The organism is Flavobacterium circumlabens, assembly GCF_004345565.1.
GTDB lineage: Bacteria > Bacteroidota > Bacteroidia > Flavobacteriales > Flavobacteriaceae > Flavobacterium > Flavobacterium circumlabens.
The window spans coordinates 346,027-461,369 of the sequence record NZ_SLWA01000002.1; the positions used below are offsets into that span (position 1 = coordinate 346,027).

Here is a 115,343-nt window from a genome sequence, read left to right on the forward strand (position 1 = left end):
GGCAGTTAAAACAATATTTTTGGAGGGAAATTTTTTATGAAGATAAACTCCAAATCCTAATAAAGGAATTAGAATTGGCTTTAGGAAAAGATCAAAGCTCTCGTATCCGGAAAGTAAAAGCATCAGGTAAACAATACTAAAACCAATATAGATTTTAAGGAATAAGGTGTTTTTCATAGATTGGGGGATTATGAATTGATAAGTTGATTTGAATCAGTTTTAAAATCGACCGAGACAAAATATACCGAGACAAAAAAAGATAAAGTCAAATAGCCGATAATAACAGAATTGGAGAATGGAAAAATACTGTTCAGTCCAAACCAATCTCCATAATAAGAGAGTATTGCAATCGCTGTTATAAAACGAAAACCTTCCCAGAAAGGAGCATATTTACTTTTGTCCATAAGCTCACTGTAACTGTAGATTGTAATCAGAATAAAAAAGCCATAGATAAAGATATTGGGCAAACCAATTTTGGCAATATTGTCAAATAGATACGTGACAAACAAAAGGGTGAGTAAGACTTGTGCAACAGACCAATAAATTAGTTTTTTGGAATTTTGTGTTCCGTATTTTTCAAACTCATAAACATTTTCGATTTTGTTTACGGGGAATAATTCTTCGAAATTTTCCGGTCGCCATCCTGTTGGTTTAAACCAGATGCTGAGTTTGTCTTTCCATTTCGGAGCACGCCAGGCATCTTTAATCAGCAAAGTCAAATGTTGGAAGTTAATCCGGATCGGGTTCCAGGTATTAGCAGGTCTCGTAATTCCGAAAACAGGAGGAACATCATCCAATTCTTCCTGAAAAGTCCCAAAAAGTTTGTCCCAGAAAATAAAGATCTGGGAATGATTTTTGTCTAAATATTCCGGATTTATGGCATGATGCACCCGATGATGGGAGGGGGTTACCAAAATGTGTTCAATAAAGCCCATTTTTTTAATATGCTTGGTATGATACCAAAATTGCAAAAACAAATGAAGAGGCAGGGTAATGGCAATGACAGTAGCGGGAACACCAATCAAAGCTGCGGGAATAAGTAAAAAAGTAAATAAATTGACTAAGCTTGCAACAGGCTGTCGCAGGGCACAGGCTAAATTAAACTCTTCACTGCTATGGTGGATTGCATGTTTGTTCCAGAGGAAATTAATCTGATGTGCCAATCGGTGACTCCAGTATCCATAAAAATCGATCACAAAAAAGGCAATGCAGTAGGAGAGAACGTTAGCTTCCAGATGATAAACAGCAATTTTAGAAACCAGCCATTCATAGGAAATAAAAGTAAGGCTAAGGCCTAAAACATCTTTTACCGAATTGGTAATTCCCGAACTGATACTCGATACGCTGTCTATTAAAGGGGCGGTATCGTCCTTTTTGTATATGCCATATATTTTTTCGATTATAATTAAGACTAAAAAAACCGGTGTGGCAATAATTAATATCTTTCCATATTCTTCCATAAAAAAACATTCAATTTTACCCAAATATAGATAAAATTGAATGTTTTTTAAAATATTCTCAATTTAAACAATTTCGGCGCTTAAGCCAGCTTCCAAAAGTTGTGTGCATTGCGGTTTCAGTTTGTCCATCGGACCTGTCTTTACAGTGCATTTTCCGTTGTAATGTACAATTAAGGAACATTGTTCTGCTTGCTCGGGCGTGTGACTGCAAACGCGCATTAAAGTATCGATTACGTGATCAAAAGTGTTTACATCGTCGTTATAAACAATGATTTCGTTATTGAAACCTGTAGCTTCTTTTTCCCGAACTCTTTCTCTTACTTTTTCTTTAGTACTCATTTTTTTAAGTTTTTGTACTGTTGTAATTACTATTTTTTTTGCCACAGATTACACGAATTGTAAAGATTTTAAAACTCAGAATCTGTGAAAATCCGTTTGGCTCGTTTAATTCCGAGCCCTTTTAACCTGGAAATAATTAACAATCTAATTTACGTATTTTAATGAAACCCAGTTGTTCCTTTGAAACTTTTTAACATATTTTAATCCTTTTTCAGTGCAGGATGCATCAATAAACGGAATGTCTTCTTCGTAGAAACCGCTTAATAATAAAGTCCCTTTTGGATTTAAACAATCTACATAAGCCTGCATATCGTTTAACAAAATGTTACGGTTGATATTGGCTATAATCAGATCGTATTTTTTACCGGCCAACAACGCAGCATCGCCTTCATAAACGGTAATATGTTTACAGTTATTGCGTTCTGCATTTTCGATCGAATTCAAATAACACCAGTTGTCAATATCAATGGCATCGATAGGTTGTGCACCTTTCATTTCGGCCAAAATAGCCAAAATTGCAGTTCCGCAACCCATGTCTAAAGTTTTCAAACCTTCAACATCAGTTTCAAGCAAATGCTGAATCATCATATGCGTAGTTTCATGATGACCTGTTCCGAAACTCATTTTTGGTTCAATTACAATATCAAATTCGGCATCAGTTTTTGGATGAAAAGGAGCACGAACATGACATTTTCCGTCAACATCAATGGCTTCAAAATTCTTTTCCCATTCTTCGTTCCAGTTTACCTGATCGATTTCTTCAATGGTATATTCAATTTTAAATTCTTCTGATTCTAAGATATAAATGTCATCCAGAATAGTCGAATCCCATAAATCTTTCTTTACAAAAGCCGAAATTCCGTTTTCTGTTTCTGTAAAAGTCTCAAACGCTTTTTCGCCTAATTCCGCAATTAAAATTTCCGAACCCGGTTCTTTTGGTTCAATGGTAAAATGATATCCTAAATATATGTTCGACATAACTATTTTTTTTGCAAAGGTAAGAATCCAAAGCAGAAGTTGTTTAAAAATCCGGCAGAACCTTATTATTTTAAGTATAATTTATAAACATAAAAAAAGCGATACCTGAAGTATCGCTCTGTATTTAATGCCACAGATTAAAAGATTAATATGATTTTTAAAAAATCTGTCCAAATCTTTGGAATCTGTGGCAAAATAATTTTTAGATTGCTGTTACAATAGCTAAGAAGTCCTCTGCTTTTAAAGCAGCACCTCCGATTAAACCACCGTCAACATCCGGTTTAGAGAAAATCTCTTTAGCATTGTCCGGTTTTACAGAACCACCGTATAAAATTGAAACTTCATCGGCAATATCAGCACCAAAAGCTTTACGAACCACTTCTCTGATGAATTCATGCATTTCCTGTGCTTGTTCCGGAGAAGCAGTTTCTCCTGTTCCAATCGCCCAAACCGGTTCGTAAGCTAAAACAACTTTAGACCATGATTCTTTTGCGATATGAAATAATCCGTCACGTAGTTGGTTTTCAACAATATTGAAATGGTTTTCAGACTGACGGTCTTTTAATTCTTCTCCAAAACAGAAAATAACAGTCAAATCATGTTTCAGGGCAGTGTCTACTTTGTTCGCGATCAAAGCATCTGTTTCATGAAAAATAGCTCTGCGCTCAGAGTGACCAAGAATTACTGTATTTACGCCAATGCTGGTTAGCATTTCAGCAGAAATTTCTCCTGTAAAAGCACCACCTTCAGCCTGGTGAACGTTTTGAGCAGCAACACCTATTGTTGTGTTTTTTACTTTGGCAACAGCTGCCTGTAAATTTACAAATGTTGGTGCAACAATTACCTGAGCGGTAGTTTGTGCTGGTATTTTGGTAATTAATTCATTTAATAATTCTTCAGTTTGTGCGGCATTTTTATGCATTTTCCAGTTTCCTGCAACAATCTTTTTTCTCATTTTGGTAGTTTTTATTTATTCTTTTAATTTTTGTTTAGATGAAATAGCAATTTTTATTGCACTTGTTTTAATCCTTGTAAAGTGGCATTGATTTTATCAAAATCGGTTTCGATAGCTCTGTATAAAACAATTTTTCCGGTTTTGTCGACGATAATATATCTCGGAATCCAGTCTAAATCAATTGCTTTTCCGAAAAGACCTTTCATACCGTCATTCATCATAAAATGATCTCCTTTTAATTCGTGTTTTTCAATGCCGATTTTCCATTTATCAGCTGTTTTGTCAGCAGAAAGGAACAAATAAGAAACATCAGGATTATTGGCTTGCAGTTCTTTTACTTTTGGCATTGCTTTTACACAGTCACCACACCAGGAAGCCCAAACTTCGATAACCAGCGTTTTTCCTTTGTAATTTTTTAATATTTTTTTGAAAGCAACCTGACTTCCATCAGTCGCTAATAGTTTTTCAGATAAGGCTTCTTTAGAAAAACTTGTTTTCTGAGCCTGTGAGCATGAAAATGTGATAAAGGCAATAAAGAGCAGTGCTATTTGTTTCATAGTAGGATTCTAAAATTTTATTTCAATACTGAATTCACAAAGTTAAACAAAGAAATCGAATGCCAAATGGAGATTAACAAAATTTGAACACCTCTTTATTTTATCACAAAACAGGAAATTTCGGTTAAAAAAAAGAGTCTGAAATCGTAATAGTTCGTTGGAAAAATTCAATTTTGGAACAAATTTTAGCAATTAGATTTCTTAATCCATCAAAAAAGGATGTTTTTTACTTTTTTAAGGTTTAAAAAAATTTAGAAAAACGCTGCAAATTTCTTTTTTTCGACGATAAATTATCAATTCAAATCGTAATTTCCGTTGGCCCATTTTTTACAGGGAACAATCCATTCGTCTAAAGCTTTATATAAAAAACCATGTTTTAAATTGGTATTTAATTCGATTTCCCTGAAATGATTAACTTTCAGTTTTGAGGTTTCTTTTCGTCTAATGGCCGATACGCCCAAAACATCTGATTTTTCATAAATGGTCAGAATGTTTCCGCAGAAATTGATATCCTGAATTTCCTCAATATCGATATCACGAAAGCAGCCGATAAATACAAAATTCACTTCCGGATTCGCCAGATAAGTTGAAACATATTGTGCGATATAACCACCCATTGAAGTTCCGACTACAGTTATTTTATTAGGTTTGACGCCTTTTTTTAGTAGTTTATGAATTTGTTTGACCACCTTTTCAGCATACTCTGCGGCATTGGTGTTCTTTTTCCTTTTTTCGCTAAAAACTATAAAATGATCCGCTTTAAAAGAATTGATAATTTCATTGTATTCGGCTTTTCCATATTCAGGATGGGCTTCGTTTAAATCATGTTCTTCGATAAATTTATTGTGCAGAAAAAAAATATAAGCCTGTTCGGTGTTTTTACTTGGTGTCTGACCAAAACCCAGGATGCTAAAAAGAATGATAAGTGAAAAAGTAATCAGTTGAAATGGTTTCTTCATTGTGGTTTAAATAGGATTGATTTTGCGAATGTTCTTTTTTCTAAAATTTATTATTTAAAAATGGAACTTAAAAAAAGCGCCAATACCTCTAAAATATAGAATATTGGCGCCAGTAATATTATCTGTTATTTATTAAAGACCATAAGCAACATCGGATAATTTTAAATCATCAACATCGTTGTAATGTACTTTCTGAACCACAGTTCCTTTATGTAAAACTACGATACTCGGATTGGCTCTTTCGATGGTTTTTAAAGCCGTTGCATCGCAGAAATAGAAATCCACATTTAAACCGTATTGTTTTTTGGCTTTAGCTATTTCATCCGGACCTGAAGCCGTCATTGCAATTACTTTGTAGCCTTTCGCTTTCGCTTCCTGATTTACTTTTTCCAGTTTTTTCATGCCTTCAGGATTCGATAAATTTAAATCATAGGTTACAAAAATCACTAATTTCGGTTCTTTCAGTAATTCTTCTTTATAATCAGAATCTTCTTTTACCATTGTAAAATCATGAATGGGCGGTACATAACCTTCAGTGATTACCTTGTCTTTTCTGTCAACAAAAGTGGCACCTGCAGGAATATTGGCTAACTCTTTTTCGGTAAATTCTTTATCCACTCCGTTTACTTTGTAGATAAAAATCATTTCAACCACCGATTTGGGAGCACCGTCTGGAATTTTCATTCCTTCCTCGATGTTGTTACCCACTTTGAAAGGGCGAAAATCTTTAATCGGATTGTGATTTAATACCCAAACGGCCATAAACACACACAAAATAACACTTATTAAAGTGATGATATTGGTTACCAGTTTTGAAAATAAAGGTTTAACCAATTTTTTATTGAAGAATAAAATCAGGATAAAGAAAAGTAAAACAACATCTTTTGTAAACGATTGCCACGGTGTAAGATGTAAAGCGTCTCCAAAACAGCCACAATCTTTCACCACATCAAAATAAGCAGAGTAGAAGGTCAGGAAGGTGAAAAAGACGATCAATAGCAATAAGAACCAAATCGTTGCTTTTGCTTTGTAACCTACTAACAACATTATCCCTAACACCACTTCTAAAATCACTAAAAATATCGCTAATCCTAAAGCCAGCGGCTCCAGAAAAGGCATATTGAAAACCGGTTCACTAAAATATTCTGCCAGTTTGTAAGAGAAACCAACCGGATCATTGAGTTTAATTAATCCCGAAATAATAAATAATACGCCGACAAATAGTCTGGAGAATTGGGTAATAATGTTTTTCATAAGTATAGTTTAATTTAAAATTCCATTTCCTTTTACATTCTTAAAACAAGATTGGAATTTGGAATTTCATTTTGGAATTTTTTATTTCATAGGGTTTAAAATCAACGCAAAAACCGAGTAATTGATCATGTCCTGATAATTGGCATCAATACCTTCAGAGACTAGAGTTTTGCCTTTATTGTCTTCAATTTGTTTAACACGAAGCAGTTTTTGCAGGATCAGGTCCGTAAGCGAACTCACGCGCATTTCACGCCAGGCCTCACCATAATCATGGTTTTTGGCTTCCATTAATTCCTTGGTCAGTTTAATTTTGGCGTCGTATAATTCGGTTGCTTTTTCCACATCGAGATCCGGCTGGTCAACAACTCCCAATTCTAACTGTATCAAAGCCATGATAGAATAATTGATAATTCCGATAAATTCTCCTTTTTCATCCTCATCGACTTTACGGATTTCGTTTTCCTGTAAACTTCTGATTCGTTGCGCTTTTATAAAAATTTGATCCGTCAGTGAAGGCAGTCTCAAAATGCGCCATGCACTGCCGTAATCTTTCATTTTATTGATAAATAAGGTACGGCAAACCGTGACTACATTATCATATTCTAAGGAAGTATTCTTCATTTATTGCTGTATATTTGCTAAAAATTTCTTCAAAAATAAGGATAAAATTAAAGAGTTTCAAGTTTAAGGTTTTCTTTGTTTCAAGTTTTTTAAAACAGAGTTTGTAATTCAGACCACTTGAAACAGGGAAAGATTGAAACAAAGGTTCTGCAACCCGCAACCTGAAACAAATAAAACTTAAAGCAAAATGTTAATTAACTGCAAAGGCCAACTTATTGATTTATCGACTCCTAAAGTAATGGGAGTTATGAATGTCACGCCGGATTCTTTTTTTGATGGCGGAAAATATAAAAATGAATATGAGATTGTCACGCGCGCGGGCAAAATTTTAACCGAAGGCGCAACATTTATAGATATTGGGGCTTATTCCAGCAGGCCCGGTGCCGATTTTGTGTCGGAACAGGAAGAAATTGATCGCATTGTTCCTGCTATTGAAATAATTCTAAAACACTTTCCGGAGGCACTGCTTTCGATCGATACGTTCAGGGCAGAAGTGGCGAAAGCAAGTATAGAAAGCGGCGCTGCGCTTATAAACGATATTGCGGCCGGTGAATTAGACGATAAAATGTTTGACGTAATCGCCCATTATAATGTGCCTTACATCATGATGCACATGCGTGGAAATCCGCAGACCATGCAAACCATGACGCAATACGAAGATATTGTAAAAGAGATGCTGTTTTATTTTTCGGAAAAAGTAAAAAAAGCCAGAAGTCTTGGAATCAATGATCTAATTCTGGATCCGGGTTTCGGATTCGCCAAAACAACGGAGCAGAACTATGAGGTGCTGCAAAAAATGGAGCTTTTTAATTCGTTGGAATTGCCCGTTTTGGCCGGAATATCAAGAAAGTCAATGATCTATAAAACATTGAATATTACAGCCCAGGAAGCGCTAAACGGTACCACGGTCATCAATACGATTGCATTGACAAAAGGGGCTAAAATCCTTCGTGTTCATGATGTGAAGGAAGCAATGGAATGTGTGACTTTGTTTAATAAAATGATTTTGTAAATATGAAATACTTATTTCTGCTCTTTATTGTTCTTCTTTTCTCCTGTGGAAAAAAAGAAGACGTTTTATTACCAAAATCAAATGTTAGTATCGTTAAAAATGTAGAAGATCTCTCGCCGATTTATATCTTTTTTAAAACCAAAGGCAAAGATACCATTGCTGAATTAAACCGGAAAAACAGTATCATTTCAACCAATTGGATTTTCAATATAGACAAACGTCTGCCTTTAAAAATGGTTATTCCGGAAGTAATGAAACTTCAGGAAAAAAAGCGTGCTGAGAAAGCGCATAAAAACGAAAAAGCCGAAAACTATTATTCCTACGCTGATTCTGTCGGAAAGAATTTAGCCTTTCTGCCGTTCACGAAAGTGTATTATAAAATGGAAATTGCCAATAACAGAAGTCAGTTGTATTTTAAAAAGAACGGTTTGATACAATATAGCGGTAGAAAAATATATGATTTTCCTAAAAATAATTTAAAGCCATTCTTAGATAGTTTAGTAATTAATCCCAAAGCTGAAATTAAATTTTCGTATGATAAAAATATGACTTACGGGGATTATATTCAATGTAAAATCTTAGTGAAAACTATAATTGATAAAAAGATTCCACTTGTTTTTATAAATGAAGAAGAAGAATTCGTTTTTTAAACTTGAAACAAAGAAAACCTGAAACAAAAACTTTTATTGATGATGATAAGGTTCATTCCTTAAAATCGTAAATCCGCGGTACAATTGCTCTATAAAAAACAAACGCACCATCTGATGCGAAAACGTCATCAATGAAAGCGAAATTTTGCCTTGTGCTTTGCTGTAAACCGTATCTGAAAATCCGTAAGGGCCACCGATTACAAAAACAAGCGTTTTGATTCCGGAGTTCATTTTCTTTTGTAATTCTTCAGAGAAACCAACGCTCGAGAAGTTTTTACCGTTTTCATCCAGCAAAATCAACTGATCGGTGGGTGTTAGTTTGGAAAGAATCAGTTCACCTTCTTTTTCCTTTTGCTGGCTCTCCGACAAATTCTTTACGTTTTTGATATCCGGAATAATCTCCAGATCAAATTTGATATAAAAAGACAGGCGTTTGGTATAATCGTCAATCAGGGTTTGAAGCGATTTATTGTCGGTTTTGCCAATGGCGATAAGTTTGATGTTCATTGATTAAAAGTTTTGCCACGAATTACACAAATAATCACAAATTTAAAAAACGGAATTTGTGATAATCCGTTTCATTCGTAAAATCTGTGTACTATTTAACGATCTGCTTTTTATTCTCAAAAACAGTTTTAAAATGCTCTACAACCGGAAACGGCTCATAATAATGATGGAGAATCTTCTTCCATTCTAAATACGCTTCAGAATTTCTGAAGCCTTCCGTATGATCTTCAAGTGTATTCCAGTCCACTAATAAAAGATATTTATTTTCGACTTCAAGACATTTTTCTAAACGATGTCCCAAATACCCTTCAATAGAAGAAATAAATTTACTTGCATTGGCAAAATCAGCTTCAAACTGACTTGCTAATTCGGGTTTTATAAAAAGAAAAACAGCTTCCAGAATCATAAAATTTAGTTATTATATTTTATCTGCCAAATCTGCTAAATCTGCGAGAAAAAAATAGCTCCCGCAGATTTGGCGGATTTGGCAGATTTTTTTTAATAGTTTTTGGTAATCCGTTTTAATTTTTAGAAAATTTGGCTTCGAAGGTTTTGAATCTTGTGTCCAGATCTTTCAGTAATTGTTTTTTTACCGAAGCATCCTGAATAAAGCTGTAATTTATGCTGTTGTACACATATTGTTTGATCGTCGCATACGTCACATCCGGATATCTTTTTGCCAGTAACACATATTGTTCTGTCATGTTTGTCCTTAAAATTCCCGCGTCGTCCGTGCTGATGACGATTGGTACATTGAATTCCTTGTAAAGTGAAAAGGGATGTCTGTTTTCTTTAACTTTTAAGATGAATTCGTTGCTGGTCAGATTAATTTCTATTGGAATAGTGTTTTTAGCCATGTAACGCAACAAATCATAAGAATTGGCTTCGTAGGCAATATCAACTCCGTGTCCGATTCGATTGGCTCCGGCAACATAAACCGCATCGTTGATATGCCAGGTTAAATCCTCCGGTTGTACTAATCCCAGCGTTAATTCTCCGGCGTGAAGCGTATATTTTACATCAGCAAATTTCGAATGGCAGTATTTAAACATCACCATATGAAGCCAGTAATCGTTCATTGAATTTTCGCCATGTTCAGGAGAAACAATGTTTACACCGGCGACCAATTTACTGTCGTTGGCAGAAATAAAAGCGATCACCAGATTTTTAAACAAATCTACCGGTTCCATAAAACGCAGCACAAAATTTTGGTAACGCATCGTAAAACGGTCATCGTCAATTTTCAGGTCTTTGTGCAGTTTTGCTATAAAGTTGGTATTGAAATCTTCTGCGTATTTTTTAGCGTCTTTTTGCTGTAGGGATTTGTACAATTCCTCTAAATATTTCAGAACCGCTTTTTCGTCTTTTTGAGCTGCCGCCTGGCGAAGTTTAGCATTGAAATCAGTTAAATCGGAAACATTCATATCACATGGAATTGTAGATAATTGTGTTTCGATATAACTTACATTTTCAGCAACAGCACGCTTTTTTAGTTCCAGCATGCCTTCGGCAAAATGCCCGTCTATTGTGGGGAAAAATTTATCAAACGAATCAAAAAACAAATCGTCAGAAGGAATAGACACGCTGTTGTAATCTTTAGCGGACCAGGTTTGCATGACCTGCTGTTTATAGAATTCCAGTTTTCCGTTATTTTTAAGAGAAGAAAAATTTTCCCAGTTTCCCTTTGCAGGTTTTGTTTTGGAAACCTCCATCGTTTCTAAATTCAGATAAAAATCGGCTGCAATGGCTCTTTCCAGAAGAGGTTCCGCATAAATGGATCCTGAAAAATGATGGTGTAAATCGCCTCCTTTGGGCATTTGTTGAAAAAAAGCAGTGGAGAGTGCTTCATTGTTTCTGATTTTTTCTAAATAACGTTCAGCTGATTGAGAAAAGCCAATTTGCGCTATAAAAAAACAGAAAAGTGTAATTATCCTCGTCATAGTCTAGATTTAAATTACATGCAAATGTAATGGATTTTGAGGACATTTGAAAATGTGATTTTAAACTGAGGTTTTACTTTGTGTATTTAACCGCAAAGAGCGCAAGGTTTTTTTTAAACATGCCGTAAATTTAACCGCAAAGTTCGCAAAGTTGTACCGCAATACTTCACCTAAAAACAAAAAAAGACGCACATCAGTGCGTCTAAAATAAAACCTTAGAACCTCAGCAACTCAGAACCTCAGGATCTAAAAAACCTTTGACCCTTTGCAACTCTGCGACTTTGAACCTTCAGGAAAAAAGCACATCCCGAATTTCTTCCGTCTTATCAAAAACGCTTTTCGCAAAAGGGCAAAGCGGAATGATTTTCAGATTATTATTTCTCGCATAGTCTACGGTAGCCATCAGCAGTTTTTTGCCAACCCCTTTTCCGCTGAATTCTTCGTTGACTTCGGTATGGTCAATGATGAATTTAGAATCCCCGGCCCAGGTATACGTCATTTTTCCGGCTTCTTTTCCATCTTCGAGAGCTTCAAAATGGCCTCTTTTTATATCGTTTATTTGTTGGATTTCCATGATTATTTATACTAATGAAGTTTCTATTTTAATTGTATTTACAAGTGTTTTATGAACCGGACAACTGTTTGCAATTTTCAAAATTCGCTGTTTTTGTGCGTCGTCTACGTTTCCGGCAATTAAGATTTTCGTCGAAAACAAAGAAACGGTATGTTCTTCATTTTTGTCAAAATCAACCCAGATGGTAAGCTCTGAAACATCCCAGACTTTGCGGTCAATATACATTCGCAATGTAATTAAAGTGCAGGAGGCCAGAGATGAAGCGAGAAGTTCAAACGGACTAAAACCTAAATTTTTTCCGCCTATTTCCTGCGGTTCATCTGAAATAAGTGTATTGCCGGTTTTAGATGTTATTTCGGTACGATATTTTCGGGTATCGATTGTTGCTTTAATGGTATCCATACTATTATTTAATTCTTGGTTCAGGTAAAGGTACAAATTCGGTTTCACCCGGAACTTTTGGGAAAGTTTGTGCTGTCCAGTCTTTTTTTGCTTTTTCTATTAATTCTTTATCCGAAGAAACAAAATTCCAAAAGATAAAATGTTCTTCCGGAAAAGGCGTTCCTCCAAAAATATAAACGGTTGAATTGGCCGTAATTTCAAACTCACACAAAGTACTGTCGTTGGTAATCAGGATTTGCTTCGGATCGTAAACATGTTCGCCGCTTTTGATACTTCCTTCCAGAATATACAATCCGCTTTCGCCAAATAAATCTTTTCCGATGTTTATTTTTTGGGTGGTTTCGCTTTTAATTTCAATAAAATACAACGGACTATACACCGGAACCGGTGATTTTTTTCCAAAAGCTTCTCCGGCAATTAATTTATAAGAAACGCCGTTTTCTTCCCAGGCCGGAATATCCTCTGCTTCCACATGGGCAAAATTCGGATCCATTTGCTCTAATTCTTTTGGTAGCGCTACCCAGATCTGTAATCCGTGAAGCATTTTATCAGAATGTCTTAAATATTCCGGCGTTCTTTCGGAATGTACGATTCCTTTTCCCGCTGTCATCCAGTTTACGGCGCCCGGTTTTATTTCCAATTCGGTTCCCAGACTGTCACGGTGCATGATGCTTCCTTCAAACAAAAAAGTTAAAGTGGAAAGTCCGATGTGCGGGTGAGGCGGGACATCCATATTCTGGTACTGGTTTAAATGCGCCGGTCCCATATGATCAATAAATACAAAGGGTCCGACAGCTCTTTTTTCACGGAAGGGCAATAATCTCCCTACCATAAAATTGCCGATATTGGCGGCACGTTCTTCAATAATTAAGCTGATGTTTGACATGGTATGGTTTATTTGAGTTGAAAACAAAATTACAGTGGAAATGGAAAGCTGTAACTTAATTCAGATTAAGATTTCTTTATTCTTTTTGCCACAGATTTCGCAGATTATACGGATTAAAGTTTGCCACGAATTTCACGAATTTTTATTTGACTTTATTTGAGAAATCTGTGTGAATCTTTTAATCTGTGGTTAAATTTTCGGTTTTGTATTAAAATTTCATTCGTTGTATCCTTACGGCATTTAATATGGCCAGTAAAGCCACTCCGACATCTGCAAAAACAGCTTCCCACATTGTTGCCAGACCGCCGGCACCAAGAATTAGTACAACTGCTTTTACGACAAATGCCAGACCGATATTCTGCCAGACGATTTGTTTGGTTTTTTTACCAATATTGATGGCGGTAAATATTTTTGTTGGCTGATCGTTCTGAATGACAATATCTGCTGTTTCTATAGTTGCATCACTTCCTAAGCCACCCATTGCGATTCCGGCGTGGGCAAGGGCCACAACGGGCGCGTCATTTACACCATCACCCACAAAGGCAATTTTCAGGTTTTTGTTTTTCAGCTCAGTCACTTTGGTAACTTTATCTTCCGGCAGCAAATCCCCATAGGCTTCATCGATATTTAATACTTTGGCTACGGAATTTACAACGGCTGTTTTGTCTCCTGAAAGCATGACTGTTTTTACGTTTATGCGATGTAAACTTTGAATAGCATCCTTTGCATCTTCTTTAATTTCATCGGCTATGAGAAAATAACCGGCGTATTTCTGATTGATGGCAACGACGACTATTGTGAAAGGCGTATTATCAATTTCGGAATCATAAGCAATGTTGAATTTCTTCAGTAATTTGGTGTTTCCGGCCAGAATTTCGTTGCCGTCAATGGTACCTTTCAGGCCATGACCAGCGATTTCTTCAACAGCCGTCACAAGGTTTTCTTTGTCTGTTCCATTGGCATATTCGATAATCGCAGTGCCAACAGGATGCGTTGATTTGGTTTCGAGAGCAGCCGTATATTGTATTAAATCTGCTTCCGGAATACCAACAGCTACCACTTTCTGCACTTTAAAAACGCCTTTGGTCAAGGTTCCGGTTTTGTCCATTACAACCACCTGAATGGCCGCCATGATATCAAGAAAACTCGAGCCTTTAAACAGAATTCCATTTTTACTGGCAGCTCCGATTCCACCGAAATAACCCAGCGGAATAGAAATTACTAATGCACACGGGCAGGAGATTACCAAAAAAACCAAAGCGCGATACAGCCAGTCCCTGAAAATATAATGCTCTACAAAAAAATACGGCAGTAAACAGATTGCAATGGCGGAGTAGACCACGATTGGCGTGTATATTTTGGCAAATTTTCGGATGAATAATTCGGTTGGCGCTTTTTTGGCGGTAGCATCCTGAACCATTTCCAGAATTTTAGACAATTTACTGTCTTTGTATAAAGCCGTAATTTTGACCTCGGTTACGGAGTTCAGATTAATCATTCCGGCTAAAACACTTTCACCTTTGTTTTTGGTATCGGGTTTGCTTTCTCCTGTTAAAGCTGCGGTATTAAAAGAAGCCGTTTCGGAAAGCAGTTCACCATCTAAACCCAATTTTTCACCAGGTTTTAACTGAATGACAGTTCCGATTTGGGCTTCTGTGGCTTTAATGATTTTAGTTTTGTTATTTTCGAGAATAGTCACTTCATCCGGACGCTGGTCCAATAATGTTTTGATGTTGGCTTTGGCACGCGTTACAGCCAGTGTCTGGAACGTTTCGCCAATGGCATAAAAAAGCATTACGGCCACTCCTTCGGGATATTCACCAATAGCAAAAGCTCCGACCGTGGCAATGCTCATCAGTAAAAATTCCGAAAAGAAAGATCCGTCTTTAGCACTTTCCAGCGCTTCTTTCAATACAGGAAAACCAACGGGTAAATAGGCAACTATATACCAGATTATCCGTACCCATCCTGTAAACCAGGTTTGCGGCATATAATTATCGAAAACAACTGCAATAATCAACAGTAGAAAACTGATTATTGCAGGGAGAAAAAGCTGAAAAGTAGTCTGATCTCCTATGGAATGGTCATGCCCATCGTGATCATCATGTCCGTGATCGTCAGTTGAGCAACAACTGGCAGCTTTGTTTCTTTTGACTGCTGCGTTTTGTTTGGTTTCGCAGCAATCTGTATCGTCGCTATGTATCATAAATTTAGATTAATGGGTGTGCTCTCCACCGCCTTTTTGGGCAGATAAAAGGTAAAAAGCACCTTGTGTAACAATTTTGCTATTATCAGGGATTGAAGTTACAAATTTTATTTCGGTAAATCCCATATCTGTGGTGCCGGGAATCACCTCAATGGCTTTAAAATGTATTTCTTCGTTTTCCGCTGCAGATTTGGGTTTTGTTTCTTTTTCAGCCTGTTCGTCTTCTTTAATAAAAATAAAATATTTATCACCGTTTTTTACAATGGCAGCTTTTGGAAGCGCCTTTACGGTTGCATTATTGAGATTTATATTGGCAGAAACGTACATTCCGGAGATTAATCCTTTGGCATCATCGGGATTTATTTTGGCGTGAACGGCAACCGTTTTGCTTTCATTGGAAAAAGATTTATTGATTCCGAATATTTTTCCTTTTATGGATTTATTCGATTGGTTGGTCAGTATAAAATCGACTTCCTGACCGATTGAAATCGAACCCAGATCTTTTTCATAGACATTTAAATCCAAATGCATCTGACTGTTATCGGTGACTTCAAATAATGGAATTCCGGTTTCTGCAAATGCTCCTTTGGCAATGCTGATTTTTCCGATATAGCCATTGATTGGCGATACAATAGGAATCAAGGCACTGTTGCTGCCAGGGCTGATATGAAGGGCCTGTAATTTGCTTTTTGCCGCTTGTGCTTTGGCTCTTTCTACCGCTAATTTTGCTTTTACTTCCTGAAATGTTTTTCGTGGATTTACATTTTCATCAGACAATGTTTTCTGACGGTTGTATTCCAATTGTAAATACTCAATATTGGCCGTGGCTGATTTATAATCTTCGAGCATTTCTACGACTTCCAGATTTTGAATGGTGGCCAGTACTTTGCCTTTGTTGACATAAGTGCCTTCCAGCACTAAAATGTCTTTGACGGTTCCGCCAAGCAATGTCGCAATTTTGGCAGAATTTTGAGGAGGAACCGTTGTATAACCATTAGCTTTAATGATGGTGTTAAGGTTTCGGTTTTCTACATTTCCAAACTGAATACCGACTGTTTTAAATTGTACAGCGGTTAAGGCTACTTCATTTTCGGATTCTTCTTCTTCGTGAATTTCTTCCGCTTTTTTTTCATTACAGGAAGTTAAAAGCAAGAGGAAAAGGGCAACAGGGAAGAGCAAAAGAATAAAACGGTGTATGCTATTTTTTATATTTTTCATGGATAATGACGATTAGTTAATAGAAATGGAAGGAAATTGTAATCGAATGGCGCTTTGATTGTACGTATGCATTGTTTCGGCATATTGTTTTTTTATGTCAATGGCCTGATTTAAAAAACTGATATACGTCCAATAGCTCATATCTCCACTGGCGTAGCTTTTCTGGGCTGTTGTAATAATTTGCTCCGCATATTGTAAACCTTCTTTTTGATAATAAGACAATCCTTTTTGTTGTTTTTCAAATTCATTTTGCAATTCCTGCATTTGTAACTCCAGCGAGAATTTGTTTTTCTCTAATTCCAATTCTGATTGTGTAATATTTATGGCTGCAGCTTTCGCCTTTGCCGTATTCACGCCGCCAAATAACGGAATCTGCAAACCTGCCGTAAATCCCTGAAACAAGGATTTGGTATCAATGGTTTGTGCAAAGTAACCCAAGCCTACTTTAGGAGTTCGTTGTGCTTTATACACATTGGCTTCTTTCTGATAAACCGAAATTTGCTGCTGATGATAGTCCGCCACTAAGTTTTCTACCTTCGATTTATTGGAATCCGTTAGTATTGTAAATTGCAAAGAATTGGCAGCATCAGGAACTATGTTTTCCCTGGTTTGAACAAAATATTGCAGCTGTTTTTGATAAATAGTGAGATCATATTCCAATTGCTCTTTTTGGGTTTCAATTTCCTTCACTTTTGCCTTTGCGCTAATGACTTCTATATTTCCGCTTTCGCCAGTCTTAAAACGAAGCTCTGCATTTTTTAAAAACAAAGCGTAAACATCCAGTAATTCGGTGTTTAGTTTTTGAATAGATAGTCCGTAGAGATATTGATAATAGGCTAATGTAACGGCCTTTTCAATTTCATATTCAGACATGGCTTTTCGCTTTTCGGCCAGTTTGACCAGTTCTTCCTGTAATTGCCGATTGGCTCTGGTAATTTTTCCAACGGGGAAATATTGCTGTACAGAAACATTACTGTCATAATCAGCACTATTGAATTGCCCGCCCTGATATTGTACCTGCAAAGGATCTGCCTGAAAAGCAGTCTTTTTAAGTATCGTTTGTTTCTCTATTTCCTTATCGGCAATTTTTAAATTAAGATTATTAAATTTCGCCATTTCGATTGCTTTTTCCAATGAAACGGACTGCTTATTTTGGGCGAATGAGAAACTGCTTATAACTAATAGCATAAGTGTTACTATAGGTTTTATCATTTTTGATTTGATTTTAATTCTTTTTTCGGACAATAAGTAGAGTATAGGCAAAACAATCAGTGTCAGGAGGGTTGCTGAAAATAAGCCGCCAATGACAACAGTAGCCAATGGTTTCTGAACTTCGGCACCACCGCTTGTAGATAAAGCCATCGGCAGGAAACCTAAAGAGGCTACAGCCGCAGTCATCAAAACAGGGCGTAATCTTGTTTTTGTTCCAATTAAAACGCGTTGTAAGGCATTGTCAATTCCTTCCGATTTTAACTGATTGAAATACGAAATCAAAACAATTCCGTTAAGAACTGCGATTCCGAACAGCGCAATAAAACCAATTCCGGCCGAGATACTAAAAGGCATGCCGCGCAGCCACAAAGCAAATACACCTCCAATAGCTGAAAGTGGAATTGCGGTAAAAATTAATGCTGCCTGTTTGATGCTTTTGAAGGTAAAATAAAGCAGCACCAAAATTAAGCTCAGGGCAATAGGCAAAGCAATAGAAAGCCGTTTGTTGGCTTCGATAAGATTTTCAAACTGACCTCCGTATGTAACATAATAGCCTGCGGGAAGCTCGAATTTTTTGTCCAGTTTTTGCTGAATTTCCTCCACAACACTTTTTACATCACGTCCGCGAACATTTAATCCGATGGTGATCCGGCGTTTGCCATCTTCACGGCTTACCTGCACGGGACCCTGCTCATAGTCGATGGTTGCCACCTGCGAAAGAGGTACCTGCTGCCCGTTGGGTAGCGGAATAAACAAATTACTGACATCATTAATATCATTTCGGTTTTCCTTATTCATGCGGACGACAATATCAAATCGTTTGTTTTCTTCATAGATTTTGCCCGCCGCTTCTCCCGCAAATGAGGAGCGTATGATTTTATTTAAATCTTCTATGTTTAAACCGTATAGTGCAATTTTATCGTAATCGTACTTTATGGTAATCTGAGGCAATCCGGTTACTTTGTCGGCTTTTAAATCGCCAACGCCTTCAATTGTATTGATTTTCTGAATCAGTTCATTGGCCTTTCTTTCGAGAACGTCCAGATTATCGCCAAATATTTTAATCGCAATATCACTTCGGCTGCCTGTCATTAATTCGTTAAAACGCATCTGGATGGGCTGTGAAACTTCAATATTGGCACCCGGGATTTTTTCCATTTCGGCTTTCATCAGATGCGCCAGATCTTCCCAGTTGTCAGCACTTGTCCATTCTTTTTTGTCTTTGAGGACAATAATCAAATCGCCGCTTTCTATTGGCATCGGATCGGTTGGAATTTCCCCGCTTCCGATCTTAGTAACAATCGTTTTAATTTCCGGAAATTTGGCCTTCAGCATTTTTTCATACTGGGTTGTTGTTTTGATCATTTGAGATAAAGAACTCCCGGTCATGATGGTGGCATTGATAGACAAATCCCCTTCTTCTATGGTTGGAATAAATTCGCCTCCCATATTTTGAAAAATAACAATAGCGAAAAGAAACAAAGACAAAGCAATTCCTAAAACTATCTTTTTAAAGCGTAATGATTTTTCTAAAAACGGAGTGTATATTTTTTCCAGCCAAGCCATCATTCGATCACTGAAATTGGTTTTATGTTCCGGATTTTTAGATAAAAACAAAGCACTCATCATTGGAATATAGGTGAGCGAAAGAATAAAAGCACCAATTACCGCAAAGCCAACTGTCATTGCCATTGGTTTAAACATCTTCCCTTCGGTTCCCACCAGAGCCAAAATAGGCAGGTAGACGATTAAGATAATGATTTCTCCAAAGGCAGCACTATTCCGTATTTTGGACGCCGAAGCATAAACTTCTTCATCCATTTCGGGCTGTGTTAATCTAGTTTTCCTTTTTAGCTTTTGCATATGATGCATCGTGGCTTCAACGATAATTACCGCACCATCCACGATGATTCCGAAATCAATGGCACCCAGGCTCATTAAGTTTCCGCTTACGCCAAAGGCATTCATTAAAATCACCGCAAAAAGCATGGCCAGCGGAATGACAGAGGCGACAATTAACCCAGCGCGAAGATTTCCGAGAAATAAAATCAGGACAAAAATTACGATTAAAGCCCCTTCAAGCAGGTTTTTGGTAACCGTTCCAATGGCATTATCAACCAGTTTGCTTCTGTCAATAAAGGCTTCGGCCACAACACCTTCGGGTAACATTTTGTTGATCTGAATCATTTTTTCTTTCACACGTTCAACAACGGCTTTCGAATTTTCTCCTTTGAGCATTAGCGTTAAGCCGCCCACGATTTCCCCTTTTCCATCTTTGGTGGTTGCCCCGAAACGAATGGCGTTTCCGGGCTGAACGCTGGCGACATCACGAATTAAAATAGGGGTGTCGTTTCGGTTTTTAACCACAATATTGCCAATATCCTTAATTCCGGAAGCCATACCGACACCACGGATGAAATAAGCAAATTCATCTTTTTCGATATAAGCCCCGCCGGTGTTCTGGTTGTTTTTTTCGAGGGCATCAAAGATTTCTGTAATCGTTACTCCGGAACTGTTTAAGCGGTTGGGATCGACGGCAATTTCGTATTGTTTGACACTTCCTCCCCAGGTACTTACTTCAGCAACACCTTTCACACCCTGTAACTGAGGCACAATGATCCAGTCCTGAATGGTTCTTAAACTGGTTGCATTGTATTTGTTTTCATAGCCTTTTTTGGCATACACATCATATTGGTAGATTTCACCTAAACCGGTTGTAATCGGAGCTAATTCCGGTGTCCCGGCATATTTTGGAATGTTTTCCTCTGCTTGTTTTAACCGCTGAAAAACTTGTTCACGGGCCCAGTACGTATCTGCATTTTCTTCAAAAACAACAGTTACGACCGATAAGCCAAAACGGGAAATGCTTCGGAGTTCGATGACTTTTGGAATTGTTTTTACGGCCTGTTCCAGCGGATACGTTATTAACTGTTCTACTTCCTGACTCGCCAGTGTTGGAGCAGTCGTTATAATTTGTACCTGATTGTTGGTAATATCAGGAAGAGCGTCTAACGGTAAATTTTTAAGCGAATAACTTCCCCAGGCGATAAGAATCAGGGTAAGTAAAAGTATAATGAATTTATTCTTTATACTGAATTGTATAATTTTATCGAGCATTTTTTGAATATAATGAATGAGAAATCAGACGGAATACGCCTGTTTTTTTTGTGGTAAGTCCACAACATCCTGACCCGAAATTATCGGGGCATCATTATACGATCTGAGGCGGTTGCCAGATACTTCCGTAGAAATTGGAAGTAAGAATGGAATGGTAAGACGATAATGGTTTTTTAATGAGAGGAATACTTTCATCAAAAGACCACGTAATCACCGGAGTTGTATTGAGTACTTGCGCGGCACAACAGCTGCAGGTACAAAAAGGAGGACAAAGATCTGATTCCTTTTCGTGAGAGGTACTGTCAGTTTGCGATACCGTTTCGTTGGTATGCACAATGCCCTCACTTTGTAGGGAATCTGCGCACGGCAAAGACGATAGCACGATTAAATAAACTGATAATATGATGTTAATCCATTTCACGGAGGTAAAGATAAGGATAAATGTTTTAGGGCAAAATTATAATCCTGTTATTTAATAGATTAGATTTTTGTAAAGTTAAATCAGTTCAAAACGCAAAGTTTCGCTTTCTGTTCCATTTATAATAATCGATAATTCATGAATTCCGGTATGAAAAACACGGGTAGTAATGATCCGGAACGACTGATTTCTTTCAACTTTTACCAATTGGTGCGGCTGATAGGTTTTCTCGCTTATCTTGAAGACTTTTTTCGCCAGATGCCCTTTTGCTTTTTTGTAATAAACAGCATATTCCAAACGAACTGTTTTAGGTTCCTTGTTGAGGTTTTTTAAATGAAATTGAAACTGTAAAGCGTCCCCGGTTTTTACAATGGGCGTTTTGATTTCAAAAGCAGAAAGTTCAATATTCGAACTTTCTAAGCCATAATGACTCAGAATTTCAGGATGTCCCTGTTTCAGTAAAGTTCTGCAGCCATGTTTGATAATTCCGTCTGTTTCTTTACTCAAACCTTTCCATTTTTGGGCAATTCCCAGAACGGTCTGAGGATTGTCTTTGGCAATATCATTCAGGTTATTGGCAACGCTTCGGCGTACATATTCTGATGGATCATTTTTAAGGTTTTCCAGGATGGGCAGAATAGAGTCGGGATCTTTTTTTAAGTACGGAATTGCCATTGCCCAAGGTAATCTCGGACGGCTTCCTTCACTCGACAGTCTTCGTACGTGATGGTTTTGGTGCAGTGACCATTTTGTCATTTCTTCAATCATTTTTTCTTTATATTTTAAAATGAAAGGACGGACGGCAAATTCACAGCTGATAAATTGCGTGATGGAAACAAAGGCTTTCGCCGAAGTTTTGAAGTCTTCCAGACCATACATTTCGATATAATCAGCAAAGAAAATAAACGCCAGATTTCCCTCTGTAAATTTATTTTTTAGATTTTCAATGATTTTATCGATTAAAGAAACGGCTTCCGGAAAGTTTTCAGGCATGAATTGATGGAAAACTACTGTGGTATATTTCATGCGGTCTTTCCATTCTTTTTGGGCAAAATCACCTTCATAAATAGTAGCGATGAATTTTTGCTTGTCAAATGCCGGATGTATTTCGGCTACAGCCTGACCCAATTTTTCGTAAAAAGTAACCGAATAAATATCTTTAATTAATCCCATGATTTTGTTTGAATGAACTTCAAAGATATTTAATGTTCCTAATTCACAGTCAACAAAAAAGAAAAAATTTAAACGATTTGGAAATGGGAAAATGAAGCTTTATCGGACATAAAACGAAATCTCTTAACGGTGAAAAAAAGAAGTATTTGATGTGTTAAAAAAACTTTTCATCGGAGTTGAATTTTCAAATCCACAAAATATGTCCTACTTTAGCATCTCATAAAATTTTAAAAAATGATTAGCGAATTACAATTTCAAACTGAATTACAACTATTGATCAGCAATGCCATTAGGGAAGATGTTGGTACGGGCGATTACAGTTCGTTGGCTTGTATTCCGGAATCAGCGCACGGTCAGGCTAAATTATTGGTAAAAGATCAGGGCATTATTGCAGGTGTTGCGCTTGCAAAAATGGTTTTTGAATATGTAGATCCTGCTTTAAAAATTAAAACATTTATAGAAGACGGTACACACGTAGAATACGGTGAGGTTGTTTTTGAAGTTTCAGGCAGCTCCCAATCCATTCTGAAAGCAGAAAGAGTAGTTCTGAATACAATGCAGCGTATGTCTGCCATTGCAACTAAAACAAACCAATACGTTCAGCTTTTAGAAGGAACTGGTGCCAAAATACTCGATACACGTAAAACAACTCCAAATTTCAGGGCTGCTGAAAAATGGGCAGTGAAAATAGGCGGAGGTGAAAATCATCGTTTTGCACTTTACGATATGGTGATGCTAAAAGACAATCATATTGATTTTGCAGGCGGAATTACACTTGCCATAAAGAAAACTAAGGAATATTTGAAATCCAATAATTTAGATTTGAAAATTATTGTGGAAGCCCGAAATTTAGATGAAATACGTGAAATTTTGCTCAGCGATGGTGTTCACAGAATCCTGATTGACAATTTCAATTACGAAGATACCAAAACTGCCGTACAATTAATCGGCACTAAATGTCAGACGGAATCTTCCGGAAATATCAACGAAAAAACCATCCGTGAATATGCGTTATGTGGGGTGAATTATATTTCATCCGGCGCTTTGACACACTCCGTTTACAACATGGATTTAAGTTTGAAGGCGTTTTAAAAAGAGTTATGAGTTATAAGCTATGAATTGAAATTTAAAATTAAAGTCTAATAATCTACAGTCTAAAATCCAAAATCTAAAATAATAATTATGTCTAAAGAGATAGAAGACCGGATCGAAAAAATTCCGGTATTGCGCTCTGTAATTGGGATTTTCAAGAAAATAAAATTACCCTGGTTAGAAGGGTTTTCATTATACGATTTGCTGGAATTGTACACTTTAGGAATTCTGGAAGGTGCTTTTTCCTACCACGCCAGCGCGGTTTCATTCAGTTTTTTTATGGCGTTGTTCCCTTTCGCGTTATTTATTTTAAACTTAATTCCTTTTATTCCGATTGAAGGATTTCAGGCAGATTTTTTGCAGTTCGTACAGCAGGGTGTTCCTCCAAATACCTACGATGCGATCAGTAAAATTATCAGCGATATTTTAAATAATAGTCATTCGGGTTTATTGTCTTCGGGTTTTTTACTTTCTATTTTTTTGATGGCAAACGGTATTAACGGAATTTTGAGTGGCTTTGAATCTTCAAAACACGTGTTTGATAAAAGAGGGTTTTTCAGTCAGTATTTAGCAGCACTGGCCATTTCGCTTCTTATGACCATTATTCTGTTTGTGACAGTAGCAACAATTGTAGTTTTCGAGGTCTTTATTCAGAAAACAATCATTCAGGATGTGCTGAGTGACCGCATTCCGCTGATCATATTAGGGCGTTATGCCTTCGTTATATTAATGATTCTTATAACATCCTCAATATTATTGCGTTATGGTACAAGACAGTATAATAAAGTGCCTTTTATCAGCATAGGTTCTGTTTTTACGACGATATTAATTGTTATATCTTCGTTCTTTTTTGGGATTTGGGTTATAAAATTCTCAAAATATAACGAACTTTATGGTTCAATTGGGACATTATTAATTCTAATGTTTTATATTTGGATAAACTGTATGATTCTGCTTTTGGGGTTTGAACTGAACGCCACTGTCAGAAAATTAAAACAAAAAAATAAATAATATTATGAAAAATTGGATGTTAACAATTGGAGTGTTTTTTCTAACATTAGGCACTATTCAGAGTCAGAGTGTCATTGGAAAATGGAAAACAATTGACGACGAAACGGGTGAAGCAAAATCAATTGTAGAGGTTTACGAGAAATCAGGAAAAGTATATGGAAAGGTAGTAGAAATACTTCGTGCCGACCATAAAAAAGATATCTGTTCAAAATGCAGCGGAGCTGAAAAGAACAAACCAATTTTGGGGATGATTATTATTAACGGTCTTAAGAAAGACGGTGATGAATATAACGGAGGAAGTATTCTGGATCCTACAAATGGTAAAAAATACAAATGTTATATCACATTAGATTCTGCTGATAAACTAAAACTTCGCGGTTATGTTGGCGTGGCCATAATGGGCAGAACGCAATATTGGACAAGAGTAAAAAATTAATTTCTTTTTGATTCTTCAACATGCGAAAAGTAGTATCGATACTCGTATTCTTATTAGCATTGTCAAACAGTTTTGGACAATCTAAACATACAGCACTACCAATAAGTCATCTAACAGGTGACTTTTATGTTTATAAAACATTTCACGATTATAAAGGAACCCTGATTTCTGCCAACGCCATGTATCTGGTTACAGATAAGGGCGTTGTGCTGTTTGATGCTCCCTGGGACGAAACACAATTTCAACCGTTGTTAGACAGCATAAAAGCGAAACATCATAAAGAGGTTATTATGTGTTTTGCAACGCATTCCCATGATGACAGAGCAGGAGGGATAGCATTCTACAGACAAAAAGGAATTAAAACCTATACCGGAAAACTCACGGATGAAATTTTAAAGAAAGAAAATAAGCCCAGAGCCGAATTTGTAATTCCGGACGACAGCATATTTACCGTAGGGCAATATAAGTTTGAAGTATATTACCCCGGAAAAGGACATGCGCCAGATAATATTGTGGCGTGGTTTGCTAAAGAAAAAGTACTTTACGGTGCTTGTTTTATAAAGAGTACCGAAGCAAAGGATCTTGGCTATTTAGGAGATTCTGATGTGAAGGAATGGGAAAAGTCAATTAAGAAAGTGCAGGCCAAATTTAAAAATCCAATATATATTATTCCGGGGCATGAAGGCTGGGAAAATACAGCATCGCTGAATCATACTTTAAAAATGGTGAAGGAATATAATATTTTAAAAGCTTCGGATAAAGTAGAGAAAAAGTAATTGATGAATTCCTGTTATTGGAATTTCGGTAAATATTTTGGGTACTTACTGACGGAGTATTAACTTTGTCAGGAATCCGGTTCATTTTGTGTATTATTTATCGAAAGCGGTTCTTACAGGCAGTACAGAAAAATCCAATTCGAAAAGAATTAGTTTTTAATTATTTCGAAACTATAAAAAAGTCAATGTATTTTATTGAAGTTATTTTACCGCTTTCCTTAGCAAAAACCTTTACCTATCGCGTCTCTGAGGCTGAATTCCATTTTATAAAAAAAGGAATGAGAGTGGCGGTACCTTTTGGTAAAAGTAAAATGTATACGGCACTTGTTCTCGATATTCATGAAAATGCACCAACTTTATACGAAGCCAGGGAAATCCACCAGATTTTAGACGAAAAACCAATTGCCACAGAAATCCAGATAAAACACTGGCTTTGGGTAGCAAGCTATTATATGTGCGGTATTGGCGATGTGTATCGTGGCGCATTCCCAAGTGGATTGTTATTAGAAAGTGAAACTATTATTTCGCATAAAGCGGATGTTTCCGTAAACCAAAACGAACTTTCTGATGAAGAATTTTTGGTTTATGAAGCATTGCAGCAACAAAGTTCTCTTAAAGTTCAGGATATCATTGCGATTTTGAACAAGAAAAATATTTTCCCGATTCTTCAAAAAATGATTGCCAAAGGTATTATTGTTTTAGAAGAAGAAATAAAGGAAGGATACAAACCCAAACTGATTCGATATGTAAAATTGCATCCTAAATACGAAACAGATGAAGGTTTAGGACAGTTGTTGGAAGTACTTAAAAATGCCAATAAGCAAAAGGAAATAGTCCTGGCTTATTTTCAGTTGAGAGCTTCCGAAAAAAAGCCAATCACGGTGAAGAAAATTGTAGAAGCTTCGCAGTCTTCTTCAGCGGCTGTAAAAGCATTGGTAGACAAAGAAATTTTAGAAGAATATTTACTGCAGCACGACCGGGTTAATTTTGAAGGGAAAGCTTCAGAAAAGCTGTTACACTTAAGTGAAGCCCAGGAAAAGGCTTTTACTGAAATTAAAGAAAATCTTATCGATAAAGACGTTTGTCTGCTTCATGGTGTAACTTCAAGCGGAAAAACGGAGATTTATATCAAATTAATTGAAGAATATCTGGCTACCGGAAAACAAATCTTGTATTTGCTGCCGGAAATTGCGCTGACTACACAGTTGGTCTCTCGTTTGCGACTTCATTTTGGAGATAAAATTGCTGTTTTCCATTCGAAATACAGTAATAATGAAAGAGTTGAGGTATGGAAACAAACACTCGAAAATGCGGATAAAGCCCAGATTATAATAGGAGCAAGGTCGGCATTGTTTCTGCCATTTGCCAATTTAGGTTTATTGATCGTAGATGAAGAGCACGAGCAGACTTTTAAGCAGGCAGATCCCGCACCACGATACCATGCCAGGGATTCAGCGGTAGTTTTGGCAAATTTTCATAATGCCAAAGTACTTTTAGGATCCGCAACACCAAGTATAGAAACGTACTTTAATACACAAACAGAGAAATACGGTTTGGTGTCGATTATGGAACGTTATAATAATGTCCGAATGCCCGAAATTGTTTTGGTTGATCTTAAAGACAAACATTTCCGAAAAAAAATGACCGGACATTTTAGTGACCTCCTGATCGAAGAAATTGCTGAAGCACTACAATTAGGCGAACAAGTGATTTTGTTTCAAAACAGACGTGGATATTCCCCTGTAATTGAATGCCTGACTTGTGGCCATGTTCCGCATTGTCAGCAGTGCGATGTGAGTCTGACTTTTCATAAGCATAAAAACCAATTGCGTTGCCACTATTGTGGTTATGCGATTGCAAAACCTACACACTGCCACAGCTGTTCCAGTATTGACCTCACGACAAAAGGCTTCGGGACAGAACAGATTGAGCAGGAATTACTGACTCTTTTTCCGAAAGCGAAAACCGGCAGAATGGATCAAGACACGACTCGCGGAAAGTTTGGTTTTGAAAAAATTATTGATTCGTTTAAAAATCGCGAAATAGATATTCTGGTAGGAACACAAATGCTGGCCAAAGGTCTGGATTTTGATAATGTGAGTCTCGTCGGAATCATGAATGCCGATAACATGCTGCATCATCCGGATTTCAGGGCTTTCGAGCGTAGTTTTCAGATGATGACACAGGTTGCGGGAAGGGCTGGAAGAGCTGAAAAACAAGGTAAAGTGGTGATCCAAACTTATAATCCAAACCATAATACAATTCAACAGGTAACGACCAATAATTATGCAGGCATGTATAAGGAGCAATTGTATGATCGTCAGATCTATAAATACCCTCCTTATTTCAGGATTATCAAGCTCACTTTAAAGCATCGTGATTTTGATAAACTAAAAGAAGGTTCAATGTGGTTGTATCAGGTGCTGAGCCAGAATCTGGCTATGCCGGTACTGGGGCCTGAAGAGCCGGCTATCAGTAGAATAAGAAATGAGTACATACGTACGATTTTGATTAAGATTCCTCAAAATCTGCCATTAGGGGGTACAAAAAAAACTATTCAGAAAATGTTGAATAGTTTTGAGGCTGTTGCTCAATACAGAGCTATAAAAGTGGTAATAAATGTCGATTTCTATTAATTAAGAAGAAGTAGAAAGAGCTTTTACAAGGTCTTCCTTTTTATTTCTGCTTAACGGAATTTTTGTAATACCAATTTCTGCAAATTTGCTGTTAAAGCGTTCTACCTTATCAATATTAATAATATAGGATTTGTGTACACGAATAAATTTATCTTTAGATAAATCATTTTCAAAAGATTTCATCGTAGAAAGTACCAGATTGCTGTCATCTTCGGTAACCACTCTTACATAATCTCCGAAAGCTTCTATCCATTTGATTTTTGCAGTGAAAATTTTAAGTTTTTTAAGGTTGCTTTTGATGAAAATATGTTCGCCTTCTTCTTCTTTTACCTCTTTTTTAAGTAAATGCATATCAACCGCTCTTTTAACGGAAGAGTTAAAACGATCAACAGCAATAGGCTTTTGAAGATAATCGGTAGCATCATAATCAAATGCTTTTAAGGCATATTCAGCTTTAGAAGTAATAAAAATGATCTGCGGTTTGGATTTTAGCCCGTCCAGGAAATCAAAACCATTGATAACGGGCATTTCTATATCAAGAAATATTAAGTCGATATTATTAAGAGAGATACAGCTTTTCGCTTCAATTGCGTTCGAAAAGTCACCAATCAAATGCAAGCCTGGGTGATTATTTACTAATTTTGCAATAATTGTCCTCTGTATAGAACTATCATCCACAACAACACAGTTTAGTTTCATAACATTTAAGTTTAGTATAAATTCAGGATAGCAGTAGTAAATATATTATTTTTTTAGGAAAAAAACTAAAATTGAAGTTTATTTTTCGTTTTCCGGCGAATAAACGTAAAAAAGTGTTGTGGATATAAATATATTCACTACTTTTGCACCCAATTTTAACAAATAAATATTATATTTATGAATCATTATGAAACTGTTTTCATTTTAAATCCCGTTTTATCTGAGGTTCAGGTGAAGGAAACAGTAACGAAATTTGAAGAATTTCTTACTAGCAGAGGAGCTGAAATGGTATCAAAAGAGGATTGGGGCCTAAAAAAAATGGCTTACGAAATCCAAAACAAAAAAAGTGGTTTTTATCACTTGTTTGAGTACAAAGTAGCAGGAGAAGTCCTAATTGCTTTTGAGACTGAATTTAGACGTGACGAGAGAGTTATGCGTTTCCTGACTGTAAGTTTGGATAAACATGCAATTTCTTGGGCTGAAAGAAGAAGAGCCAAATTAAAATCTACTAAAGCTTAATTATTATGTCTACAATAGAGCAATCTGCAAAAGGAAAAAAAGACGGGGATATCAGATATCTTACGCCTTTAAATATTGAAACTAACAAAACTAAAAAGTATTGTCGTTTCAAAAAATCAGGAATCAAATATATCGATTATAAAGATGCTGATTTCTTATTGAAATTCGTTAATGAGCAAGGAAAAATTCTTCCTCGTCGTTTAACAGGAACTTCATTGAAATACCAAAGAAAAGTGTCTGTAGCTGTAAAAAGAGCGCGTCACTTAGCTTTAATGCCATACGTGGCCGATTTATTAAAATAATTTAAAAACTCAGTTGTTGGTTTCCCGTTAAAACGGAACCTAACTTCTCAAATATAAGGACAACAACATGGAACTTATTTTAAAACAAGACGTACAGAATCTAGGATTTAAAGATGATGTAGTATCTGTAAAAGCGGGTTACGGACGTAACTTTTTAATACCTCAGGGTTTTGCTGCTTTAGCAACTCCTTCTGCTAAAAAAGTTTTGGCTGAAAACCTAAAACAAAGAGCACACAAAGAAGCTAAAGTAGTTGGTGATGCAAAAGCATTAGCTGAAACTTTAAAAGCTCTTGAAATTAAACTTACTGCAAAAGCTGGTGGAGAGAAACTTTTTGGTTCTATCACAAACATCGACATTGCTGAAGCTTTAGAAAAATCCGGTAACGCTATTGATAGAAAATTCATCACTAGTGGTATCGTAAAACGTACTGGAAAATATACTGCAAACATCCGTTTACACAGAGATGTAATAGTTGAGTTACCTTACGAAATTATTGCAGAGAAATAACAGATTGTTAACTTTTTGTTAATAAAATATAAAAATCACTCCTTGGAGTGATTTTTTTTTGTCTAATTTTGAGTGAAATAACTCACTCAAAACCAAGAAAATGAAAAAAATCTTTGCATTATTGTTATGTGTCTTAGGTCTTACCGCCAGTATAGGGCAAACTACGACATCGAGTATTAAAGGTATCGTAAAAAGTTCGGGCAACGAACTTTTGCCGGGAGCGACTATCCAGGCAGTTCATACTCCGACTGGTTCAAAATATTCTTCTCTCTCTAATGGAGATGGAAGATTTAATATTTTGAATATGAGAATTGGCGGACCTTATAAGATCATTGTTACTTTTGTTGGCTACCAAAATCAGGAATATAATGATGTTTATCTTGATTTGGGAAAGGTATTTAATTTAGATGTTATTTTAGCAAATGAAAGCCAGGCTTTAGAAGAAGTCAAAGTAGTTTCTAAAAATAAAGTTTTTCAAAGCGGAAGAACCGGCGCCGAAACCACAATTGGCAGAAGAGAGCTGACTGCTTTACCTACTATTTCGAGATCGGCTGAAGATTTTACACGTTTAGAGCCAACGGCCAGCGGGGGTTCGTTTGGAGGAAGAAATGACCAGTACAATAATTATTCTTTAAATGGTGCTATTTTTAATAATCCATTTGGTTTGGATGCGGCAACTCCGGGTGGGCAAACAGGTTCCCAGCCAATTTCATTAGATGCAATTGATCAGATTCAGGTAGCAACCGCTCCTTACGATGTTACTTTGTCCGGCTTTACAGGAGCTTCTGTAAATGCGGTAACAAAGTCGGGGAGTAACGAATTTCATGGTACTGCCTATGTTTTTTACCGAAACCAGGATCTAACGGGAAGTAAAATAAAAGGAGAAAAAATATTTGTACCTTCTTTAGAACAAACCCAGGCCGGATTCAGTTTGGGAGCTCCAATTATTAAAGATAAATTATTCATTTTCGGAAATTTTGAAATTGATAAAAGAAGCGATTTGGGATCTAATTTCGTGGCCAATAATAATGATGGTGTTACCGGAATTAACGAATCCAGAGTATTGGAGTCTGATTTAATTGCAGTATCAAATGCCTTAGCGGGCCTAAAAGATGCCAATGGCAATAATTTTAATTATAATCCCGGCGCTTACCAGGGTTTTGTACACAATTCAAATTCTACAAAAGGAATTGTAAAAGTAGACTGGAATATTAATGACAATCATAAATTAGCTGTTATTTATAATTTTCTGGATGCTTCCAAAGATAAACCGGCACATCCGACAGCATTAGGGTTCAGGGGGCCAAATGCTTCAATTCTTCAGTTTCAGAATGCAGGATATCAGATTAACAATAAACTGAGTTCTTTTTTATTGGAGTTAAATTCAAAATTCAGCGAATCTGTTTCTAATAAACTGCAGGCCGGTTATACGTATTTCAATGATTTTAGAGATCCTTTTTCATCTCCCGCTCCGGTGATTAATATACAGGACGGTGCCGGATCAAATTATATTATTGCCGGGCATGAGCCATTTTCCATCAATAATACACTGAAGCAGAAAGTAATTCAGATTACCGATAATCTGAATTATACTGTAGGCAGCCATGCCTTTACTTTTGGGACTTCTTTTGAAAAATTTAATTTCGAAAATTCCTTTAATTTAGCGGGTTACGATAAGTTTCGTGGTAATACAGATCCGGTTCCTTATTACGGAACTTTTAGACCTTATGCAAGTGTAGCGGACTTTTTAGCAGATGCGGCTTTGCCATTTGCATCCAGTTCCGTAGCTCAGAATATGCAGAATGCGATTGATACGTATAAATCAAAAAATAATTATGCTGTTGGTGCCGATAATGGCTGGAAGTTAGCAGAGTTAAATGTTGGGCAATGGGCTTTTTATGCCCAGGATGACTGGAGTGTTACCGATAATTTCAAGTTGTCATTTGGTTTAAGAGCAGATAAGCCCTTGTACTTTAATACGTCAGATTTAATTCAGAAATATATTGATACGAATAATGGCGGATCAAAAAGAAATAATAATATAGATTATTTTGATCCTGAAACAGGAAAAGCCGTAAAATTAATTTCTACTGACCTGCCAAGCGATAAAATTTTGTGGTCACCAAGAATTGGTTTTAACTGGGATGCCAGCGGTAATGAAACATCACAGCTTCGAGGTGGATCCGGAGTTTTTACGGGCAGGATTCCTTTTGTTTGGTTAGGTAATCAGGTAAGTGGTGCCGATGACAGTTTTTTTCAGATTATGGATCCGGATTATAAATGGCCGCAAGTGTGGAGAACCAGTTTAGGATATGATCATAAATTTGAAAGTAATTATATTTTGACTATTGATATGTCTTATAACAAAGATATTAATGGCGTTCATGTGCAAAACTGGGGTTTAAAAGATCCAACGGGAACTTTGGGAGGTGTAGACGGCAGATTGATCTATACTGCTGCTGATAAAGGTGCAAATAATGCCTATGTGATGACTAACTCAGATAAAGGATTTGCTTTTAATAGTTCCGTTAAAATCCAGAAAACTTTTGAAAATGGTTTGTATGCGAGTTTAGCTTATAATTATTTAGTGTCTAAAGATGTGAATTCTATCGAAGCTGAAATTACCGGAGATGCCTTTGCCTTTAATCCTGCTTTGGGTAATGTAAATAAAGATGTGCTTTCTAATTCTAAATACGGAGACAATAACCGTTTCATTGGTGTGAGTTCAAAGAAATGGAAATACGGGAACGATAAGTGGTCTACGACAATTTCTACTTTCTTCGAATATGCCAGAGGAGGGCGTTTTAGTTATACTTATGGTGGTGATATCAATAATGACGGATCGGCGGTAAATGACTTAATCTATGTGCCTAGAGCAGCCGAAATCGGACAAATGACGTTTACAGGAGGATTGGCACAAGGTGATGCTTTTAATAAATTTATTGAACAGGATGATTATTTAAGAGACAGAAGAGGTCAGTATGCAGAGCGTTACGGGGCAATTTCTCCGTGGAGAGGAAAATGGGACTTAAAACTTTTACAGGATTATAATTTCAAATTTTCATCTGCTTCAGAAAAAAAGAATACCATACAGTTTAGTATTGATATTTTAAATGTTGGAAACTTGTTAAATTCTGACTGGGGAGTTGTTCAGGTTCCTACCAGTGTACAGCCAATTGGAGTTACTGTTGTTGGAAATACGCCAACGTATACCTTCACTAATACACAGACAAAGACCTTTAGTTATGATGCCAGTCTGAATTCAAGATGGCAAATGCAATTTGGTATCAGATATATTTTCTAATCGAATAAAGATATTGTAAATTTGCCCCCTCATTTGAGGGGGCTTTTTTGTTTAAAAATGTAGATACTTATAAAGCTGTACAAAGGTTTAATTTGAAAAAATAATAATGAAATACGCAAGATTAACAAAAGAGCAATTTGATGAATTGCATGCAGAATTTTCCAGTTTTTTGGCAACGCAGGCGATTGATAAAGCAGAGTGGGATTCCATAAAAGAAAATAAACCCGAAGTAGCAGAGCAGGAACTGGATGTTTTTTCAGATTTGATCTGGGAAGGTGTTTTGTCCAGAGCTGAGTTTTTGGAGCATTTTTCTAAAAACCATATTTTCTTATTTCAATGTTTTGATAGTCATGTGCAGTCTATCGTTTTAAAATCATTGGTTCCTGAAACTGATTTTCTGACGCAGGAAGGTCTACAGTGGCTGAGCGATAATATGTTTACAGAGAACATAGAAATGAAGGTGGGAAAAAAAGTATTTACTGAAGATCGTAATATATCTATTTTTGAATTAATTCAGCAGGGTGCTTTTTTAAGTGACGGGCAATTATTCAAACAAATCAATACGATTATAGAATCTTGATAATTTAGAAACTATTAAATTGAAAAAGGTAAATGATTGGTGTTAAATTATTTACCTTTTTTTAGTGTTTTAACTTTTGTTTAATCTTTTTTATTTTTTTTTACCCGTATTTCTACGTGTTTTTTTCGAATAGCTAAGCATTTTAACTTTTTTATTGATTCTGTAAGTTTTACTTTTCAAATACAACTTTTGTGTTAATAAAAATAGCTTTTAAAATGTTTAAAAGTAGTACTAAACTTACTTTTTGTGTATTTCATAAAAAATAGTTAAAAAAAATGTGATATATGTAACTGCTTCATTTTAAGTCTTAAACATCAGTAATTCCTGTACTTCAGCTGTTTTTTTTCTTTTTTAAATTTAAGACAATCCAATAAAACAACAATTTTAGGTTTGTTTTGTATTTTAATTTTAATTAATTTTAGTAAAAGAAAGTTAAACAAAATGGTTTTTAGGTTTTTCTATAAACATTTATAAAGGAAGTAATTTTTACAGCCTTTTTCAGAATATAATAAAACCTTTTTTTTTTTGATTTTCCTTCTATGATTTTAAAGTTTAAAATTTTTACTAACTTAATTAATTTGCTTATGGAATTGACAAATACTCTCTTTATCAAATTTGTTTTAAGTCTCCTAATTATTTTAGCTTTAAATCTTTTGATTTTCAAAAAACTGAAATTTATTCCCAAATTGAATTTTAGTATAACAACAAATTTGTTTTATAAATTCCAACATTATATTAAATTTTCATTTTTGCTGCCAAAACCCAGTCATTAGTTTTGGCAATAAAATGCATTGCTGTGTTCTAATTTTAAATTCAATGATATAAAATCATGGTTTCAATTTTTTTAGAATTTATTTCTAATCAAACCAATTAACAGATCGACTAATCAACTTTCTAGTAATATTGAATCATCCTTATATATCAATCCATAGAATCTCCCCAATTCTATCTGGCTCAATAAAATTTTCGTTTATGAAAATTTGCACTACAACAAATCACTCCTTCGGAAGATTGGTTCAGATCAATGTTCCTCAAAATTTTTGAGTTATTTTTTTATTCAAAGTGGATGAAAAAGGCTCTTAGTGTTTCATTGTATAACTATTACATAATTATTTTTTTAAAGGAAATCTGATTTAAGTCTTACTTGTTAGGTTTTTAAGTTTAACTCTAATCTATTGATTATTAACGTTTTTTAAATTGCCTGAGTATACGTACTTATGGCAGCAGGTATTTTATTGTCCATTTTCTAATCTTCCAAATTATGAAAAAAATCTTTACTTTTTGTAATCTCATTCCAAAGAAGAGATTATTCGGACTATTATTTTTATTCCTATTATGTACTAATGCATTTTCGCAAACAGTTTGTCGGCCTGTGTCCCAAACGAATAGCCAGGGTGGATTATTATGTGTAGGATTAGATATAGATAGTCCCGCCAGTGCCTACGACAATGACGCAGGGCTGACAACTTATGCAACCCTCACAAACGCTGTAGGGGTCGGGTGTTTTGTCCAGGAGACATTAACACTGAATCAGACGGCAAAAGCCGGAGATCAAATTGTACTCTATCTGGGTACGGGAAATGGTTTGCTCGATGTTGGATTATTATCTAATGCGACTATTCAGGCTAAACTTTCGGGAACAAATGTAGGTCCAAGTGTAGCATTAAACAGCCCACTTTTAAATTTAAGTTTGTTATCCGGTAACTCAATTGCAGCAGTACGATTTACTGTTACAGCTGATACGAATCAGATACAGGTGCAGGTGGGCGGGCTTTTAAGCCTGTTGGTAAGTTTAAGAATTTATGATGTTCGTTTAGATTTTGCAAAACCAACTGTATCAGGAGGTTTAAGTCAAACTATTTGTTCAGGAAATTTTACTACTTTAACTGCCACTCCTGCAGCAGGCACTTCCCTGTCATGGTATAGTTCTGCAACTTCGACCACTCCTTTGATAACTGCTAATAGTTATCAAACGCCGGTTTTAACGACAGCTACCACTTATTATATAGGTGTAACCAGAGCCGCCGGCTGTGAAGGCAGTGAACGTGTACCAGTTGTGGTTAATGTTTCTAATCCTGTTGCTCCGGTTATCAGTACAGTAGGAACCGCAATATGTTCTACAGGAGCGACACAGCAAACTACTTTGTCTGTAATTAATCCTATTCCCGGTACCACTTACAATTGGTATTCTGTAAATAGTGGAGGAACGATTTTAGCCTCCGGTGATACATACGCTCCAACCGTACCTGTTGGAACTACTAATTTCTTTGTAGAAGCTGCAATTGGTTCTTGTGTAAGTCCTGCAAGAACTCAGGTAGCTGTAACATCTAACCCTGTACCGGCACTGCCAACAGTTTTGACACAAAGTGTTACCATACAATCAGGTCAGAATGCGACATTAAGTGCTGTCGCTTCCGGAGCAGGCGTTACTTTAAATTGGTATGATGTTGCCACCGGCGGAACTGCGCTTCTGACTAATTCGGCAACATTTACAACACCTATATTAGTCGCTACTAAAACCTATTATGTCGAAGCCCAAAGTGCCACGGGAGGTTGTGTTAGTTCTTCTAGAGTGCCAGTAACGGTAACAGTGGTCAATAATCCTTTGGGAACTTGTTTAGAAGCCAATAGTCAGCAAACCAATTTTAATGGTCTCTGTTTATTATGTGGCTCGACTAATCCTAATAATTCTGTTGATGGAAATCCGGCAACTGCAGCAAGGCTTACCATTCCTGTTGGTTTAATTAATGGATACGCCCAACAAACGCTTCAATTTAACAATCCCGGCAGAGCTGGAGATATTGTTGATGTTGAATTGGAAGTTCCCGGGGGGATTCTCGATTTAAGTGTATTAAATTACATCAGTTTGGCAACTTATAACGGAGCAACTTTTAATAATGACAGAGTTTAGATTAATAATATAGTTGATATTGTATTATTAGGTGGAAACCGTTTTAGAGCCAGCATTGTTGCAGGTGCCGCTTTTGATCGTGTTGAAGTGCGATTGGGAGGTTTGGTTTCAGCAGTAACAAGTTTAGATATTTATCAGGCTGCTTACCGATATAAAGCTCCTGCGATTACAGGTACTACAACAATTTGTAATGGACAGACCACTACACTGACAGCCACGCTAGGTGCCGGTGAAACAGTTGAATGGTACAGTGCAGCAACCGGCGGCGTCCCATTAGTAAATACAGCGTCGTATACAACACCGCCTTTAAATGCCGATACAACTTATTATGTAGCCATTACCAGAAATGGTTGTCTAAACAGTGAGCGTAATCCGGTATCGGTAATAGTGCAAAGCCCTATATCCCCAACGATTACGGCTGTTCCAACAACAATTTGCAGCGGACAGACTGCTGACTTAAGTATTCAGGCACCGGTTCCGGGTACAGTTTACAATTGGTTCGATGCAAATATAGGAGGGAACTTAGTGTTTACAGGGACTTCCTTTACTACACCTGCCTTAACAGCCGACATTACTTATTTTGTTGAAGCTTCAATAGGAAGTTGTACAGCTGACCGTAGTCCCTTCAACCTTATTGTAAATCCATTACCAGCAGTTCCGGTACCATTATCATCAAATGTGATTATTCAGTCTGGTCAGAATGTAATGTTAGGCATTTCAAATCCTGATCCCGGAATATCTTATGTTTGGTACGATGTTCCAACAGGAGGTACTGCTTTAGCAACTAATACAAGTACTTATACTCCAACTCCGGCTTTAACGGCAAATAAAACATTTTATGTTGAAGCTACGGATATCACTACAGGTTGTGTAAGTAGTTCGAGAGCAGTAATTGATGTTGTAGTAATTAATACGGTTAGTAATTGCTTGCAGGCTAATGCTCAGGTTACAACTTTAGATCCGGGGCTTTTATGTGTTGGATGTGGAGCAACCAATCCGGGTGGTTCTGTTGACGGAGATATAAATACAGCCGCTACTCTTACCATACCAATTGGAGTACTGGGAAGTTATATTCAGCAAACCTTAACTTTCGCTTCAGCAGGTGAGGCCGGAGATATTATAGACGTCGAATTGGAAGTTCCGGGTGGACTTCTTGATATAAGTGCTTTATCTTATATTACTTTGGCAACCTATAACGGAGTGACTTATAATAATGACAGAGTTGCAATTAATAATAATTTATTGAATGTACAATTATTATCAGGAAACCGATTTAAAGCTAGTTTTACTACAGCTGCAGTCTTTGACAGAGTGGAAGTTCGTTTAGGCGGTGTAGCAACATTATTGACTAGTGTGAATATTTATGGCGCTTCTTACAGATATCCAAATGCGGTAATAACCGGAGCAACAACAATTTGCGCAGGAGATGCAGCTTTATTAACAGCTGCTTCAACAGGAACAGAAACGTTTACATGGTATGATTCTCCAACGGCTGGAAGTATAGTGGCTGTAAATCCAACACTTCCGTTAAGTAATACGACAACTTATTATGTTGAAGCAGCGCGCGGAGCTTGTATTAACAGCGTTCGTCAGCCTGTTACCATTACTGTAAATCCATTAGCAACACCTGCAGATGTGATTCTTACAAGTCCCTTGGAAGCTTCCTGCTCCGGAGCGGTTGTATTGGCTCCGACCTCTGCTTTAGCGGGAGCTCAGTTTAGATATTATACCAGTCAGGGTAAAGATCAGGAAATTATAACAGGATCTGTTGTAGCAACCCAGCCAGGAGTAACTTTTGTTAAAGATGTTACAACTGGTGCCCTTACGGTTTCAGGGCTTACTGCTTTAGGAGCTCCTTATAATTATTATGTTTCTGTGACTAACGCAGGTACTTGTGAGAATGTCATTAATACTTTAAAACAAGTAAATGTTACCATTCCTACAGTTACACCTTTAGCAGTAACAACACCTTTGCCGGCAGGTTGCGGAAGTGTAAACTTACGAGATGCCATAATAGGTTTTGATACAACAGGAAATACGACCTATACTTTTTATGATGCGTCCAATAATATCATAACCGAAAATGCAGCAGGAAATATAACAGCAAGTGGTGTTTACTCAATTCAAGCTCAAGGTAACGGTGTTACATGTCCATCTGTTAAACTACCAGTAACAGTTACTGTCAACCCGTTGCCAAGTTTGGTTGTAAATCCATCAGTTTCAGTAAATGCAGGTTCTTCTGTGACTTTAACTGCAACATCAAACGGTACATTAACCTGGTTTGATCCTCAGGGGAATACGCTGACAGGACCACCCTTTACAACAGGAGTTTTGAATACACCGGGAGTCTATACATATACGGTAGTAGCGAGTAATGCCAATTGTTCTGTTACAGGAACTGTTTCTGTAAATGTGATAGACCCGGGTAACTGTCCATTACTGGCAGAAAGAGTTTACGCTACAGGACAAACCCAGGGCTCAATTGTAACAGGAGGTGTTACGAATCCAACTGCAGCTGTAGATGGCAATCCGCAGACCTTTTCTACCATTACAACAGGAGTCGGACTTTTAGGTGTAGGAACCACATGGCAAAATCTGACATGGCCTGCCAATATTGTAAAAGGAACTCCGGTAACTATAAAATTAGGATCTGAAGCCAGTGTTTTAGCGGTAGGACAAGATTTGTCCATTATTGGAACTAAAAGCGGGGTTGATATCGGAACGATGCAATCTATTTCAGGATCATTAGTGAATTTAATCTCAGGAGATAATTCATTCGAATATACTTTTGTTCCCTCAAATACTTCAGGACCTCAGGATTATGACGGAATAAGAATTCAGTCCGCATCACTTTTAAGTGTTGCTCAGAATACAAAAGTATTTGACGCTTATTACACCAGACCAGTATCTACAGTAACCTGTACTCCGGGGGATATACAAGACATCTATTATGGAGCTACAGATTTAGGTCTTCCGATCGGGGCTTTAACTGCCACTGTGGGGGTTAGTGATGCTTTGAATGTCGCGGATAATGATATCACCACTTTTGCAACAATGTATAGCGGGGTTGGTGCTCTTGCTGCTGCAGATTTAACAGTAGCATTTAAAACACCATCCATTGTGAGTGATACCTTAAGAATCGTGGTTTCAAAACCAGGAGTTCTTTTAGATGTTAATTTGCTAACAGGATTCAGTATTCAACGTTATTTAGGTAATGTTGCAGTTGGGGCTCCAATTCAGAATACAAGTACACTGTTAAGTGTAAGATTGCTGCCGGGAAATACGATGTCTATGGTACTTGTATCTTCTCAACCAGAACCTTATGATCGAGTTCGCATTCGTTTTGGCGGAGTTGCAGGAGTATTAGAATTCCTTAGAGTTCATACCGTTGAGCGCGTAGCCAATACAAAAGTAATAGGAGGAGACCTTAATAATAAAGTAATAGTCTGTCCGGGAAGTCCTGTCACGCTTCAGATACCGGCTGATGCCTGTTCAACCTACACATGGTACGACTCGCCTGTTGGAGGAAATGTTGTCGCTAATGGTATTACGTATACAGTACCAGCTACATTGGCAGCAGGAATTTACAAATATTATGTACAGCCGGTACGTTACGGTTGTGAGGCATTAGCAAGAGGAGAAGTAACTGTAGAAGTAAAAGCTTCAAGCCCGGAAAATGCTTTAACAAATATTACTTTAAATGGAGGAACAGCTACTTCAGTTTGTTCACCAACCGGTACTATAACATTAGCAACAAGCCTGAGTGGAACTCCTGCATTGACAAATCCAATATACTATTGGTATAGTTTTGACGGAACAACTAGTCAGTTAATTCCGGGAGAAATTACTTCTCAATTGATTGTAAATGGTTTAACACCGGGCACCTATACATATTATGTTGGAGTAAGCTCTACTGAATTTTGTGAAACTGCAGCCGCAGACAGAAAACAGATTACATTGACGATTTTACCTCCTTCAGGCACAAATGATATTTCAGTTGCTGATATAGCTGTGTGTCACGACGTACCTGGAGTATTAACACCAACAGCAAGTACGCTGACCAATCCGGTATTTACCTGGTATTTTGATGCCAATAAAACCCAGCCCATAACAAATGGCCTTGTGGTAAGCGGATTGACTTATGCGATAAGCGCTACAGGTGTTTTAACAGTAACAGGTTTAACACGTGCAGTAAGTCCAATTACTTATTTTGTCGCAGTGGCAAGTGATGCTACTTGTGAGAATATTGCAGGAACACTTCAATCAGCAACAATAATTGTAAATGACCCTGCCACGCCGACAACAACAGATACGACACAAGATTTCTGTTTGGTAGATGCACCGACTTTTGCCAGCATTCAGACCAATCAGCCAAATGTGGTTTGGTACAGTGCTTCGAACGGCGGAGCTCCAATTCCTGCAACAACAGCTTTGACTAGTGGTACTTATTACGCTGCTTTATTGGATGCGGCCACAGGATGTGAAAGCTCAGTTCGTTTATTGGTTACAATTTCTGTAACCGATCCGGCCACACCAACAACAATAGATACCACACAAGACTTCTGTTTGGTAAATGCACCAACTTTTGCGAGCATTCAGACCAACCAGCCTAATGTGGTTTGGTACAGTGCTGCAAACGGTGGAGCTCCAATTCCAGCTACAACAGCTTTGACTAGTGGTACTTATTATGCTGCTTTATTGGATGCTGCCACAGGATGTGAAAGCTCCATAAGATTGGCCGTTACTATTTCCGTAACTGATCCAGCGACACCAACGACCACAGATACTACACAAGACTTCTGTTTGGTAAATGCACCGACTTTTGCGAGCATTCAGACCAACCAGCCTAATGTGGTTTGGTACAGTGCTGCAAACGGCGGAACACCAATTCCTGCCACGACAGCTTTGACTAGTGGTACTTATTACGCTGCTTTATTGGATGCGGCCACAGGATGTGAAAGCTCAGTTCGTTTATTGGTTACAATTTCTGTAACCGATCCGGCCACACCAACAACAATAGATACCACACAAGACTTCTGTTTGGTAAATGCACCAACTTTTGCGAGCATTCAGACCAATCAGCCTAATGTGGTTTGGTACAGTGCTGCAAACGGTGGAGCCCCAATTCCTGCCACGACAGCTTTGACAAGTGGTACTTATTATGCTTCTTTATTAGATGCAGCCACAGGATGTGAAAGTTCCATAAGATTGGCCATTACGATTTCCGTAACCGATCCGGCCACGCCAACAACAACAGATACCACACAGGACTTCTGTTTGGTAGATGCACCAACTTTTGCAAGCATTCAGACCAATCAGCCAAATGTGGTTTGGTACAGTTCTGCAAACGGCGGAGCTCCAATTCCTGCGACAACAGCTTTGACTAGCGGTACTTATTACGCTGCTTTATTGGATGCTGTAACAGGATGTGAAAGTTCAGTTCGTTTATTGGTTACAATTTCAGTAACCGATCCGGCCACGCCAACCACAACAGATACCACACAAGACTTCTGTTTAATAGATGCACCAACTTTTGCGAGCATTCAGACCAACCAGCCTAATGTGGTTTGGTACAGTGCTGCAAACGGCGGAGCTCCGATTCCTGCTACAACCGCTTTGACCAGTGGTACTTATTACGCTGCTTTATTGGATGCCGTAACCGGATGTGAAAGTTCAGTTCGTTTATTGGTTACAATTTCAGTAACCGATCCGGCCACGCCAACCACAACAGATACCACACAAGACTTCTGTTTGGTAAATGCACCAACTTTTGCCAGCATTCAGACCAACCAGCCTAATGTGGTTTGGTACAGTGCAGCAAACGGCGGAGCTCCAATTCCAGCGACAACCGCTTTGACTAGCGGAGTTTATTACGCTGCTTTATTGGATGCCGTAACGGGATGTGAAAGTTCCATAAGATTGGCCGTTACCATTTCAGTAACCGATCCGGCAACGCCAACTACCACAGATACCACACAAGATTTTTGTTTGGTAAATGCACCGACTTTTGCGAGCATTCAGACCAATCAGCCAAATGTGGTTTGGTACAGTGCTTCGAACGGCGGAGCTCCAATTCCTGCTACAACAGCTTTGACAAGTGGTACTTATTATGCTTCTTTATTGGATGCTGCAACAGGATGTGAAAGCTCCATAAGATTGGCCGTTACCATTTCAGTAACCGATCCGGCAACGCCAACAACAACAGATACCACACAAGACTTCTGTTTGGTTGATGCACCGACTTTTGCAAGCATTCAGACCAATCAGCCAAATGTGGTTTGGTACAGTGCTGCAAACGGCGGAGCTCCAATTCCTGCGACAACAGCTTTGACTAGCGGTACATATTACGCTGCTTTATTGGATGCTGTAACAGGATGTGAAAGTTCAGTTCGTTTATTGGTTACAATTTCAGTAACCGATCCGGCCACGCCAACAACAACAGATACCACACAGGACTTCTGTTTAATAGATGCACCAACTTTTGCGAGCATTCAGACCAACCAGCCTAATGTGGTTTGGTACAGTGCTGCAAACGGCGGAGCTCCAATTCCTGCAACAACAGCATTGACTAGTGGTACTTATTATGCTGCTCTGTTAGATGCTGCAACAGGATGTGAAAGTTCCATAAGATTAGCCGTTACGATTTCCGTAACTGATCCGGCAACACCAACGACCACAGATTCAACACAAGATTTCTGTTTGGTAAATGCACCGACTTTTGCGAGCATTCAGACCAATCAGCCAAATGTGGTTTGGTACAGTGCTGCAAACGGCGGGGCTCCAATTCCTGCAACAACAGTTTTGACCAGTGGTACTTATTACGCTGCTTTATTGGATGCTGCAACAGGATGTGAAAGTTCAGCTCGTCTATTGGTTACAATTTCAGTAACCGATCCGGCAACGCCAACTACCACAGATACCACACAAGACTTTTGTTCGGTAAATGCACCAACTTTTGCAAGTATTCAGACCAATCAGCCTAATGTGGTTTGGTATAGTACTGCTACAGGCGGAACAGCTATTCCTGCTACGACAGCCTTGACTAGTGGTGTTTATTACGCTGCATTGTTAGATGCTGCAACGGGATGTCAAAGTTCAGTTCGTCTATTGGTAACTATCTCAGTAAATGATCCGGCAACGCCAACAACTACAGATGATACACAAAGTTTCTGTATAACAGCTGCGCCAACAGTTGCAAATATTCAGGTAAATGAACCAAATGTAGTATGGTACAGTACTCCTACGGGCGGTACAGTAATTGCTTCCACTACGCCATTAGTAAATGGAACGTATTACGGTGCTATATCAAATCCAACGACAGGTTGTGAAAGTGTTACAAGATTGCAGGTAATAATTACAATTAACAACACTACAGCAACGCCAACTACAAATTCAGCAACTCAAAACTTCTGTTCGGTAAATGCGCCAACAGTTGCTAATATCCAGGTAAATGAACCAAATGTAGTTTGGTATAGTACTTCAACAGGTGGAACTGCAATTCCTGCAACAACAGCGTTGGTAACAGGCTACTATTACGGTGCTATCGCCAGCAATGTAGGTTGTGAGAATCCGGTAAGACTAATAGTGATGGTAAATGTAAATACGCCGGGAATAGTTACTACTCCAAGAACAACGCAAATATTTTGTTTATCCGATACGCCAACAGTTGAAGATATAGTAGTAAATGAAGCTAATGTTGTTTACTACTCTTCAGCAACAGGAGGAACACCGCTGGCTGCAAACACGCCGCTTACCGCTGCAACTTATTATGCCGTAGCACTTAATAATACAACCAATGGATGTGTGAATACTTCCCGTTTAGGAATAAAAGTAGAATTTGCAAATGATGCTCTTGTGCAAATTACAACAAGCGATGATACACCATGTGTATTCCAGGGCGTTACTTATTCTATTGCAAACGGAAAATCAAATTATGTGTGGTCAGTTTCAAACGGTACCATTCTTACCGGAGGCGGAACAGCTGATGATTCTGTAACAGTTTCATGGTCTGATATTGGTTCGGGAACAGTTAGTGTAACGTATGTGAATACTTGTGATGAAACCACAACTAAATCATTAACCGTTATAGTAGCAACATGTTCAGATCTGACTATAACAAATACAGTTAATAATCCAACTCCGAATTTTGGAGATGAGGTTGTCTTTACAATAACGGTAAATAATGTTGGACAGGGTGCTATTATCAATACACTGGTAAGTGAATTAATCCCTAGCGGTTACAGTTTGGTATCCTTCACAACATCCGCCGGAGTTTATGATCCTGCAACTCAGGTGTGGACAATTCCAACTTTAAGTGGTGGAGAAAGTGAAACCCTGGAAGTTAAACTTCTGGTATTGCCAAGTGGAAACTATAACAATGTTGCAACAATCGAAATTTCAACTCCTTTAGATGTTGATCCTACAAATAATTCGGCTACGGCTTTTGTGGAGCCAATTTGTTTGACAGTCTACAATGAGTTCACTCCAAATAATGACGGACAAAATGATCTTTTCAGAATTGATTGTATCGAAACACACCCAAATAATGAATTAAAAGTATTCAACAGATACGGTGCGTTGGTATACAGCAAAATGAAATATGAAAACGATTGGGATGGAACTGCGAATGTATCGGGAGTTATTAATAGAGGAGATATGTTGCCTACTGGTACTTATTTTTATGTGATAGACACCGGAGATGGAACGGTTAAAAAAGGATGGTTATCTATAATGAGATAATCCATTATTAATCTTATCTAATTAATTAAACTAAATAAGTATCGTTATGAAACTATATATAAAATCATTAGAAACGTATTTCATTTTAATATGTTCTTTTATCACGTTTTGCGCTTCTGCGCAACAAGACCCGGAATACACGCAGTATATGTATAATACGATGTCGGTAAATCCTGCTTATGCAGGATCTACCGGAGCATTGGAGGCTGCACTTTTGTATCGTTCACAATGGGTTGGAATTGATGGGGCTCCGGAGACACAATCATTTTCTATTCATGGGCCGCTTCGAAATGAAAAAATCGGTCTCGGTTTAAGTATTGTCAATGACAAAATCGGACCATCCGACGAGTTGTATGTTGACGGAAACTTTGCTTATTCAATACCTCTTGGATATGAAAAAAGATTGGCCTTCGGATTAAAAGCCGGTATGCGAATGCTGAATATAGACTGGTCCAAAGGAAAATATTATGATAATAACGATAATTTGTTAAATCAGAATATTAACAATCAGATGAAATTAGCCGTTGGTGCCGGGATTTATTATTATACCGATAAATGGTATTTGGGAGTTTCGGTTCCTAGTTTTATTCAGAGTACTTACTACGATGATGTTCAGGAATCTATAGATTACGATCGTTTACATTATTATTTAATGGGAGGGTATGTGTTTGATTTGAATCCGAATTTAAAATTCAAACCGGCATTTTTGGTAAAAGCAGTAAGTGGAGCCCCACTTACTGCTGATGTTTCAGCAAATTTCATGATTGCGGAAAAATTTGTAATTGGCGGCGCTTACAGAACAGACGATTCTGTGAGCATACTGGCAGGTTTCCAGATATCAAAAAGCTTTTATATCGGATACGCATTTGACTACACAGTAAGCGAATTGAACAAGTATAATGATGGTTCACATGAAATCATCCTGCGCTATCAGTTTAATAAAGGCGAAAGCAAAATCAAATCTCCTCGATTCTTCTAAAAACAAACTCTATGAAAAAATTATATATCCTAAGTTTAGTCCTGAGTTTTACGATTGGTTTTGCTCAGACTAATTTAAAAAAGGCAGATGCGTTGTTTAAAAACTATTCTTATGTAGATGCTTCTAAAGCTTACGAAGAAATTTTACAAAACATCAAGAATCCGTCCACACAGACGCTAAAGAATGCGGCCGATTCGTATTATTTTATTTCAGATGCAAGAAATGCGCTGAAATGGTATAAAAAATTATACGAAGCACAAGGTAACAATCTGACAGACATTTACTATTTGCGTTACATCCAGTCCTTAAAAGGGGTTATGGATTATGACGAAGCCAATAGAATGATCAAAGAATATCTGGATAAAAAAGGAGATCAGAATGAAATTAACAGATATGCCGCCCAAAAGAAGCAGTTGGACAGTCTCTCGAAAGCGAAATCTCTTTATAGTATAAAAAATCTCGATATCAATACCAGTAAATCTGATTTTGGTGCTACTTTTTTCCAGGATAAAATAGTGTTTACCTCCGCAAGGGATACTACAAAATTTAGTGAAAAATTATACACCTGGAACAATCAGCCTTTTCTAAATCTTTATGTAGCCGAGCGCAATCCGGCAGACGGAAGCTTGTTCAATGAAGTTTTGTTTATACCAAACGTAATGACAAAATACCATGAAGCAACGGCAACCTTTGATGCTCAGGGAAAAACAATTTATTACTCGACCAACATTGTCAAGAAAAATAAACTGGTTATAGATGAGACCAAAACCAATAATTTTCAGATAATTAAAGGGTCGATTGTAAATAACAAATTAGAAAATCCTGAAAAAGTTTTTTTTGACAGTGATGAGTATTCTGCAGGACACCCTTCGTTAAGCGATGACGGGCGTTGGCTTTTCTTTGCATCAGATATGCCTGGCGGATACGGCGAAACCGATTTGTATTATGTGAAAATTTCCGATGATGGTACGATGAGTTCCCCTGTAAACCTGGGACCAAAAATTAATACATTGGGGAATGATCTTTTTCCTTTTTTTAGCAACGGAACGCTTTATTTCTCTTCAGACGGGCATTACGGATTAGGGGATTTAGATGTTTACGAAAGCAAATTCCTGGCAGATGGAACATTTTCTGTTCCGCGTAACCTGGGAGAACCAATAAACAGTAACAAAGACGATTTTTCTTTTATAATTGACAAAGCCGATAATTTCGGTTATGTCTCGTCCAACAGAGCAGATGGAAAAGGTGATGATGACATTTATTCTTTTGTAAAAGGAAAACCGGTCTGCAATCAGAATATTTCCGGTATAGCCGTTGACAGGAAAACCAAATTACCGCTTACCGATGTTGTAATCATGGCATACAATTCCTATAGTGACGTTCTGAATGAAACAAAGACCAATTATGAGGGTAAGTATGCAATCGTAGTGCCGTGTGGAAAAGTCGTTAAACTGCTGGCAGCAAAACAGAACTATAGTAATGACGAAAAAACAGTTCAAACGGGAAATGATAATGAGGGCGAAATTAAGGATATTAATTTTGAACTTAGCAATTATGACGACTTAGTAGTGAAGAAAAAAGGGGTTGAAAAAGTAGATGTTAACCCTATTTATTTTGATTATGATAAGTATGATATTACACCTTTGGCAATAGAAGAGCTGACAAAAGTAGTTTTTATCATGCAGAAATTTCCTAACATCAGAATCAAAATAGAATCACATACCGATTCTCGCGGAAAAGACGCTTACAACCTGAAACTATCCGATAACAGAGCCAAATCAACCCGCGATTATATTATTTCTCAGGGAATAGATGCTTCAAGAATCGAGAGTGCGATAGGTTATGGCGAAAGCCGGTTGATTAATAAATGTAAAAATGGTGTGAAATGTACCGAAGCGGAGCACTTGCTTAACAGACGTTCAGATTTCATTATCATTCAAAAGTAACTCTATATTTATGTCCAAACTGGCTTATGGCCAGTGTAAAGATATAGAACTTAAAAACCATTTGGAAGTTGGTTTTGATTAATTCTTTTTTAAAGAATAATGGACAAAAAGGAAATCAAGTTGCATTTTTTTGCAACTTGATTTTTGATTTTTAAAACTTTTGCATTTTTATGTTTTTCAGGGAAAATAATCCTAATTTTATTGCTAGTTTTGATTTTTATAAAATAGAATTAATTAGTTTTTGCATAATGGAAGATTTAAAAAAATACTTTTTAGGACAATTTGATTTATATCAAATAGATGGGAATTTATTTTCGGAAGAAAGACAGATTAATTTTGATAAACTTAAAATTGATTCTAGAGAAAAAGAAGTATTAGTCTCAGTTTTAAAAGAAAAAAATGCAACTCTTGATGAGGTTAAAATAATTACCAAAGGTTTAAGAGAGAGTCTAAAAGAACATAATTTAAATTATTATGAAAGAGGAGTAACTAAAATTCCTGATTATGATTATGACGTTCTCTATAAAATTCTTAAAAATTTAGAAGAATTAATAAATGAAACTGTTCCGACAAGTATTACTCAAAGGATTGGTTTTAATCCTTTAAAGGATAAAGGAAAAAGTAAAAAGAAGTATGAGACATCGACTAAGTACTTTCAAACTTTTGATCATCTTTTTAAGATGTATTCTTTAGATAATTCTTACTCAAAAGAAGATATTGATGATTGGGAACTTAAAAATCAGAAAAATTTAGGATTAACAAATATTGAATTTGTTTGTGAATTAAAATATGATGGAGCATCGATAAGTTTGCAATATGTAAATGGTGAATTATTTCAAGCTTTGACAAGAGGCGATGGTAATTCAGGTGAAGATGTTACAGAAAATATAAAGACTATAAATTCTATACCTAAAAAACTTATAGGAGATTTTCCTTCCAGCTTTTTTGTTAGAGGTGAAATTGTTTTGCCGTTAAGTGGATTTGCAAAAATAAATCAAGAGCGACTAGAGGCTGGTGAGCAAGTATATATGAATCCCAGAAATACAGCTAGCGGAACTTTAAAATTAAAGAATCCTCTAGAAGCTGCAAAAAGACCATTAGAATTTTTGATTTACTCAGTTATAATGGATCGTTCTATAAATGTATATTTTGATAATCATTTTGAAAGTTTAGAAAAAGCTAAGAAATGGGGATTTAATGTTCCATATCAATCAAAATTATGTAAATCAAGCAACGAAGTCATGGAATTTATAAATTATTGGAATACTGAACGACACGATTTACCGTATGAAACTGATGGAGTTGTTGTAAAAGTGAATAATTTACATTTTCAAGATGAATTAGGATTTACTGCAAAGTCTCCTCGATGGGCTATAGCATATAAATTTAAGGCAGAACAAGTTTCTACTAAATTAAATTCTATTTCTTATCAAGTAGGTCGTACAGGTGCCATCACGCCTGTAGCTAATTTAAAACCGGTACAGTTGGCAGGTACTACAGTAAAAAGAGCTTCCCTGCACAATGCTGATCAAATTGAAAAATTAGATATTCGTGTTGGAGATGAGGTTTTCGTAGAAAAAGGCGGTGAAATTATACCTAAAATTATAGGTGTGGATTTTTCAAAACGTTCACTAGATTTACTTCCTACAAAATACATTACACATTGTCCGGAATGCCATACCGAACTGGTAAGAAATGCAGGTGAAGCCAATCACTATTGTCCTAATTTCTACGGATGTCCTCCACAGATTATAGGAAGAATCCAACACTATATTTCCAGAAAAGCAATGGATATTGAAGGTCTTGGAGGTGAGACAGTCGCGCTGCTTTTCAAAAACGGATTGGTTCATAACTATGCCGATTTATATGAATTGAAAGTAGAAGACATTTTGCATTTAGAAAGAATGGCAAAAAAATCTGCTGAAAATCTGGTAAACGGAGTGCAAAAGTCAATAGAAATTCCATTCGAAAGTGTCTTGTTTGCACTTGGAATTCGTTTTGTGGGGGAAACGGTTGCCAAAAAATTAGCCAAACATTATAAAAATATTACCGCATTAAGTCAGGCTTCCCTGATGGAGTTGATTTTAGTAGATGAAATTGGCGAACGTATCGCCAGAAGTGTCATTGAATTTTTTGAAAATGAAGAAAATCAGAAAATTATAGAACGCTTAAAAAGTTATGGCGTTCAATTTGAAATTGTTGAAAAAATAAACCCAAATGCAACAGAGAAATTTATCGGAAAAACATTTGTGGTTTCAGGTGTTTTTGCTCAGTTTTCAAGGGATGAATTAAAGAAAACCATAGAAGACAACGGAGGAAAGGTTGGAAGCTCCATTTCTGCCAAAACAGATTTTGTGGTTGCAGGAGATAATATGGGACCAGCCAAATTAGAAAAGGCAAATAAATTAAATATTCCGATATTGTCTGAAGAAGATTTTATAACGAAACTAAATGAAAGCGAATAAACCGTCGTTAATCCTGTTTTTTCTCGCATTACTCTGTACCATAATTTTTGATTGTACAGGACAGGATTTTTTGGCCGTTTATGCAAAAGCGATTGTACTTCCTGCAATTTTTTTCTACTTTTTAATTAGCAGCAATTACAAAATTGGAAAAACAGAAGCTTTTATTTTTTTCTTTTGCTTTGTTGGTCAGGTCTTTGATCTGATGGAAGTGGAAGTCTCTAAAATTGGTGCAGTACTCAGTTTCTTACTGGTATATATGTTGCTGCTTCGGTTTTTTATAGTCAACCATAAAAGAATAAAGCTCAGAAGAAAAGATATTTTGCCGGTATTTATAGTGGTTGTTTTTATAATATACTTACTGATTTCAGTACTGAGCCTGCAGTCAGACAGTATAAAAAAGTTTAATTTTATTTATACTTTTTACGGAATTGTACTAAGTATTTTAAGTTATTTTTCATTTGTAAGTTACATCACAAAAGGAACCCACATTACATTGCTAATGTCTCTGATGGCGATAAGCTATATATTTTCAGACATATTTTATATCTTCAATGAATATTTTTCCTTTTCAGTTGTTCTCGTGCTGATTCGTGACATCACCCAAATCCTGGCTTACTATTTTATGGCAGAATATTTCCTTGAAAAAACTAAAACCGGGAAAAGGATTATTATACAATAATCGATTTCCCCTGATTGGTATGCGCTTTGTCCTTATCAAAATAAAAATCAATACGGCCTAAATTAATGCCGTAGCATCCCACCTGATTTACCAAAACATTTTCACCCGCTTTGTTCTTTACGATAGTTGGTTTGTCTAAAAAAGTATGCGTATGCCCGCCAATAATTAAATCGATATCCTGGGTTAATTCCGCTAATTTCAAATCACAGATTTTAGTTGGGTCATCTTTGTAGTTATAACCTAAATGCGAAAGACAGACAACCAGATCACATTTTTCCGTTTTTTTCAATAATTGCGTCATGTCCTGTGCAATTTCTACAGGATTGTTGTAAACCGTTTCCTTGTACATTTGTTTGTCTACCAGACCGGCAAGTTCAATTCCAAGGCCAAAAACACCAACTTTGATTCCGTTTTTATTAAAAATTTTATACGGTTTAACAAGTCCGTTCATTACCGTATTTTTAAAGTCGTAATTCGAATTTATAAATTCAAAAGTTGCATGCGGCATCTGAGCGTATAAACCATCCAGACCATTGTCGAAATCATGATTTCCTATCGTTGAGGCATCATATTTCATCATGCTCATCAATTTAAATTCAAGCTCACCACCATAATAATTAAAGTATGGAGTTCCCTGAAAAATATCACCTGCATCTAATAAAAGTACGTTTGGATTTTCTTTACGTATAGTTTCTATAAGAGCAGCTCTGCGGGATACACCACCTTTGTTTGCATTACGCGGATCATCAGCCGGAAAAGGGTCAATATGGCTGTGAACATCGTTAGTATGTAAAATAGTTAAGTGTTTAATATCGTTAGTTTCAAAACTGCTTAATGACAGTCCTAAGCTTAATAAGGCAGTACTGGCAGCTGTTTTCTCGATAAATTCTCTTCTTTTCATTTTTTATGTTTTTTACTGAAACGATATTGTAATTTGTAATGTTTTTTTGGCCACGAATTTCACGAATTGGTATTTTTTATCAACATTAGGATTGGTGTAAATCCGTGAAATTTGTGGTAACTTATTTTTCTGTATTGCAATTTTTTTTGCCACAGATTAAAAAGATTTGCATTGATTTTAATCTTTTATCCCGATAGCGACCGGGAGCGCTTAAACTTTTCACAAGCACGGTTGCCGGCTTTTATTTTCTACTCATTTTTTAAATTTTCTATATTAAGAAAATTAGTGAAATTCGTGGCAACCTTAATATTATTCTTCTGTAATCCGGATGTCTCTTGGTACCGGAATGGTATCGACTTCTTTGAAATAATCGATCAATACATCTCTAAGTTTGTAATTCAGATCATACTTTTGTACACTTTTTGCGAAAAAAGTCATACTGTCTCCGCCATTTGCTAAATAATCATTGGTTGCTACATAGTAAGTTGAAGTAAGATCAAGGGGTTTTCCCTGAATCATAATGTTTTTTGGAGTCTTGTCTTTTGCGATTGTAAAAGTCATCCCTGATAATGGCTGTGCTTTCTGTGCCTTAATTATATAAGAACACATTTCTAAAATTTGATCTCCCTTTAGCGCCATAACAACCATACTGTTTTCAAAAGGCATAATTTCAAATGCTGTTCTGCTGGTCACATTTCCTTTAGGTAAAATGGCTCTTATTCCACCATGATTCAATAAACACAGATCAATGCTTTTTTTCTCACGGGCTTTAAAAACCAGATTTCCTCTTTCGACACAAACATCAGCCATGAGATTTCCAATAGTTGACTGCCATTTTCCACTGCTTTTGTCAAGCGTTTCAGGAGCATAAGCTAGAATACTGTCTAAATCCTTATTAATATGATTTCGATACGGAGCAATAAAGCTTTCAATTGCAGGCGTTTCAGAAGCCTTTTCCGTTACAGGAAGCAGTTTACCTTCTATCTTCGTTAAATTGTAATTTTTCTTACTGCAAGAAGTTATAAAAAAAAGTGTTAAGAATATAACAAAAAGTTTTAAAAATCCGTTATACTTTTTTAGTTTTACCATCTTAAATGCGACTTAAATAATTAATTTTGTAATCTGGCAAAAGTACTATGTTTTTAAATTATATAAAGGAATTTTTTGTAAAAAAATCATTAAAAAATAACTTGTATAATGTCAAAAACGAAGTGTTTACAAGTAAGATACAAACAATTGGTTTACTGGTTGATGAAAGTAAATTTCAACATTCAAAAGAGTTAATTAAAGAATTAATATTGAATGGAATCAATGCGGAGGATATCAAAATTGTGGTGTACAGAGATAAATTCAAAGAAAAAGCAGCGTATTCAAGACCAACTTTCGGTAAAAAAGACATCAGTTGGAATGGAAATGTAACGGTAGATTTTCTAAATGAATTTATAAAGACAGAATTTGACCTTTTGATTAGTTATTATGATATCGAAAAAGCAATTTTGATGCTGATAACAAGTAAGTCAGAAGCGAAGTTTAAAGTTGGTTTTGCATCCGTCGATAAAAAATTGAACAGATGGATGATAGAGACTGCTATAGAGAATTACAAACTCTTCGTTTTCGAATTGTTTAAGTATTTAAAAAGTTTAAAATAAAATATAAATTAGAATATGCAATCATTAATAGGTACTGGCGTTGCTCTTGTAACTCCATTTAAAAAAGATTTCTCAATTGATTTTGAAGCATTACAGCGAATAGTTAATTTTTCGATTGATGGAGGAGTTGAATATCTTGTGGTTATGGGTACAACAGCAGAAAATGCTACCTTAACCCAGGCCGAAAAAGAATTGGTTATTAATGCAGTAATTGATTTTAATAAAGGAAGATTACCTCTTGTACTTGGTGTTGGCGGTAATAATACCATTCAGGTTGTAGAAGAATTAAAAACCAGGGATTTTTCGGCATTTGATGCAATCCTTTCCGTTTCCCCTTACTATAACAAACCAACCCAGGAAGGGATTTATCAGCATTTTAAGGCAGTTGCCGAAGCATCTCCGCTGCCGGTTATTTTATATAACGTGCCGGGAAGAACATCCAGCAATATGTTGCCTTCAACAGTAGTTCGTCTGGCAAATGATTTTAAAAATGTCGTGGCAATAAAAGAAGCTGCAGGAGATATCGTGCAGGCTTTTCAACTGATTAAAAACACACCAAAAGATTTCCTTGTAATTTCAGGTGATGATATGATTGCCTTACCAATAGTTTTGGCTGGCGGAGCAGGGGTAATTTCTGTAATTGGACAGGGTTTTCCTAAAGAATTTTCAGAAATGATTCGTTTGGGACTGAATAGAAAGGTAAATGAAGCTTTTAAAACGCAATACTTTTTATCCGATTGTATTGATATGATTTTTGAGCAGGGAAACCCTGCCGGAATCAAACAAGTATTCAAAGCCCTTGGTATTGCTGAAAACACGGTACGTTTGCCATTAGTATCAGTAGATGATTCACTGGCAGGAAGATTGAATGAATTTGTTAAAAAAAGCATTAAAGTAGAACAGGATTAACGGTATTTTATTATACCAAAAAAATATTTTGTAGTAGCTAAATTAATAACTAAATTTGCCACCGGAACTTCGGTGTGATTTTGCTTTGGCACAATTGTCTAAGTAATCATAATAAAAGTAATAAAATGAAAAAATTAGTATCTCTGTTAATTGTTGTTGTCCTTTTTTGTTCTTGTAGTGATTACCAAAAAGCGTTGAAAAATGAAGACGTTGCGGCAAAATTTGAAATAGCAACAAAGATGTATGAGGCAGGAAAATATTCAAAAGCCATCCGTCTTTTTGAGCAATTAGCACCTACCTACAGAGGTAAACCTCAGGCTGAAAAATTATTTTATATGTTTTCTCAGTCCTATTATAAAACAAAACAATATTACCTGGCAGGTTACCAGTTTGAAAGTTTCGTATCAGGTTATCCGCGAAGTGAAAAAGTTCAGGAAGCTGCTTTTCTCGGAGCCTTTAGTTATTCAAAATTATCTCCTGTTTACAGTTTAGACCAGACAGATACGGTAAAAGCACTGGAAAAATTACAGGCTTTTATTGATAATTATCCAAATTCAGAATACATTGCCCAGGCAAATGAAGCAGTGAAAATTCTGAATGGTAAGCTGGAGAAAAAAGCATACGAAAATGCCAAAGGGTATAACACGATTTCAGATTATAAATCCGCATTAATTGCTTTTGATAATTTTATTGCTGATTTCCCGGGAACACCTTTTAAAGAAGATGCATTGTTCTATAAATATGATTCTGCATACAAACTGGCCATAAACAGCGTTCCTTCCAAAATGCAGGATCGTTTAAATGTTGCCAAAGTAGCTTACAATAACTTGCTTAAGTTTAAAAGCGACACAAAATACAAAGTGCAGGCTGACGAAATGAACGTCAGAGTTGAAACTGATTTACAAAAATATAATAAATAAAAAAAAGTCATGGATTTAAAAAAGACGAATGCTCCTGTAAACACAATAACTTACAATAAAACAGTTATTGAAGAGCCAACAGGAAATGTGTATGAGGCAATTACCATTATGGCTAAAAGAGCAAATCAGATTAATTCTGAAATCAAAAAAGAATTAACAGAGAAGTTAGAAGAGTTTGCTACTTATAATGACAGTCTTGAAGAAGTTTTTGAAAATAAAGAGCAAATTGAAGTTTCTAAATTTTACGAAAAATTACCAAAACCACACGCTTTAGCTGTTCAGGAATGGTTAGATGGTAAAACATACCACAGAAGTTCAAACAAATAATAGAGTATAATGTCAGTTTTAAACGGGAAGAAAATTTTACTGGGAGTTTCTGGTGGAATTGCAGCCTATAAAACAGCCTCATTAGTACGACTTTTTATAAAAGCAGGTGCACATGTCCAAGTGATAATGACACCTGCTTCTAAGGATTTTGTAACCCCGCTTACGTTATCTACCTTATCTAAAAATCCGGTACATTCCAGTTTCTTTAATCAGGATGATGAAGATGCTGTTTGGAACAATCACGTTGAATTGGCACTTTGGGCTGATCTGATGCTTATTGCTCCGGCAACTGCCAATACATTATCTAAAATGACAACCGGCAATTGCGATAATCTTCTAATTGCAACTTATTTATCGGCTAAATGTCCTGTTTACTTTGCTCCGGCAATGGATCTGGATATGTACAAACACCCTTCTACAATTTCAAGTTTTACGGCCTTAAAGCAATTTGGGAATGTCATGATTCCCGCAGAAAGCGGTGAATTGGCAAGTGGTCTCTCAGGCGAAGGAAGAATGGCAGAACCCGAAAACATAATTGCGTTTCTGGAAGCTGATTTAGAAAGTAAATTACCCTTAAAAGGAAAAAAAATACTAATTACTGCCGGACCAACATACGAAGCAATAGATCCTGTACGTTTTATAGGAAATCATTCCTCGGGAAAAATGGGTTTTGATATCGCAAATGCAGCAGCAGATTTAGGGGCAAGTGTTATTTTAGTCTCCGGACCAACACATTTCAAGGTGAAAAATACAGCAATCCAGGTCATAAATGTTGTATCTGCACAGGAAATGTACGATGCCTGCCATCTCTATTACAATGAGGTTGATGTTGCCGTTGCAGCCGCAGCAGTAGCTGATTATAAGCCTAAAACGGTAGCTTTACAGAAAATCAAAAAAGCTTCGGATGAGTTTTCGATTGAACTCGAAAAAACAAAAGACATTTTATTGTCGCTGGGAAATAGCAAAAAAAATCAATTTTTGATTGGATTTGCTTTAGAAACTGAAAATGAAATTGAGAATGCGAAGTTGAAAATTCAGAAAAAAAACTTAGATTTGATTGTTTTAAATTCCTTGCAGGATGAAGGAGCCGGTTTTAAAAAAGAAACCAATAAAGTGACTTTTATCGATAAGGACTTTAAAATTGAACCAATGGAATTGAAATCAAAAGAATCAGTTGCTGCCGATATTTTGAATAAAGTGATTTCACATTTTTCATAAAGCAGAATTGATTTCAAGTCAAACACTGAATTAAAAAATAGCGGAACCACATTTCGCTAAACGCAAATAGTATCTTCGTATGAATAATAAAATAGTTACTTTATTAGTATTTTTAATCTTTGGCTTTACGCAGGCACAACAGCTAAATTGTACGGTAACTATAAATACGGACAGACTTCCCAATCCAAATCAGCAGGTTTTTAAAACACTGCAGACTTCCTTATCAGAATTTGTAAATAAAACAGACTGGACAGGTTCTGTATTGAAACAAAACGAACGCATTAATTGTTCGATGTATATTACTTTATCATCGAATAGTTCAGATCAGTTTTCGGGTACCATTCAGATTCAGGCGTCAAGACTGATCTATAATTCGACCTATTCTTCTCCGATTTTTAATTTTAATGATAAAGACTTTAGCTTCAGGTATACAGAATATGAGCCGCTATTGTTTAATCCGACCACTTTTGAATCCAATCTGGTATCTGTAGTTTCCTTTTACAGCTATATGATTTTAGGAATAGATGCCGATACGTTTCAAATGGGTGGAGGAAGTTCTTATCTTGAAACCGCCCAAAATATTTCAAATGTAGCGCAACAGGGAGGTTTTAAAGGCTGGAGCCAGGCAGACGGAGTTCAGAACCGTTACTTTTTGATAAACGATATGCTCTCGCCAACCTACAGCGACTTAAGACAAACCATGTTTTTATACCATTCCGGTTTAGATAATATGAATCAGGATTTGAAAGCGGCCAAAGAAAAAATAAAATCTTCAATATTACTCATAAGCAAATTAAATTCGGTGAAGCCAAATGCTTTTTTAACACGGATATTTTTTGATGCTAAATCAGATGAAATTGTGTCTATTTTTTCAGGAGGACCGAGTATTCCCGTTACCGATTTAACAGATGTTTTAAACAAAGTGTCCCCATTGAATTCTACAAAATGGTCGCAAATCAAATTTTAATTAGATTTAAATTTTGCTCCCTTCATTAACTTTTATATTTATATATTTTTTCTTATGATTACTTCACTGTCAATTAAAAATTACGCTCTGATTGAAAAGCTTGCTATTGATTTTTCAAAAGGTTTTTCTATAATTACAGGTGAAACAGGTGCTGGTAAGTCTATAATTTTAGGAGCACTAGGTTTGGTTTTAGGAAAAAGAGCCGACCTGACTTCATTGAAAAATAAAGAAGAAAAATGTGTAATCGAGGCACAATTTGAAATTTCGAAGTACAATTTAAAAGAATTTTTCGAAGCAAATGACCTGGATTATGAAGACGAAACAATCATCAGACGCGAAATTTTGCCTTCAGGAAAATCACGTGCTTTTATTAATGATAGCCCTGTAAACCTTCAGGAACTGCAGGATTTAAGTTTGTTTTTGATTGATATTCATTCGCAGCAACAGACTCAGGAACTTTCTGATGAAAACGTTCAGTTTAACATAATTGATGCAATTGCGAACAATTCAGATGTAATCGGATCTTATCAAAAACTTCTGAAAACCTATAAATCAGACAAGTCAAAACTAAATGCTTTGCTGAAAAAACAAAGCGATTCCGGTAAAGAGCAGGAATACAATACTTTTCTGTTGAATGAACTGGTTGCAGCAAAGCTGAAATCAGGGGAACAGGAAGAACTGGAAGCTGATTTTGAGAAGCTGAATAATGTCGAAATTATAAAAGAAGCAATTGATAAATCTTTGGTGATTACCAACGAAGAACAATTTGGCGTTTTTCATAATCTGAATGAAATTAAAATTTCATTGCAAAAAATAGCCCTTTTTTCACCCGAATATCAGAGTTTATTCGAAAGAATTACAAGTGTAGCCATCGAAGTAGATGACGTTTCTAAAGAACTGCAAAATGCTTCAGAAAAATTATTAAACGATCCTGAAAAGTTAGAATTAACGAATCAGAAATTGCAGTTGATTTATAATCTTCAAAAGAAACATCAGGTCACTTCTGTAGCAGATCTGCTTCAGATTCAGGCTGATTTGGAAAGTGCAGTTGTCGAATTAGGAAATATCGAAGAAGAAATTACAATTTTAACGCAGGCTATAGAACAAAAAACACAGGAATTGGATGCTTTCTCTGCGACAATTCATCAAAACAGGGAAAAAGCGATTCCGGTTTTATCCAGTCAGCTCGTTTCGATTCTGGAGACATTAGGAATGCCAAACGTTCGTTTCAATATGGAACTGCTGCCGTCTGAAACTTATTTTCAAAACGGAAAAGACGAATTACAGTTTTTATTTTCAGCCAATAAAGGAACAGATTTCGGATTGCTTAAGAAAGTGGCTTCGGGAGGAGAGATGTCGCGTATTATGTTGGCTGTTAAAGCAATATTAGCCAAATACTCGAAATTACCGACTTTGATTTTTGATGAAATTGATACCGGAGTTTCCGGTGAAATAGCCATTCGAATGGGAGAGATTATGAAAGAAATGAGCGCCACAATGCAAATATTTGCGATTACGCATTTACCGCAAATTGCCGCAAAAGGAGATTCTCATTTCAAAGTCTTCAAATCTACGGTTGATGAGGATACACAATCAGAATTGAAGCTGTTAACTCAGGAAGAAAGAATTATAGAAATTGCCCAGATGCTTTCTGGTGCCAACATTTCTGATTCGGCATTAAATCATGCAAAAGAATTATTAAATTAAGAATACGTTAGATATGGAAAGCCTGAGTTTTTATGAAAATCAATTTATTAAAGCAGATTCCTTAATATCTGACGGAAATATAGCTGAAGGAAAAGAACTGCTGGAGGAAATACTGGCTCAATATCCTGACTTTGGTAAAGCGCATAATCATTTGGGATGGATTTATTATAACAAGTTAAGTAACCATGACAGAGGAATTTATCATTATAAACTGGCTATGAAATTTGAACCCAAATACCCGCCGCCTTATATCAACTATACGTATTTGCTCATTGATATTGGTCGTTATGCTGAAGCCAAAGACCACATCAATACTACGATGCAAAACCTTGAAAATTTTGATTATTCGACCTACCACAGTGAATTGGGAAGAATGGCGGAGTATGAAAATGAGTACACGACAGCTTATAATTATTATAAACTAGCGAAGAAAAATGCCTTAAACCCAAACTTTATAGACAATATGAACGCCAACATGAAAAGGGTTAAAGATAAAATGTCTATTTTTGAAAAATTAAAACTGAAATTGAATTAATACAATAAAATAATTGCAAGATGATTATAGAACCTAGAATGAGAGGATTTATTTGTTTGACATCCCACCCAAAAGGATGCGAGCAAAATGTAAAAAATCAAATAGAATATATAAAATCAAAAGGTCCGATCGCCGGAGCAAAAAAAGTACTGGTTATTGGTGCTTCAACAGGTTTCGGATTGGCTTCAAGAATTACAAGTGCTTTCGGATCTGATGCTGCGACAATAGGTGTTTTTTTTGAAAAACCACCAGTTGAAGGAAAAACTGCTTCACCTGGATGGTACAATTCTGCAGCTTTTGAAACTGAAGCTCATAAAGCAGGTTTGTATGCAAAAAGTATCAATGGAGATGCCTTTTCAAACGAAATTAAAAGACAAACATTAGATTTAATAAAAGCTGATTTAGGACAGATTGATCTTGTGATCTACAGCTTAGCATCACCAGTGCGTTTACACCCTGTTACAGGAGTGACACACCGCTCTGTTTTGAAACCAATCGGACAAACATTTACAAACAAAACAGTTGATTTTCATACCGGAAACGTTACTGAGGTTTCTATAGCTCCGGCTAATGAAGAAGACATCACCAATACTGTTGCAGTAATGGGAGGTGAAGACTGGGCTATGTGGATGGATGCTTTAAAAGATGAAAATTTGCTGGCAGAAGGAGCTACAACAGTTGCTTATTCTTATATCGGACCATCATTGACAGAAGCAGTTTACCGTAAAGGAACAATTGGCCGTGCAAAAGATGATTTGGAAGCTACAGCATTTTCTATTACAGATAGTCTAAAATCAGTAGGCGGAAAAGCGTATGTATCCGTAAATAAAGCCCTGGTTACTCAGGCAAGTTCTGCAATTCCTGTTATTCCTTTATATATTTCTCTTCTGTACAAAATCATGAAAGAAGAAGGAATTCACGAAGGCTGTATTGAGCAGATTCAACGTTTGTTTCAGGACAGACTGTACAGTGGGTCTGAAGTTCCTGTAGATGAAAAAGGAAGAATCAGAATTGACGATTGGGAAATGCGTGAAGATGTTCAGGCGAAAGTAGCACAACTTTGGCTGGAAGCAACAACGGAATCTTTACCTGGAATTGGAGATTTGGCAGGTTACAGAAATGATTTCCTGAATTTATTCGGATTTGAATTTGCAGGAGTCGACTACAAAGCCGAAGCAAATGAAGTAGTTGAAATTGAAAGTATAAAATAAAAATACAGATTACCATAAATAAAAACCATCAGCCAAAAGTTGATGGTTTTTTTGTGAATATACCATATCTTTGTTAAAATTTTTCAGTTTAAATAATTACTACTTTAATACCTCATATTCCATTATGATTTTTTCTTTAATTATACCCGTGTATAATCGACCAGATGAAGTTGATGAACTTTTAGAAAGTCTGACCCAATCTGATTATAATGAAGCTTTTGAAATTGTCCTTGTAGAAGATGGTTCCTCCATACCATGTAAAGATGTGGTGATGACATACCAGGGAAAACTTAATATTTCCTATTATTTCAAAGAAAATTCAGGACCCGGAGACTCAAGAAATTTTGGAATGCAAAAGGCGAGGGGTGATTATTTTATCATTTTTGATTCGGATTGTATCATTCCGTCTAACTATCTGACCGAAGTTCGAAAAGAGTTAAATGCCAATTATGTAGATTGTTTTGGAGGCCCTGATAAAGCGCTGAAAAGCTTTTCAGACATTCAAAAGGCGATCAATTTTGCCATGACTTCATTTCTTACAACCGGCGGTATTCGAGGTGGTTCTGAGAAAATCAATAAATTTCAGCCGCGCAGTTTTAATATGGGGATTTCAAAGAAAGCCTTTGAAATTTCAAAAGGTTTTGGAAATATTCATCCTGGGGAAGATCCCGATCTTTCAATTCGTTTATGGAATTTAGGTTTTGAAACCAGATTATTCCCTGAAGCATTCGTTTATCACAAACGTCGAATAGACTGGGGTAAATTTTCTGTGCAGGTTCACAAATTCGGAATTGCAAGGCCAATCCTAAATAGTTGGTATCCGGAGCATAATAAAATCACATTTTTCTTTCCTACAGCCTTTATTTTAGGGTTATTAATAGCTTTTTTATTGTTAATTTTTAGTATAGATCTTTTTTTACAATTATATTTTGTATATTTCGGTATAATTTTTCTTACATCCAGTGTTCAGAATAAGAGTATTAAGATTGGATTACTTTCATTAGTAGCCGTCTGGAAACAATTTTATGGTTATGGAACGGGGTTTTTGGAATCTTTTGTGAAAATTATCCTTTTAAAGAAAAAACCACAAGAAGCTTTTCCTCGTATGTTTTTTAAAGTATAATATGACAAAAGTTATTGGTTTGACAGGCGGAATCGGAAGCGGTAAAACAACTATTTCCCGTTATTTTGAGGAAATGGGAGTACCTGTTTATATAGCAGATGACGGAGCCAAAAAAGTCATGCAGTCTGAAAAGATTATTAAACAAATAAAAACAACTTTTGGAGATGCAATTTTTGAAAATAATATTTTAGACAGAGCTAAACTGGCTGAGATTGTCTTTAAAGATAAAGAAAAGTTAAGCCAATTAAATGCGATAGTTCATCCTGCTGTTAAGGAGGATTTCGAGGCATGGTTATTGAGACACGAAAACTGCCAATATGTAATCTACGAAGCCGCAATTTTGTTCGAAAGCGGTCGTTATAAAGAATGTGATCTTGTAATAACAGTAACTGCTCCTGAAGAAGTAAGGATTGAAAGAGTTTTAAAGCGTGATAATACCACAAGAGACCATGTTTTAAGCCGTATGAAAATGCAATGGGATGATGAAAAACGTATTTCCGGAAGCAATTTTGTAATAAATAACGATAATCTTAAAAAAGCTAAAGAAGAAGTTGTTAAAATTCTTAAAATTTTAAATATAAAACAAAATCGGTCTTAAATGTTAATATTTGGTTAATGTATTATTTAGTATATTGTTAAAATATTAATTTTGTTGCGATGAATAAATTATTTTTTAGAATACTTGTTTTGCTCATGAGCTTGTCCTTAATAGGGATAATTCTGGTTCAGGTATATTGGTTCAATTCTTCATTTAAGAATAATGACGACCAGTTTAAATATCATGTGACGCAGGTGATTGGCAATGTGGCAGACAAATTAGAAAAACAAGAATTGTATAGTTTTGCTTATAAGGCAAACGAAATGAAAGACAGTACCGGTAAGACTCCCAAAAAAGAAGATTTATTGCAGGTTTTGTTTGTTCAGAGAAACAAAAAGACAAATAAAACAATTATATACTCCAATACACTTACCTCTGAAGATTACGATATAAGCAATTCACTTTTTAATAAAAAATTCAGCAGCGAAAGGTTTAAGAACTTTAGCTCGAAACGAGTTACCGAAGTTTATAATAATAACAATAGTATTGATAACAATGCGTTAGGACAGAGTATTATACCAGATCTGACAATTGAAAAATCAGGAAGTTTAGATATATTAAATAAAGTGCAGCAGGAAATCACTATAAAAGATGTTGCTGATGCTTTACCTCTGGAAGAAAGAATTTCGAAACAAAAATTACTTATTCTTTTAAAGAAAGAACTGGAGGAATACGGAGTAAAAACCAAATTTGAATTTGGGGTTTACAGTAATGGAATTGCTACTAAAATTAAATCGGATGGTTTCCATTTTGATAATGATGCCAGTTACCATGTTCCCATATATACAAACAATGAAGGCAATAGTAAATATGAATTATTTGTTACGTTCCCTCATAAAAAGAAATTTCTGTTATCAGAGCTATTAAGTATAACCATACTATCGATAATTTTTACATTAATTATAATAGTTGCCTATACTAGTGCGTTAAATCAATTATTGCGTCAAAAACATATTTCTGAAATCAAAACAGATTTTATAAATAATATGACCCACGAGTTTAAAACTCCAATTGCAACAATAAATTTAGCACTTGATGCGATTAAGAATCCTAAGATTATTGAAGATAAAGAGAAAGTTTTCCGATACCTTCAAATGATACGGGATGAGAATAAAAGAATGCATGCCCAGGTCGAAAATGTTCTTCGTATTTCGAAATTAGAAAAAAGGGAACTGGATATTACAAAAGAGTCCACTCTTATTCATGATATAATCGATGATGCAATTGAGCATGTAAATTTAATCTTAGAAGACAGGCAGGGAACAATTGTAAAGCATTTTAATGCTGCAAGAACAACCTGTTTGATCAACGAAGTGCATTTTACAAACGTGTTGGTTAATATTTTAGAAAATGCCATAAAATATTCACCTGATATTCCTGAAATTGAAATTTTCACAGAAAATGTCAAAGACATGATCTTGATAAAAGTAAAAGACAACGGATTAGGTATGAGTAAGATTGCTCAAAAAAGAGTTTTTGAGAAATTTTACAGGGAGCATACCGGAGACTTGCATAATGTGAAAGGACACGGTTTGGGCCTTGCTTATGTAAAAAGAATAGTAGAAGATCACAATGGTCAAGTATATGTTGAAAGCGAAAAAGGAAAAGGTAGCACCTTTATAATAAAAATACCATTAATAAATTAAAATATGGAAAATAATAACAAAAGAATACTTTTAGTAGAAGATGACCTTAATTTCGGGGCAGTTCTTAAAGATTATCTAATGTTAAATGACTTTGAAGTTACTTTAGCTAAAAACGGTATGGAAGGTTTCGAGAAGTTCAAGAAGGATGTGTATGATTTATGTATTCTTGATGTAATGATGCCTTATAAAGATGGTTATACTTTAGCCAAAGAAATTAGAGAAAAGAACAGTGAAGTGCCTATTATTTTTTTAACAGCAAAATCTATGAAAGAGGATGTGTTAAAAGGTTATAAAGCCGGAGCTGATGATTATTTGAATAAACCTTTTGATTCAGAAGTTTTACTGATGAAAATCAAAGCAATTATTCAGAGAAAATCTGCGGATACAAAAGCAGAACAAGTTCAGTTTGAATTTAATATTGGTAAATTCCACTTAAATTCTAAATTGAGATTTTTGACTTTTGAAAACGATGAAGCAATTAAATTATCTCCAAAAGAAAATGAATTGCTTAAAATGTTGATTCTTCATGAAAATGATTTAATGCCAAGAGAATTAGCATTGACTAAAATATGGAGGGATGATAACTACTTTACTTCAAGAAGTATGGACGTTTACATTGCTAAGCTTAGAAAATATTTAAAATCTGATGAAGATGTAGAGATCTTAAACATTCACGGAGAAGGTTTCAGATTAGTAGTTAAAAGCAAAATTGCTGAATAAATAATTCACACTATAAAAAAATAAAAGCTCTGAGAAATCAGAGCTTTTTTTATGGATTCAATTTCTCGTATATAATTTATCTCCAGTTAAGCTGTAGTGCAAAACATGTTTTATCTTCTTTGGTTATACTAAAAGTAGAATCAGTTTCAGTTTCACTCTCATGAATGATAACAGCATCATTCAGCGATAATTCCTTCATGAAATTCATTTCGAAACTGGCAATTTTCTGATTTAGTATTTTTTTAGGATCAACATGATCCAGGCACCATTCCAGGTACTTTACATTGTTGGCATGATTGACAATATCCAAGTCTGATAAATAAACCGTTTTTTCAAAAACGGACTCTTTCTCCGGATTGACATTTATTTTCGAAAAACCTTCTGCTGTAGCCCTGTTTTCAGGAAATAGCTCAAAATGTTCGTAAGGCAAGGCCAAAGCTTCCGGGCGACGCGCTTTGGTATTGAATACAGCCCAGAATGTTTCGCTTCCAACAATCTTTTTTCCGTTTACATACATTTCCAGCGCACGAACAGAACGGGAGTTCTCAAGGCTGTTAATCCATGTTTTTACCGTTACAATATCCTGCCATTTAGGTAAAGCAGTTACTTCTACACGCATTCTGCTTAAAACCCAGGCCTGATTAAATTCCTGCATGTCGGCAAAACTAATTCCTCCCACCTCTGAATGTGCGGCAGCCGTTAGTTGTAATAGGTTGCACAAATCGGTATACTTTAAATAACCGTTTGGTGTGCATTGCGTAAAATTAATTTCCCAGTCTTTGCTTAAAACGGATGTGAAATTTGGAGATATTGGCATTTTTGAATTTTAGATTTTTAGATTTGATTTGGGAGTATAGAATAAAAAATATAGAGTCAAGAGTATAGAATAAAGAGAATAGATTTGGATTACTTTATAAAATTTTCTACGTAAGCTATAATTTTTTTTCTGTCTGTTGCGTAATCAAACCATTTTGTGTTTTCATTTCGTTTGAACCAGGTTAATTGTCTTTTGGAAAATCTTCGTGTGTTTTTTTTGATTTCTTCTATGGCAAAAGGTAATGTAAATTCTTCGTCAAAATAACTAAATAATTCTCTATAACCGACCGTTTGGAGCGCATTTAACGCTTTATTAGGATATAGGCTTTTTGCTTCTTCCAGTAAACCTTCGTTCATCATAATATCGACACGCTGATTAATCCTGTCGTAAATAACAGGTCTGTCAGCATCTAAACCAATTAAAACAGGAGTGAAGTTGCGGTTGTTTTTCTTTTGATTCAGAAAAGAAGAATAAGGCTTTCCGGTTCCAATACAGACTTCTGTAAAACGCATCATTCGCTGTGGATTTTGTAAAGTCTGTGGATTTTCCAACGCAATTTTTTGATAATATTCAGGATCCAGATGTTGTAATTGTTCTTGTAAATAAGTAATTCCGAGTTTTTCGTAATTTGAATTTACTTCGGAACGAACTTCCGGATTGATTTCAGGAAACTCGTCAAAACCTTTTAAAATAGCATCCACATATAAGCCTGAACCTCCGATAAGAATAACATAATTATTGTTTTGAAAAAGTTCCTCAATTTTTGCTAAAGCTTCTTTTTCGTAATCGCCAACAGTATAATTTTCGAATATCGATTTATTTTGAACAAAATGGTGTCTGGCAGTTTGTAATTCTTTCAGATTCGGAACGGCTGTGCCTATGGTCATTTCCTTAAAGAACTGACGGCTGTCGCAAGATATAATTTCACAGTTGAAATGTTGTGCCAAAGCAATGCTTAAGGACGTTTTTCCTATAGCTGTCGGACCTACGATGGTAATTAGATATTTCATATTTTTTAGCCCGGATGGAAACGGAAATCCCGAAGTTATAATTGTGCGTTTTTTTTTGGATACAAGAGCGACCAGCGGAAGCTCCTTTTATGCCTTTAAAAAACTACAAGTATAAGGAGGAGTTGCAGTGTACAGCCGGATTGGCTCATAATTTAAGTTTTTGGTAATTCTGTTCCGCATTCATAGCAATATTTCGCGCTGTCAAAGTGTACTTGTGAATTACATTTCTGACATGTTTTTTTTGTACTAACGGCATTATTTCTAAGGCTGCTTTTTGCAAACTCGGCAGTTACGATTCCTGTAGGGACGGCTATAATCCCGTATCCCATAATCATTACTAATGATGCTAAAAACTGGCCTAATGGCGTTGCCGGTGAAATATCACCGTAACCCACTGTTGTGAGGGTTACAATGGCCCAGTAAATACCGGCAGGAATACTGGTGAAGCCACTTTCTTTGCCTTCAACGAAGTACATTAATGCACCAATAATTACAGCACTAATCACGACAAAATAAATAAAGACGAGAATTTTTTCTTTACTGCCTTCCAGTGCTTCTTTTAATTGGTAGGACTGATGCGATATTTGCGGAATGTGCAGGATTTTGAACAGCCTGAAAAAACGCAAAACCCTTACGATAGTCAAAATATTTGTCGCCGGAAAAAAAATGGACATGTACATGGGCAGTATAGCCAGCAAATCGATAATTCCATAAAAGCTAAAGACATATTTCAGCGGTTTCTGAATAGAGATAATTCGCAGCAGGTATTCGATTGTAAAGAAAACGGTAATGATCCATTCGCAAATTAACAACTGTGAATGGTACTTCTGATTTATTCCTTCTACGGTATCGAGCATCACCAGAATAACACTTAAAAGTATTAATCCGAGAAGCACTAAATCGAACATACGCCCTAAAATAGTGTTTGTTCCGTAGAGAATGATTTTTATTTTTTCTCTAAAAACCTCGTATTTTGATTTATTTTTTGTCATCCCTACGAAGATACGTAAAGTTTGTAAGTATTAAAAATGAAGAATTTTCAGCGATTTGCTTTTACGGATGTAACTTTGAATAATATTTTTGACATCCCGATTGTTTTGCATCGGAATAAGAATATTTTTCAGGATTTCAATATTTGTGATTTGGTAATTCAAATCATAGTATGCATATCCTTTATAAATTCCGTTTTCGATTAAGACAGCGCTTCGTTCGTTTATATTTCGGCCTCTGTCAATCAGAATCATGCTTTTGTTCTCGAAACTGTTTTCGGAGATGAATTGCTGAACCCTGGCATTGTATGTTTCCGGAGTTATTTCACCATTGCATGCGCCATCACATTCTTTTATTTTATATTGAAAACACTCTTTTTTAGCTACATACAATCCGGTCAGTTTCTGACACAAATGATATTTGGCGGTATGCGCGAAAAGGGCATTTTTACCTTCCTGCAAACTGGCGTAAGAGGTGACTTCTTTTTTACGGCCATCTGCTTTTTCCAGTTTTAGATTCAGATAGCCATTACTGTCTTTTTCGGTATATAAGGCATATGGAAAAATTGTTTTTCGCTGAGAACGATTGTATCTGGGTCTGTTTATTTTTACTTCTTCGCTTTCTTTTAGCAGGGCGATTAATTCGCTTCCGGTTTCATCATAAGTGATGGTAAAAACTTCAGCCTGAATTTTTTTGCTTTTTGTCGTAATTCCGGTAAAATGCTGATTGACCCTTTTTTTGATATTCTGGCTTTTACCGATATAAATTAGGGTTCCGCTTTGGTTATGAATGTAATAAACTCCGGTTTTTGTAGGCATTTGTGATAAAAGATCCAGGAATTTGGGCGCAATTCCTTTTTCAACTTCCAGTTTTATGAAATCTTTTACAATGGTTTTCTCTAAATCTTTTTCCAGAAGCATTTTGAATAACTTCGTCGTTGCCATAGCATCACCACTGGCACGGTGTCTGTCTGCCATAGGGATTCCGAGTGCGCGAACCAATTTTCCTAAACTATAAGAAGGCTGCTCCGGAATTAATTTTTTAGCCAGTTCAACAGTACACAGCGTTCGGGCTTCAAAATCATATCCCAAACGACGGAATTCGGTACGCAGAATTCTATAATCAAAAGAAGCGTTGTGCGCCACAATAATACAGTCAGAAGTAATTTCGATGATTCTTTTGGCTACTTCAAAGAATTTAGGCGCAGAACGGAGCATAGCATTGTTGATTCCGGTTAATTTCACCACGAATGGCTGAATTGGAATTTCGGGATTGACAAGGCTAATGAACTGGTCAATTACTTCATGGCCATCAAATTTATAGATGGCGATTTCGGTAATTCCTTCTTCATTAAACTGGCCTCCGGTAGTTTCTATGTCTAGTATTGCGTACATTTTAAATGTCAATTTCAAAAATCAATGGCAATTTCAATTTCAAAAATCAATTTCAATTTTTGAAAATTGTCATTGTAATTGAAATTGTCATTGTAATTGAATTATTTTTTATTTATTATCATTTTTGATGAAATTGCGATAAGTTGTTCTACTTCTATTAAAAGTGTACTTCTTTTATCGTTATCACCTTCTTTAATGTAATCTAGAATTTTTAATGAGTTCTTGACTCTTTTAACTCTTTTACAACTAATGAAACTTTAAAAATAAAATCTTTATCCGTAATTGTGCCTTGTGCCTCTCCAAAATTTAAAGACGCGCTTCCTGATGATCTAATTAATTGATTTTTGTAATATTCATTTTCAAATAATCTTTGTAATTGTCGTGTAAAGAAAATACATTCTCCGGCAAAACGAACCAGTCTGTCTTCAAAATTGAATATTTTTTCCATTTAAGTTATTGATTTTTGACTCTTGCAATTGATTATTGAAAAATTATCTTCCTCCGAAAATGCTGCTTCCAATACGAACCATTGTGCTTCCGCATGCAATAGCCAGTTGATAGTCGCCGGACATTCCCATAGAAATAGTATTCAGCTCGCAATTTTCAGTTTGCAATGTTTGAATGGAATCAAAAATAGACTTTAAATGTGTAAATTCTTTTTTAATCTGGTTTTGGTCTTCTGCAAATGTTGCCATTCCCATTAAACCTAAGATACGAATATTTTTCATCTCTTTAAATTCGGTTGAAGATAAAAGTAAATTCAATTCGTTTTCATCAAGACCAAATTTAGTTTCTTCTTCAGCAATATGTATCTGAAGCAGGCAATCGATAATTCTATTATTTTTTAATGCTTGTTTGTTGATTTCCTGCAGTAATTTCAGACTGTCAACACCATGAATCAAACTTACGAACGGAGCCATAAATTTGACTTTGTTCGTTTGTACATGGCCTATCATATGCCATTGGATATCTTTTGGCATTTGTTCCCACTTATTGGCCATTTCCTGGATTTTGTTTTCTCCAAAAATACGCTGGCCGGTTTCGTAAGCTTCCATTAAGTCCGCTACGGGCTTTGTTTTAGAAACAGCCACTAAAGTTACGTTTTCCGGCAAAGAAGCTTTGATAGAATCTAAATTTGATGCGATTGACATGCTGTTTTTTTTTTATGAAAGGATAAATTGCTTAGAAATTTTCTCTGCTTTTTTACTTTCGCTGTAATCATAAAAACCTTCACCGGATTTTACGCCCAGTTTTCCGGCTCTCACCATATTGACCAATAACGGGCAAGGAGCATATTTAGGGTTTTTAAAACCTTCATACATTACATTTAAAATAGCCAGACAAACATCAAGTCCAATAAAATCAGCTAATTGAAGCGGTCCCATCGGGTGACCCATTCCTAATTTCATTACGGTATCAATTTCATAAACTCCGGCCACTTTATTGTATAATGTTTCGATTGCCTCGTTTAGCATGGGCATCAAAATTCTATTGGCTACAAAACCCGGATAATCGTTTACTTCAACAGGGGTTTTACCTAATTTTTCAGATAAATCCATGATGGTTTTTGTTACTTCGTCGCTGGTATTGTATCCGCGAATGATTTCTACCAATTTCATAATCGGCACCGGATTCATAAAATGCATTCCGATTACACGCTCCGGATGTGTCACAACAGCTCCGATCTGGGTAATGGAAATAGAAGAAGTATTAGTGGCTAAAATCGTATTATGCGAACAGGCTTCATTTAATTGTCTGAAAATGTTCAATTTTAATTCGACATTTTCAGTAGCCGCTTCCACTACTAAATCCACACCAACTACACCGTCCTTTATATCAGTATAAGTAATAATATTGGTGATTGTTTTGGCAACATCATCAGCAGAAATAGTTCCTTTTGCCAGCATTCGATCCAGATTGGCAGCAATAGTTGCCATTCCTTTGTCTAATGATTTCTCGGAAACGTCAATTAGTTTTACAACAAAACCACTTTGTGCAAAAGTATGAGCAATTCCGTTGCCCATTGTTCCTGCACCAATTACAGCTATAGTTTTCATTTAATTTTGGTATTTAAATTTTAAAAGTTAAGGTTTAAAGCGGGTTTTAAGCCAACTTTAAACCTTAAAAAATAAAAGTATATTTATTGTGTTATTTTTTGAAACAATCGATGATTTGATAAGCCACACGTAAAGCATCAGTAGCTTGTTCCAGTGTTACAACCGGTGTAGTGTTGGTGCTGATTGCGTTTGCAAATGATTCTAATTCATCTAAAATGGCATTGTTTTGCTCCACATCAGGATTGGTGAAATAAATCTGTTTTTTTACGCCTTCGGCATTTTGAAGGATCATATCAAAATCTCCCGGAATTTCAGGAGCATCTTTCATGCGGACTACTTCGCATTTTTTCTCCAGGAAATCAACTGAAATGTAAGCGTCTTTTTGAAAGAAACGCGTTTTACGCATGTTTTTCATCGAAATTCTGCTTGCCGTCAGATTAGCAACACATCCATTTTCGAATTCAATTCTGGCATTCGCAATATCCGGGGTTTCACTAATTACAGAAACACCGCTCGCATTAATATTTTTTACTTTTGAATTTACAACACTTAAAATCGCATCGATATCGTGAATCATTAAATCCAAAACTACGGGAACATCTGTACCACGCGGATTAAATTCGGCCAAACGATGTGTTTCTATAAACATCGGGTTTTCGATCATATTTTTGGTTGCAATAAAAGCCGGATTAAAGCGCTCCACATGGCCCACCTGACCTTTTACATTGTATTCTGCAGCTAAAGCAATAATTTCTTCCGCTTCATCAACCGTATTGGCAATTGGTTTTTCTATAAAAATATGTTTTCCGGATTTGATCGCCACTTTGGCACATTTGTAATGTGAAAGTGTCGGCGTTACAATATCGATTACATCAACAGCGTGAATTAGTTTTGCAATAGTGCTGAAGTTTTTATAGCCAAATTCTTTTGAAATTCTTTCGGCATTTTCCTGATTTTCGTCGTAAAATCCAACTAATTCGTATTGGTCAGATTGTTGTAATAAACGTAAATGTATTTTACCAAGATGACCAGCACCTAAAACTCCCACTTTTAACATGATAATGTATTTTAAACAAAAATATAATTTATTTGTTGAAAGTAAAAGTTAATGCATTAAAGATTTAGTGATTTAATCATTATAAAAGAATACTGCATGTATATATTTTGATATTCTTTAGTATTCAAAAATGATTCGTTGTGGATAAATTGTAAAAATAGACCACAAGCATTATTATAAAACTAATTGATAAAATTTGTAAATATCTTTTTTCTGTTTTAGGATCTCTTTTATTATTGATTACATAGGTATATGAGTAATCGTCATGTAGATTTTTCCCCATTAAAAAAGAGAGGCTTTCCAGTGGAATAAACCTCAATAATGTTCGTTTTAGAATCATCGAAAAGTCAGGTGAGTTTCCATCTTCATCTGTTACATAACAAGCTGTCAGAAATTTTGCAGGTGTATTTTTAAAGATAGATTCAAACATTAAATAATACATAAATTTAATCAGGTAAAAGAAAACTATAATGCCAAATTTATCTCCAAAAGTTGTTTTTAAATAGCTGAAAAAAGCAGTTAGCAGCTGATTTTTTTCTGAGTAGGTGATAAATCCAAAAGCAATTACCATTATAATAAAAGAATCAATAAACAAGTTTAAAAAACGCTTATAATTGGATGCGTTTTCGAGATTATTTTCAATCAATTGGTTATTTTCAATAGTATTTGAATTTAGATTTTTGGTTAAGAAATGGTATGAGATGAAAATGTATAATAAAGTAATTACTATATAAAGGCCATCATAAATACCCAGCTTGTCAATATTAAAGTAAGAAATAAACGAGAATATTTTTATTATAGAACCTAGAAATACTAAACTGTAATTAAAAACTAATAATTTGGTTTCTTTATATTTAGAGAAGTAATAAATAAGTGCGCCTGCAAGAAAAGATAAATAAAAGAATAAATTTATAAGTGCTATATTCGTACTTCTGGATGAATTACTTGTTCTTTCTGTAACAACAAAAATATCCATTCCTGAATAATAATAAGGATTGCTGTGAAAAACAATAAAATTCAGAAACTCCGTTAAATCTTTTATGTCAAAAAAAACAAAAAAAACAGATAAAGAAATACCCCAAAGAGCAAAAAATAAAGAGAGAAGAAAGATAGTTTTTTTCATAAGATGTTAACGTTCATTAGCTTTTAAGTTCGTAACCAAAAATAGAAATTAAATGATTAAAAAGTAGTTGACATTTGATAATTTGTTTTCTTATTTTTGTCCAAATAAAACCTACCAATTTTGAAAGATACTGCCAAACATCAAGGACTTCGTAATCAATTAGTAAGCACTTTAGAGCAAAAAGGAATTACTGACAGAGCAGTTTTAGAGGCTATAAAAAAAATCCCGAGACACCTTTTTCTTAATTCCAGTTTTGAAGATTATGCTTATCAGGATAAGGCGTTTCCTATTGGTGCGGGGCAAACGATTTCACAACCTTATACGGTAGCTTTTCAGTCGCAGTTATTAGAGGTTAAAAAAGAGCATAAAATTCTTGAAATTGGCACCGGTTCAGGTTATCAGACAGCAGTTTTGTGTATGCTCGGAGCAAAAGTTTACAGTGTTGAAAGACAAAACGAATTGTTTAAGGCTACTTCAAATTTATTTCCAAAGTTAAATATTCGTCCCAAACATCTTTCTTTTGGTGATGGATATAAAGGATTACCTAATCACGCTCCTTTTGACAGTATTATTGTTACGGCAGGAGCTCCGTTTATTCCGCAGCCTCTTATGGCACAGTTAAAAATAGGAGGAAGGCTTGTGATTCCATTAGGGGAAGATGTTCAGATCATGACTTTGTTAGTACGCAAAAACGAAACGCAATTTGAAAAACACGAGTTTGGAGAATTCAGATTTGTTCCTTTGTTAGAACATAAAAATTAGATGGTATAAACACAAATTTCACTAATTTACCCGTAGTAAGTTAGTGAAATTTTGTTTTATTGGGCAATAATACCAATGTATCTTTCTAAGTTCTCTTTTTCTATCTGAGCAATAAAAAGTAAAAAATCTTCTTTATTGTTTTTGGTTTGAGCTGTTTCTAAACTTTGATAATATTGCATCCGACTATCATAATCTCCTTTTATATTGGCAATGATATAACCTTTTTGCAATAAAATTAAATTCATGACCAGACGGGAAGTTCGCCCATTTCCATCAATGAAAGCATGAATAGTAACAAGGCGTTCATGCATTTCAGCAGCTAAAATAACAGGATGCAATTTGTTTTTATTGATTTCGTACCAAATAAAATAATCTTCCATCGCTTTCCCAACCATGTAGGGCTGTGGCGGCATATGTGAACTTCCTTTTATCATGACCTGAACCTTTCTGTAGCGACCTGCATCTTCCGGGATGATACCGCGAAGAATTAAATTATGAATGGACAAAAGATCACGTTCGTTTAAGGAAACATTTCTTTGCATCAAATCTTTAATAAACCCAATAGCTTCCTGATGATTAATCGCTTCCAGATGTTCCCGCATGCTTTTGCCGGAAATAGTTAAACCTTCGTTGATGACCATATCAGTTTCACGCAAAGTCATTGTATTTCCTTCAATTCGATTGCTTTCAAATGTATACTCTAATTCAAGAGCCTGAGTAATTCTATAACTGTCAAATTGACGATAACTATCTAACTTTGCTTTTAAAAGATCAATCTCTTTTAAAAGATTTTCCAAAGTGGCAGAGATTTTTAATTTTGAAACAGTTCTATTGTATTTAATTTCATGCTCGGCTACCATTAAAGCTTTTAAGGCAAATTCATCATCTCCAATTTCATAAAGAATCTTTTCCTTCAACCAGGCAATCATCAAAGTTTCATAATCAATTTCTAGAAGTTGCGAAAGTTTTGAAATCTGATCTTTTGTTGGTTTTCTTGTTCCTGATTCAAATTTGCTTATTAAAGCCTGATCAATGCCAAGAATCTGCGCCACTTCACGGGTTTTTAAGCCTTTTTGCTCTCTTGCATTTTTAAGAAGTGTTTTCATTTTTTTTTATGTTTTAAATTGTCTTGACAAATTTAGTCATTTTTATTAGATAAAAAAAAGTAACATAAGAGATATTACTTTCTTAATGGATTATTTTGGAGGCAACGAGCCGTCTTTTTTCATTTCTTTTACAACAGCCTGCATGATCGCGTCTACAGTTTGTCCCAGATCAGTAACATATTCGGATTTTGTGGTTCCCGTCCAGATTAATTTATTGTCTTTTAGCGAAAAAATATTGGTTTCGACCATGTAGGAAGTCGTTTCCTGATAATATCCCGGATCATAAAAATTCGGAGAGTACATTCCGTACCAATTTCCAAAACCATATCCGTACATTCCACTGTATAAGCCGTCAAAACCTCCGTAGTACATACCGGTGTAAGTTCCGGGAACATAATTGGTTTCCTTTTCGGTACTCACTAAGCGCATGGTTATCACACCGTCAAAGTTTTCATCGTGTAAAATTTGTAATTGCTGTTCTTTTGTCAGATGCAAATTTGTACCATTCATATATTGGTACGAAGTCTTAAAAATTGGATTACTGGCAGCAATCCTGTTTTCTGTAATTCTTCTGGAAGCTTCGTCTTTTACCAAAGCCACTACTAAAACTTTTTTAAATTGCTCCTTTGCTACCGTAATATCGGGATCTCTCCAGCTGCTTACAATTGATGTATTACTGCTGCAGCTTAAAAGAATTAAGACGGTCAATACGATTAGATATTTTTTCATATTCTATAATTAAAAGTTGATGTTAAAGTAAATTTAATTATAAAATATTAAAAAACAGATGTTTATGATAAAGTTGTTTTAGTTGTACGCTTTTTTAATCCGGTCTAAATCACGTTTAGTGTCCTGTTCTTTAAGAGATTCACGTTTGTCGTAGTTTTTCTTTCCTTTGCAAAGGCCTATTTGTAGTTTTGCCAGTCCCTTTTCGTTGGTGAATAATTTTAAAGGAACAATTGTCAATCCTTTTGCCTGCACATTTTTATGAAGTGTTTTTAATTCTTTTTTGTTTAAAAGCAATTTTCTTTCACTTCTGGATTTATGGTTGAACTGATTTCCAAACGTATATTCTTCGATATAGGTATTGATAGCAAAAAGTTCTATTCCGCTAAATTCACAAAAACTTTCGGTAATATTTGCTTTCCCCAGGCGGATAGATTTGATTTCGGTTCCGGATAAAACGATTCCGGCAGTATAGGTGTCGATTATTTCGTAATCGAAACGCGCTCTTTTATTAAGTATATTGACTGATTTTAACATAGATGCAAATGTAAAATAAAAATGAAAAACTTTGGGGGAATTAAAGATAATTATATTTTTTTTAATCTATGATTTTAATCAGTTTTAGGGAAAAATCTTACTATTAAGTTTGTTGTATAATTTAAAACAGACTTATTATGAAAAAAATTGTAACACTTATTAGTATAGCATTAATTTGCTTAACTGCAAAAGCTCAGGAAGTAGACAAGGGGTTAAAAGGAGCGTGGTTTGCAACATCACAGTTCGGATACCAGCAAACCAAAACAGCAGATGTAAAAAATACAAGTTTATCTGTACTGCCAATTGTAGGTACATTTGTTACGCCTTCTGTTGCTGTTGGAGCCGGATTTGGTTATATGAACATAAAATCGGATTCGGATAAGGGAACTGCTGCCAAAACCGATCTGATTGTGATTCAGCCATTGGCAAGAAAATATTGGAATGTTGCAGGTTCTCTGTATTTCTTCGGTCAACTGGCAGCGCCAATTATCACAGGAAAAGAAAAACAAAGTGACTTAAAAATCACGCAGTTTGGGTTATCACTATCCGGCGGATTCGATTATTTTGTCACTAAAAATTTCTCGGTAGAATTCTCTTATGACCTGGCTAATTTCACTTCAACCACTCTGGATCCAAAAATTGGGGAGAAAACAACGGTAACTAATTTTGGATTAGCGCACGTTGCCAATGTTGAGCCACTTTATAATGGTACTTTAGGCGGAAGCAGCCCTAACCTGACCTCACCACTTTCTTTTGGATTTAAATTTATATTCTAATCGTTAGTTGATGATATTGGTTTCAATTTGCTAATTTTGCAAAAAAAGAAAGACCGTGCTTTTTTAGAGTACGGTCTTTTTAGTATTATTTAAAAATATCAGATGGAAAATCAATCTAAAGATCCTTTGCATGGAATTAGACTAAAAGCTGTAGTCGAGAAATTAGTAGACCATTATGGTTTTGATACTTTGGCAGAATTGATTCCTGTAAAATGTTTTACTTCAAATCCGAGTGTAAAATCAAGTCTTACTTTTTTACGAAAAACAGATTGGGCACGAAAAAAAGTAGAGGATTTATATGTAAAATCAATCCCTAAGTTCAAAGGTATTAATTGAGCTTATAAGAAAGCATCACACCTCCGCGATACGGAAGCCATTCACCGCTTTTGTTCCAGTTTTGAGCTTTTTCATATCTGCCCGGAGTTCCGTCGTTGTAATATCCGTGATAAAACCCTTGATGCCAGCCGCCTCCGGCAAAAATATCGAGTAGGAATTTGTCATTCAGTTTGATGTTATATCCAACCGTAACTCCCATTCGGTATCCAAAACCGTGTTCATATTTATTGCTTTCCCAGTAATTCCATTTTTGAATTTCATAGATATCCGGTCCTATATGTGCACCAACATAAAATCCATTATACTTTTCTTTAAAATGATAACGAACTTCAGGAGTCAGGGTGTAAAATTTCATTGGACTGTGCCCATCAAAAGATTCCCAAAAAGAAGCCATAAGATCAACACTGAAGGTGGTTTTTTCTCCAATACTGGTTTCAATTCCTATGTTAGGTATTGCAATTGCAGCTGTGGCAGCATTAAATTTCAGGTAGGTCTGACTTTGTGACTGGGTAGATAAGAAGAGGACAAACAGAATTAAGACTTTTTTCATAAAGTGGTTTTTCAGGGAGAAAATAAGCTTCAGTTACTTATTTCGCGTGCAAATATAACGCAATACCATACCAGACTGTTGCGTAAAAAATAATTTTAACAGGTTTTATTTTTCCAAATAAGTTTCTGAAAAAGTTATTTATCTAATAATGAATAAATTACTTTGTCCAAAAATACACCTTCATAAAATTCTGCTTCTTTTAAATGCGCTTCTTTAACAAAACCACATTTTTGTAATACCTTTTCTGAAGCGAAGTTCTCAGGATCAATAACAGCCTCGATAGAATGCAGTTTCAGATCATCAAAACCATATCGGATTAATTTGTATACAGCCTCCGTAATAATCCCTTTCCCGTGAAATTCCGGTAATAACATATAACCGATTTCAGCGCGGTAATTTTCTGGCTGCATTCTGTAATAGCCAATTATTCCAAGCAATTTCGGATTATCTTTTAGCGTAATTCCCCAATTTATGCCAACATTTGTTATGATTTTTTCTTCAATCATTGCAATATGTTCAAGTGCATCTTCAGTAGTTTTTACTAAAGGCCTCGGGATATATTTCATTGTTTCCGGATTCGAACGTAATTCGAAAATTTCGTTCACATCAGCATCCGTAATTCTTTTTAAAAGTAAACGTTCTGTTTCTATTACGGGAAAGGGCGTAAAATTAAATGCTAACATGTTTTTTTATTAAAATATTTGGATACTGAATTTCGAATGGAATGTCTGATTGGCTTCTAAAATTACAATTCCTTCTTTTTGGAATAAATCACCGGAGTTTTCGGCTGTATCGGAATAACCAAACCAGGGTTCAATACAGACAAACGGAGCTTGTTCTTTTGTCCAGATTCCTAAACTTGGAAAATCTTCAAAATTAACCCTTACATAAGGTTTAGAGTTTTCGAGAATTGTCAGGGAATCAGATTCTAATGTTTTAAAAACCAAAGCATCATTTTCGAATAGCTGATACTTTAGGGGAACCAAATTAGCTGTAGTTTCGAGTACCTCGGTCTTATTTGATATTAAATCATTTTCGAGAAGATTGTACTTTAAAACTTCGTCTTTTTCAAACTTAAAAGAATACCTTTCAAAGGCAGCCGGTAAAGCAATTGCAGGATGGGCACCAATTGAAAAAGGAATTTTATCAGCTCCTTTATTAATTACCTTATACCCAATAGTCAGCTCTTTTTCTGCTAAACTATAAAGGAGCTGTAATTCAAACTCAAAAGGATATTTTTGAAGGGTTTCGCTGTTCGATTGTAACGAAAAAGTAGCACTGCTATCCGTTTCATTAATCAATTCGAACTCCATATCACGCGCAAAACCATGTCTTGGAAGCTGATATTCTTTATTATTAATGGTATAAGTATTGTTTTTTAAAGTTCCTACGATAGGAAAAAGAACCGGTGAGTGTTTTCCCCAGAAAGCGGGATTGCCTTCCCAGATGTATTCGTTGTTCTGATAGTCTTTTATTGAAAATAATTCAGCTCCGGCATGTTTTATCGAAACCTTTAAACTTGAATTTGAGAGGATTGTATTCAAAATCTTAAAATTGAAATAAGTTACTTTTAATGAATTGTAAATATATTTTATAAATTTTAGTTTTTTCTATAAATCACTGAAATTATTTTTTTAATAAAATTTTGATAAAATTAAATATAAGCTTCAGTTTTTCTCTGTAAATAGCTTTTTTTTTCATTAATTTGCTACATAAATAGCTAAAAAATATGAAAAAGCGTTCCTCAAAAGCCTTATTAACCATGGCTTTATTTGTTGGGATTTCTTCTGTTTGGGCGCAACAAACGCCAGCTACAACAGCAGCAAATCCAGTTAATAACTACAATTACCATGATGCATTCGCACCCCATTTTTACACTAAAAATGGTACACCAACCCGTTCTGCAAGCGGTCAGCCGGGAGTTGAGTACTGGCAAAACAGGGCAGATTACCAATTAACGGTAAAATTAAACGGTACCACAAATGAACTTGTCGGTACAGATGAGATTACTTATACGAATAACAGTCCTGATAAATTGTCATTTGTCTGGTTGAATTTAGACCAGAATTTATTCAAGGAAGATTCAAGAGGAAATGCTGTCGTGCCTTTAACAGGAAGTCGTAACGGTGCTCAGGGTCAGGTTTTTGATGGTGGAAATAAAATTAAATCAGTAAAAGTAATTTCTACAGGAAAGGATAAAACGGAGACTGTTGCAAAATATATCGTTACAGACACCAGAATGCAAATTTTTCTGCCTAAAGAACTGGCTTCAAAAGGAGGAGCTGTAAAGATTAAAATTGAATATTCATTCATTGCTCCTCTGGAAGGATCAGACAGAATGGGAGTTTTAGATACGAAAAACGGAAAAATTTTCACAATTGCACAATGGTACCCGCGTATGTGTGTGTATGATGACGTAAGAGGGTGGAATACTGCACCTTATTTAGGGGCTTCTGAGTTTTATTTGGAGTATGGTGATTTTGATGTAAAAATTACAGCACCTGCCAATCAGTATGTAGTAGCATCCGGAGCGTTGTTAAATGGTGCTGAAGTACTTTCTGCAGAGCAATTAAAACGATACAAAGAAGCGGAACAAAGTGATAAAACGGTTATGATTCGTTCTGCTGATGAAGTTGCTGCAACTGCAAATACAAATGCAACGGCCGAGAAAACATGGCATTACCAAATTAAAAACGCACGTGATTTCTCCTGGGCATCTTCTGCGGCTTTTATTTTAGACGGAGCAAAAATAAACTTGCCAAGTGGTAAAAAATCATTAGCATTATCGGCTTATCCGGTAGAAAGTGCGGGTAATGATGCTTACGGGCGTTCAACGGAATATGTAAAATCATCGATTGAGCATTATTCTAAAAGATGGTTTGAATATCCTTATCCGGCAGCTACAAACGTAGCAGGAAATGAAGGCGGAATGGAATATCCCGGGATTGTTTTCTGTGGATGGAAATCTAAAGGAGATGATTTATGGGGAGTTACAGATCACGAATTCGGGCATATCTGGTTTCCTATGATTGTAGGATCGAATGAACGTTTATTTGCCTGGATGGATGAAGGATTTAATACCTTTATCAACTCTGTAAGTTCTGTTGATTTTAACAACGGAGAATACAAGCAAAAAGCTTCCGATTTGCATCAGGATGCAGAAGGTTTAACAAGTCCGACACTGGAAACAATCATGAGTTCTCCCGATAATATGAAGGAAGCTAATATTGGTACTTTGTGTTATTTCAAGCCAAGTGCCGGCTTAACAATCTTAAGAGAACAGGTTCTTGGAGAAGAACGTTTTGATAAAGCATTGCGTACTTACGTAGAGCGTTGGGCCTTTAAACACCCAACTCCTGACGACTTTTTCAGAACAATTGAAAATGTTGCAGGCGAAGATTTAAGCTGGTTCTGGAGAAGCTGGTTCGTAAACAACTGGCGTTTTGATCAGGGAATCAATTCTGTTAAATATGTAAAAAATGATCCTGCAAAAGGAGCTATAATTACTGTCGAAAATTTTGATAAAATGCCGATGCCAATTGTTTTGGATGTAAAAACAAAAAGCGGAAAAGTAACCAGAGTTAAATTACCGGTAGAAATTTGGCAGCGTAATAATGACTGGTCTTTCAAAAATAACTCTACTGAAGAAATTGAAAGTATAACACTGGACCCTGATCATGTTTTTCCCGATTATAACGAAAGTAACAATGTCTGGACGGCAGGAAAAAGTTTGCTTGAAAAAGATATTATTTTAGACGGATATATCGGAACTTACTCAACAGCGAAAGCACCTTTGAAAATTGAATTCACAGAGAAGAACAGTGTTCTTAATGTAGAAATAACAAACTTTCCTAAGTTTTCTGTTGAACCGGTTGAAAATGAAAAAGATACTTTTCAATCCAAAAGAGCTGGTTTGAAATTTAAATTTAACGAAGCTAAAACTGCTTTTGACATGATTGTTTTAGGAAATGGACAAGTAATTCCGTTTACCAAAAATTAATATTAAAGCTTTGAAATATTCAAAAACCCGATAGTTATTTTTTAACTATCGGGTTTTTTTTGGAGTTGCAGTTTTTAGTCACAGTTGCAGTCTCAGTCTCAGTTATGGTCTTGGTCACAGTCACATTTTACCTTTTACCTTTTACATTTTCAGTTTCATATCACTTTCTCAGGTTGCTTAATGGGTACCAAGTATCAAACTTTAATAGAAAATTCAGCACCTTAGTAGCTTAACACATAACAAAAAACAACAAAACATTAAAAAAATGTTAGAATTTTATTTTTATGGTTTGTAAATAAAAAAATAGTGTACTTTTGCACCGATGAATAAAATAAGTTTACATATAACTTCTTTGTCACGGACAAACTCACCTGGTACTTCTCCCGAAGTACGGATGCTATCTCTATAGTATTCACTGAGTTTTTCGCCGCGTATTTATTTATATTCATTTTCTATTTTGAAATCACATCATTTGTCCATTGGACAAACCTATCCTGAAAGCACCTATTTTTTGAAATCATCTCGTAATCAACTTTTTGATTTAGAAGGTGTTATCTTTATTTTGCTTAACTTTATTGGATTGGTTTTTAGATTTCAAATGAAACAAAATGTTTTAATTTTTAACTCTAACTTCAACTATTGAAATGAAGATCTCTATTGTTGTAACTCAGGAAGAACACTTTAAGTATGCGCAGGAAATTTGCGATACAATAGAATCATCGGCTTTGTTAAGAGGCACGGGGATTGCTAAAAGAACTCCTGAATACATTCAGAAAAAAATGTCCAGCGGTGATGCGATGATTGCTTTGGCAGATGGAAAATTTGCAGGTTTTTGTTATATCGAAAGTTGGCAGCACGGAAAATTCGTGGCACACTCGGGTTTAATCGTACACCCGGATTACAGAAGTTTAGGTTTAGCCAAAAAGATAAAATCAAAGGTTTTCGATTATTCCTTACAAAGATATCCAGATGCCAAAATATTTGGTATAACTACTGGTTTGGCCGTAATGAAAATCAACTCTGATTTAGGTTACAAGCCAGTACCTTTCTCTGAACTGACAACAGATCCGAGCTTTTGGTCGGGCTGTAAAACCTGTACCAATTATGAAATTCTGAAAAGCAAAGAAAACAAGATGTGTCTTTGCACCGGAATGCTGTACGATCCCAAAGAAAAACAAAAAGATCCGCCAAGACATCCTTTTAATGAAGCCGTTTTGAAAAGACTGAAAAAAATTAAACAAGCTTTATTCTTAAATAAAATCCTGTCTTTTATTTTATTGCCTTAAGAATATCCGTAAAAAAGAAATCTCAAACTTGCTACATACGAAAGTATTAGCCTAAATTATAAAAAATGAAAAAAGTTGTATTAGCTTATAGTGGAGGATTAGATACCTCGTATTGTTTGAAATATTTAAAAAATGAAAAAGGATACGAAGTTCATACTGTGCTTGTAGATACAGGAGGATTTGATGCTGAAGAATTATCAGCCATAGAAAAAAGAGCCTACGAATTAGGAAGTGCACAACATGCTAACCTTACTATTGTAGATAAATATTATGATAAAGCCATAAAATATTTGATTTTCGGAAATGTATTAAAAAACAATACTTATCCATTATCAGTAAGTGCAGAGCGTGTTTTTCAGGCCATTGAAGCCATAAAATATGCCAAAAAGGTAGGGGCAAGCGCCATCGCACACGGAAGTACAGGTGCCGGAAATGATCAGATTCGTTTCGATTTGATTTTCCAGACCATCGCTCCGGAAATCGAAATTATTACTCCGATTAGAGATCTGAAACTTTCCAGACAGGAAGAAGTAGATTATTTAGCGAAAAACGGCGTTCCTTATTCCTGGGAAAAAGCACAATATTCGATCAATAAGGGACTTTGGGGAACCAGTGTTGGAGGAAAAGAAACGTTGACTTCAGGTCAGCCATTACCAGGTGACGCTTATCCTTCACAATTACAAAAAGAAGGAGAAGAAAAAGTAAGACTGCATTTTGAGCAGGGTGAATTGGTTGGTATAAACGGTATAATGGACAAACCATCGAATAATATTGTTATTCTTGAAAAATTAGCCAATGCTTTTGCCATTGGAAGAGACATTCACGTAGGGGACACCATTATAGGAATCAAAGGAAGAGTTGGTTTTGAAGCTGCAGCGCCATTAATTATTATTAAAGCACACCATTTATTAGAGAAGCATACTTTAGGAAAATGGCAGCAATACTGGAAAGAACAGTTAGGAAACTGGTACGGAATGCTATTCCATGAAGGTCAGTTTTTAGATCCGGTGATGAGAAACATTGAAACGTTTTTGCAAGACACACAAAAAACGGTAAACGGAGTCGTTACGGTTTCATTAAAACCCTATCATTTTTCGCTTGACGGAATTGAATCCGATAATGATTTGATGAATACCGGTTTTGGTCAATATGGCGAAATGAACAATGCGTGGACATCCGACGATGCAAAAGGATTTATTAAGATTTTGGGAAATGCCCAAAACATATTTTCATCTGTAAATCACTTAGATCATGATTAATGTTGGAATAATTGGTGGTTCAGGCTATACGGCCGGAGAACTCATCAGAATATTAATGTATCATCCCAATGTAAAAATTGATTTTGTTTACAGTACTACAAATGCCGGAAAACCACTTTCAATAGCACATCACGATTTGATGGGAGATATCGAAATGAATTTTACTGATGTGATAAATCCGAATGTAAACGTTGTTTTTTTATGTCTGGGACACGGAAAATCTATTTCGTTTTTGCAGGAAAATCAATTTGCCGGACATACCAAAATCATTGATCTAGGAAATGATTTCAGATTGAATAAAGATGCGCATTTCGAAGGAAAAGATTTCATTTACGGTTTGCCGGAATTGAATAAATCAGAAATTAAAAAAGCCAATTTTATTGCAAATCCGGGTTGTTTTGCTACAGCAATTCAGCTGGCCCTGTTGCCTTTGGCTAAAAATAATTTACTGAACAATGATGTTCATATCAATGCAACAACAGGAAGTACCGGTGCCGGAGTTGGTCTTTCAGAAACCGCTCATTTTAGCTGGAGAAACAATAATATGTCTCATTATAAAGCTTTTGAACACCAGCATTTAGGAGAAATTTCAGAAAGTTTAGTGCAATTACAGGATGATTTCGAAAGTGAATTGCTTTTTATTCCAAACAGAGGAGATTTTCCAAGAGGAATTTTTGCCACCTTATATACCATTTCAGATGATAGCCTGGAGCAATTGGTTGCCAAATACGAAGATTTCTATAAAGAGGAGCCATTTGTAACCGTTACAACGACTAATATCAATATGAAACAAGTCGTTCAAACCAATAAATGTATCATTAGTTTATTGAAAAAGGGAAACCGGGTTTTAATCACGTCAATCATTGATAACTTAACCAAAGGTGCTTCAGGACAAGCGATTCAGAATATGAATTTAATGTTCGGATTAGAAGAAACCACAGGTTTACATTTGAAACCAAGCGGATTTTAATAATAGTTTCAAGTTTAAAGTTTCAGGTTTCACGTTCTATGAGTAACCTGAAACCTGAGACATGAAACAAAATAAACAAAAAAACATGAACTTATTTAACGTTTACCCCTTATATAATATTACCCCTGTAAAAGCCTTAGATTGCACGATTACAGATGAAAACGGAACAGAATACTTAGATTTATACAGCGGTCATGGTGTAATTTCTATCGGACACACTCAGCCCGATTATGTGGCCAAATTGAAAAATCAACTGGATCATTTGGGTTTTTATTCGAATGCCATTCAGAATCCTTTACAGGTAGAACTGGCCCAGAAATTAGGAAAACTTTCCGGCCTGGAAGAGTACGAATTGTTTTTGTGCAGTTCCGGTGCTGAAGCGAATGAAAATGCTTTGAAATTAGCGTCTTTCCATAACGGAAAATCAAGAGTCCTGGCTTTTCATAATTCGTTTCACGGAAGAACTTCTGCAGCTGTCGCCGTTACAGATAACAAGAAAATTATAGCCCCGATAAATGCACAGCAGGAAGTTACTTTTCTGCCTTTAAACCAAATCGAATTAGTAGAAGCAGAACTGGAAAAAGGAGATGTTTCCAGTGTAATTATCGAAGGAATTCAGGGAGTTGGAGGTTTAGATGAAGGAACAACCGAATTTTTTCAGGCTTTGGAAAAAGCTTGTAAAAAACATGACGTGGTTCTGATTTTGGATGAAGTGCAATCCGGATACGGAAGAAGCGGAAAGTTTTTCGCATTCCAACACCACGGAATCAACGCTGATATTATTTCGGTTGCGAAAGGAATGGGGAACGGATTTCCGGTTGGAGCCATTTTAATTTCACCAAAATTTGAAGCAAGTTTCGGATTATTAGGAACCACTTTCGGCGGAAGCCATTTGTCTTGTGCAGCAGGAATTGCAGTGCTGGATGTAATCGAAAAACTGGATTTACAGAAAAATGTAAATGAAGTTTCAGCATATTTCGCAGAGCAGATCAAACAAGTTTCGGGAATCAAACAAATAAAAGGAAAAGGATTAATGCTGGGAATTGAATTTGATTTTGATGTTGCGGCATTGAGGAAAAAATTAATTATCGAAAAACATATTTTTACCGGAAGTGCCAACAACAAAAACCTGTTGAGAATTTTGCCGCCATTAACAGTGAAAAAATCAGACATTGATACTTTTATCTTAGCTTTAAAAGAAAGTTTAGAAGAGCTTCAAAACTAAGTTTACCATATACTGTTAATTCGTTTAATCGTTTAAATGGTTAATCGATTAAACGAATTAATGATTAACCAATTAAACCAAAAAAATGAATCCATTATCAATTGAAAAGCGAAATCTGGTTTTGCGGTCCATGGCAAAGCTCGTCGGGCAGGAGCGGAGCAGCATAATTCTCACCAACCAGAAGGATTTGCAGGCTTACGATGGCTCCGATTTAGCAATGGAAGAACGCCTGAAAGTAGATGATAAAAAAGTCGACGAGATGATTTTGTCCCTGAACCAACTGGCTTCCCAGGAAGATCCGGTTGGAGTAGAACGTTTTCATTTTATACATGATAATGGAATAAAAGTGATCAACAAAACGGCCGCTTTCGGAACGATTCTGATTATTTACGAATCCCGTCCCGATGTTACTATTGAAGCAGGTGGAATTGCCTTTAAATCCGGAAATAAGATTTTATTAAAAGGAGGAAAAGAAGCTTTAAAATCGAATTTGAAAATTGTGGATCTATGGCATCAGGCTTTAGAAGAAAACGGAATTTCAAAAGAGTGGGTAGAGTATCTGAATTATAATCGTGCAGAAACGCAGGCTTTTTTAGAAAAACCAACTCAAAAAGTAGATTTAATTGTTCCGAGAGGAGGAGAAAAACTAATTGAGTTTGTAAAAGCACACGCAACCTGTCCGGTTATTGTAAGCGGACGCGGCAATAATTTTGTTTACGTTCACGAAAAAGCAGATACGGATTTGGCTCTAAAAGTAATTTTGAATGCCAAAACATCAAAAATCTCAGCTTGTAATGCAGTTGATAAAGTTTTAATAGATTCAAAATTGCCCAACTTTGAAGGTTTTACCGCTATTTTAATCGAAGAATTAAAAGAATATAAGGTTGAAGTTATTGTGGATGAATCTTTAAAAAATTTCGAAGATACAGCAACACTTCAAAATGAAGATATTTGGTACGAAGAGTTTTTAGATTATAAAATTGTCATTGGAACAATTGATTCAAAGGAAAATGCAATCGAAAAAATAAACAAATATTGCGGTGGACATTCGGCTGTAATTATTACCAGAGATGATGAAGCAGCACAGGAGTTTATGGAAGCGATTGACGCAGCAGCCGTTTATCAGAACGCTTCCACCCGCTTTACAGACGGAGGACAATTTGGTTTAGGCGGAGAATTAGCCATAAGTACAGATAAATTGCACCAAAGGGGACCAATTGGATTGCAGCATCTGGTTACCAATAAATGGTTCGTTTACGGAGAAGGCCAAATTAGATAATTTGATAATTGAGATAATTTTAGATTGTGATTGGAATTTGGAGTTTCAATGAAGTATTTTGATAATTGCAATTTTGTTCAGTTTAATTGGAATTTGGATTTTTAAAATTTGGAATTTATTAAGACAAAGCTTTGCGTCCCGATCGCTATCGGGATTGCGTTTATAAGCGTCAAAATATAAAAAAAACTTAGCACCCCCTGCGGTAAAAAAACAATATAAAACTTAGGCCCTTAGCCACTAAGAACCTTAGCTACTCAAAAAAAATGACTAAAAAAAGGATTTTATTAAAAATAGGAAGTAATACTTTAACCAAAGAAACTAATCATATTTCGCGGGGAAAGATTGAAGATATCGGAATGCAGATTGCAGCCTTAAACAAGGATTATGAATTCGTAATCGTGAGTTCCGGAGCCATTGCAGCCGCCAGACAATTTGTAAAACTGGAAAGTAAAGGTAAAGAAATTGCCTTGAAACAAGCCTTGGCATCAATTGGACAGCCTCATTTAATGCGGATTTTCCATGAAAACTTCAGTGATTTGGGATTATTGACTTCCCAGTGTTTATTGTCTTATTCTGATTTCGAAAAAGACCAGTCGAAAGTAAACATTGTCAATACCATTAACGTTTTGGTGGAGAACAATTACATTCCGATTATTAATGAAAATGATACCGTTGCCACAGATGAGATCCGGTTTGGGGATAATGATAAATTAGCCGCTTTAACGGCAGTGCTGCTAAATGTTGATATGCTGATTATAGCTACTAATACAAACGGAATTTACACCAAGGATTCCATTCACAATGAAGTTCCGGAAACCATAAAATTAGTAAAGGATTTAAAACTTTTGGAAAAAGAAATCGGCGAATCAAAATCATCACACGGAACCGGCGGAATGCAGTCCAAAATCGAAGCAGCCGGAATTGCAAAAGCAGCTGGAATAGAAACCTGGATTGTCAACGGATTAGATGATAATTTTATTTTAAAAGCATTAAAAGATGAAATTCCGTTCACAAAGATTGTATAAAATGTTTATTTGTTTAATCGTTAATTCGGTTAATCGATAAACAAATACACAGTTAACAAATTAACGATTAAACAAAAAAAATATGAATTATATTTCAATTAAAGATATCAACTCATTATCAAAATGGGTAAGAAGTGCCTTAAAAATCAAGAAGAATCCGCTTAAAAATCAAAGTTTAGGGAAAAATAAAACCTTAGGGATGTTATTTTTCAATCCGAGTTTAAGAACGCGTCTGAGTACGCAAAAAGCTGCTTTAAATCTGGGAATGAATGTAATGGTCATGAACTTCACTAACGAAGGCTGGACACTGGAATTTGAAGACGGAGCCGTTATGAATTCAGGAGCTTCAGAACATATTAAGGAAGCCGCAGAAGTAGTTTCGCAATATTGTGATATGATCGCAATTCGTGCTTTTGCAGGTTTAGAAGATAAAGAGAAAGATTATGCTGAAACTGTCATTTCTGGATTCTTAAAACATGCAACCGTTCCGATTGTAAACATGGAAAGTGCGGTTCGTCATCCGCTTCAGTCTTTGGCAGATGCGATTACGATGGAAGAATACAAAACAGAACACAAACCAAAAGTGGTACTTTCGTGGGCACCACATCCTAAAGCATTGCCTCAGGCAGTAGCCAATTCATTTGTAGAAATGATGCAGCTGCAAAAAAACATGGATTTTGTGATCACACATCCGGAAGGTTACGAACTCAGTCCGGAAATCACAAAAGACTGCAAAATCGAATACGACCAAAACAAAGCCTTCGAAAATGCTGATTTTGTTTACGTTAAAAACTGGAGTAATTTTAAGGACTACGGGAAAGTAACCAATATTGATCCCGAGTGGACTGTTACCGCCGAAAAAATGGCATTAACCAACAACGGAAAATTCATGCATTGCCTTCCGGTACGTCGTAACGTAATTGTAACGGACGAAGTGATAGACAGCGAGAATTCAATCGTAATCCAGCAGGCGAATAACAGAACGTATGCAGCACAATTGGTGTTGCAGAAGATTTTAAAAAAGCTATAAATAAGGTACAAAGGTGCAAAGTTGCAAAGGAGCAAAGGTCTAAAACCTTTATAAAACCTTTATAAAACCTTTGAACCTTTGAACCTCTGGGCCTCTGAACCTAAAAAAAATGGTAACAGTAATAAAAATAGGTGGAAACATAATTGATAATCCAACCGAATTAGAACAGTTTTTAACTGATTTTTCTAAAATTGAAGGGTATAAAGTGTTGGTTCACGGAGGAGGAAAATCCGCGACAAAGATGGCTGAAAGTATTGGCCTGGTCCCGCAAATGATCGAAGGGCGACGTATTACAGACGCTCCCATGCTGGATGTGGTAGTAATGATTTATGCAGGTCAGATCAATAAACATATCGTGGCGCAATTGCAATCGAAAGACAACAATGCCATTGGTTTTTCCGGGGCTGACGGAAATTTAATTCAGTCCGTGAAACGAAATCATCCGACAATCGATTATGGTTTTGTGGGTGATGTAAAACAGGTAAACACAAAATTACTGGCTACTTTGCTTGAAAACGGAATTATTCCTGTCTTCTGCGCGATTACACACGATAAAAATGGACAATTATTAAACACCAACGCCGATACGATTGCAAGCGAATTAGCAATTGCCTTGTCTGAAGTTTTTGATGTTACGTTAACCTACTGCTTTGAAAAACAAGGCGTCTTAAAGGATTCTGAAGATGATTCCTCGGTAATTACAGCCATCAATGAACAGTTGTACCATACGCTAAAAGCAGAGAAAGTAATCCATTCCGGAATGATTCCCAAATTAGATAATTGTTTTAATAGTTTATCCAGAGGTGTTCAGAAAATCAAGATCGGTCACCACAAAATGCTTCAGAATCCTGACGTTTTGCATACTACTATAACATTATAAAAAGTTGCAACGAATTACACAGATTTCCGCAAATTAAAATTTTAAAAAATTAGTGAAAATTTGTGTAATTCGTGGCAAAAAAACATAACCACAGAAGACATTTTAAATATTAATTTAAGAAATTAGCGCAAATTAAAATTGTCACAAAATTGGTAACAAGAATCAATTACAAACTTTGTGACTTTGAGCCTTCGTGGCAAAGAAACCATAACTATGAAAAATATTGCAACGCTTACCCAGGAAGCAATTAGTTTATTAAAAAACCTTATCGAAACCCCTTCATTTTCAAGTGAAGAAGATCAAACCGCACTTTTAATAGAAAATTGGTTCCATCAAAATGAAATTCCTTTCAAGAGAGAAAACAATAATGTGTGGGCTTTCAACAAACATTTTAAGGAGAGTAAACCAACGCTTTTACTGAATTCACATCACGATACCGTAAGACCCAATCAGGCTTATACCAACGATCCGTTTAAGGCAATCGAAAAAGACGGCAAATTATTCGGATTAGGAAGTAATGATGCGGGAGGCTGTCTGGTTTCGTTACTGGCCACGTTTGTATATTTTTATGACAACGAAAATTTACCATATAATATAGTAGTAGTAGCCTCCGCAGAGGAAGAGAGCAGTGGTAAAAGTGGTTTAAACAGCGTTTTGCAGCATTTACCGGAACTGGACTGTGCCATTGTAGGGGAGCCAACTTTAATGCAGCTCGCTGTTGCCGAAAAGGGATTATTGGTTCTGGATGTAAAAGTAAAAGGAACGGCAAGTCACGCCGCACATCAGAACGACGATAATGCTTTATACAAATCAATTCCGGTAATGGAGTGGTTTGAAAATTATAAATTCGATAAAATATCCGAGGTTTTAGGACCCGTTAAAATGACCGTAACGCAAATTAGTGCCGGAAAACAGCACAATGTCGTGCCGTCAGAATGTGATTTAGTGGTTGATATTCGGGTAACGGACTGTTATTCGAATACTGAAATCCTTGACGTTGTTAAAGCAAATGTAAATGCTGAAGTTACGCCAAGATCAATGCATTTAAACGCTTCCTCAATTCCGGTTGCGCACGGTTTAGTTCAGGCCGGAATCGATTTAGGAAGAACGACTTATGGGTCGCCAACCCTTTCCGATCAGTCGGTTTTGAGTTGTCAGTCTTTAAAATTGGGACCTGGAGAAACCTTGCGGTCGCATTCGGCAGATGAATTTATTTTTATCAATGAAATTGAAGAAGGAGTCGATTTGTATATCAAAATACTAACCGATTTCTTTAAATTATAATAGTAATCAGGAGCTAATCCCGCTATCCGTTCCAATCTTTTATTTTTTAAAGAAAAAAATAAAAGGATTTCCACTGCTATCGGGGCTAGAAAACCAAAAGTATAAACAACAACATTTAGGAATAATTAGAAAATAAGATCCAAAAATCTAATAGTCTAAAGAGTCTAAATAGCTAAAAATCTAAGAAGTCTAAAAATCTAAGTTATGAAACTTTGGGAAAAAGGAATACCAACAGACAAGCAAATCGAACATTTCACTGTGGGAAACGATAGAGATCTCGATTTGGTGCTGGCAAAATATGATGCCTTAGGATCTATTGCACACGCAAAAATGCTGGGTCAGATCGGATTGCTAACTTCAGAAGAAACGGATTCTTTAGTGGAGGCATTACATGAAATCATCGAAGATATTGCAAAAGGAAACTTCATAATAGAAGACAGCTTTGAAGATGTGCACTCTAAAATCGAATATTTATTAACGGTAAAACTGGGAGATGCCGGAAAAAAAATTCATACCGCCCGTTCGCGTAACGATCAGGTTTTGGTGGATGTTCATTTGTATTTAAAAGACGAAGTAAAAGCCCTAAAAGAGCAGGTAAAAACACTTTTTGATTTGCTGATGGAATCCGCAGAAAAACACCAGAATGTATTATTACCGGGTTATACACATTTGCAAATTGCAATGCCTTCCTCTTTCGGAATGTGGTTTTCTGCATACGCCGAAAGCCTGATTGACGATATCACCATGCTGAATGCAGCGGGCAGGATTGTAGATCAAAATCCATTGGGTTCAGCTGCAGGTTACGGAAGTTCGTTTCCAATCAACAGAACATTTACCACTCAGGAATTGGGTTTTGAAACTTTAAAATTCAATGCTGTTGCCGCTCAGATGAGCCGTGGAAAAGCTGAGAAAACAGTAGCTTTTGCCATGAGCAGTGTAGCTGCAACCTTATCAAAATTTGCCATGGACGTTTGTCTGTATATGAGTCAGAACTTTGATTTTATTGGTTTACCATCACATCTTACCACAGGTTCCAGCATTATGCCACACAAGAAAAACCCGGATGTTTTTGAATTAATCAGAGGGAAATGCAATAAAATTCAGGCTTTGCCTTACGAAATTACTTTAATCACAAATAATCTTCCAAGTGGGTACCACAGGGATTTGCAGCTTTTAAAAGAAGGTCTTTTTCCGGCTATTCAAAACTTAAAAGCGTGTTTGGATATCGCTATTTTTTCCATAAAAGATATTACTGTAAAACAGCATATTTTAGAAGATAAAAAATACGATTATTTGTTCACCGTAGATACTTTAAACGAAATGGTTGTGGCCGGAATGCCATTTAGAGATGCCTACAAAGCGGTGGCGGAACAACTGGAAGAAGGAACCTATACCTCTCCAAAAGAAACTAAACATACACACGAAGGCAGTATTAATAATTTGTGTCTGGATGCCATAAAACTTAAAATGCTTAACAGCTATTAGTGGATTCATTTCTTTAAGAAAATTATTGAAAACTACTTTAGTAGTTGTTGCATTTAAAAATATAAAATGCGTTATGATTTCATAACGCATTTTTTTTGAATAAATCCTTTTTATTTAAGGCAGAAAATCCATGCTAAATACATACATTTGAGTATCAGTTATCTTAAAATAAGACTATGGCAAAATTTGAAGAACAGGCAACTCAAACTCTTTTTGAGAAAAATTTCATTACCGAAGAACAACTGGTTCAGATAAAAAATTATCGAAGTTCAGGTATTTTTTCATTAAATGCGGAATTAAAAATGTTTCTGTATTTAGGAGTTTTGCTTTTTACATCCGGAATCGGAATCCTGATTTATCAAAACATTGACACGATCGGACATATTGCAATTTTGTCTTTGTTGCTTATTGTTATAGTAATCTGTTTTTATTTTTGTTTTAAGAATTCAAAAGGATTTCAGAAATCAGAAACGGCTTTTGAAAGTCCTGTTTTAGAATATCTGGTACTTGCTGCGAATATCCTGACGTGTATTTTTATAGGTTATCTGCAATTTCAATACAAACCTTTCGGCACGCATTATGGTCTGGCAACATTGGTTCCGACGCTGGTGAGTTTCTTTTGCGCGTATTATTTTGACAATAAAAGTGTATTGACGATCGCGATTACAGGTTTGACAGCGTATGTCGGTTTTTCGGTAACACCGCAGGATTTGCTTAAAAACGATTTCTATTCACATCAGGATTTAAGTTATTCTGCCGTCATATTAGGAGGTTTATTAATACTATGGACAATTTATAGTTCAAGAATTCAACTAAAAACACACTTTAATCTCATCTACCTGACATTTGCACTGCACATGATCAGTATCGCTTCCATTAGCAATTTGGTTAACGAACATAAGGGAATTTGGTTTGCTTTTTCTATTATTCTGGCCGGATCCAGTTTTTATTTTTATAAAATCAGCCATGAAGTAAAGGCAATATCCTTGTTTGTTTTTATGATTATCTATGCTTACATCGGAATAAATATCTTTATTTTCAGGATTTTCGAAAATATAGACTTTTCAGATATTTGGGTCTTATTTGTTATGGTTATCCCTGCCTATTTCATTGGTTCCATAATTCTGTTTATCAAATTAATTAAGAACTTCAATAAAGAAATCGCCGAATGATACTATTAAATAAGAGTAAGTTAAAAAATTCAGCTTTAATTGATGAAGCAGATTCATTAAAAAACGCAGGCTTTATAGGAAAAGAGCAGCTTGACTTTATAAAAAAAGAACTTCCTGTGCTTAACAGTCATAATAATATTCTCGTACGTATCGGTTTCTTTTTGTTAGGTTCCTTTTTGTATTCGTCTTTGTGTGGTGTGGTTTCCCTTTTGGGTCTTTCGGGAATGGATGAGAGCTGGAAAATATTTCCCTATCTGTTTGCAATAATCGGTGTTGTGGGATCTGAAATTCTCACCAAACAGGATTATCACAATCACGGCCTGGATGATGCTTTTATCTTAGGTTTGCAGTTGAATATTGGTTTTGCTGTGGGAGTTTCGACAGATGGTGATAATATATTGGCCATTACAATTGCTGTGACAATCGCTTCCATTATATCGTATTTGCGTTATGTACATTTGCTCTCCGCATTGGTTTTTTACCTCGCCTTTACGGCAACGTTAGGATATGCTATATTTGATTTTCTGGAAGCAGGACAGGCAATTTTGCCCTTCTTTATGATGTTCTACGGCATAGGAACGTATTACTTTTGCCGAAGACTTATAAGTAAACTCGACGAACCATTCTATTATAAGGGAATTGTTTTAATAAAAAATATGAGTTTAATCCTGCTGTATTTTTCGGGAAATTACTTAGTGGTTCGGGAATTTTCAGCAAGCCTGGCCGATACTTATTATGAAGTAAGTCCTGAAATTCCGTTTGCATTTTTCTTTTGGATATTTACATTTGGTATTCCGGTTTTATACTTGTTTTTTGCTTTAAAAAACAAAGACCGGATCATGCTGTGGATTAGTTTTGCCGCGGTTGCTTTTTCCTTCTACAGCTTCAGGTTTTATTATTCGGTTTTACCAATAGAAATTGCATTAACACTCGGAGGCTTGGTTTTATTTGCCATAGCATTTTTATCCATCAGAAAATTAAAACACAAAGAAACCGGATTAACATTTAAACCGGACAGAATAGCCAATTCAAATGCCTTTTTAAATGCCGAAGCACTACTTATCGCTTCAACATTTGGAATGAAACCAGAAGTAAAATCACCGGAATCCCCAATGGAATTTGGAGGAGGAGGTTTTAGCGGAGGAGGATCTGAAGGGAATTTTTGATTTTTTTCAGGAGTTAAGAGTTATGAGCTATAAGTTATAAGTTAGAATTGAACCATAAACTATAAACCATAAATCCTAAACTACAAAAAAAGTAAAACCCTGAACTGCAAAATTCAGGGTTTTACTTTTTTTGTTTCTATTTCTATTTCTATTTCGTACTCCTAACTCATGACTAATAACTCATAACTTCCCCCACCTTTCCTAAACTTTAGCTTTCAAAGCTTCAGCATCAATATCACTGTGGGAAACGTTGTAAACGGCCTTACCGTTTTTGATTAAAATCAATTGAGGTGATTCGTGATAGACGTTAAATCGGTTGGCGATTTCATTAGACACATCACGGTGTTCAATTAAATCCAAAAAGAAAGCATCAACTGTTTCCTTCAGATCATACTCTCTTTCAAATTGTTTCAAAGCCATCCGGCTAATGCTGCATCTTGTACTGTGTTTAAAAATTACAACAGGCTTAACATTAGAAAGGGTTTGTATATCTTCTAACTGTGCTAAATTTGTAAGAGGAATCCAGTTTACTTTGCTTTTTTGTGAATCAGATTTTTCTGAATCTCCGAAGATTGAATTTAAAAAACTCATATTTTGACTGTTTTTATGACTTTTTGGCATTTGTTATTGGTGAATTCTCAACTTTTAACGCCATTATGTCTGTATTTTTACTATGGACTATAATTTGAATAGATAGTAGCAAAGTTATATCATTTAAAATTAAATTTTGATGTAATAAAATCAAATTTTGATGATATCGAATTTTTAGAATTAAAATAAGAAACCTAAATCATACCAATCATGAACATAAATAAATTTACAACTAAATCTCAGGAAGCGATTCAGCTGTCACAGCAGTTGGCGCAACGATACGGGCAACAGCAAATCGAAAACGAACACATTCTAAAGGCTATTTTTGAAGTGGACGAAAATGTGGCCCCCTTTATTTTGAAAAAACTCAATGTAAACGTACCCTTGTTTCTGCAGATTTTAGATTCAACCATTCAAAGCTTTCCTAAAGTTTCAGGAGGAGATATTGTGCTTTCAAGAGACGCAAAAAAAGCATTGAATGAAGCTGAAATCATTGCCCAGAAAATGAACGATGAATACGTTTCGATCGAGCATTTAATTTTGGCAATTTTTGATTCAAAAAGTAAAGTGTCCCAGATTTTAAAAGATCAGGGAGTTACGGGAAAAGCATTAAAAGCAACTATAGAGGAACTTAGAAAAGGAGAAAGAGTGACTTCGGCATCCGCGGAGGAAAATTATAATTCGTTAAATAAATACGCTAAAAACCTGAACGAATTAGCGCGTACCGGAAAACTGGATCCCGTTATCGGCCGTGATGAAGAAATCCGACGCGTGTTACAGATCCTGACCCGCAGAACCAAAAACAATCCAATGTTAGTAGGTGAACCCGGAGTGGGTAAAACAGCCATAGCAGAAGGTCTGGCGCATAGAATTGTAGATGGCGATGTGCCTGAAAACCTGAAAGACAAAATTGTTTTCTCTCTGGATATGGGGGCATTGATTGCCGGCGCCAAATACAAAGGAGAATTTGAAGAAAGATTAAAATCGGTAGTAAAAGAAGTGACTGCCGCAGAAGGTGATATTGTTTTATTTATCGATGAGATTCACACGCTGGTTGGAGCGGGCGGAGGAGAAGGCGCGATGGATGCTGCTAACATTTTAAAACCGGCTTTGGCTCGTGGAGAATTGAGAGCAATTGGAGCAACAACCTTAGATGAATACCAGAAATATTTTGAAAAAGACAAAGCTTTAGAGCGTCGTTTTCAAAAGATTTTAATTGATGAACCGGATACCGAAAGCGCGATTTCAATTTTGCGCGGTATCAAGGAGAAGTACGAAACACATCATAAAGTTCAGATAAAAGACGAAGCTATTATCGCAGCGGTAGAACTTTCGCAGCGTTATATTACCAATCGTTTCCTACCGGACAAAGCAATTGATTTAATGGATGAAGCGGCTTCCAAATTACGCATGGAAATCAATTCAAAACCGGAAGAACTAGATGTGCTGGATCGTAAAATTATGCAGCTTGAAATCGAAATTGAAGCCATAAAACGCGAAAAAGAAGAGAGCAAGCTTAAGATTTTAAGAATGGATCTTGCCAACCTGAAAGAGGAACGAAATGAAATCTACACCAAATGGAAATCTGAAAAAGATGTCGTAGATGGGGTTCAGGCTGTAAAATTAGAAATAGAAGATTTCAAGCATGAAGCAGAACGTGCGGAACGTGAAGGAGATTACGGAAAAGTAGCTGAAATCCGTTACGGAAAAATCAAGGAAGCACAAGAACGTCTGGATGTTTTAGTAAAACAATTGCAGGAATACCAATCCGGTAATTCTTTGATTAAAGAAGAAGTAACGCGCGAAGATATTGCTGAAGTAGTCGCAAAATGGACTGGTATTCCGGTAATGAAAATGCTTCAGACCGAAAGAGAAAAGCTGTTGCATCTGGAGGATGAATTACACAAACGAGTGGTAGGTCAGGAAGAAGCGATTGAAGCCGTAAGTGATGCTGTTAGAAGAAGCCGTGCCGGTTTGCAGGATATGAAAAAACCTGTTGGGACATTCTTGTTTTTAGGAACTACCGGAGTGGGGAAAACAGAGCTTGCAAAAGCTTTGGCGGAATATCTATTTGACGATGAAAATGCCATGACCCGTATTGATATGAGTGAATACCAGGAACGCCACAGTGTGAGTCGTTTGGTAGGAGCGCCTCCGGGATATGTGGGTTACGATGAAGGAGGACAATTGACAGAAGCGGTACGCAGAAAACCTTATTCCGTGATTTTGCTGGATGAGATCGAAAAAGCACATCCGGATACCTTCAATATTTTATTGCAGGTTTTAGATGAAGGCCGACTAACCGATAATAAAGGGCGTCTGGCTGATTTTAAAAATACCATTATCATTATGACGTCCAATATGGGAAGTCAGATTATTCAGGAGAAATTCGATAATAGGAAAGGCGGAATCGAAGCTGCTACAGAAGCTGCAAAAGTGGAAGTTTTAGGTTTACTGAAACAAACTGTACGTCCCGAATTTATAAATCGTATCGATGAAATTGTATTGTTTACACCTTTAACGATAGAAAATATTTCGAGAATTGTGAGCTTACAACTTAAGAGTGTAACCAAAATGCTGGCCTTACAAGGTATTGCAATGGATGCCACTCCCGAAGCAATTAAATATCTGTCAGATAAAGGTTATGATACTCAATTTGGGGCAAGGCCGGTAAAACGTGTTATCCAGAGAGAGGTATTGAATCAGTTGTCGAAAGAAATTCTGTCCAACACTATTACAACCGATAGTATCATTTTAATTGATGCTTTCGACGGAAAACTGGTTTTCAGAAACCAGACCCATAAAGTTTAATGATTTTGTTTAGTTAATTATTAAATTGGGGAAGCATCAGCTGAAAGGCTGGTGCTTTTTTTTTTAAAGTTTGAAATCCGTGAATAATGAAACTTTTTTGAAAAGTAATATAAATCAAATTAAAAATTAAGTACAGAAATTTACGAATAACTTAAAACAAAAAATCATGAACAATATTTTTAGAGGATTAATAGCAGGTTATGGTGCGAAAAAATTAGGAGGGGGATGCTTCGGTACTATCTTTGTCTTTGTAATTATCTGGTTGCTATTAGGACAGTGCAGCTAATTTTTTAGGAAAAAATTGATAAAAAAGTAGTAGATTCGCGTACGTAAAAAATAAATAACGTTAATTAAATTAGGTTCTGAAATCCAGTTAATTACGTAATTCATAAAATAAAAAAATATAATGGCATCAGGTTTTTTCGTACTATTAGATGATATCGCAGCAATCATGGATGATGTTGCCGTAATGAGCAAAGTAGCAGCAAAGAAAACTGCGGGTATTTTGGGTGATGATTTAGCCGTTAATGCCGAAAAAGCTTCAGGATTTGCTTCTTCAAGGGAACTTCCCGTTTTATGGGCAATTAGCAAAGGGTCACTTCTTAACAAAATCATTATTCTGCCAATTGCGTTTCTTTTAAGCGCCTTTTTTCCCATTGCAATCATTGTGATTTTAGTGCTTGGAGGCCTTTTCCTGGCGTATGAAGGTGCAGAAAAAATATACGAATTTATATTTCCCCACGAACACGCTTCAGAAGGAATAACTGAAGAAACACTCACAGAGGAAGAAATTCTGGCTATCGAAAAAGATAAAATAAAATCAGCTATTGTGACCGACTTTATTCTGTCGGTAGAAATAGTAATCATTGCTTTAGGAACCGTAATTGATAAACCTATTTCATCACAGATTGCAGTAGTTTCAATCGTTGCGCTGATTGCAACCATTGGTGTTTACGGGATTGTAGCCATAATCGTGAGAATGGATGAAGTAGGGTTTAAGATGATTCAGCACAGTAAAAAAGAAAAAAGTCTTTTGAAAACTATAGGAAACATACTGGTACAGGCGCTTCCAATAGTTATTAAAGCGTTAACAGTGATCGGTACAATCGCTTTACTTCTTGTCTCCGGAGGTTTATTTGTTCATAATATTGAATTTTTACATCATTTATTACCGCAATTTCCTTCCATTTTAAAAGAATTTATAATTGGACTGGTAGCCGGATTTATAGTTTTGGGAATTGTAAATCTTTTCAAAAAAATCTTCGGAAAGAAAGCACATTAATTAAATCATATTCAGACAATATCAGGACATCAGCTGCAAAGCTGGTGTTTTTTTTATACTTTTTTTTCAAGAATAAAAATTTGGTAACCAGTTGTTTACTATTTTGTTTTCGTTATTTAACATTTTTTGTAAGCAACCTTATGAATGTATTCCCCTCTTCATAATAAAATAACAAACAAATATTTATTATGAAAAAGTTTAGATTAAAATCAGTTTTATTAGTATTATTCTCGTTAACATTATTTGCATCCTGTGATAGTGATGATGACAAAACACCTGATCCTGTAAAGGAAACTGTAAAAAATGCTTTGGCAACTGAAGTAACGGGACCTGCAACCGGAAAAGTAAACACAGAACTTAGTTATGAGGTTACTTTTTTACCGGACAACTCTTGTGGAGAGCTTAACAAATTTACAGAAGCAACCATTGGTACCGTAAAAGGTTTACAGGTAGAAGTAAAATATCCTGAGGTTTGTACGCAACAGGTTCCGACCCCTAAAAAAGCAGTTTATAAATTTAAATCGGCAGAAAAAGGAACTTTCGAAATTAAATTCAAAAAATCAGAAACTGAATTTATAATTCAGAAAGTGGTTATTGATTAATTCACTTTAACCCTTTAAAAACGAAAGCTAATTAGTTAAGTTCTATTAAATAATTTCATCATTATTTTCAATTAAACACCAGTCTCAGATTGGTGTTTTTATTTGTAAGATGTTTTAATTACATCAATTTTTCTGATCTAATTAAAATTGTACTCATTCATGATAAATTATTATATTATAAGTTTAAAGTTGATTTATTTGTATGAAATAATAGGTTAATTTAAAAATAGTTTTGGTTATGTTAATTGTTTATTTTTGCGATATATTTCAAACCCTTAATCTCTTATGATAAAACCTTTACACTATTGCATAATTGCTTTTTTCTCATTTTTTTGCTTTACTTCAAATATAATTTCTCAAAATAATTGGAAATTATTAAATCCTACCCCTTCTTATAAAACCGGTAAGGAAATTAAATTTATATCTGAAAGTACCGGATTTATCTTAAACGATAATGAAATATTAGAGACTGTCGATTCTGGTATAAGCTGGAAAAAGAAGCAAAATATTAATAGCGGTAATGATTTGAAATTTTATAATAATTTAGGTTATATTGTAGGTAAAGATGGCTATATATTAAAATCACTTGATTCCGGTACTTCATGGACACAAGTGAATACAGGATTTGTAGCTAATTTTAACACTGTAACTATCGTTAATGAAACAATAATCATTATTTCAAGTTCAAATAGTATTATTAAATCACTAGATGGAGGTAGTACCTGGATAAGTTTAAATATCCCCAATGTAACCGTTAATAAAACTTTTTTTACGACATCGCTAATTGGACACGCAGCATGCAATAACGGAACAATGCTTAAAACAATTGATGGCGGAGTTAATTGGTATTCAACCATGACTTCTAATAGTACTCCCTCTAATTTTTTTACCGTTTATTTTATCAATCAAAATGTTGGTTTTGCAACCCGTGAACATCATGATCTTTATAAAACAACAGATGGTGGAGAAACCTGGACAGAAATCCCCGCAATTTCTGATGCTATATATACATTTTCGTTTTTAAATGAAAATGTTGGTTATGCAGCAGGAGATCACGGAGTAATTTTTAAAACAACAGATGGCGGTCTTACATGGGATTGGGCAGGATTTCAAATTGGACGTATATATAATACTAGTATTTACGGGATTCACTTTGTAGATGATAACATAGGATTTGCTACCGGTGCCAGAGGCAGAATTATTAAAACAACAGACGGTGGTAAAACATGGACTGAAAATTCTCCAACTTACAACGATATTAACAACTTACAATTTTTAACAAATGAAACAGGTTTTGCTCAATCGGGAAATTCATTTTTTAAAACAACAGATTCAGGTAAAAGCTGGAATAGTGTGGGTTCAATAGATTATGATAGATATTCTTATATAGCTACATTCAAATTTTTGAATGAAAATTTAGGTTATGCTGTTTCTGGAGGTACATATGGAGGTTATGTTTTTAAAACATTAGACGGAGGAGTTACATGGAATGCATTAAATGATGGATTTAGAATAATTGATGAAGGAGCTAATTCCTTATCCCTTTTTGATGAAAACACAGTTGTGATTTCCGGAGGATATAATCGGCCAAAAGTAATAAAAACAACAGATGGAGGAAAAAATTGGGTAGAACTTTCAAGTTCTAGTTTTATTAAAATCCAATTTTTAGATGAAAATATTGGTTATGCACATAACTATTATGATAAGAAAATATATAAAACAATTGACGGAGGAACTAATTGGACTGTTGTATTTACAGCTGAGGAAGACATAAAATCAATAGATTTTCTGGATAAAGATAATGGTTATATAGCAGGTTCTAACGGTTTGATTTTAAAAACAAAAAATGGAGGAATAGATTGGAAAAAGCTTACCATTCCTTATGAATATTATACTTATATTAAGTTTTATTCTAAAAATGTCGGATATCTTTTTGATGAAGATGGTAAATTGTATAAAACTGAAAATGGTGGTAACAGCTGGAAAAACATATATACTTTGCCATCAGGATTTACCAGCAATAGTATTACAATTGTTGGGAAAGATATTTATTTATCCGGAGAATATGGTAAAATATTAAAAAGTGAAGTAGATTTTGAACCATTCAATTTGCAATTAAATCCGGCCGAAAATATTCTTAGCCGTACTGCAGTTTTATCTGGAAGTGTAAGTGTGAATAAAGATTATTTTGATAACGCCCGTCTTGAATATTTTAATTCTGCTGTAATACATAAACAGGATATTTCTACAAATACAATAAATCCTGGTACATCAATAGATTTTTCTTTGCCAGTATCAGATCTCGATCCTGATTCAACCTACTATTATAGAATTGTAGCAACTCGTGATAATGTATCTTACTATAGTGACCTGAAAATTTTTAACACAAAGGAAGATTATTTGATAACAATAAATACCATCAATAATGTTTCTTCAAATAAGGCAGAAATTATTGGAAGCATAACATCTTATAAATATGATATTACCGATGTTGAATATCAATATAGTCCCGAGCAAAATTTTTCAAAATATGATATTCTCAATAATAGTGTAATTGTCAAAGGAAATACAACTGAAAATATAGCCGGAACTTTATCTGATTTAAAACCAAAAACTATTTATTACGTAAGGCTTAAGGCAAAGTATGAAGGAAAGGAAATTTATAGTCAAATCAGTTCTTTTGTCACCCTATCGGAATATGAAATAAACTTATATTATCCATCTGTAGTAAATAATGATGTAACATTATCAGCTTATGTAATTACAAATAGTAAGGATATAAGCAATATCGTTTTTGAGTACGGAGTTTTAAATTATGAAAATACTATTGCTGCAAATATAGATTTGGTTTCAGCTGGTTCTTCAGGATATGTATCAGCATTGTTAGCTAATTTAGATCCTGATAAAATATACTTCTATAGATTAAAAGCGCTCACCGGAGGAAATATAATTTATAGTCGGGAAGGAGTTTTTAATACTTCTAAAAAGATACTTCTAAAGGCAGGAAACGTAATCGAAAATAACAGCTCAATTAAATTAACAGGATATGTAAATTCTATTGGAGGATATGTAACTAATATTGAATTTGAATATGGCACAACTGAAAGTTTAGGATCAACACTTAAAACCAATCCCAATTATGCGTACGGGAATAGTACCTATACATTTAGTGCGGATTTAGATAATCCTTTAAAAGGGGAAAAATACTATTATAGAATTAAAGGTATTGATGCAAATAATAATAATATTTTGTATTCAGATATAATGTCGTTTACTACTCAATCTTTAGGAGTTGAAACCCCTACTTTAAACAATAATGTATTTTTATATCCTAATCCAACTAATGGAGTTATTAATATTGATTTGCCAAATAATAAAAATGTTATTTCAATTATTGTTGTTGATGAATTAGGAAAAATGTTTAACTATGACCATAATGTAAAATCTGGGAATCTGCAAAAAATTGATCTTTCAGGAAAATCTACCGGCATATATTATATTAAAATAAGAACAGATGATAATTAGTAATTAATAAAAAGGTAATTCTTAGATAAAACACAGTTAGATAAGATAATCTAAATTAGATTTTATAAATCCCTCTAAAAATTACTATTTTTGCACTCTAAATTTTATGTCATGCCGAAAAGAAAATATAAAATAGCCGTTATTCAGTTAAATCTGAATGACGTAGCCGAAAATAATCTGAAAAAATGTATCAGCTGGGTAAAAGATGCAGCCAGTAAAGGGGCTGAAGTTACTTTACTTCCCGAATTATATAGCAGCCATTATTTCTGTCAAAGCGAAGACGTGGATAATTTTGCCTTAGCAGAACCGCTTTACAGTACTTCATTTATTGCTTTTAGCGAACTGGCAAAAGAATTGGGAGTTGTCATTATTGTTCCTTTCTTCGAAAAAAGAATGGCCGGAATTTACCATAACAGTGCCTATATTATTGATACAGATGGAACAGAAGCAGGTTTATACCGTAAAATGCATATTCCGGATGATCCTCATTTTTACGAAAAATTCTATTTTACACCCGGAGATCTGGGCTTTCAGGCCATTAAAACCCAAAAAGGAACTGTTGGTACATTAATCTGCTGGGATCAATGGTATCCGGAAGCAGCACGTATTACAGCGCTGAAGGGAGCTGAAGTATTATTTTATCCAACAGCGATAGGATGGCATCCAAAGGAAAAAGAGCAGTACGGTGAAAACCAATATGGCGCCTGGATGAATGTTATGAAAGGTCATGCTGTTGCCAACGGAGTTTTCGTTGCAGCGGCCAACAGAATTGGTTTAGAACAATATCTGGAAGGTACTGATGGAATTCAGTTTTGGGGAGCTTCTTTTATAGCAGGGCCTCAGGGTGAAATTCTGGCTCAGGCCTCTCACGATCAGGAAGAAATTCTTATCGCCGAAGTAGACTTGGATTTACAGGAAAATGTACGTCAGAACTGGCCATTTTTCAGGGACAGAAGAATTGATGCATTTGGAGATATTACCAAAAGAGCAATTGATTAATTGACTTTATTACATAAAAAAAGCCGTTTCAATAATTTGAAACGGCTTTTTTAGTTTATAAGGAGAAATTTATTTTACCTTAAAAGTAACTCTTCTCACGATTTGACGGGCTTCTTTAGAATTTTTATTCACAGAAGTATCTTCACCGTTTGCAATTACATTCAGTCTTGAAGCATCAATTCCAGCGTTTATAGCTACGTTTTTCACAGCTTCAGCTCTTTTTCTTGATAATTCACTGTTGTAATCTGAGCTTCCGATTTCATCTGAATATCCAATGATATCTGCAGATTTACCAGGATTGTTTTTCAAATATTTCACTAAGAAATCCACACCTGATAAAGAAGCGTTTGTTGGTTTAGAAGAGTTAAAATCGAAATAAACATTTACATATCCTCCGTTAATTAATTCTTCAACTGTATTGTTTGTTGCTGTTTCTCCGCCTTTTTGAACGTAAGTTTTTTCTAAATAACTTTCTAATTCATCCGGTACACCATTTTGATTGGTATCAATAGATTGTCCTTTCGTATTAACAGCAACTCCTGAAACAGTATTTGGCTCTAAATCATACAAATCGGCAACACCATCTTTGTCAGTATCAATAAGATTAGTTTCGATTGTTGTAACTCTGTCTTCTAATTTATTTAATCTTTCGTTTTCTTCAGAAAACCAGTCAGCATGTTTTTCATTTTTACCTAAGTAAAAAGTCAAACCAACAGAAGCATTTAGCAATACACCATCAAATGAACCTGTAGTCGTCTGACCCATTCCGTCAAAATTGTGATTTTGTCTTCCGTTAACGATACCAGTTAAATCTCCGGTTAAGGCAATACTGTTGCTTAATCTGATTTGTCCTGTAAGACCAAGGATTCCATGACCCATGTAATCTTCTCCGTCAAAACCATTATCTGAAGTTAATTGCGAAACACCAAATCCACCATGCGCCAATATACCAATGGTATTCGTCCAGGTTTCAAAATTTAATGCTCTTCCAATATTTACAACCCCTTGCAAACTAGTTCTGATCGATCTGCTTTCGAATGCAGCAGTATTGTCGCGTTCCTGAAATTGATCATATCCAAAATCAAGTTTCACACCAAATTTCGGGTTAAACATATATCTCACACCTAAATCAGCGTGGAAAGGATTTAATGTCGCAGTAGAGTAACCCGGTGTTAATGCTCTGGTTGGTTTGTTTACACCGCCATTCAATTCGATAGACCATCTGTCATATGCAGGTTTGTCAACTGAAGGCTGAGCAGCTGTCGTTGCCATATTTTGCGCACTTGCTGCAAATGATAGTACTAAAAATGATACGGAAGCTAATGTCTTTTTCATGATATCTAATTATTTAATTTAATTTGTTAAGCTTTTATTAAGCTTAGGACAAACTTAGACCATCAATCACGAAATTCCGTTCCACTACTTTTCTGTAAATCTTATATAATTTCCACATATTGGTCAATATCACTGCAAAATTGTTAAAATAATCTAAATTTTAGCCAAAATAAAAGGGACAAAATCAATATTTTGCCCCTTTTATTATTTCGAGATGATCAAATTATTTTAAATCTGCCTGGAAAATTTTAATCGTTCCGTCACCTTCACTGCTTACGATTACCAAGCTTCTTTTTGTTGGACTTTTAGAAGCCGGAATAAAAAGTAAACCTTCAGGAGCATCACCTGTTTTTACCGTTTGTAAATATTGTGGCGAAGCAGGATTAGTCACATCATAAGTCATAAAAGCATCAGATCTTTCCAAACCCACGAATAAAATATTTTGACTGCCCATTTTGGCAACTACCACCGCTTCCGGTTCTGAACCTTTATCGTCGCTGCGTTTATCATCATAAGTTCCTAATTCATTGGTCTTTTTGTCGACATCATTTTTGCTGTCATAAACTATTTTTCCTGTATTTCCATTCCATATAGAGAAAGAACGTGCGCCAAAACTTACCATTTCGTCTAAATCTCCGTCTCCATCCGTATCGCCCATATCGGCAACAAGATTTAACCTTCCTAAGTTAGTTTCCAATTTCAAAGTAGCTGCATCAGGAAAAACGGTCGCATCTAATTTCATGTCTTTCATTCTTTTAATGTCTGAATAGGCTGTATATTCTCTCGCATCTCCTTCATTTGCAGTAACAAAATAAGGTACACTATTTGCAGAAAAATGGCTAATTGCATCCGGCATAAACATTCCTTTTACCTTCCACGGATTAAAAGCAATTTTGTCATCTTTATCACTTACGTCAATTGCATTTTCAGCAGTATTGTAATCTTTAAGGCCTAAAGGATAAATAGCGGTAATGGTTTTAGACGTTAAGTCCACTTTTGCAACTCCATTATTTTCCTGAAGTGTTACCCAGGCCATTTTGGAATCATCTGAAATCGTTACATATTCCGGCTCAATATCCTGAGCAAAACTTTTAGCAAAGGTTGAAATTCTGAAACCGTCTTTCTTCAAAGCTGCTGCCTGATTGCTGAAAGAGCTGAAATCTAAAGTGGTAACCGTATAATTATTGGCTATTTCGATAATAGAAATTGTTCCGTTTGGATCCTGAGAATAGTCCGTATTCGGTTCACCTTCGTTGGCTGTCATAATGTATTTTCCATCTGGTGAAAAAGTTACCATATCCGGCAAGGCACCAACCGTAACTTGTTTGATTACGCTATAATCGGTAGTATTAAAGATAACTACTTTTCCATTTCCTTGTTTGTTTACGGTTGATTCTAAGGCAACTGCTAATTTTCCATCAAAAACAGCAACACTGTTAGAAGCTCCTTCATAGGGAGTCAGATCTATTTTACCAATTTTGGTTGGTTTTGTAGGATCCGTTAAATCAATTACATCAATCTGATTTGTTCCGCTATTATTTACTGTAAAAAGTTTTTTTGTTTTTTCATCATAAGCTGAAATTTCAGCTGCAGCTTCTCCGCCTATCGTAATGCTTCCAATTTCCTTAAAAGCTGCCGGATTTTCATTTACAACAACCTCAGGTTCTTCGTTGTTTGAATTTTCATCGTTATTACAGCTTGTTATTATAAACAAAGCCGTTAATAATGAGATACTTAGTTTTTTCATTGTGTTGGTTTTTTAGTTTTGCCAAATGTAAATCGCAGAACGGGTCCGTATATTAAGGTTGTATTATTTAATCTTTAACTTAATTTTTATCAGGTTTTGTATTGAATTCCAATTTGATTTTCGTTGAGTTGTTTTATAATCCTTACGAATCATTATCTTTGTGCACTTTCAAATTTAGAAATGCTGTATGTCAACAAATAATAGAAGATTCCCCGCAGAATGGGAGAAACAACAAGGAATTGTATTGTGTTTTCCGCATAATGGTAACGACTGGCCGGGTAAATACGATGCCGTTCAGTGGGCTTTTGTGGAATTTATTAAAAAAGTAGCCACTTTTGAAACCGTTTTTTTGGTTGTAGCCGATGAAAAATTAAAGGAAAAAGTAGCCGAAATGTTAGAACGGGCTCATGTAAATAGTGCAAACGTTTCTTTCATCATTCATAAAACCAACAGAAGCTGGATGCGTGATTCCGGACCGATTATCGTAAAAAACGGATCCAAAAGAGAAGCGTTGAATTTCAACTTTAATGGCTGGGCAAAGTATAAAAACTATCAGCTGGATAAATTTGTTCCAGGAAAAGTGGCTGATTTTATTGATGTTCCGTTAACACAAGTAATGTACAAGGGAAAACCGGTAATTGTGGAAGGCGGAGCCATTGATGTAAACGGAAAAGGAACCTTACTAACTTCTGAAGAATGTTTGATGCATCCTACCATTCAGGTTAGAAATGCGGGTTTTACCAAAGAAGATTACGAAGCAGTATTTAAGGAATATTTAGGTGTTACCAATGTCATTTGGCTTGGAGATGGGATAGAAGGTGATGATACACACGGACATATCGATGATTTATGCCGTTTTGTAAATGAGGATACCATTGTCACAATTGTTGAAACCGATAAAAATGATTCCAACTACAAACCGTTGCAGGATAATCTGAAACGTTTGCAGAATGCGAAGTTAGAAAACGGAAAATCTCCGGTGATTGTCGCTTTGCCAATGCCAAAACGTGTAGATTTTGAAGAGTTGAGATTACCGGCGAGTTATGCTAATTTCTTAATTCTGAACAACTGTGTTTTAGTACCAACATTCAATGACAGCAACGATCGTGTGGCTTTGAATATACTGTCAGAATGTTTCCCTGACAGAGAAGTAATCGGAATTAGCTGTATCGATTTTATCTGGGGATTCGGAACTTTACATTGTCTGAGCCAGCAGATTCCGGCTTAATTTTTTTGCCACAGATTACACAGATTCTCAAAGATTATAAAAAATCATTTTAATTCATTAATCTGTGGCAAAAAAAAATAGACAAAAAAACCTTGTTAGATGCTAACAAGGTTTTTTATTTATTCGGATAATTTATTTTCTCTTCATTGTCTGATAAAAGGAGGTAACAATTGACTTGCCACTTCTCCAAAACCAATACGTACTTCATTGCTTTCGCAGAAACCTCTGATAATAACGGTATCATTATCTTCGATAAACTTGCGTTCGCTTCCGTCTTTTAATTTTAACGGATTTTGTCCTCCCCAGGTCAATTCTAACATCGAACCAAAACTATCAGGAGTTGGGCCTGAAATAGTTCCGGAACCCATCATATCACCGGAATTAATGCGACAACCGTTTGAAGTGTGATGCGCCAATTGCTGACTCATAGACCAGTATAAATATTTAAAATTCGATTTAGAAACTATGGTTTCTTCCTGATTTTCAGGTTTTATTGAAACTTCTAAATGAATGTCAAAAGCTTTTTTACCCTTAGTCTGTAAATAAGGAAGTGGTGACGGATCTTGTTTAGGACCTTTAGTTCTGAAAGGTTCCAAAGCATCCATAGTCACAATCCATGGAGAAATTGAGGTAGCGAAGTTTTTGGCTAAGAAAGGTCCAAGAGGCACATATTCCCATTTCTGGATATCGCGCGCACTCCAGTCATTCAGTAAAACCATTCCGAAAATATAATCTTCGGCTTCGTAAGTTGGGATATTTTCTCCCATTATATTGACGTCGGTTGTAATGAAAGCAGTTTCCAGTTCAAAATCTACTAAACGGGACGGACCAAAAACAGGATATTTTTCGCCGGCCGGCAAAGTTTGTCCCATTGGTCGGTGCACCGGAATTCCTGATGGAACGATAGTAGAACTTCTTCCGTGATAGCCTACCGGAATGTGTAACCAGTTGGGCAATAAGGCATTTTCCGGATCGCGGAACATTTTCCCAACGTTCGTAGCGTGCTCTTTACTCGAGTAAAAATCAGTATAATCACCAATTAAAACGGGTAGTTGCATTTCAACATCTTCGATTTTGAAAATAACAATATCGCGGTCTTTTGTTGAATCCCTAAGTTGCGGATTGGTGGCATCGAAAATATCAGCGATACGATTTCGGACCAGACGCCATGTTTTTTTTCCATCGGAAATAAAATCATTAAGGGTGTCCTGCATGAACATATCATCCGTTAAATCTATTCCTGCGAAATAGTTTAATTGTTGTAAAGCTCCTAAATCTATAGCGTAATCGCCAATTCGTGTTCCTACTGTAACGACATTTTCTTTAGTAAGAAATACACCGAAAGGAATATTCTGAATAGGGAAGTCACTATTTTCCGGTACTTCTAACCATGATTTTCTTTTGGTATCGTTGGCGGTTATTGGCATGTGAATGTTAATTATTTGTTGAAAAATTGTATGTCAAATATATCATAATCTAACAGTTTGACAAACGTTTTTTTGTATTTTTGCAGGAAATTAACGAAAAACGAAAAAATGCAACGCGACGAACAAATTTTTGACCTTATACTAGAGGAACAAGACAGACAAATTCACGGACTAGAACTTATCGCTTCTGAGAATTTTGTAAGTGATGAAGTAATGGAAGCAGCTGGTTCTGTTTTAACGAATAAATATGCTGAGGGATATCCTGGCAAAAGATACTACGGCGGTTGCGAAGTAGTTGACGTTATTGAGCAAATTGCGATTGACAGAGCTAAAGAATTATTTGGTGCTGAATATGCAAACGTACAGCCTCACTCAGGTTCTCAGGCAAATACAGCAGTTTACCATGCTTGTTTAAATCCTGGTGATACTATTTTAGGTTTCGATTTATCTCACGGTGGTCACCTGACTCACGGTTCTCCGGTAAACTTTTCAGGTCGTTTATACAAACCGGTTTTTTACGGCGTAGATGCTGAAACAGGTCGTTTGGATTATGATAAAATTCAGGAAATTGCGACTAAAGAACAACCAAAATTAATCATCGCAGGAGCTTCGGCTTATTCCCGTGATATGGATTTTGAGCGTTTCAGAGTAATTGCTGACAGCGTAGGAGCAATTTTGTTTGCTGATATTTCTCACCCTGCAGGTCTTATTGCAAAAGGATTGATGAATGATCCGATTCCACATTGTCATATTGTTTCTACAACAACACACAAAACATTACGCGGACCTCGTGGAGGTTTGATCTTAATGGGGAAAGATTTCGAAAACCCACAAGGATTAAAAACGCCAAAAGGAGAAATCAGAATGATGTCTTCTTTATTAGATTTAGCCGTTTTCCCCGGAAATCAAGGTGGTCCTTTAATGCACATTATCGCTGCTAAAGCGGTTGCTTTTGGTGAAGCGCTAAAAGATGAGTTCTTTACTTATGCAATGCAATTGCAGAAAAATGCAAATGCTATGGCAGATGCTTTTGTAAAAAGAGGATATAACATTATCTCTGGCGGAACTGATAACCACATGATGCTTATTGACTTAAGAAATAAAAATATTTCGGGTAAAGAAGCAGAGAATGCATTAGTAAAAGCAGAAATTACAGTAAATAAAAATATGGTTCCATTTGATGATAAATCACCATTTGTAACTTCAGGAATCCGTGTTGGAACAGCTGCAATCACCACTCGTGGTTTAGTAGAAGAAGATATGGAAACTATCGTAGCCTTAATAGATAAAGTACTTACGGACCACACCAATGAAGCACTTATCGAAGAAGTAGCCAATGAAGTAAATGAAATGATGAGCGAAAGACCGATTTTCGTTTACTAATAAAAGGTTTCAGGTTTAAAGTTTCAAGTTTAAAGTTTTGTGACGCGTATAAAAACGTTATGCAAAACTTTAAACTTTTTTCGTTCCTAAAAGAACCTGAAACAAAGAAAACTTGAAACTTGAAACTTGAAACAAAACAAATAAAAGACTATGGGCGTATTAAGATTACAATTGCCAACAGACCCGAGATGGGTTAATATTGTTGAGAAAAACATAGAAGAGATCTTAACAGATCACGCCTGGTGCGAGCAAAAAGCAGCAACAAATGCAATTACGATTATCACCAATAATTCTGAACATCAGGATTTGGTGAAAGATTTATTGGCTTTGGCCAAAGAAGAAATCGATCATTTCGAGCAGGTTCATAACATTATCATCAAAAGAGGCTTAAAATTAGGACGCGAGCGCAAAGACGATTATGTAAACGAATTGTATTTGTACATGAAAAAAAGCGGCGACGGAAGCCGTGTTTCCGGCCTGGTAGAAAGACTCTTGTTTTCTGCCATGATTGAAGCAAGAAGCTGCGAACGTTTTAAAGTCTTATCGGAGAATATTCAGGACGAAGAACTGGCTGTTTTTTACCGGGATTTAATGGAAAGTGAAGCAGGTCACTACACTACTTTCATCACTTACGCCAGAAAATACGGAGTCGGCATTGAC

At 35.7% G+C, this 115,343-nt stretch carries 97 protein-coding genes (2 of these 97 only partly in view); 55 read left to right on the top strand and 42 right to left on the bottom strand.

Going from position 1 to position 115,343, the window contains the following annotated elements:
• The 9 genes from EV142_RS06040 to EV142_RS06080 form a co-directional block, all read right to left on the bottom strand.
• Positions 1-177 carry the beginning of a lysoplasmalogenase gene (locus EV142_RS06040; protein ID WP_132033526.1) on the bottom strand. 522 nt of this gene lie to the left of the window's left edge, so 177 of the gene's 699 nt are visible here — the first part of the coding sequence; its start codon is at positions 175-177; its stop codon lies beyond the left edge, outside the window.
• An 11-nt stretch (positions 178-188) separates the two neighbouring features.
• Positions 189-1,460 carry a sterol desaturase family protein gene (locus EV142_RS06045; protein WP_132033528.1) on the bottom strand — a complete coding sequence of 424 codons (1,272 nt, stop codon included), beginning with the start codon at positions 1,458-1,460 and terminating at the stop codon, positions 189-191.
• 63 nt (positions 1,461-1,523) lie between these two features.
• Positions 1,524-1,799 (bottom strand): ATP-dependent Clp protease adaptor ClpS, encoded by a 276-nt coding sequence (locus EV142_RS06050; protein ID WP_095381901.1) that lies wholly within the window; start codon positions 1,797-1,799, stop codon positions 1,524-1,526.
• Between the two features lie 144 nt (positions 1,800-1,943).
• Entirely contained in the window at positions 1,944-2,777 is an 834-nt protein-coding gene (gene prmA / locus EV142_RS06055; RefSeq protein WP_132033530.1) for a 50S ribosomal protein L11 methyltransferase, read from the bottom strand.
• Positions 2,778-2,979: 202 nt separating this feature from the next.
• Positions 2,980-3,732 (bottom strand): triose-phosphate isomerase, encoded by a 753-nt coding sequence (tpiA, locus tag EV142_RS06060; RefSeq protein ID WP_132033532.1) that lies wholly within the window; start codon positions 3,730-3,732, stop codon positions 2,980-2,982.
• Between the two features lie 53 nt (positions 3,733-3,785).
• Positions 3,786-4,289 (bottom strand): TlpA family protein disulfide reductase, encoded by a 504-nt coding sequence (locus tag EV142_RS06065; RefSeq protein ID WP_132033534.1) that lies wholly within the window; start codon positions 4,287-4,289, stop codon positions 3,786-3,788.
• Positions 4,290-4,582: 293 nt separating this feature from the next.
• A complete protein-coding gene (locus EV142_RS06070) occupies positions 4,583-5,248 on the bottom strand; it encodes a YqiA/YcfP family alpha/beta fold hydrolase (RefSeq protein ID WP_132033536.1) in 666 nt (221 codons plus the stop codon).
• A gap of 132 nt (positions 5,249-5,380) precedes the next feature.
• The gene (locus EV142_RS06075) at positions 5,381-6,502 is read right to left on the bottom strand and encodes a BT_3928 family protein (RefSeq protein WP_132033538.1); all 1,122 of its coding nucleotides are present in this window, start codon (positions 6,500-6,502) and stop codon (positions 5,381-5,383) included.
• A gap of 81 nt (positions 6,503-6,583) precedes the next feature.
• Positions 6,584-7,123 carry a DUF1599 domain-containing protein gene (locus tag EV142_RS06080; RefSeq protein WP_132033540.1) on the bottom strand — a complete coding sequence of 180 codons (540 nt, stop codon included), beginning with the start codon at positions 7,121-7,123 and terminating at the stop codon, positions 6,584-6,586.
• A 187-nt stretch (positions 7,124-7,310) separates the two neighbouring features.
• Here EV142_RS06080 and folP point away from each other — a divergent pair, with 187 nt between their 5' ends.
• Positions 7,311-8,135 carry a dihydropteroate synthase gene (gene folP, locus EV142_RS06085; RefSeq protein WP_132033542.1) on the top strand — a complete coding sequence of 275 codons (825 nt, stop codon included), beginning with the start codon at positions 7,311-7,313 and terminating at the stop codon, positions 8,133-8,135.
• A 2-nt stretch (positions 8,136-8,137) separates the two neighbouring features.
• Complete coding sequence (locus EV142_RS06090) at positions 8,138-8,785, top strand: hypothetical protein (protein WP_132033544.1); 648 nt, start codon at positions 8,138-8,140, stop codon at positions 8,783-8,785.
• 33 nt (positions 8,786-8,818) lie between these two features.
• Here EV142_RS06090 and rlmH read toward each other — a convergent pair whose 3' ends face one another.
• The 11 genes from rlmH to EV142_RS06145 all read right to left on the bottom strand — a co-directional run bounded on the left by rlmH (position 8,819) and on the right by EV142_RS06145 (position 22,438).
• Positions 8,819-9,292 (bottom strand): 23S rRNA (pseudouridine(1915)-N(3))-methyltransferase RlmH, encoded by a 474-nt coding sequence (gene rlmH / locus EV142_RS06095; RefSeq protein WP_029269532.1) that lies wholly within the window; start codon positions 9,290-9,292, stop codon positions 8,819-8,821.
• 91 nt (positions 9,293-9,383) lie between these two features.
• A complete protein-coding gene (locus EV142_RS06100; protein WP_132033546.1) occupies positions 9,384-9,698 on the bottom strand; it encodes an antibiotic biosynthesis monooxygenase family protein in 315 nt (104 codons plus the stop codon).
• Between the two features lie 115 nt (positions 9,699-9,813).
• The gene (locus EV142_RS06105; protein ID WP_132033548.1) at positions 9,814-11,232 is read right to left on the bottom strand and encodes an amidohydrolase family protein; all 1,419 of its coding nucleotides are present in this window, start codon (positions 11,230-11,232) and stop codon (positions 9,814-9,816) included.
• Positions 11,233-11,521: 289 nt separating this feature from the next.
• A complete protein-coding gene (locus EV142_RS06110; RefSeq protein WP_132033550.1) occupies positions 11,522-11,806 on the bottom strand; it encodes a GNAT family N-acetyltransferase in 285 nt (94 codons plus the stop codon).
• Between the two features lie 6 nt (positions 11,807-11,812).
• The gene (locus EV142_RS06115) at positions 11,813-12,208 is read right to left on the bottom strand and encodes an OsmC family protein (protein WP_132033552.1); all 396 of its coding nucleotides are present in this window, start codon (positions 12,206-12,208) and stop codon (positions 11,813-11,815) included.
• 4 nt (positions 12,209-12,212) lie between these two features.
• Positions 12,213-13,094: a pirin family protein gene (locus EV142_RS06120; RefSeq protein WP_132033554.1), complete on the bottom strand. Its 882-nt coding sequence runs from the start codon at positions 13,092-13,094 to the stop codon at positions 12,213-12,215.
• A gap of 208 nt (positions 13,095-13,302) precedes the next feature.
• Positions 13,303-15,300, bottom strand: coding sequence for a heavy metal translocating P-type ATPase (locus EV142_RS06125; RefSeq protein WP_132033556.1), 1,998 nt, complete (start codon positions 15,298-15,300; stop codon positions 13,303-13,305).
• Between the two features lie 9 nt (positions 15,301-15,309).
• Positions 15,310-16,518: an efflux RND transporter periplasmic adaptor subunit gene (locus EV142_RS06130; protein WP_132033558.1), complete on the bottom strand. Its 1,209-nt coding sequence runs from the start codon at positions 16,516-16,518 to the stop codon at positions 15,310-15,312.
• Between the two features lie 12 nt (positions 16,519-16,530).
• Positions 16,531-20,847: a CusA/CzcA family heavy metal efflux RND transporter gene (locus EV142_RS06135; protein ID WP_132033560.1), complete on the bottom strand. Its 4,317-nt coding sequence runs from the start codon at positions 20,845-20,847 to the stop codon at positions 16,531-16,533.
• A 94-nt stretch (positions 20,848-20,941) separates the two neighbouring features.
• Positions 20,942-21,268 carry a DUF6660 family protein gene (locus tag EV142_RS06140; RefSeq protein ID WP_306462548.1) on the bottom strand — a complete coding sequence of 109 codons (327 nt, stop codon included), beginning with the start codon at positions 21,266-21,268 and terminating at the stop codon, positions 20,942-20,944.
• Between the two features lie 75 nt (positions 21,269-21,343).
• A complete protein-coding gene (locus EV142_RS06145) occupies positions 21,344-22,438 on the bottom strand; it encodes a DNA alkylation repair protein (protein ID WP_132033563.1) in 1,095 nt (364 codons plus the stop codon).
• A 234-nt stretch (positions 22,439-22,672) separates the two neighbouring features.
• Here EV142_RS06145 and nadC point away from each other — a divergent pair, with 234 nt between their 5' ends.
• The 5 genes from nadC to priA all read left to right on the top strand — a co-directional run bounded on the left by nadC (position 22,673) and on the right by priA (position 28,389).
• Positions 22,673-23,530 (top strand): carboxylating nicotinate-nucleotide diphosphorylase, encoded by an 858-nt coding sequence (gene nadC / locus EV142_RS06150; protein ID WP_132033565.1) that lies wholly within the window; start codon positions 22,673-22,675, stop codon positions 23,528-23,530.
• Between the two features lie 90 nt (positions 23,531-23,620).
• Positions 23,621-24,541 (top strand): YihY/virulence factor BrkB family protein, encoded by a 921-nt coding sequence (locus EV142_RS06155; RefSeq protein ID WP_132033567.1) that lies wholly within the window; start codon positions 23,621-23,623, stop codon positions 24,539-24,541.
• Between the two features lie 4 nt (positions 24,542-24,545).
• On the top strand, positions 24,546-24,977 hold the full coding sequence (locus EV142_RS06160) for a DUF2147 domain-containing protein (RefSeq protein ID WP_132033569.1): 432 nt from the start codon (positions 24,546-24,548) through the stop codon (positions 24,975-24,977).
• 20 nt (positions 24,978-24,997) lie between these two features.
• Positions 24,998-25,753 carry a subclass B1 metallo-beta-lactamase gene (gene bla-B1-FLAV, locus EV142_RS06165; protein WP_132033571.1) on the top strand — a complete coding sequence of 252 codons (756 nt, stop codon included), beginning with the start codon at positions 24,998-25,000 and terminating at the stop codon, positions 25,751-25,753.
• A gap of 185 nt (positions 25,754-25,938) precedes the next feature.
• Complete coding sequence (gene priA, locus EV142_RS06170; RefSeq protein ID WP_132033573.1) at positions 25,939-28,389, top strand: replication restart helicase PriA; 2,451 nt, start codon at positions 25,939-25,941, stop codon at positions 28,387-28,389.
• Here the strand turns inward: priA and EV142_RS06175 are convergent, their stop codons facing one another.
• Positions 28,390-29,088, bottom strand: coding sequence for a LytR/AlgR family response regulator transcription factor (locus EV142_RS06175; protein ID WP_132033575.1), 699 nt, complete (start codon positions 29,086-29,088; stop codon positions 28,390-28,392).
• Between the two features lie 177 nt (positions 29,089-29,265).
• Here EV142_RS06175 and rpsF point away from each other — a divergent pair, with 177 nt between their 5' ends.
• From rpsF to EV142_RS06225, 11 genes are all read left to right on the top strand, one after another.
• Positions 29,266-29,607: a 30S ribosomal protein S6 gene (gene rpsF / locus EV142_RS06180; protein WP_059118879.1), complete on the top strand. Its 342-nt coding sequence runs from the start codon at positions 29,266-29,268 to the stop codon at positions 29,605-29,607.
• 5 nt (positions 29,608-29,612) lie between these two features.
• Positions 29,613-29,909 (top strand): 30S ribosomal protein S18, encoded by a 297-nt coding sequence (gene rpsR / locus EV142_RS06185; protein ID WP_002987043.1) that lies wholly within the window; start codon positions 29,613-29,615, stop codon positions 29,907-29,909.
• A 67-nt stretch (positions 29,910-29,976) separates the two neighbouring features.
• Positions 29,977-30,417, top strand: a complete 441-nt coding sequence (gene rplI, locus EV142_RS06190; RefSeq protein ID WP_132033577.1) for a 50S ribosomal protein L9 — start codon at positions 29,977-29,979, stop codon at positions 30,415-30,417.
• A 100-nt stretch (positions 30,418-30,517) separates the two neighbouring features.
• Entirely contained in the window at positions 30,518-33,721 is a 3,204-nt protein-coding gene (locus EV142_RS06195) for a TonB-dependent receptor (protein ID WP_132033579.1), read from the top strand.
• A gap of 106 nt (positions 33,722-33,827) precedes the next feature.
• Complete coding sequence (locus EV142_RS06200; RefSeq protein ID WP_132033581.1) at positions 33,828-34,301, top strand: DUF6495 family protein; 474 nt, start codon at positions 33,828-33,830, stop codon at positions 34,299-34,301.
• A gap of 1,261 nt (positions 34,302-35,562) precedes the next feature.
• A complete protein-coding gene (locus EV142_RS24345) occupies positions 35,563-37,212 on the top strand; it encodes an immunoglobulin domain-containing protein (RefSeq protein ID WP_244606809.1) in 1,650 nt (549 codons plus the stop codon).
• Positions 37,213-37,299: 87 nt separating this feature from the next.
• On the top strand, positions 37,300-45,951 hold the full coding sequence (locus EV142_RS06205; RefSeq protein WP_244606810.1) for an Ig-like domain-containing protein: 8,652 nt from the start codon (positions 37,300-37,302) through the stop codon (positions 45,949-45,951).
• A gap of 46 nt (positions 45,952-45,997) precedes the next feature.
• Positions 45,998-46,930: a PorP/SprF family type IX secretion system membrane protein gene (locus tag EV142_RS06210; protein WP_132033583.1), complete on the top strand. Its 933-nt coding sequence runs from the start codon at positions 45,998-46,000 to the stop codon at positions 46,928-46,930.
• A gap of 11 nt (positions 46,931-46,941) precedes the next feature.
• Entirely contained in the window at positions 46,942-48,876 is a 1,935-nt protein-coding gene (locus tag EV142_RS06215) for an OmpA family protein (protein WP_132033585.1), read from the top strand.
• 170 nt (positions 48,877-49,046) lie between these two features.
• Entirely contained in the window at positions 49,047-51,341 is a 2,295-nt protein-coding gene (gene ligA / locus EV142_RS06220) for an NAD-dependent DNA ligase LigA (RefSeq protein WP_238698660.1), read from the top strand.
• Complete coding sequence (locus EV142_RS06225) at positions 51,328-52,020, top strand: lysoplasmalogenase family protein (RefSeq protein WP_132033587.1); 693 nt, start codon at positions 51,328-51,330, stop codon at positions 52,018-52,020. Before ligA ends, EV142_RS06225 begins: the two co-directional genes overlap by 14 nt.
• Here the strand turns inward: EV142_RS06225 and EV142_RS06230 are convergent.
• Together EV142_RS06230 and EV142_RS06235 are read right to left on the bottom strand one after the other, a co-directional pair.
• Positions 52,010-52,921, bottom strand: a complete 912-nt coding sequence (locus tag EV142_RS06230; protein ID WP_132033589.1) for a bifunctional metallophosphatase/5'-nucleotidase — start codon at positions 52,919-52,921, stop codon at positions 52,010-52,012. The genes EV142_RS06225 and EV142_RS06230 overlap by 11 nt on opposite strands.
• A gap of 309 nt (positions 52,922-53,230) precedes the next feature.
• The gene (locus EV142_RS06235) at positions 53,231-54,010 is read right to left on the bottom strand and encodes a 5'-nucleotidase C-terminal domain-containing protein (protein ID WP_132033591.1); all 780 of its coding nucleotides are present in this window, start codon (positions 54,008-54,010) and stop codon (positions 53,231-53,233) included.
• Positions 54,011-54,057: 47 nt separating this feature from the next.
• On the opposite strand from EV142_RS06235, the gene EV142_RS06240 reads away from it, so the two are divergent.
• The 13 genes from EV142_RS06240 (at position 54,058) to EV142_RS06300 (ending at position 66,451) form a co-directional block, all read left to right on the top strand.
• The gene (locus EV142_RS06240) at positions 54,058-54,570 is read left to right on the top strand and encodes a DUF6913 domain-containing protein (protein ID WP_132033593.1); all 513 of its coding nucleotides are present in this window, start codon (positions 54,058-54,060) and stop codon (positions 54,568-54,570) included.
• Positions 54,571-54,585: 15 nt separating this feature from the next.
• Complete coding sequence (gene dapA, locus EV142_RS06245) at positions 54,586-55,479, top strand: 4-hydroxy-tetrahydrodipicolinate synthase (RefSeq protein ID WP_132033595.1); 894 nt, start codon at positions 54,586-54,588, stop codon at positions 55,477-55,479.
• A gap of 125 nt (positions 55,480-55,604) precedes the next feature.
• Complete coding sequence (locus EV142_RS06250) at positions 55,605-56,399, top strand: outer membrane protein assembly factor BamD (protein WP_132033597.1); 795 nt, start codon at positions 55,605-55,607, stop codon at positions 56,397-56,399.
• A 9-nt stretch (positions 56,400-56,408) separates the two neighbouring features.
• Entirely contained in the window at positions 56,409-56,726 is a 318-nt protein-coding gene (locus tag EV142_RS06255) for a DNA-directed RNA polymerase subunit omega (protein ID WP_008463064.1), read from the top strand.
• A 9-nt stretch (positions 56,727-56,735) separates the two neighbouring features.
• Positions 56,736-57,944 (top strand): bifunctional phosphopantothenoylcysteine decarboxylase/phosphopantothenate--cysteine ligase CoaBC, encoded by a 1,209-nt coding sequence (gene coaBC / locus EV142_RS06260; RefSeq protein WP_132033599.1) that lies wholly within the window; start codon positions 56,736-56,738, stop codon positions 57,942-57,944.
• A gap of 79 nt (positions 57,945-58,023) precedes the next feature.
• Complete coding sequence (gene porD, locus EV142_RS06265; RefSeq protein ID WP_132033601.1) at positions 58,024-58,911, top strand: type IX secretion system protein PorD; 888 nt, start codon at positions 58,024-58,026, stop codon at positions 58,909-58,911.
• A 54-nt stretch (positions 58,912-58,965) separates the two neighbouring features.
• On the top strand, positions 58,966-60,618 hold the full coding sequence (gene recN, locus EV142_RS06270) for a DNA repair protein RecN (RefSeq protein ID WP_132033603.1): 1,653 nt from the start codon (positions 58,966-58,968) through the stop codon (positions 60,616-60,618).
• Between the two features lie 13 nt (positions 60,619-60,631).
• On the top strand, positions 60,632-61,153 hold the full coding sequence (locus EV142_RS06275) for a tetratricopeptide repeat protein (RefSeq protein WP_132033605.1): 522 nt from the start codon (positions 60,632-60,634) through the stop codon (positions 61,151-61,153).
• Between the two features lie 20 nt (positions 61,154-61,173).
• Entirely contained in the window at positions 61,174-62,364 is a 1,191-nt protein-coding gene (gene fabV, locus EV142_RS06280; protein ID WP_132033607.1) for an enoyl-ACP reductase FabV, read from the top strand.
• Between the two features lie 124 nt (positions 62,365-62,488).
• A complete protein-coding gene (locus EV142_RS06285; protein WP_132033609.1) occupies positions 62,489-63,487 on the top strand; it encodes a glycosyltransferase in 999 nt (332 codons plus the stop codon).
• A 1-nt stretch (position 63,488) separates the two neighbouring features.
• Positions 63,489-64,085, top strand: a complete 597-nt coding sequence (coaE, locus tag EV142_RS06290; protein ID WP_132033610.1) for a dephospho-CoA kinase — start codon at positions 63,489-63,491, stop codon at positions 64,083-64,085.
• A 59-nt stretch (positions 64,086-64,144) separates the two neighbouring features.
• A complete protein-coding gene (locus EV142_RS06295) occupies positions 64,145-65,731 on the top strand; it encodes a sensor histidine kinase (RefSeq protein WP_132033612.1) in 1,587 nt (528 codons plus the stop codon).
• Between the two features lie 3 nt (positions 65,732-65,734).
• Positions 65,735-66,451 carry a response regulator transcription factor gene (locus tag EV142_RS06300; protein WP_127337492.1) on the top strand — a complete coding sequence of 239 codons (717 nt, stop codon included), beginning with the start codon at positions 65,735-65,737 and terminating at the stop codon, positions 66,449-66,451.
• 76 nt (positions 66,452-66,527) lie between these two features.
• Here the strand turns inward: EV142_RS06300 and EV142_RS06305 are convergent, their stop codons facing one another.
• The 9 genes from EV142_RS06305 to EV142_RS06345 all read right to left on the bottom strand — a co-directional run bounded on the left by EV142_RS06305 (position 66,528) and on the right by EV142_RS06345 (position 74,899).
• Entirely contained in the window at positions 66,528-67,268 is a 741-nt protein-coding gene (locus EV142_RS06305; protein ID WP_132033614.1) for an acyl-[acyl-carrier-protein] thioesterase, read from the bottom strand.
• A gap of 89 nt (positions 67,269-67,357) precedes the next feature.
• Positions 67,358-68,278: a tRNA (adenosine(37)-N6)-dimethylallyltransferase MiaA gene (miaA, locus tag EV142_RS06310; RefSeq protein WP_132033616.1), complete on the bottom strand. Its 921-nt coding sequence runs from the start codon at positions 68,276-68,278 to the stop codon at positions 67,358-67,360.
• A 152-nt stretch (positions 68,279-68,430) separates the two neighbouring features.
• A complete protein-coding gene (locus EV142_RS06315; protein ID WP_132033618.1) occupies positions 68,431-69,270 on the bottom strand; it encodes an ion transporter in 840 nt (279 codons plus the stop codon).
• Between the two features lie 30 nt (positions 69,271-69,300).
• Positions 69,301-70,662, bottom strand: a complete 1,362-nt coding sequence (locus EV142_RS06320; RefSeq protein WP_132033620.1) for an exonuclease domain-containing protein — start codon at positions 70,660-70,662, stop codon at positions 69,301-69,303.
• Positions 70,663-70,873: 211 nt separating this feature from the next.
• Complete coding sequence (locus EV142_RS06325) at positions 70,874-71,110, bottom strand: four helix bundle protein (RefSeq protein WP_238698661.1); 237 nt, start codon at positions 71,108-71,110, stop codon at positions 70,874-70,876.
• Positions 71,111-71,153: 43 nt separating this feature from the next.
• Positions 71,154-71,813: a YggS family pyridoxal phosphate-dependent enzyme gene (locus tag EV142_RS06330; RefSeq protein WP_132033622.1), complete on the bottom strand. Its 660-nt coding sequence runs from the start codon at positions 71,811-71,813 to the stop codon at positions 71,154-71,156.
• A 12-nt stretch (positions 71,814-71,825) separates the two neighbouring features.
• Positions 71,826-72,719 carry a 3-hydroxyacyl-CoA dehydrogenase family protein gene (locus EV142_RS06335; protein ID WP_132033624.1) on the bottom strand — a complete coding sequence of 298 codons (894 nt, stop codon included), beginning with the start codon at positions 72,717-72,719 and terminating at the stop codon, positions 71,826-71,828.
• A 91-nt stretch (positions 72,720-72,810) separates the two neighbouring features.
• Complete coding sequence (locus EV142_RS06340; RefSeq protein ID WP_132033626.1) at positions 72,811-73,776, bottom strand: Gfo/Idh/MocA family protein; 966 nt, start codon at positions 73,774-73,776, stop codon at positions 72,811-72,813.
• A gap of 124 nt (positions 73,777-73,900) precedes the next feature.
• Positions 73,901-74,899, bottom strand: coding sequence for an RDD family protein (locus tag EV142_RS06345; RefSeq protein WP_132033628.1), 999 nt, complete (start codon positions 74,897-74,899; stop codon positions 73,901-73,903).
• 120 nt (positions 74,900-75,019) lie between these two features.
• Here EV142_RS06345 and EV142_RS06350 point away from each other — a divergent pair, with 120 nt between their 5' ends.
• The gene (locus EV142_RS06350; protein ID WP_132033630.1) at positions 75,020-75,661 is read left to right on the top strand and encodes a protein-L-isoaspartate(D-aspartate) O-methyltransferase; all 642 of its coding nucleotides are present in this window, start codon (positions 75,020-75,022) and stop codon (positions 75,659-75,661) included.
• A 56-nt stretch (positions 75,662-75,717) separates the two neighbouring features.
• On the opposite strand, the gene EV142_RS06355 is transcribed toward EV142_RS06350, so the two are convergent.
• The 3 genes from EV142_RS06355 to smpB all read right to left on the bottom strand — a co-directional run bounded on the left by EV142_RS06355 (position 75,718) and on the right by smpB (position 78,030).
• The gene (locus EV142_RS06355; RefSeq protein ID WP_132033632.1) at positions 75,718-76,767 is read right to left on the bottom strand and encodes a Fic family protein; all 1,050 of its coding nucleotides are present in this window, start codon (positions 76,765-76,767) and stop codon (positions 75,718-75,720) included.
• A 90-nt stretch (positions 76,768-76,857) separates the two neighbouring features.
• Positions 76,858-77,496 carry a DUF4136 domain-containing protein gene (locus tag EV142_RS06360; protein WP_132033634.1) on the bottom strand — a complete coding sequence of 213 codons (639 nt, stop codon included), beginning with the start codon at positions 77,494-77,496 and terminating at the stop codon, positions 76,858-76,860.
• Positions 77,497-77,574: 78 nt separating this feature from the next.
• The gene (smpB, locus tag EV142_RS06365) at positions 77,575-78,030 is read right to left on the bottom strand and encodes an SsrA-binding protein SmpB (RefSeq protein ID WP_047776350.1); all 456 of its coding nucleotides are present in this window, start codon (positions 78,028-78,030) and stop codon (positions 77,575-77,577) included.
• A 137-nt stretch (positions 78,031-78,167) separates the two neighbouring features.
• Between smpB and EV142_RS06370 the strand changes: the two genes are divergently transcribed.
• Together EV142_RS06370 and EV142_RS06375 are read left to right on the top strand one after the other, a co-directional pair.
• Complete coding sequence (locus EV142_RS06370) at positions 78,168-78,806, top strand: outer membrane beta-barrel protein (RefSeq protein ID WP_132033636.1); 639 nt, start codon at positions 78,168-78,170, stop codon at positions 78,804-78,806.
• A 102-nt stretch (positions 78,807-78,908) separates the two neighbouring features.
• Entirely contained in the window at positions 78,909-79,142 is a 234-nt protein-coding gene (locus EV142_RS06375; RefSeq protein ID WP_132033638.1) for a VF530 family protein, read from the top strand.
• On the opposite strand, the gene EV142_RS06380 is transcribed toward EV142_RS06375, so the two are convergent.
• The 3 genes from EV142_RS06380 to EV142_RS06390 all read right to left on the bottom strand — a co-directional run bounded on the left by EV142_RS06380 (position 79,135) and on the right by EV142_RS06390 (position 81,236).
• A complete protein-coding gene (locus EV142_RS06380) occupies positions 79,135-79,692 on the bottom strand; it encodes a DUF3575 domain-containing protein (protein WP_132033640.1) in 558 nt (185 codons plus the stop codon). The genes EV142_RS06375 and EV142_RS06380 overlap by 8 nt on opposite strands.
• Before the next feature lie 134 nt (positions 79,693-79,826).
• Positions 79,827-80,375, bottom strand: a complete 549-nt coding sequence (locus EV142_RS06385; RefSeq protein WP_132033642.1) for a GNAT family N-acetyltransferase — start codon at positions 80,373-80,375, stop codon at positions 79,827-79,829.
• Positions 80,376-80,384: 9 nt separating this feature from the next.
• Positions 80,385-81,236 (bottom strand): aldose 1-epimerase family protein, encoded by an 852-nt coding sequence (locus EV142_RS06390; protein WP_132033644.1) that lies wholly within the window; start codon positions 81,234-81,236, stop codon positions 80,385-80,387.
• 185 nt (positions 81,237-81,421) lie between these two features.
• Here EV142_RS06390 and EV142_RS06395 point away from each other — a divergent pair, with 185 nt between their 5' ends.
• The 13 genes from EV142_RS06395 to EV142_RS06455 all read left to right on the top strand — a co-directional run bounded on the left by EV142_RS06395 (position 81,422) and on the right by EV142_RS06455 (position 97,753).
• Positions 81,422-83,692, top strand: a complete 2,271-nt coding sequence (locus tag EV142_RS06395) for a M1 family metallopeptidase (protein WP_132033646.1) — start codon at positions 81,422-81,424, stop codon at positions 83,690-83,692.
• 644 nt (positions 83,693-84,336) lie between these two features.
• Positions 84,337-84,978 carry a GNAT family N-acetyltransferase gene (locus EV142_RS06400; protein WP_132033648.1) on the top strand — a complete coding sequence of 214 codons (642 nt, stop codon included), beginning with the start codon at positions 84,337-84,339 and terminating at the stop codon, positions 84,976-84,978.
• Between the two features lie 65 nt (positions 84,979-85,043).
• Complete coding sequence (locus EV142_RS06405) at positions 85,044-86,237, top strand: argininosuccinate synthase (RefSeq protein WP_132033650.1); 1,194 nt, start codon at positions 85,044-85,046, stop codon at positions 86,235-86,237.
• Positions 86,230-87,207 carry an N-acetyl-gamma-glutamyl-phosphate reductase gene (argC, locus tag EV142_RS06410; RefSeq protein WP_132033652.1) on the top strand — a complete coding sequence of 326 codons (978 nt, stop codon included), beginning with the start codon at positions 86,230-86,232 and terminating at the stop codon, positions 87,205-87,207. Before EV142_RS06405 ends, argC begins: the two co-directional genes overlap by 8 nt.
• 85 nt (positions 87,208-87,292) lie before the next feature.
• A complete protein-coding gene (locus EV142_RS06415) occupies positions 87,293-88,432 on the top strand; it encodes an aspartate aminotransferase family protein (RefSeq protein WP_132034395.1) in 1,140 nt (379 codons plus the stop codon).
• An 85-nt stretch (positions 88,433-88,517) separates the two neighbouring features.
• Complete coding sequence (locus tag EV142_RS06420; protein ID WP_132033654.1) at positions 88,518-89,711, top strand: glutamate-5-semialdehyde dehydrogenase; 1,194 nt, start codon at positions 88,518-88,520, stop codon at positions 89,709-89,711.
• A 263-nt stretch (positions 89,712-89,974) separates the two neighbouring features.
• On the top strand, positions 89,975-90,736 hold the full coding sequence (proB, locus tag EV142_RS06425) for a glutamate 5-kinase (RefSeq protein WP_132033656.1): 762 nt from the start codon (positions 89,975-89,977) through the stop codon (positions 90,734-90,736).
• 82 nt (positions 90,737-90,818) lie between these two features.
• On the top strand, positions 90,819-91,766 hold the full coding sequence (locus tag EV142_RS06430; protein WP_132033658.1) for an N-acetylornithine carbamoyltransferase: 948 nt from the start codon (positions 90,819-90,821) through the stop codon (positions 91,764-91,766).
• Between the two features lie 109 nt (positions 91,767-91,875).
• The gene (argB, locus tag EV142_RS06435) at positions 91,876-92,646 is read left to right on the top strand and encodes an acetylglutamate kinase (RefSeq protein ID WP_132033660.1); all 771 of its coding nucleotides are present in this window, start codon (positions 91,876-91,878) and stop codon (positions 92,644-92,646) included.
• Between the two features lie 213 nt (positions 92,647-92,859).
• Positions 92,860-93,930 (top strand): M20 family metallo-hydrolase, encoded by a 1,071-nt coding sequence (locus EV142_RS06440; protein WP_132033662.1) that lies wholly within the window; start codon positions 92,860-92,862, stop codon positions 93,928-93,930.
• A gap of 204 nt (positions 93,931-94,134) precedes the next feature.
• Positions 94,135-95,415, top strand: coding sequence for an argininosuccinate lyase (gene argH / locus EV142_RS06445; protein ID WP_132033664.1), 1,281 nt, complete (start codon positions 94,135-94,137; stop codon positions 95,413-95,415).
• 176 nt (positions 95,416-95,591) lie between these two features.
• Complete coding sequence (locus EV142_RS06450; RefSeq protein WP_132033666.1) at positions 95,592-96,587, top strand: DUF2157 domain-containing protein; 996 nt, start codon at positions 95,592-95,594, stop codon at positions 96,585-96,587.
• On the top strand, positions 96,584-97,753 hold the full coding sequence (locus EV142_RS06455) for a hypothetical protein (protein WP_132033668.1): 1,170 nt from the start codon (positions 96,584-96,586) through the stop codon (positions 97,751-97,753). Before EV142_RS06450 ends, EV142_RS06455 begins: the two co-directional genes overlap by 4 nt.
• 201 nt (positions 97,754-97,954) lie before the next feature.
• Here EV142_RS06455 and ytxJ read toward each other — a convergent pair whose 3' ends face one another.
• Positions 97,955-98,344, bottom strand: coding sequence for a bacillithiol system redox-active protein YtxJ (gene ytxJ / locus EV142_RS06460; protein ID WP_132033670.1), 390 nt, complete (start codon positions 98,342-98,344; stop codon positions 97,955-97,957).
• A 210-nt stretch (positions 98,345-98,554) separates the two neighbouring features.
• Here ytxJ and clpB point away from each other — a divergent pair, with 210 nt between their 5' ends.
• From clpB to EV142_RS06485, 5 genes are all read left to right on the top strand, one after another.
• Positions 98,555-101,155, top strand: a complete 2,601-nt coding sequence (gene clpB / locus EV142_RS06465) for an ATP-dependent chaperone ClpB (RefSeq protein WP_132033672.1) — start codon at positions 98,555-98,557, stop codon at positions 101,153-101,155.
• 406 nt (positions 101,156-101,561) lie between these two features.
• On the top strand, positions 101,562-102,437 hold the full coding sequence (locus EV142_RS06470; protein ID WP_132033674.1) for a DUF808 domain-containing protein: 876 nt from the start codon (positions 101,562-101,564) through the stop codon (positions 102,435-102,437).
• Positions 102,438-102,625: 188 nt separating this feature from the next.
• On the top strand, positions 102,626-103,039 hold the full coding sequence (locus tag EV142_RS06475; RefSeq protein ID WP_132033676.1) for a hypothetical protein: 414 nt from the start codon (positions 102,626-102,628) through the stop codon (positions 103,037-103,039).
• A 285-nt stretch (positions 103,040-103,324) separates the two neighbouring features.
• Positions 103,325-106,564, top strand: a complete 3,240-nt coding sequence (locus EV142_RS06480; protein WP_132033678.1) for a T9SS type A sorting domain-containing protein — start codon at positions 103,325-103,327, stop codon at positions 106,562-106,564.
• 111 nt (positions 106,565-106,675) lie between these two features.
• Entirely contained in the window at positions 106,676-107,563 is an 888-nt protein-coding gene (locus EV142_RS06485; RefSeq protein ID WP_132033680.1) for a carbon-nitrogen hydrolase, read from the top strand.
• A gap of 69 nt (positions 107,564-107,632) precedes the next feature.
• On the opposite strand, the gene EV142_RS06490 is transcribed toward EV142_RS06485, so the two are convergent.
• The gene (locus EV142_RS06490) at positions 107,633-108,898 is read right to left on the bottom strand and encodes an OmpA family protein (RefSeq protein WP_132033682.1); all 1,266 of its coding nucleotides are present in this window, start codon (positions 108,896-108,898) and stop codon (positions 107,633-107,635) included.
• Positions 108,899-109,121: 223 nt separating this feature from the next.
• The gene (locus tag EV142_RS06495) at positions 109,122-110,645 is read right to left on the bottom strand and encodes a choice-of-anchor I family protein (RefSeq protein WP_132033684.1); all 1,524 of its coding nucleotides are present in this window, start codon (positions 110,643-110,645) and stop codon (positions 109,122-109,124) included.
• Positions 110,646-110,832: 187 nt separating this feature from the next.
• Between EV142_RS06495 and EV142_RS06500 the strand changes: the two genes are divergently transcribed.
• Positions 110,833-111,873, top strand: coding sequence for an agmatine deiminase family protein (locus EV142_RS06500; protein ID WP_132033686.1), 1,041 nt, complete (start codon positions 110,833-110,835; stop codon positions 111,871-111,873).
• A 143-nt stretch (positions 111,874-112,016) separates the two neighbouring features.
• Here the strand turns inward: EV142_RS06500 and fahA are convergent, their stop codons facing one another.
• Positions 112,017-113,300 carry a fumarylacetoacetase gene (gene fahA, locus EV142_RS06505; protein ID WP_132033688.1) on the bottom strand — a complete coding sequence of 428 codons (1,284 nt, stop codon included), beginning with the start codon at positions 113,298-113,300 and terminating at the stop codon, positions 112,017-112,019.
• Between the two features lie 108 nt (positions 113,301-113,408).
• Here fahA and glyA point away from each other — a divergent pair, with 108 nt between their 5' ends.
• Both glyA and miaE read left to right on the top strand, forming a co-directional pair.
• Positions 113,409-114,683, top strand: coding sequence for a serine hydroxymethyltransferase (gene glyA / locus EV142_RS06510; RefSeq protein ID WP_132033690.1), 1,275 nt, complete (start codon positions 113,409-113,411; stop codon positions 114,681-114,683).
• A gap of 150 nt (positions 114,684-114,833) precedes the next feature.
• Positions 114,834-115,343, top strand: partial view of a tRNA-(ms[2]io[6]A)-hydroxylase gene (gene miaE / locus EV142_RS06515; RefSeq protein WP_132033692.1) — the 5' portion only. It continues 84 nt past the right edge of the window; 510 of the gene's 594 nt are visible here — the first part of the coding sequence; the start codon lies at positions 114,834-114,836; the stop codon falls past the right edge of the window.

Bases quoted from the DNA above. Each gene is read 5' to 3' on its own strand.
- EV142_RS06315 (WP_132033618.1), bottom strand. From the start codon at position 69,270: ATGACAAAAAATAAATCAAAATACGAGGTTTTTAGAGAAAAAATAAAA.
- EV142_RS06285 (WP_132033609.1), top strand. From the start codon at position 62,489: ATGATTTTTTCTTTAATTATACCCGTGTATAATCGACCAGATGAAGTT.
- EV142_RS06330 (WP_132033622.1), bottom strand. From the start codon at position 71,813: ATGTCAATCGCATCAAATTTAGATTCTATCAAAGCTTCTTTGCCGGAA.
- glyA (WP_132033690.1), top strand. From the start codon at position 113,409: ATGCAACGCGACGAACAAATTTTTGACCTTATACTAGAGGAACAAGAC.
- EV142_RS06080 (WP_132033540.1), bottom strand. From the start codon at position 7,123: ATGAAGAATACTTCCTTAGAATATGATAATGTAGTCACGGTTTGCCGT.
- EV142_RS06455 (WP_132033668.1), top strand. From the start codon at position 96,584: ATGATACTATTAAATAAGAGTAAGTTAAAAAATTCAGCTTTAATTGAT.
- EV142_RS06045 (WP_132033528.1), bottom strand. From the start codon at position 1,460: ATGGAAGAATATGGAAAGATATTAATTATTGCCACACCGGTTTTTTTA.
- ytxJ (WP_132033670.1), bottom strand. From the start codon at position 98,344: ATGAGTTTTTTAAATTCAATCTTCGGAGATTCAGAAAAATCTGATTCA.
- EV142_RS06485 (WP_132033680.1), top strand. From the start codon at position 106,676: ATGCCGAAAAGAAAATATAAAATAGCCGTTATTCAGTTAAATCTGAAT.
- EV142_RS06240 (WP_132033593.1), top strand. From the start codon at position 54,058: ATGTTTTTAAATTATATAAAGGAATTTTTTGTAAAAAAATCATTAAAA.
- EV142_RS06305 (WP_132033614.1), bottom strand. From the start codon at position 67,268: ATGCCAATATCTCCAAATTTCACATCCGTTTTAAGCAAAGACTGGGAA.
- EV142_RS06325 (WP_238698661.1), bottom strand. From the start codon at position 71,110: ATGGAAAAAATATTCAATTTTGAAGACAGACTGGTTCGTTTTGCCGGA.
- EV142_RS06155 (WP_132033567.1), top strand. From the start codon at position 23,621: ATGTCTAAAGAGATAGAAGACCGGATCGAAAAAATTCCGGTATTGCGC.
- EV142_RS06415 (WP_132034395.1), top strand. From the start codon at position 87,293: ATGAACTTATTTAACGTTTACCCCTTATATAATATTACCCCTGTAAAA.
- argH (WP_132033664.1), top strand. From the start codon at position 94,135: ATGAAACTTTGGGAAAAAGGAATACCAACAGACAAGCAAATCGAACAT.
- porD (WP_132033601.1), top strand. From the start codon at position 58,024: ATGAATAATAAAATAGTTACTTTATTAGTATTTTTAATCTTTGGCTTT.
- EV142_RS06250 (WP_132033597.1), top strand. From the start codon at position 55,605: ATGAAAAAATTAGTATCTCTGTTAATTGTTGTTGTCCTTTTTTGTTCT.
- nadC (WP_132033565.1), top strand. From the start codon at position 22,673: ATGATTAGCGAATTACAATTTCAAACTGAATTACAACTATTGATCAGC.
- tpiA (WP_132033532.1), bottom strand. From the start codon at position 3,732: ATGAGAAAAAAGATTGTTGCAGGAAACTGGAAAATGCATAAAAATGCC.
- clpB (WP_132033672.1), top strand. From the start codon at position 98,555: ATGAACATAAATAAATTTACAACTAAATCTCAGGAAGCGATTCAGCTG.
- EV142_RS06420 (WP_132033654.1), top strand. From the start codon at position 88,518: ATGAATCCATTATCAATTGAAAAGCGAAATCTGGTTTTGCGGTCCATG.
- EV142_RS06385 (WP_132033642.1), bottom strand. From the start codon at position 80,375: ATGTTAGCATTTAATTTTACGCCCTTTCCCGTAATAGAAACAGAACGT.
- EV142_RS06470 (WP_132033674.1), top strand. From the start codon at position 101,562: ATGGCATCAGGTTTTTTCGTACTATTAGATGATATCGCAGCAATCATG.
- rplI (WP_132033577.1), top strand. From the start codon at position 29,977: ATGGAACTTATTTTAAAACAAGACGTACAGAATCTAGGATTTAAAGAT.
- EV142_RS06355 (WP_132033632.1), bottom strand. From the start codon at position 76,767: ATGAAAACACTTCTTAAAAATGCAAGAGAGCAAAAAGGCTTAAAAACC.
- recN (WP_132033603.1), top strand. From the start codon at position 58,966: ATGATTACTTCACTGTCAATTAAAAATTACGCTCTGATTGAAAAGCTT.
- EV142_RS06335 (WP_132033624.1), bottom strand. From the start codon at position 72,719: ATGAAAACTATAGCTGTAATTGGTGCAGGAACAATGGGCAACGGAATT.
- priA (WP_132033573.1), top strand. From the start codon at position 25,939: ATGTATTTTATTGAAGTTATTTTACCGCTTTCCTTAGCAAAAACCTTT.
- EV142_RS06430 (WP_132033658.1), top strand. From the start codon at position 90,819: ATGAATTATATTTCAATTAAAGATATCAACTCATTATCAAAATGGGTA.
- smpB (WP_047776350.1), bottom strand. From the start codon at position 78,030: ATGTTAAAATCAGTCAATATACTTAATAAAAGAGCGCGTTTCGATTAC.
- EV142_RS06100 (WP_132033546.1), bottom strand. From the start codon at position 9,698: ATGATTCTGGAAGCTGTTTTTCTTTTTATAAAACCCGAATTAGCAAGT.
- rpsF (WP_059118879.1), top strand. From the start codon at position 29,266: ATGAATCATTATGAAACTGTTTTCATTTTAAATCCCGTTTTATCTGAG.
- EV142_RS06300 (WP_127337492.1), top strand. From the start codon at position 65,735: ATGGAAAATAATAACAAAAGAATACTTTTAGTAGAAGATGACCTTAAT.
- EV142_RS06110 (WP_132033550.1), bottom strand. From the start codon at position 11,806: ATGGAAATCCAACAAATAAACGATATAAAAAGAGGCCATTTTGAAGCT.
- EV142_RS06360 (WP_132033634.1), bottom strand. From the start codon at position 77,496: ATGAAAAAATATCTAATCGTATTGACCGTCTTAATTCTTTTAAGCTGC.
- EV142_RS06450 (WP_132033666.1), top strand. From the start codon at position 95,592: ATGGCAAAATTTGAAGAACAGGCAACTCAAACTCTTTTTGAGAAAAAT.
- EV142_RS06135 (WP_132033560.1), bottom strand. From the start codon at position 20,847: ATGCTCGATAAAATTATACAATTCAGTATAAAGAATAAATTCATTATA.
- EV142_RS06275 (WP_132033605.1), top strand. From the start codon at position 60,632: ATGGAAAGCCTGAGTTTTTATGAAAATCAATTTATTAAAGCAGATTCC.
- rpsR (WP_002987043.1), top strand. From the start codon at position 29,613: ATGTCTACAATAGAGCAATCTGCAAAAGGAAAAAAAGACGGGGATATC.
- EV142_RS06125 (WP_132033556.1), bottom strand. From the start codon at position 15,300: ATGATACATAGCGACGATACAGATTGCTGCGAAACCAAACAAAACGCA.
- EV142_RS06295 (WP_132033612.1), top strand. From the start codon at position 64,145: ATGAATAAATTATTTTTTAGAATACTTGTTTTGCTCATGAGCTTGTCC.
- EV142_RS06490 (WP_132033682.1), bottom strand. From the start codon at position 108,898: ATGAAAAAGACATTAGCTTCCGTATCATTTTTAGTACTATCATTTGCA.
- EV142_RS06175 (WP_132033575.1), bottom strand. From the start codon at position 29,088: ATGAAACTAAACTGTGTTGTTGTGGATGATAGTTCTATACAGAGGACA.
- EV142_RS06130 (WP_132033558.1), bottom strand. From the start codon at position 16,518: ATGAAAAATATAAAAAATAGCATACACCGTTTTATTCTTTTGCTCTTC.
- EV142_RS06375 (WP_132033638.1), top strand. From the start codon at position 78,909: ATGGAAAATCAATCTAAAGATCCTTTGCATGGAATTAGACTAAAAGCT.
- EV142_RS06500 (WP_132033686.1), top strand. From the start codon at position 110,833: ATGTCAACAAATAATAGAAGATTCCCCGCAGAATGGGAGAAACAACAA.
- EV142_RS06210 (WP_132033583.1), top strand. From the start codon at position 45,998: ATGAAACTATATATAAAATCATTAGAAACGTATTTCATTTTAATATGT.
- EV142_RS06320 (WP_132033620.1), bottom strand. From the start codon at position 70,662: ATGTACGCAATACTAGACATAGAAACTACCGGAGGCCAGTTTAATGAA.
- EV142_RS06075 (WP_132033538.1), bottom strand. From the start codon at position 6,502: ATGAAAAACATTATTACCCAATTCTCCAGACTATTTGTCGGCGTATTA.
- EV142_RS06475 (WP_132033676.1), top strand. From the start codon at position 102,626: ATGAAAAAGTTTAGATTAAAATCAGTTTTATTAGTATTATTCTCGTTA.
- fahA (WP_132033688.1), bottom strand. From the start codon at position 113,300: ATGCCAATAACCGCCAACGATACCAAAAGAAAATCATGGTTAGAAGTA.
- ligA (WP_238698660.1), top strand. From the start codon at position 49,047: ATGTTTTTCAGGGAAAATAATCCTAATTTTATTGCTAGTTTTGATTTT.
- EV142_RS24345 (WP_244606809.1), top strand. From the start codon at position 35,563: ATGAAAAAAATCTTTACTTTTTGTAATCTCATTCCAAAGAAGAGATTA.
- EV142_RS06200 (WP_132033581.1), top strand. From the start codon at position 33,828: ATGAAATACGCAAGATTAACAAAAGAGCAATTTGATGAATTGCATGCA.
- EV142_RS06115 (WP_132033552.1), bottom strand. From the start codon at position 12,208: ATGGATACCATTAAAGCAACAATCGATACCCGAAAATATCGTACCGAA.
- EV142_RS06120 (WP_132033554.1), bottom strand. From the start codon at position 13,094: ATGTCAAACATCAGCTTAATTATTGAAGAACGTGCCGCCAATATCGGC.
- EV142_RS06160 (WP_132033569.1), top strand. From the start codon at position 24,546: ATGAAAAATTGGATGTTAACAATTGGAGTGTTTTTTCTAACATTAGGC.
- EV142_RS06070 (WP_132033536.1), bottom strand. From the start codon at position 5,248: ATGAAGAAACCATTTCAACTGATTACTTTTTCACTTATCATTCTTTTT.
- miaA (WP_132033616.1), bottom strand. From the start codon at position 68,278: ATGAAATATCTAATTACCATCGTAGGTCCGACAGCTATAGGAAAAACG.
- EV142_RS06090 (WP_132033544.1), top strand. From the start codon at position 8,138: ATGAAATACTTATTTCTGCTCTTTATTGTTCTTCTTTTCTCCTGTGGA.
- EV142_RS06050 (WP_095381901.1), bottom strand. From the start codon at position 1,799: ATGAGTACTAAAGAAAAAGTAAGAGAAAGAGTTCGGGAAAAAGAAGCT.
- EV142_RS06225 (WP_132033587.1), top strand. From the start codon at position 51,328: ATGAAAGCGAATAAACCGTCGTTAATCCTGTTTTTTCTCGCATTACTC.
- EV142_RS06215 (WP_132033585.1), top strand. From the start codon at position 46,942: ATGAAAAAATTATATATCCTAAGTTTAGTCCTGAGTTTTACGATTGGT.
- EV142_RS06405 (WP_132033650.1), top strand. From the start codon at position 85,044: ATGAAAAAAGTTGTATTAGCTTATAGTGGAGGATTAGATACCTCGTAT.
- dapA (WP_132033595.1), top strand. From the start codon at position 54,586: ATGCAATCATTAATAGGTACTGGCGTTGCTCTTGTAACTCCATTTAAA.
- EV142_RS06230 (WP_132033589.1), bottom strand. From the start codon at position 52,921: ATGAAAAGAAGAGAATTTATCGAGAAAACAGCTGCCAGTACTGCCTTA.
- EV142_RS06370 (WP_132033636.1), top strand. From the start codon at position 78,168: ATGAAAAAAATTGTAACACTTATTAGTATAGCATTAATTTGCTTAACT.
- rlmH (WP_029269532.1), bottom strand. From the start codon at position 9,292: ATGAACATCAAACTTATCGCCATTGGCAAAACCGACAATAAATCGCTT.
- bla-B1-FLAV (WP_132033571.1), top strand. From the start codon at position 24,998: ATGCGAAAAGTAGTATCGATACTCGTATTCTTATTAGCATTGTCAAAC.
- EV142_RS06440 (WP_132033662.1), top strand. From the start codon at position 92,860: ATGAAAAATATTGCAACGCTTACCCAGGAAGCAATTAGTTTATTAAAA.
- fabV (WP_132033607.1), top strand. From the start codon at position 61,174: ATGATTATAGAACCTAGAATGAGAGGATTTATTTGTTTGACATCCCAC.
- EV142_RS06255 (WP_008463064.1), top strand. From the start codon at position 56,409: ATGGATTTAAAAAAGACGAATGCTCCTGTAAACACAATAACTTACAAT.
- EV142_RS06235 (WP_132033591.1), bottom strand. From the start codon at position 54,010: ATGGTAAAACTAAAAAAGTATAACGGATTTTTAAAACTTTTTGTTATA.
- argC (WP_132033652.1), top strand. From the start codon at position 86,230: ATGATTAATGTTGGAATAATTGGTGGTTCAGGCTATACGGCCGGAGAA.
- argB (WP_132033660.1), top strand. From the start codon at position 91,876: ATGGTAACAGTAATAAAAATAGGTGGAAACATAATTGATAATCCAACC.
- coaE (WP_132033610.1), top strand. From the start codon at position 63,489: ATGACAAAAGTTATTGGTTTGACAGGCGGAATCGGAAGCGGTAAAACA.
- folP (WP_132033542.1), top strand. From the start codon at position 7,311: ATGTTAATTAACTGCAAAGGCCAACTTATTGATTTATCGACTCCTAAA.
- EV142_RS06065 (WP_132033534.1), bottom strand. From the start codon at position 4,289: ATGAAACAAATAGCACTGCTCTTTATTGCCTTTATCACATTTTCATGC.
- EV142_RS06195 (WP_132033579.1), top strand. From the start codon at position 30,518: ATGAAAAAAATCTTTGCATTATTGTTATGTGTCTTAGGTCTTACCGCC.
- EV142_RS06340 (WP_132033626.1), bottom strand. From the start codon at position 73,776: ATGTTAAAAGTGGGAGTTTTAGGTGCTGGTCATCTTGGTAAAATACAT.
- EV142_RS06345 (WP_132033628.1), bottom strand. From the start codon at position 74,899: ATGAAAAAAACTATCTTTCTTCTCTCTTTATTTTTTGCTCTTTGGGGT.
- EV142_RS06380 (WP_132033640.1), bottom strand. From the start codon at position 79,692: ATGAAAAAAGTCTTAATTCTGTTTGTCCTCTTCTTATCTACCCAGTCA.
- EV142_RS06145 (WP_132033563.1), bottom strand. From the start codon at position 22,438: ATGGGATTAATTAAAGATATTTATTCGGTTACTTTTTACGAAAAATTG.
- EV142_RS06480 (WP_132033678.1), top strand. From the start codon at position 103,325: ATGATAAAACCTTTACACTATTGCATAATTGCTTTTTTCTCATTTTTT.
- EV142_RS06495 (WP_132033684.1), bottom strand. From the start codon at position 110,645: ATGAAAAAACTAAGTATCTCATTATTAACGGCTTTGTTTATAATAACA.
- EV142_RS06395 (WP_132033646.1), top strand. From the start codon at position 81,422: ATGAAAAAGCGTTCCTCAAAAGCCTTATTAACCATGGCTTTATTTGTT.
- prmA (WP_132033530.1), bottom strand. From the start codon at position 2,777: ATGTCGAACATATATTTAGGATATCATTTTACCATTGAACCAAAAGAA.
- coaBC (WP_132033599.1), top strand. From the start codon at position 56,736: ATGTCAGTTTTAAACGGGAAGAAAATTTTACTGGGAGTTTCTGGTGGA.
- EV142_RS06105 (WP_132033548.1), bottom strand. From the start codon at position 11,232: ATGACGAGGATAATTACACTTTTCTGTTTTTTTATAGCGCAAATTGGC.
- proB (WP_132033656.1), top strand. From the start codon at position 89,975: ATGACTAAAAAAAGGATTTTATTAAAAATAGGAAGTAATACTTTAACC.
- EV142_RS06400 (WP_132033648.1), top strand. From the start codon at position 84,337: ATGAAGATCTCTATTGTTGTAACTCAGGAAGAACACTTTAAGTATGCG.